Origin of the sequence: Paraburkholderia solisilvae, from assembly GCF_902859875.1 — a bacterium.
In the GTDB taxonomy this organism is placed as follows: Bacteria; Pseudomonadota; Gammaproteobacteria; order Burkholderiales; family Burkholderiaceae; genus Paraburkholderia; species Paraburkholderia solisilvae.
On record NZ_CADIKF010000012.1, the window covers coordinates 1 to 115343 of the forward strand.

Annotated in this window: 102 protein-coding genes and 2 pseudogenes (1 of these 104 running past the window's edge); 37 read left to right on the plus strand and 67 right to left on the minus strand. The window is 60.6% G+C overall.

Going from position 1 to position 115343, the window contains the following annotated elements; all coding sequences use genetic code 11:
- Positions 1-307: 307 nt before the first annotated feature.
- Together HV675_RS09645 and HV675_RS09650 are read right to left on the minus strand one after the other, a co-directional pair.
- Positions 308-913, minus strand: coding sequence for a short chain dehydrogenase (locus tag HV675_RS09645; RefSeq protein ID WP_175110670.1), 606 nt, complete (start codon positions 911-913; stop codon positions 308-310).
- A 121-nt stretch (positions 914-1034) separates the two neighbouring features.
- Positions 1035-1400 (minus strand): DUF3005 domain-containing protein, encoded by a 366-nt coding sequence (locus HV675_RS09650; RefSeq protein WP_246270170.1) that lies wholly within the window; start codon positions 1398-1400, stop codon positions 1035-1037.
- Positions 1401-1884: 484 nt separating this feature from the next.
- On the opposite strand from HV675_RS09650, the gene HV675_RS09655 reads away from it, so the two are divergent.
- Together HV675_RS09655 and epsC are read left to right on the plus strand one after the other, a co-directional pair.
- The gene (locus HV675_RS09655; protein ID WP_175110672.1) at positions 1885-2118 is read left to right on the plus strand and encodes a hypothetical protein; all 234 of its coding nucleotides are present in this window, start codon (positions 1885-1887) and stop codon (positions 2116-2118) included.
- A 190-nt stretch (positions 2119-2308) separates the two neighbouring features.
- A complete protein-coding gene (epsC, locus tag HV675_RS09660; RefSeq protein ID WP_175110673.1) occupies positions 2309-3250 on the plus strand; it encodes a serine O-acetyltransferase EpsC in 942 nt (313 codons plus the stop codon).
- A gap of 100 nt (positions 3251-3350) precedes the next feature.
- Here the strand turns inward: epsC and folE are convergent, their stop codons facing one another.
- Both folE and HV675_RS09670 read right to left on the minus strand, forming a co-directional pair.
- Positions 3351-4010: a GTP cyclohydrolase I FolE gene (folE, locus tag HV675_RS09665; protein WP_175110674.1), complete on the minus strand. Its 660-nt coding sequence runs from the start codon at positions 4008-4010 to the stop codon at positions 3351-3353.
- A 340-nt stretch (positions 4011-4350) separates the two neighbouring features.
- Positions 4351-4737: a hypothetical protein gene (locus tag HV675_RS09670; protein ID WP_175110675.1), complete on the minus strand. Its 387-nt coding sequence runs from the start codon at positions 4735-4737 to the stop codon at positions 4351-4353.
- An 841-nt stretch (positions 4738-5578) separates the two neighbouring features.
- On the opposite strand from HV675_RS09670, the gene HV675_RS09675 reads away from it, so the two are divergent.
- Entirely contained in the window at positions 5579-6283 is a 705-nt protein-coding gene (locus HV675_RS09675) for a 3-oxoacid CoA-transferase subunit A (RefSeq protein WP_175110676.1), read from the plus strand.
- Positions 6284-6299: 16 nt separating this feature from the next.
- Positions 6300-6995, plus strand: coding sequence for a 3-oxoacid CoA-transferase subunit B (locus HV675_RS09680; RefSeq protein ID WP_175110677.1), 696 nt, complete (start codon positions 6300-6302; stop codon positions 6993-6995).
- A gap of 197 nt (positions 6996-7192) precedes the next feature.
- Here the strand turns inward: HV675_RS09680 and HV675_RS09685 are convergent, their stop codons facing one another.
- Positions 7193-7444 carry a hypothetical protein gene (locus HV675_RS09685; RefSeq protein WP_175110678.1) on the minus strand — a complete coding sequence of 84 codons (252 nt, stop codon included), beginning with the start codon at positions 7442-7444 and terminating at the stop codon, positions 7193-7195.
- A gap of 281 nt (positions 7445-7725) precedes the next feature.
- Here HV675_RS09685 and HV675_RS09690 point away from each other — a divergent pair, with 281 nt between their 5' ends.
- Entirely contained in the window at positions 7726-8247 is a 522-nt protein-coding gene (locus tag HV675_RS09690) for a DUF6496 domain-containing protein (RefSeq protein ID WP_175110679.1), read from the plus strand.
- 192 nt (positions 8248-8439) lie between these two features.
- Here HV675_RS09690 and HV675_RS09695 read toward each other — a convergent pair.
- The 10 genes and pseudogenes from HV675_RS09695 to HV675_RS09740 all read right to left on the minus strand — a co-directional run.
- Positions 8440-9513, minus strand: a pseudogene (locus HV675_RS09695) (branched-chain amino acid ABC transporter substrate-binding protein); the annotation flags it as partial.
- Between the two features lie 481 nt (positions 9514-9994).
- On the minus strand, positions 9995-10435 hold the full coding sequence (locus tag HV675_RS09700; protein WP_175110681.1) for a universal stress protein: 441 nt from the start codon (positions 10433-10435) through the stop codon (positions 9995-9997).
- 193 nt (positions 10436-10628) lie between these two features.
- On the minus strand, positions 10629-11120 hold the full coding sequence (locus HV675_RS09705; RefSeq protein ID WP_175110682.1) for a hypothetical protein: 492 nt from the start codon (positions 11118-11120) through the stop codon (positions 10629-10631).
- A gap of 191 nt (positions 11121-11311) precedes the next feature.
- Positions 11312-11926, minus strand: coding sequence for a LysE family translocator (locus HV675_RS09710; protein WP_175110683.1), 615 nt, complete (start codon positions 11924-11926; stop codon positions 11312-11314).
- Positions 11927-12257: 331 nt separating this feature from the next.
- Positions 12258-13106 carry an ABC transporter permease subunit gene (locus HV675_RS09715; protein ID WP_377700708.1) on the minus strand — a complete coding sequence of 283 codons (849 nt, stop codon included), beginning with the start codon at positions 13104-13106 and terminating at the stop codon, positions 12258-12260.
- A 19-nt stretch (positions 13107-13125) separates the two neighbouring features.
- On the minus strand, positions 13126-13923 hold the full coding sequence (locus tag HV675_RS09720; protein ID WP_175110684.1) for a taurine ABC transporter ATP-binding protein: 798 nt from the start codon (positions 13921-13923) through the stop codon (positions 13126-13128).
- Positions 13924-13943: 20 nt separating this feature from the next.
- Positions 13944-14954: a taurine ABC transporter substrate-binding protein gene (tauA, locus tag HV675_RS09725; RefSeq protein WP_175110685.1), complete on the minus strand. Its 1011-nt coding sequence runs from the start codon at positions 14952-14954 to the stop codon at positions 13944-13946.
- A 149-nt stretch (positions 14955-15103) separates the two neighbouring features.
- Positions 15104-16510 (minus strand): LLM class flavin-dependent oxidoreductase, encoded by a 1407-nt coding sequence (locus HV675_RS09730; protein ID WP_175110686.1) that lies wholly within the window; start codon positions 16508-16510, stop codon positions 15104-15106.
- 399 nt (positions 16511-16909) lie between these two features.
- Complete coding sequence (locus tag HV675_RS09735) at positions 16910-17413, minus strand: hypothetical protein (protein WP_175110687.1); 504 nt, start codon at positions 17411-17413, stop codon at positions 16910-16912.
- A 432-nt stretch (positions 17414-17845) separates the two neighbouring features.
- A complete protein-coding gene (locus HV675_RS09740; RefSeq protein WP_175110688.1) occupies positions 17846-18136 on the minus strand; it encodes a hypothetical protein in 291 nt (96 codons plus the stop codon).
- Between the two features lie 453 nt (positions 18137-18589).
- On the opposite strand from HV675_RS09740, the gene HV675_RS09745 reads away from it, so the two are divergent.
- Entirely contained in the window at positions 18590-20653 is a 2064-nt protein-coding gene (locus HV675_RS09745; RefSeq protein ID WP_246270165.1) for an SdiA-regulated domain-containing protein, read from the plus strand.
- Between the two features lie 193 nt (positions 20654-20846).
- Here HV675_RS09745 and HV675_RS09750 read toward each other — a convergent pair whose 3' ends face one another.
- Positions 20847-22019 carry a porin gene (locus tag HV675_RS09750; protein WP_175110690.1) on the minus strand — a complete coding sequence of 391 codons (1173 nt, stop codon included), beginning with the start codon at positions 22017-22019 and terminating at the stop codon, positions 20847-20849.
- Positions 22020-22365: 346 nt separating this feature from the next.
- Entirely contained in the window at positions 22366-23130 is a 765-nt protein-coding gene (locus HV675_RS09755; RefSeq protein ID WP_175110691.1) for a bestrophin-like domain, read from the minus strand.
- Positions 23131-23297: 167 nt separating this feature from the next.
- Here HV675_RS09755 and HV675_RS09760 point away from each other — a divergent pair, with 167 nt between their 5' ends.
- Positions 23298-23684, plus strand: coding sequence for a hypothetical protein (locus tag HV675_RS09760; protein WP_175110692.1), 387 nt, complete (start codon positions 23298-23300; stop codon positions 23682-23684).
- Positions 23685-24092: 408 nt separating this feature from the next.
- On the opposite strand, the gene HV675_RS09765 is transcribed toward HV675_RS09760, so the two are convergent.
- A complete protein-coding gene (locus tag HV675_RS09765) occupies positions 24093-24989 on the minus strand; it encodes a LysR family transcriptional regulator (protein WP_175110693.1) in 897 nt (298 codons plus the stop codon).
- Positions 24990-25218: 229 nt separating this feature from the next.
- On the opposite strand from HV675_RS09765, the gene HV675_RS09770 reads away from it, so the two are divergent.
- Positions 25219-25938: a type 1 glutamine amidotransferase domain-containing protein gene (locus tag HV675_RS09770; protein WP_175110694.1), complete on the plus strand. Its 720-nt coding sequence runs from the start codon at positions 25219-25221 to the stop codon at positions 25936-25938.
- Between the two features lie 87 nt (positions 25939-26025).
- Here the strand turns inward: HV675_RS09770 and HV675_RS09775 are convergent, their stop codons facing one another.
- On the minus strand, positions 26026-27198 hold the full coding sequence (locus tag HV675_RS09775; RefSeq protein ID WP_175110695.1) for a TIGR03118 family protein: 1173 nt from the start codon (positions 27196-27198) through the stop codon (positions 26026-26028).
- A gap of 828 nt (positions 27199-28026) precedes the next feature.
- Here HV675_RS09775 and HV675_RS09780 point away from each other — a divergent pair.
- Positions 28027-28467, plus strand: coding sequence for a cupin domain-containing protein (locus HV675_RS09780; RefSeq protein ID WP_175110696.1), 441 nt, complete (start codon positions 28027-28029; stop codon positions 28465-28467).
- Between the two features lie 246 nt (positions 28468-28713).
- Here HV675_RS09780 and HV675_RS09785 read toward each other — a convergent pair whose 3' ends face one another.
- Together HV675_RS09785 and HV675_RS09790 are read right to left on the minus strand one after the other, a co-directional pair.
- Positions 28714-29310, minus strand: coding sequence for a TetR/AcrR family transcriptional regulator (locus tag HV675_RS09785; protein WP_175110697.1), 597 nt, complete (start codon positions 29308-29310; stop codon positions 28714-28716).
- A gap of 503 nt (positions 29311-29813) precedes the next feature.
- On the minus strand, positions 29814-30155 hold the full coding sequence (locus HV675_RS09790) for a hypothetical protein (RefSeq protein ID WP_175110698.1): 342 nt from the start codon (positions 30153-30155) through the stop codon (positions 29814-29816).
- On the opposite strand from HV675_RS09790, the gene HV675_RS09795 reads away from it, so the two are divergent.
- Positions 30148-30381 (plus strand): hypothetical protein, encoded by a 234-nt coding sequence (locus HV675_RS09795; RefSeq protein ID WP_175110699.1) that lies wholly within the window; start codon positions 30148-30150, stop codon positions 30379-30381. The genes HV675_RS09790 and HV675_RS09795 overlap by 8 nt on opposite strands.
- A 363-nt stretch (positions 30382-30744) precedes the next feature.
- Positions 30745-31716: a helix-turn-helix transcriptional regulator gene (locus HV675_RS09800; protein ID WP_175110700.1), complete on the plus strand. Its 972-nt coding sequence runs from the start codon at positions 30745-30747 to the stop codon at positions 31714-31716.
- A 278-nt stretch (positions 31717-31994) separates the two neighbouring features.
- Here the strand turns inward: HV675_RS09800 and HV675_RS09805 are convergent, their stop codons facing one another.
- From HV675_RS09805 to HV675_RS09815, 3 genes are all read right to left on the minus strand, one after another.
- Entirely contained in the window at positions 31995-32870 is an 876-nt protein-coding gene (locus HV675_RS09805) for an oxidoreductase (RefSeq protein WP_175110701.1), read from the minus strand.
- A 301-nt stretch (positions 32871-33171) separates the two neighbouring features.
- Positions 33172-33978, minus strand: a complete 807-nt coding sequence (locus tag HV675_RS09810) for an enoyl-CoA hydratase/isomerase family protein (RefSeq protein ID WP_175110702.1) — start codon at positions 33976-33978, stop codon at positions 33172-33174.
- Positions 33927-34763 (minus strand): LysE family translocator, encoded by an 837-nt coding sequence (locus HV675_RS09815; protein ID WP_246270166.1) that lies wholly within the window; start codon positions 34761-34763, stop codon positions 33927-33929. Before HV675_RS09815 ends, HV675_RS09810 begins: the two co-directional genes overlap by 52 nt.
- Positions 34764-34782: 19 nt before the next feature.
- Between HV675_RS09815 and HV675_RS09820 the strand changes: the two genes are divergently transcribed.
- Positions 34783-35235 carry an Lrp/AsnC family transcriptional regulator gene (locus HV675_RS09820; protein WP_175110703.1) on the plus strand — a complete coding sequence of 151 codons (453 nt, stop codon included), beginning with the start codon at positions 34783-34785 and terminating at the stop codon, positions 35233-35235.
- A 128-nt stretch (positions 35236-35363) separates the two neighbouring features.
- On the opposite strand, the gene HV675_RS09825 is transcribed toward HV675_RS09820, so the two are convergent.
- The 5 genes from HV675_RS09825 to HV675_RS32745 all read right to left on the minus strand — a co-directional run bounded on the left by HV675_RS09825 (position 35364) and on the right by HV675_RS32745 (position 42472).
- Positions 35364-37085: an acyl-CoA dehydrogenase family protein gene (locus HV675_RS09825; protein ID WP_175110704.1), complete on the minus strand. Its 1722-nt coding sequence runs from the start codon at positions 37083-37085 to the stop codon at positions 35364-35366.
- Between the two features lie 9 nt (positions 37086-37094).
- A complete protein-coding gene (locus HV675_RS09830) occupies positions 37095-39044 on the minus strand; it encodes an AMP-binding protein (protein ID WP_175110705.1) in 1950 nt (649 codons plus the stop codon).
- Between the two features lie 40 nt (positions 39045-39084).
- The gene (locus tag HV675_RS09835) at positions 39085-40659 is read right to left on the minus strand and encodes a 4-hydroxyphenylacetate 3-hydroxylase family protein (RefSeq protein ID WP_175110706.1); all 1575 of its coding nucleotides are present in this window, start codon (positions 40657-40659) and stop codon (positions 39085-39087) included.
- Between the two features lie 316 nt (positions 40660-40975).
- On the minus strand, positions 40976-41926 hold the full coding sequence (locus HV675_RS09840) for a helix-turn-helix domain-containing protein (RefSeq protein ID WP_175110707.1): 951 nt from the start codon (positions 41924-41926) through the stop codon (positions 40976-40978).
- A gap of 414 nt (positions 41927-42340) precedes the next feature.
- On the minus strand, positions 42341-42472 hold the full coding sequence (locus HV675_RS32745) for a hypothetical protein (protein ID WP_281364012.1): 132 nt from the start codon (positions 42470-42472) through the stop codon (positions 42341-42343).
- Positions 42473-43056: 584 nt separating this feature from the next.
- On the opposite strand from HV675_RS32745, the gene HV675_RS09845 reads away from it, so the two are divergent.
- Complete coding sequence (locus HV675_RS09845; protein ID WP_175110708.1) at positions 43057-43749, plus strand: alpha/beta hydrolase family protein; 693 nt, start codon at positions 43057-43059, stop codon at positions 43747-43749.
- Between the two features lie 479 nt (positions 43750-44228).
- Here the strand turns inward: HV675_RS09845 and HV675_RS09850 are convergent, their stop codons facing one another.
- Positions 44229-45176: an AraC family transcriptional regulator gene (locus HV675_RS09850; protein WP_246270167.1), complete on the minus strand. Its 948-nt coding sequence runs from the start codon at positions 45174-45176 to the stop codon at positions 44229-44231.
- Between the two features lie 115 nt (positions 45177-45291).
- On the opposite strand from HV675_RS09850, the gene HV675_RS09855 reads away from it, so the two are divergent.
- Entirely contained in the window at positions 45292-46131 is an 840-nt protein-coding gene (locus tag HV675_RS09855) for an SDR family oxidoreductase (RefSeq protein WP_175110709.1), read from the plus strand.
- A gap of 122 nt (positions 46132-46253) precedes the next feature.
- Here the strand turns inward: HV675_RS09855 and HV675_RS09860 are convergent, their stop codons facing one another.
- Entirely contained in the window at positions 46254-47228 is a 975-nt protein-coding gene (locus tag HV675_RS09860; RefSeq protein WP_175110710.1) for a zinc-binding dehydrogenase, read from the minus strand.
- Positions 47229-47320: 92 nt separating this feature from the next.
- On the opposite strand from HV675_RS09860, the gene HV675_RS09865 reads away from it, so the two are divergent.
- Positions 47321-48211, plus strand: coding sequence for a LysR family transcriptional regulator (locus HV675_RS09865; RefSeq protein ID WP_175110711.1), 891 nt, complete (start codon positions 47321-47323; stop codon positions 48209-48211).
- 455 nt (positions 48212-48666) lie between these two features.
- On the plus strand, positions 48667-49191 hold the full coding sequence (locus HV675_RS09870) for a VOC family protein (protein WP_175110712.1): 525 nt from the start codon (positions 48667-48669) through the stop codon (positions 49189-49191).
- 225 nt (positions 49192-49416) lie between these two features.
- On the opposite strand, the gene HV675_RS09875 is transcribed toward HV675_RS09870, so the two are convergent.
- A complete protein-coding gene (locus HV675_RS09875) occupies positions 49417-50316 on the minus strand; it encodes a 2-dehydropantoate 2-reductase (RefSeq protein WP_175110713.1) in 900 nt (299 codons plus the stop codon).
- A gap of 319 nt (positions 50317-50635) precedes the next feature.
- Between HV675_RS09875 and HV675_RS32935 the strand changes: the two are divergent.
- Positions 50636-51567, plus strand: a pseudogene (locus tag HV675_RS32935) (LysR family transcriptional regulator).
- A 108-nt stretch (positions 51568-51675) separates the two neighbouring features.
- On the opposite strand, the gene HV675_RS09890 reads toward HV675_RS32935, so the two are convergent.
- The 7 genes from HV675_RS09890 to HV675_RS09920 form a co-directional block, all read right to left on the minus strand.
- Positions 51676-52167: an NUDIX domain-containing protein gene (locus HV675_RS09890; RefSeq protein WP_175110716.1), complete on the minus strand. Its 492-nt coding sequence runs from the start codon at positions 52165-52167 to the stop codon at positions 51676-51678.
- Positions 52168-52316: 149 nt separating this feature from the next.
- Complete coding sequence (locus tag HV675_RS09895) at positions 52317-53243, minus strand: hypothetical protein (protein WP_175110717.1); 927 nt, start codon at positions 53241-53243, stop codon at positions 52317-52319.
- A 142-nt stretch (positions 53244-53385) separates the two neighbouring features.
- On the minus strand, positions 53386-54405 hold the full coding sequence (locus HV675_RS09900; protein WP_175110793.1) for a DUF2955 domain-containing protein: 1020 nt from the start codon (positions 54403-54405) through the stop codon (positions 53386-53388).
- Positions 54406-54423: 18 nt separating this feature from the next.
- The gene (locus tag HV675_RS09905) at positions 54424-55551 is read right to left on the minus strand and encodes an HlyD family secretion protein (protein WP_175110718.1); all 1128 of its coding nucleotides are present in this window, start codon (positions 55549-55551) and stop codon (positions 54424-54426) included.
- Positions 55548-57059, minus strand: a complete 1512-nt coding sequence (locus HV675_RS09910; RefSeq protein WP_281364013.1) for an efflux transporter outer membrane subunit — start codon at positions 57057-57059, stop codon at positions 55548-55550. The genes HV675_RS09905 and HV675_RS09910 overlap by 4 nt, the downstream gene beginning before the upstream one ends.
- A 78-nt stretch (positions 57060-57137) precedes the next feature.
- On the minus strand, positions 57138-58241 hold the full coding sequence (locus HV675_RS09915) for an AI-2E family transporter (protein ID WP_175110719.1): 1104 nt from the start codon (positions 58239-58241) through the stop codon (positions 57138-57140).
- A 274-nt stretch (positions 58242-58515) separates the two neighbouring features.
- On the minus strand, positions 58516-59103 hold the full coding sequence (locus HV675_RS09920; protein ID WP_175110720.1) for a BPSL1445 family SYLF domain-containing lipoprotein: 588 nt from the start codon (positions 59101-59103) through the stop codon (positions 58516-58518).
- A gap of 195 nt (positions 59104-59298) precedes the next feature.
- On the opposite strand from HV675_RS09920, the gene HV675_RS09925 reads away from it, so the two are divergent.
- Entirely contained in the window at positions 59299-59694 is a 396-nt protein-coding gene (locus HV675_RS09925; protein ID WP_175110721.1) for a hypothetical protein, read from the plus strand.
- 88 nt (positions 59695-59782) lie between these two features.
- On the opposite strand, the gene HV675_RS09930 is transcribed toward HV675_RS09925, so the two are convergent.
- Both HV675_RS09930 and HV675_RS09935 read right to left on the minus strand, forming a co-directional pair.
- Entirely contained in the window at positions 59783-60406 is a 624-nt protein-coding gene (locus HV675_RS09930) for a VIT1/CCC1 transporter family protein (RefSeq protein ID WP_246270168.1), read from the minus strand.
- A 205-nt stretch (positions 60407-60611) separates the two neighbouring features.
- The gene (locus HV675_RS09935) at positions 60612-61247 is read right to left on the minus strand and encodes a LysE family translocator (RefSeq protein ID WP_175110723.1); all 636 of its coding nucleotides are present in this window, start codon (positions 61245-61247) and stop codon (positions 60612-60614) included.
- A 109-nt stretch (positions 61248-61356) separates the two neighbouring features.
- Here HV675_RS09935 and HV675_RS09940 point away from each other — a divergent pair, with 109 nt between their 5' ends.
- Positions 61357-61809: an Lrp/AsnC family transcriptional regulator gene (locus HV675_RS09940; protein WP_175110724.1), complete on the plus strand. Its 453-nt coding sequence runs from the start codon at positions 61357-61359 to the stop codon at positions 61807-61809.
- A gap of 141 nt (positions 61810-61950) precedes the next feature.
- Here HV675_RS09940 and HV675_RS09945 read toward each other — a convergent pair whose 3' ends face one another.
- Positions 61951-62784, minus strand: coding sequence for an oxidoreductase (locus tag HV675_RS09945; protein ID WP_175110725.1), 834 nt, complete (start codon positions 62782-62784; stop codon positions 61951-61953).
- Positions 62785-62946: 162 nt separating this feature from the next.
- Here HV675_RS09945 and HV675_RS09950 point away from each other — a divergent pair, with 162 nt between their 5' ends.
- Positions 62947-63858: an AraC family transcriptional regulator gene (locus tag HV675_RS09950; RefSeq protein ID WP_175110795.1), complete on the plus strand. Its 912-nt coding sequence runs from the start codon at positions 62947-62949 to the stop codon at positions 63856-63858.
- Between the two features lie 51 nt (positions 63859-63909).
- On the opposite strand, the gene HV675_RS09955 is transcribed toward HV675_RS09950, so the two are convergent.
- From HV675_RS09955 to HV675_RS09965, 3 genes are all read right to left on the minus strand, one after another.
- Positions 63910-64173 (minus strand): DUF1488 family protein, encoded by a 264-nt coding sequence (locus HV675_RS09955; protein WP_175110726.1) that lies wholly within the window; start codon positions 64171-64173, stop codon positions 63910-63912.
- A complete protein-coding gene (locus tag HV675_RS09960; RefSeq protein WP_175110727.1) occupies positions 64174-64359 on the minus strand; it encodes a hypothetical protein in 186 nt (61 codons plus the stop codon).
- Between the two features lie 141 nt (positions 64360-64500).
- Positions 64501-64818: a hypothetical protein gene (locus tag HV675_RS09965; protein WP_175110728.1), complete on the minus strand. Its 318-nt coding sequence runs from the start codon at positions 64816-64818 to the stop codon at positions 64501-64503.
- An 851-nt stretch (positions 64819-65669) separates the two neighbouring features.
- On the opposite strand from HV675_RS09965, the gene HV675_RS09970 reads away from it, so the two are divergent.
- From HV675_RS09970 to HV675_RS09990, 5 genes are all read left to right on the plus strand, one after another.
- Positions 65670-74273, plus strand: a complete 8604-nt coding sequence (locus tag HV675_RS09970; protein ID WP_175110729.1) for a glycoside hydrolase family 94 protein — start codon at positions 65670-65672, stop codon at positions 74271-74273.
- Between the two features lie 346 nt (positions 74274-74619).
- Positions 74620-75747 (plus strand): sugar ABC transporter substrate-binding protein, encoded by a 1128-nt coding sequence (locus HV675_RS09975; protein WP_175110730.1) that lies wholly within the window; start codon positions 74620-74622, stop codon positions 75745-75747.
- A 34-nt stretch (positions 75748-75781) separates the two neighbouring features.
- Complete coding sequence (locus HV675_RS09980; protein ID WP_175110731.1) at positions 75782-77359, plus strand: sugar ABC transporter ATP-binding protein; 1578 nt, start codon at positions 75782-75784, stop codon at positions 77357-77359.
- Positions 77356-78336 carry an ABC transporter permease gene (locus tag HV675_RS09985; protein WP_175110732.1) on the plus strand — a complete coding sequence of 327 codons (981 nt, stop codon included), beginning with the start codon at positions 77356-77358 and terminating at the stop codon, positions 78334-78336. Before HV675_RS09980 ends, HV675_RS09985 begins: the two co-directional genes overlap by 4 nt.
- Positions 78333-79319, plus strand: a complete 987-nt coding sequence (locus tag HV675_RS09990) for an ABC transporter permease (protein WP_175110733.1) — start codon at positions 78333-78335, stop codon at positions 79317-79319. Before HV675_RS09985 ends, HV675_RS09990 begins: the two co-directional genes overlap by 4 nt.
- Before the next feature lie 95 nt (positions 79320-79414).
- Here HV675_RS09990 and HV675_RS09995 read toward each other — a convergent pair whose 3' ends face one another.
- Positions 79415-80305 (minus strand): helix-turn-helix domain-containing protein, encoded by an 891-nt coding sequence (locus HV675_RS09995; protein WP_175110734.1) that lies wholly within the window; start codon positions 80303-80305, stop codon positions 79415-79417.
- A gap of 511 nt (positions 80306-80816) precedes the next feature.
- Between HV675_RS09995 and HV675_RS10000 the strand changes: the two genes are divergently transcribed.
- Positions 80817-81026, plus strand: a complete 210-nt coding sequence (locus HV675_RS10000; RefSeq protein WP_175110735.1) for a ribosome modulation factor — start codon at positions 80817-80819, stop codon at positions 81024-81026.
- Positions 81027-81137: 111 nt separating this feature from the next.
- On the opposite strand, the gene HV675_RS10005 is transcribed toward HV675_RS10000, so the two are convergent.
- Positions 81138-82043: an alpha/beta fold hydrolase gene (locus HV675_RS10005; protein WP_175110736.1), complete on the minus strand. Its 906-nt coding sequence runs from the start codon at positions 82041-82043 to the stop codon at positions 81138-81140.
- Between the two features lie 221 nt (positions 82044-82264).
- On the opposite strand from HV675_RS10005, the gene HV675_RS10010 reads away from it, so the two are divergent.
- Both HV675_RS10010 and HV675_RS10015 read left to right on the plus strand, forming a co-directional pair.
- Positions 82265-83206 carry a helix-turn-helix domain-containing protein gene (locus tag HV675_RS10010; protein WP_175110737.1) on the plus strand — a complete coding sequence of 314 codons (942 nt, stop codon included), beginning with the start codon at positions 82265-82267 and terminating at the stop codon, positions 83204-83206.
- A gap of 208 nt (positions 83207-83414) precedes the next feature.
- Complete coding sequence (locus HV675_RS10015) at positions 83415-85007, plus strand: class I adenylate-forming enzyme family protein (RefSeq protein WP_175110738.1); 1593 nt, start codon at positions 83415-83417, stop codon at positions 85005-85007.
- A 48-nt stretch (positions 85008-85055) separates the two neighbouring features.
- On the opposite strand, the gene HV675_RS10020 is transcribed toward HV675_RS10015, so the two are convergent.
- From HV675_RS10020 to HV675_RS10060, 9 genes are all read right to left on the minus strand, one after another.
- Complete coding sequence (locus HV675_RS10020) at positions 85056-86138, minus strand: GlxA family transcriptional regulator (protein WP_175110739.1); 1083 nt, start codon at positions 86136-86138, stop codon at positions 85056-85058.
- A gap of 98 nt (positions 86139-86236) precedes the next feature.
- Positions 86237-87286, minus strand: coding sequence for a HoxN/HupN/NixA family nickel/cobalt transporter (locus HV675_RS10025; protein WP_175110740.1), 1050 nt, complete (start codon positions 87284-87286; stop codon positions 86237-86239).
- Positions 87287-87327: 41 nt separating this feature from the next.
- A complete protein-coding gene (locus HV675_RS10030) occupies positions 87328-87678 on the minus strand; it encodes a nitrile hydratase accessory protein (protein ID WP_175110741.1) in 351 nt (116 codons plus the stop codon).
- 13 nt (positions 87679-87691) lie between these two features.
- Positions 87692-88315 carry a nitrile hydratase subunit alpha gene (nthA, locus tag HV675_RS10035; RefSeq protein WP_175110742.1) on the minus strand — a complete coding sequence of 208 codons (624 nt, stop codon included), beginning with the start codon at positions 88313-88315 and terminating at the stop codon, positions 87692-87694.
- 13 nt (positions 88316-88328) lie between these two features.
- Positions 88329-89072: a nitrile hydratase subunit beta gene (nthB, locus tag HV675_RS10040; protein ID WP_175110743.1), complete on the minus strand. Its 744-nt coding sequence runs from the start codon at positions 89070-89072 to the stop codon at positions 88329-88331.
- Between the two features lie 97 nt (positions 89073-89169).
- Positions 89170-90240, minus strand: coding sequence for a CobW family GTP-binding protein (locus tag HV675_RS10045; protein ID WP_175110744.1), 1071 nt, complete (start codon positions 90238-90240; stop codon positions 89170-89172).
- A gap of 203 nt (positions 90241-90443) precedes the next feature.
- Positions 90444-90947, minus strand: a complete 504-nt coding sequence (locus HV675_RS10050) for a DUF1097 domain-containing protein (protein ID WP_175110745.1) — start codon at positions 90945-90947, stop codon at positions 90444-90446.
- 417 nt (positions 90948-91364) lie between these two features.
- Entirely contained in the window at positions 91365-91994 is a 630-nt protein-coding gene (locus tag HV675_RS10055; RefSeq protein ID WP_175110746.1) for a cysteine hydrolase family protein, read from the minus strand.
- A 93-nt stretch (positions 91995-92087) separates the two neighbouring features.
- Entirely contained in the window at positions 92088-93500 is a 1413-nt protein-coding gene (locus HV675_RS10060) for an amidase (RefSeq protein WP_175110747.1), read from the minus strand.
- A 126-nt stretch (positions 93501-93626) separates the two neighbouring features.
- On the opposite strand from HV675_RS10060, the gene HV675_RS10065 reads away from it, so the two are divergent.
- Entirely contained in the window at positions 93627-94037 is a 411-nt protein-coding gene (locus HV675_RS10065) for a hypothetical protein (protein WP_175110748.1), read from the plus strand.
- Between the two features lie 382 nt (positions 94038-94419).
- On the opposite strand, the gene HV675_RS10070 is transcribed toward HV675_RS10065, so the two are convergent.
- A complete protein-coding gene (locus tag HV675_RS10070) occupies positions 94420-95352 on the minus strand; it encodes an MBL fold metallo-hydrolase (RefSeq protein WP_175110749.1) in 933 nt (310 codons plus the stop codon).
- Between the two features lie 462 nt (positions 95353-95814).
- On the opposite strand from HV675_RS10070, the gene HV675_RS10075 reads away from it, so the two are divergent.
- The 6 genes from HV675_RS10075 to HV675_RS10100 all read left to right on the plus strand — a co-directional run bounded on the left by HV675_RS10075 (position 95815) and on the right by HV675_RS10100 (position 105620).
- Complete coding sequence (locus HV675_RS10075) at positions 95815-96699, plus strand: aldo/keto reductase (RefSeq protein WP_175110750.1); 885 nt, start codon at positions 95815-95817, stop codon at positions 96697-96699.
- An 879-nt stretch (positions 96700-97578) separates the two neighbouring features.
- On the plus strand, positions 97579-97878 hold the full coding sequence (locus HV675_RS10080; RefSeq protein WP_175110751.1) for a hypothetical protein: 300 nt from the start codon (positions 97579-97581) through the stop codon (positions 97876-97878).
- 512 nt (positions 97879-98390) lie between these two features.
- Positions 98391-101552: an efflux RND transporter permease subunit gene (locus HV675_RS10085; RefSeq protein WP_175110752.1), complete on the plus strand. Its 3162-nt coding sequence runs from the start codon at positions 98391-98393 to the stop codon at positions 101550-101552.
- A gap of 74 nt (positions 101553-101626) precedes the next feature.
- Positions 101627-102829: an efflux RND transporter periplasmic adaptor subunit gene (locus HV675_RS10090; RefSeq protein ID WP_217478089.1), complete on the plus strand. Its 1203-nt coding sequence runs from the start codon at positions 101627-101629 to the stop codon at positions 102827-102829.
- Entirely contained in the window at positions 102826-104343 is a 1518-nt protein-coding gene (locus HV675_RS10095) for an efflux transporter outer membrane subunit (RefSeq protein ID WP_175110754.1), read from the plus strand. Before HV675_RS10090 ends, HV675_RS10095 begins: the two co-directional genes overlap by 4 nt.
- A 254-nt stretch (positions 104344-104597) precedes the next feature.
- Positions 104598-105620, plus strand: coding sequence for a YncE family protein (locus tag HV675_RS10100; protein ID WP_175110755.1), 1023 nt, complete (start codon positions 104598-104600; stop codon positions 105618-105620).
- 57 nt (positions 105621-105677) lie between these two features.
- Here HV675_RS10100 and HV675_RS10105 read toward each other — a convergent pair whose 3' ends face one another.
- Together HV675_RS10105 and HV675_RS10110 are read right to left on the minus strand one after the other, a co-directional pair.
- A complete protein-coding gene (locus tag HV675_RS10105; protein WP_175110756.1) occupies positions 105678-106202 on the minus strand; it encodes a DUF2726 domain-containing protein in 525 nt (174 codons plus the stop codon).
- A 32-nt stretch (positions 106203-106234) separates the two neighbouring features.
- Positions 106235-106879: a hypothetical protein gene (locus HV675_RS10110; RefSeq protein WP_175110757.1), complete on the minus strand. Its 645-nt coding sequence runs from the start codon at positions 106877-106879 to the stop codon at positions 106235-106237.
- Positions 106880-107165: 286 nt separating this feature from the next.
- Between HV675_RS10110 and HV675_RS10115 the strand changes: the two genes are divergently transcribed.
- Positions 107166-108458 (plus strand): glycosyltransferase, encoded by a 1293-nt coding sequence (locus tag HV675_RS10115; protein ID WP_175110758.1) that lies wholly within the window; start codon positions 107166-107168, stop codon positions 108456-108458.
- 50 nt (positions 108459-108508) lie between these two features.
- Here HV675_RS10115 and HV675_RS10120 read toward each other — a convergent pair whose 3' ends face one another.
- Positions 108509-108910 (minus strand): hypothetical protein, encoded by a 402-nt coding sequence (locus HV675_RS10120; protein ID WP_175110759.1) that lies wholly within the window; start codon positions 108908-108910, stop codon positions 108509-108511.
- A gap of 496 nt (positions 108911-109406) precedes the next feature.
- On the opposite strand from HV675_RS10120, the gene HV675_RS10125 reads away from it, so the two are divergent.
- Complete coding sequence (locus HV675_RS10125; RefSeq protein ID WP_175110760.1) at positions 109407-110027, plus strand: hypothetical protein; 621 nt, start codon at positions 109407-109409, stop codon at positions 110025-110027.
- A gap of 10 nt (positions 110028-110037) precedes the next feature.
- Here HV675_RS10125 and dhaK read toward each other — a convergent pair whose 3' ends face one another.
- The 7 genes in view from dhaK to HV675_RS10160 are tightly spaced (at most 13 nt apart) and all read right to left on the minus strand, a layout consistent with a single transcriptional unit that may run on beyond the window.
- Entirely contained in the window at positions 110038-111027 is a 990-nt protein-coding gene (gene dhaK / locus HV675_RS10130) for a dihydroxyacetone kinase subunit DhaK (protein WP_175110761.1), read from the minus strand.
- Positions 111028-111040: 13 nt separating this feature from the next.
- A complete protein-coding gene (dhaL, locus tag HV675_RS10135) occupies positions 111041-111679 on the minus strand; it encodes a dihydroxyacetone kinase subunit DhaL (protein WP_175110762.1) in 639 nt (212 codons plus the stop codon).
- Entirely contained in the window at positions 111676-112695 is a 1020-nt protein-coding gene (locus HV675_RS10140; protein WP_175110763.1) for an ABC transporter ATP-binding protein, read from the minus strand. The genes dhaL and HV675_RS10140 overlap by 4 nt, the downstream gene beginning before the upstream one ends.
- Entirely contained in the window at positions 112688-113815 is a 1128-nt protein-coding gene (locus HV675_RS10145; protein ID WP_175110764.1) for an ABC transporter ATP-binding protein, read from the minus strand. Before HV675_RS10145 ends, HV675_RS10140 begins: the two co-directional genes overlap by 8 nt.
- A gap of 3 nt (positions 113816-113818) precedes the next feature.
- Positions 113819-114013: a hypothetical protein gene (locus HV675_RS10150; protein WP_175110765.1), complete on the minus strand. Its 195-nt coding sequence runs from the start codon at positions 114011-114013 to the stop codon at positions 113819-113821.
- Positions 114010-114963 carry a carbohydrate ABC transporter permease gene (locus tag HV675_RS10155; RefSeq protein WP_175110766.1) on the minus strand — a complete coding sequence of 318 codons (954 nt, stop codon included), beginning with the start codon at positions 114961-114963 and terminating at the stop codon, positions 114010-114012. The genes HV675_RS10150 and HV675_RS10155 overlap by 4 nt, the downstream gene beginning before the upstream one ends.
- Positions 114960-115343 carry the end of a carbohydrate ABC transporter permease gene (locus HV675_RS10160; protein ID WP_175110767.1) on the minus strand. It continues 573 nt past the right edge of the window, so only the last 384 of its 957 coding nucleotides appear in the window; the start codon falls outside the window, past its right edge; the stop codon is at positions 114960-114962. Before HV675_RS10160 ends, HV675_RS10155 begins: the two co-directional genes overlap by 4 nt.

The following is a 115343-nucleotide window of genomic DNA, read 5'->3' on the forward strand; positions in this document are numbered from 1 at the left end:
CAAGGCGCAATGGGTCGCACCGGCGCCGCGCTTCACGCGCGGCTACGGCGCGATGCACCAGATTCACGTGATGCAGGCCGACAAGGGCTGCGATTTCGATTTCCTGCAACGCGATGGCGCGGGCGACGCGACGACGAACGGCGAGCCTGAGATTCACTAACCGCGAACTACACGGTCCGCTACATCGCCGCGCGCATGACACCGCGAACGCCATGATCCGTTATGCCGCTGCGCGCGTGATGGCCAATTCACGCGCGCAGCATTTTTTGCTGCTTCGTTCAGACCGTGTTGGCGCCTCACGTATCGATCAGAAGCCAACGCGATAAACACGCCCCGTTTGCGCACCTTCCACACTGCGTAGATACGCGAGCGCGGCACGTTGCGCGCTGACCGGTTCGAAGCCGCGGAAGTACGGCGCGTAATGCTCCATGGCTTCGCTCAGCACCGTCGGACTCACGATATTGATGCGGATGCCGCGCGGCAGCTCGATCGCCGCGCTACGCACGAAACCCTCCAGCGCAAGATTGACGGTCGTTGCGCTGACGCCTTCGCGTATCGGTTCGTCGGCAAGAATGCCGCTTGTGAGCGTAAAAGAGCCACCGTCGTTCACATGGCGCAGCGCGGTGAATACCACGTTGACCTGGCCCATCAACTTGTCGTCGAGACCCTTGCGAAACTGGTCGATCGTCATTTCCGGCAGCGGGCCGAAGTAGACTTTGCCGGTCGTCGTCACGACGCCGTCGATGGGGCCGAGCTGGCCGAAGAGTTGTTCGAGACTGGCAGGATCGTTGCTGTCGACGCGATGTGCGCCGCGCGTCGCACCGACTTCGATCACCTGATGGCGCGCCATCAGTTCATGTACGACGGCCCGGCCCAGCGTACCGGTCGCGCCGATCACGACGATTTTCTTCATACCCGGCTCCTCCACGAATAATGGTGGTGGAGCCGATTGTCACCGGCCTGGTGCGCGCAGACAAGCACGTCGCGCACATCCGCCTGGCGCACGATACGCGATGCGGCGCGAACCCTGCTCGTTATTTGTTTCGCTGCAACTCGAAGATGCGCGCCGGCCGCCGATGATTGAGCGCAAAGTGCACGCGCCCGCGTAACTGCGGGTCGGCGCGCGACGTTTGCATCGGATGTTCGCGTTCGTCTGGCGCCATCATGCCCTTCTCCACGACCGTGCAGCCGGGCTCCAACGCGAGCAGCAGATGGTTGCCGCCGAGCCGGCTGTCGAAGCCTGCAAGACCGTCCTCGGCTTCGGGCAGACTGTTGTCGAGCGTCGCATTGCTGGTCGTCACCTCGTCCGGCCCGATTGCGCCGTGACCGGCGAGGCGCGCGGCCTCGCGATTCTTGCCGTCGGTGTCGACCGTGCTGTCGTGCGAGCGATCGTTGTGCATCTCCGTGCTCAATATCGAGCCGTCGGGCGTCTGCGCGGATTGATCGGTTGCTGCGCGCTTGTCGGTTTGAGCGACGTTCATCGGCGTTCCTCCTTACGAATGGGCTGCATGACGGGACTGCATGAGCGGCCCCGCGAGCGGTGTCGATGCGCAATGTCGATGCATGCGTCCAGTCGCATGCATGCACCAACGTCGCGTTCATCACGGCCTCGTCAGCAGTTCAGCAAGACGCGTTCCGGCGAGAGGAACCGAACCGGCGGACGCGATTGACGAGCATGGCCTAAAGCATCGTCTAAACGCGACCGGCATTTTTCTGTGTTTTTTAATTGGACGCGAATTTTCTACAGAGTATGATCGACATTCGACCAGGCGTTGGCGGTTAGTAATAATCCTAACCGTTGTTGCGCCACCGGAATGGCCGATGTGGTAGTACGGCAATGCACTTTCGCCAACCATCAATGAGGCAGTCAGGAGCTGATGACTCATGCATGTCGATGCTGCATTCACTCATCGTGGCTATCTGTTGAACTGCTCGCCGGCACGCGCGGGCGACGGAACGTGGCAGGCGTATGTCGTCGTATCGCGATCGAGCGACGGCGAGCTGGTCGCTAACCGATTCTTCCCTACCGATCTCCGCTTTACCGACGAAGCCGCCGCGATCGCGCATGCGCGCGATTGGGCCGTACGCTGGATCGACGCGAGCAGCATGACGATCTGACCGCTGCGACGCGCGCTGGCCTACGCAATTGCCGCTGCACGTAGTCATGCCTCGCGCAACGGCCGCTTGTGCGCCGACGAGCGCGAGTCCGCGCCACGCGAGCCCGCACCACGCGGGTCGAAGCAAAACGCGGTAATCTCTGGGGACAATTCACTCTTGTCCTGCCTGCCGCACGGCGGCTGTCCTCGCCATGTCAAACGTTTCGTCGAATCAGTGGGGTCTCGAACAGATCGTCGCCGATCTGCGCGCCTCACGCGAACAGCTGCACCGCACACGCCATCCGCGCGGCATTCGCGAATTGCCGTCGCGCGAAGCGGTGATCAATATCGTCGCGGGTCTGCGTGCCGCGCTCTTTCCAACCCACTGGGGCGCGCCCGATCTGACCGACGAAACCGTCGACTACTACGTCGGACACACGCTCGAAAGCACATTGCGGCTGCTTGCCGAACAGATTCGCCGCGCGCTGCGCTTTTTGCCCGAGTACGCGGAAACGCCGGATGCGGATCTCAGCGCACGCGCGTTCGAAGTCGCACGTGAGTTCGGCACGCAATTGCCCGCGATTCGCGCGTTGCTCGTCAGCGATATCCAGGCGGCTTACACCGGCGATCCGGCGGCACAGCACATCACCGAGATCCTGTTGTGCTATCCGGGCGTGTGGGCGATGACGCATCACCGTCTAGGGCATGCGCTGCATCGCCTCGGCGTGCCGCTGCTCGCACGCTTCATCAATGAGATCGCGCACTCGGCCACGGGTATCGATATTCACCCGGGCGCGCAGATCGATTCGAGCTTCTTCATCGACCACGGCACGGGCGTCGTGATCGGCGAGACCGCGGTCATCGGCAAGCATGTGCGCGTGTATCAGGCGGTGACGCTCGGTGCGAAGAGCTTCGCGGCGGACATCGACGGTGCGTTGATCAAGGGCAATGCGCGCCACCCGATCGTGGAAGACGACGTCGTGATCTATGCGGGCGCGACGATACTCGGACGCGTGACGATCGGGCGGGGCTCGGTGATCGGCGGCAACGTATGGCTGACACATAGTGTGCCGCCGGGCAGCAGTGTGTCGCAGGGCAAGGTGCGCGAAGGCGAACGCAGCCGCGAACGAAGCGGCGATGACGGCGCGCGCTAGTGCCCGCTGTCGCGCTGTCTATGGCCGGATGCGTTGCTGCGGGTGTGCTACCCGCACCAGATGATCTTGACGCGCGGGGCTCGATCGGCCCCGCGCACGCTCAGGTATTCTTGACGATCACCGACGATGAACCGCCGACGATCGACAGAAATTCGCGGCGTGTCGAAGGGTCGGTACGGAACGTGCCGAGCATTCGCGACGTGACCATCGCGGCGCCGGCCTTATGCACGCCGCGCGTCGACATGCACTGGTGCGCCGCTTCGAGAATCACGCCGACGCCTTTCGGCTGCAACACTTCGTTCAGCGTGTCAGCGATCTGCACGGTCATCTTCTCCTGAATCTGCAGGCGTTTCGCGAATGCATCGACGAGCCGCGCGAGCTTCGAGATGCCGACCACACGATGCTCCGGCAAATACGCAACGTGCGCGCGGCCGATGATCGGCACCATATGGTGTTCGCAATAGCTCTCGAAGCGAATGTCCTTCAGCACGATCATTTCATCGTATCCGTCCACTTCGGAAAACGTGCGCGCGAGAATGTCGCGCGGATCGACCTCATAGCCGGCGAAGAACTCTTCGTACGCGCGCACGACGCGGGCCGGCGTATCGATCAGGCCTTCGCGCCGTGGATCGTCGCCGGCCCAGCGCAACAGCACACGTACGGCGTCTTCGGCTTCTTCGCGCGTCGGGCGGGAAGGGGTGGCCAAGCGTTGCTTCTGCTTTTGTGCGTCCGGCCTGGTTTTTTTCCTGCTCGTGGTCATGCTTTCTCCGGTCCCGTGCAAGTCAGTTGCGTTATCGGTTATCGCGCAGGGCGACAATGCGTGCGCTTCGTTTCGTCATCTGATGATTGTGCCGTGGGTTTTGCCGACGGGTCCTTCGCGTCGTCGCAGGTTGTGTGCCGAATTCGACACGCCGAGTGTATTGCGATTGTAACGAACGCGGCAGACCGGCGATGCATGCGGCATCGACTGCCCTTCGACGGTGCCCGGTCGAGTCCGGATGAGCGTGATGCGCAGGCGCCGGGTAAGGAGAGATGGACGTGCCGCGCCTGAGTACCGCGCGGCCCTGTGCAGGGGATCGGTTGCGAACGACGGGCGGCGTCTATGCGTGAGCCGGGTCCATCCGAATGTGCTTCAGCCATTCTTCGGCGGACGGCAGGTGTGACACCAGCGCCACGGCTCGCGCGTCGCTCGCGTCCTGCACCGCGATGCGGCTCTCATTGAGAATGGCCGACTGCAGAAAAAAAAGAAATGCGAGTGCGCCGCTGCCGTACTGGCGCTCGACTGTGTCGAGCGAGTCCACTTCGTCAAGCAACTCACGGACAAAGCGCGACGACAGGCTCGCGCGATGCATCGAGACAATGGCTTCGACCGCCATATCGGCCGACCGGGCGGGATCGTCGTCGGGAATGTCGGTCGCGCGGATTGCCTGCGAATGAACGAGACACTGCATGACATCGGCAGTAAAGTCGGCACACGAGTACGTCATAATCTATTCCGGATAAATCAGCCCCAAACGGACAGCGTTCTTACGTTTTTTTGCCGGATAGTAAGCAATCCGATATGTGAACGGCCAACGAGCTAAGTGAAATACGGCTGGGCACTAGTTATATCAAAAAGACGGCGGTTTAGCAGCGAAGTTGTCGGAACGGTCGAGGGTCAATGCGAAGTTGCCAGCAAACATCCTCGCAGATAGTGGAAATCGGTTGTCATATTTATGCCGGATGGCTGATATTCCGATGTTTCTGTGTCGATGAATAACAATACATTCTTCGGCTAGATGTCTTTAAAGAAATTAAGCAGGTCGGCGCCTTGGCGTATTAGCACGGCAGTCACAATCCTTTATCGTCCGTTGCCCGACCAACTTGAATTTTTTCGGATCACTATCTTATTGGCGGCGATGCATGCTGCTGCGCGGGCCTCGTTCTCTCTCTCCTTGTTTCGCGAACCGTGACGTGGTGCCCGAACGGACGGCGCCTGCGCGACACGATGAAATCGCGGTGCAGCCGAAGCCTGTATGTCGGCAAACTGCCTGTGATGCCGGCACATGACTGGCGTTGTGGCCGTCTTGCCGGGAAAGTGTGCACTGGGTGCCGCCGGCTTCAGCCTTGACAAGCCGTCCCGGCGGCTCACATAATCGCCGGGAGTTCGCTAAACGAATCGATGTTCGTATAGCGAACATCTGCCAACGACTCGAGCGGGGGCAGGCGGTGAACTTAAGCTTGAACACCATCGGCCGGCACACTGGACGTCAAGATCGTCCCACCCGCAACTGCTACGACACTTTGTCGCACGGCGGCGCGGCGCAAGCGTCGCAATGGGAACCTGTCATGATCAACAAGATTTTCGATTCACTGCAGTCGGCCGTCGCCGATGTGCACGATGGCGCGACCGTCATGATCGGTGGCTTCGGTACAGCCGGCATGCCGTCCGAGCTGATTGACGCGCTGATCGACCAGGGCGCGCGCAACCTGACCATTGTCAGCAACAACGCGGGCAATGGTGAGATCGGCCTCGCCGCACTGCTGAAGGCGCGGCGCGTGCGGAAGATCATCTGCTCGTTTCCGCGTCAGACCGATTCGTATGTGTTCGATGCGTTGTACCGGGCCGGCGACATCGAACTGGAACTCGTGCCGCAAGGCAATCTCGCGGAACGCATCCGCGCGGCGGGTGCGGGCATCGGCGGCTTCTTCACGCCGACCGGCTACGGCACTGAGCTCGCCAAAGGCAAGGAAACGCGCGTGATCGACGGCAAGGGCTATGTGCTCGAAGCGCCGCTTGCGGCCGATGTCGCGCTGATCAAAGCGTACAAGGGCGACCGCTGGGGCAATCTGATTTATCGAAAGACCGCGCGCAACTTCGGTCCGATCATGGCGAGCGCCGCGCAGACGGCGATCGTGCAGGTGTCGGAGGTTGTGCCGCTCGGTGCGCTCGATCCTGAAGAAATCGTGACGCCCGGCATTTTCGTGCAACGCGTGATCGCTGTGCCGCAAGCGGCCCGGCGCGCATCGAATTCCGCCGCGGCGGCTGCCTGACGAGGAGACCACCGTCATGAAACGACTCACTCGCGATGAAATGGCGCAACGCGTCGCGCGGGACATCCCCGAAGGCGCGTACGTGAATCTCGGCATCGGCGTGCCGACGCTGGTCGCGAACCACCTCGCGGCGGACAAGGAAATCTTCCTGCACAGCGAAAACGGTCTGCTCGGCATGGGGCCGGCGCCCGCGCCCGGCGAAGAAGACGACGAGCTGATCAACGCCGGCAAACAGCATGTGACGCTGCTGACCGGCGGTGCATTCTTCCACCACGCCGATTCGTTTGCGATGATGCGCGGCGGTCATCTCGACTATTGCGTGCTGGGTGCGTTCCAGGTGTCCGCGCGCGGGGATCTCGCGAACTGGCATACCGGGGCGCCCGACGCGATCCCGGCGGTTGGCGGCGCGATGGATCTGGCGATCGGCGCGAATCAGGTGTTCGTGATGATGGAGCACCTGACCAAGCAGGGCGAGAGCAAGATCGTCGAACGATGCGCGTATCCGGTGACGGGTGTCGGGTGTGTCGACCGGATCTATACGGATCTGGCGGTGATCGATGTAACGCCTGATGGGCTCGTCGTGCGCGAGATTTTCTCCGATATCGATTTCCCGACGCTGCAGAAGCTGACCGGCGTACCGCTGAAAGACGCGACGGGCGCCGGTGTTCGGGCGGATACACAGGCTGGCAACGCATCGACACGCGCTGCGTAAAAGGGATGTGCAAAGCGGGGACGTAAAAAGGCTGACGTACAAAGGCCAGACGTATAAGAGGGGACGTATAACGCATGGCGCGGCGCGCCGTGGCGCGACGCACGCATGCATCGAAAGCGCGATCGCACGCATCCGCTTCGCGCCCCTTCGGACGCCACCACGCGGCGACACAGATCAAGCCGCCGCGCCTGCGGCCATCATTCCTCGGCGTCGTGTTCGGCGACAAAGCGGCGCAAATAGGCGAGCACAGCCGCTTCCGCCGCGCGATGATCGGCGCAGCTCTTCGATCCGGCGTTTTCCTCGTCGCCGAACAACGTCGCCGGCGCGTCGTGAATATCCACTTCCTGACCTTCGCGCAGAATCCGGATCTCGTGCACATCTCCCGCGTATTCCGCGATCCAGTGGATTCCTTCGATATGGGCGCCTGCCCTGACTGGCGATATCTTCATCACGCATCTCCCGGTGCGCCGCGGGTAAAGTGGGCAGCGCGTCGTATAACCATACGCCGTCGCAGCGCGTCACGCATCCGCGTTCGTGCTCACTTGCTCCCGCTCAACGTGCAAGGCGATTTGCGTTACTCCCGCTTTCGCCGTGCTCGCGCGGCATCGCATCGCATGCAAGCCTTGCGGGGACGGTCGGTTTGCGCGCGCCATCGTCATCAGAACACCGCGGTGGCGAGGCATGCAGGTTGCTCGAAGATTCAGGCCAACAGCCACTTTGGAGGACTGTCATGCCTGAAAAGAAAACACTCAGCCGCGCTCAAGCCGACAAACGCGCGGGCAAGGCGCCGAGCACGCAGGCCGGCGAGTTTGTGAAGGAAGAGATCGAGCATGTGCGCGAAGGCAAGCACGGCGTGCGTTCGGCAAAACAGGCGGTGGCGATCGGCCTGTCGAAGGCGCGGCGCGCGGGCGTTGCACTGAAGCCGCCGGCAGCCGGCAAGACGAGCGCGGCGACGCGCAAGAAAGCGCAGCAGGATACGGCGGCGGGCAAAAAATCCACTGCGAAGCGCAGTGCGAGCACGGAATCGAAGTCGAAGCGCTCGCGCGTGACGACGTCGGTGCTCAAGCGCGAGAGCAGCCGCGGCGCATCGAGCGCCGCATTGTCGAAACAGACGAAAACCGCAGCCGGCCAACGCACTGCGGCGAGCCGTTCCGCCGCTGCGAAGAAGGCGTCAGCGACGAAGGGTGCGGCCGCCCGCTCGGCTGCGGCGAAGAAGGCCGCTCACACGCGCGCGGCGCATGCGCACCACTGAGCGAAGCGGCGCAAGCTTGTGACGGCCGGGCCGCCGCTTGGCGCATACATACGGCACGGCTTCGTCGCGGCGCGCGAAATGAAAGTGCCGCCGGGCAGCACACCGTTTGCAGCGTGCCGCCCGGATGATCATCGTGGATATCGCGCCCGGCAAATCACCGGGCGCGACCCGCGACGCAGCATGCCGTCGCGCTTACATCTGCATCACGTCGATCAGCGTCCGCTTGCCGGCCTTGTAGTCGTACAGCGAGATCACGCCGTGCTTGAGGTCGCCCTTCGAGTCGAACGTGGTTTCACCGATCACGCCTTTGTAGTCGGTGCCCGGCATTGCGGCGAGAATCTTCGCCGGATCGGTCGAGTTCGCACGCTTCATCGCGTCGATGGCGATAAACACCGCGTCATATGCGAACGGCGCGTAGATCTGGACCGGCTCGCCGAAGCGCTTCTCGTACTTCGCCTGGAACGCCTTGCCGCCCGGCATCTTCTGGAGCGCCATGCCGATATCCGAGCACACGATGTTGTCGGTCGCGTCGCCGGCCAGATCCGCCAGCTTTTCGCTGCATGCACCGTCGCCGCCGAGCACTTTCGCGCGCAGGCCGAGCTGCTTCGCCTGCTTCGCGAATGGCCCCATCGTCGCGTCCATGCCGCCGTACATGATCGCGTCCGGGTTTTCACCCTTGATCTTCGTCAGGATCGCGCGGAAGTCGACCGCCTTGTCGTTGGTCGCATCGTGCGACATCACGTTCATCCCGACCGATTTCGCGGTCTTTTCGAATTCGTTCGCGAGACCCTGGCCGTAAGCGGTCGAATCGTCGACGATCGCGACGCGTTTCATTTTCAGGCTTTTCGCCGCGTAGGTCGCGAGCGCTGGACCTTGCTGCGCGTCGGTCGCAACGACGCGGTACGTCGTCTTGAAGCCCTGCTGCGTGTAGGCCGGATTCGACGAGGCCGGCGAGATCTGCACGATGCCCGCATCGCTATAGATCTTCGAAGCCGGAATCGACGTACCGGAGTTCAGGTGGCCCACCACCGCGACGACCTTGTCGTCGACGAGCTTCTGCGCAACCTGCGTGGCGGTACGCGGGTCGGCCGCGTCGTCCTGCGCGTCGAGCACCAGCGTGACCTTCTGGCCATTGATCGTGAGCCCCTTCGCGTTAATTTCCTCCACCGCGAGGCGTGCGCCGTTTTCGATGTCCTTGCCCAGGTGCGCGATCTGGCCCGTCGTCGGCGCGACCTCGCCGATCTTGACCGTCTCGTCCGCATGAGCGACACCGCTCATCGCGAACGCAATCACAATGGCCGTGGAAACCTTGGAATAATTTGAGTTCATTTGTCTTTTTCCGGCTAATGAGGTGAATAAAGACTGCCTGTGAAACCGCTGCCGTCTGTACAGCGGCAGCGGCGCGGACATGTCGCGACGTGCATCGCACGATCGGTTGACGTCTGCCCTACTCAGGACGCTTGATCGGCACGCTTATTCCGCAAGCCTATCTTTTTAATGTGCGCACGCGTGTTGTTGTAGCGATACGAAGCAATGCAGACAGTCAGAGGGGCGTGGTACAGGCAACCGGAGTGAATGGCCGTTCGACGTGGGAAAGAGCAATTGCGCCGGATGCACCGTTTAGGAGCACGCTGCGCAGCCCATCGCATCCGGTTGCATTACATCGTGGATGCGCCCGTTGGATTGAAATTCAATAGGGATGCAAACTATTGCGGGAGCGCCGTCATGCGGATAGAAACCGGCTCGCCTACGACACGAGCGCGAGACGGCCGCGCGGCGCGACCTCTTCCTTGACGACAGTGATCGTGCAGGGAGCAAGGCGGATCAGGCGACGCAGCATCAGTCGCGTTGTCCAGCGATCGAACCACGATTTGAACGTGAGGCCGATCACGATCTGCCCGACGTTGAATTCGGTTGCGTATCGAACGATCTCGTCAACCGGGTTGCCGATCTTCAACGCCATCTGTGCGTACTGGCCGCGCGAAGCGAGATCGGCTTGCAATGCCTCGAGCAGATGCCCGCGCGAATCCACGTTGGCGGCGATCGCCAGGTCGGTCGCGATGTCGAGTCCGACTATCGGAAGCGGCACGACGGACAGCACATGAAGCCTCACGCCGTTTCGCAACGCGAGTTGCGCGGCCAGTACAACGCCGCTGTACGAATGCTCGGAACCATCATAGACAGCCATCACATATCTCATCGCGACTCTCAATCGGGGATCGACACTCTCTGAGACGTCCGGTGACACGACTTTATTCCGTCGTAATCATATTTCTGGAGGGGACGAGTAAGAAACGATCGGCGAGACGGCGAATTGAAACGCAAACAGAGACGGCGCCGTAGCGGGCGCGGTGCGCTAACAATGCGGATGCATCGTGCGGTCAGTGCTGGACGCGAGCGACCAGCCTTTCACTTAGCTGAACGACTTCGAACAGCGTGCCGGACGTGTCGCGCGTGGCGATCAGACCGGCGCGCTGCAGATTGCTGTTTTCGGAATAGGCGAGTTCCACCAGATAGTTCGGCAGCAGTAGCGCGGCCGCGGTGATCCGGGTGGCCGCATCGCGGCCGACTACACCGAACGCGTGCATCGTTTCGCGAAGCTCGAGCGCCGTGTGCGCGAGCAGCCAGAACTTCAGGATTTCCTTATCGGACTCGGTGAGCTGCGGTTGCTCGTCGAGACGGTCGACCAGTTCGACGGTTGCCCGTGCGGCGCGCACGCGATCGGACGGCGCCGACGCGGCGGGAAGTTCATGATTCGCGATGCGTGCGAGGAAGAGTCCCTGATTTTCCGCAAGATGATGCTGGCGGCTCAGGCGCCGTAGCAACACCGTGACGGTGTCGTGCGGCGAAGGATGATGTCGTAGACCTAGCATGGCTTGCCAAACACGGAATGCGATACAGGGGAGCGTAACGCGCCGTTGCGACGCGGCACAGAAGCTACACTAGCACGGCTGAATCGCGTGCGCATCCATTCGTGAGGGCAGATGAGCGCGAACGAACGATGGTTCGCCGCGCAGCGGTGTGTTTGCGTACGTTATCGGTTATCGCGCCGGATCGACTGCTGTTACGCGAGCAGATGCAGAGCGACCGGATACAGCGACAGGACGAGCAGCAATGCCATTGTGATGTTGAACGCGCGCAGCCAGCCCGGCCTGGTCAGCCAGCGCCGGACCGCGGTGCCGAATGCAGCCCATAAGCAGATGCACGGCAAGCCGATCACATAGAACACCGCCGCCATAATCGAAGCGTTGATATTGAAGTCGGCGCTCAGATGAATTGTGGTTGCCGCGGTCAGCACCATCATCCATGCCTTCGGGTTGATCCATTGAAATATCAGCGCTTCATGAAAGCGCATCGGGCGGCGCTCGCCGTCGCGCACGCGCACTTCTGCCGAGGTGCCGATTTTCCACGCGAGATACAGTAGATAGAGCACGCTCGCCGTCTCGAGCACGGTGTAAAGCAGCGGCACCCGTTGAAAGATTGCGCCCAGCCCGAACCCGACCGACAGCATCAGCAGAACGACGCCTGCGCTGATGCCGAAAATATGCGGCACGGTGCGTTTGAAGCCGAAGTTCACGCCGGATGCGAGCAGCATCGTGTTATTGGGGCCGGGCGTGATGCTGGTGACGAGCGCGAACAGGATGCCGGCGGGCAGCGCGCCCAGAGGCTCGATGGACATGAGCGTCTCCGATAGTGACTGACGGAATTGAAAGAATCGATCTCAGTTTATCGGGGTCGGCCAGTACAGTACCTATACAGATGATGAGATGAAATCCGGTACAGGAGTCGTGCAAACGGCGTGGGTCTGCTGGCTATGCGACAAGCCGCGGCTGCCGAGAGAACGTCGCTGATGCGATGTGGGCGGAACTGCCGGCTGGACGTGGTGCTTCTTAAGCATGGAGCGAAGGCAACCGGCAGCACGCTCGCCAGTTGCGCGAGCGGCATCATCGCGAGCGCGAGATAGCCGTCCGCAGTGGGACACAAGCTAGTGGCGCGGAGCGCGGCGCGGCTCAGTGCTGTGCATGCCACGGCGTCAGCTTGCGCTGCAGCCACCGCAACCCAAGCTCGAGTATCAGCGCAATGGCCCCGATCACGAGAATGCCGGCAATCACGACATCAGTGACAAGAAAGCGCGATGCCGAATACACCATAAACCCGAGGCCACGCGTTGCGGCGATCAGTTCGGCCGCGACGAGCGTCGACCAGCCGACGCCGAGCGCGATACGCAGACCGGTCAGAATGTCGGGCAACGCACTCGGCAGCACGACATATCGCAGCAACTTGTAGCGCGTCGCACCGAGCGACGCGGCTGCGAGCAGACGGCTCCTTGCGACGCGGCGCGCGCCGGCCGCCGTTGCGATGGTGAGCGGCGCGAAGATCGTCAGATAGATCAGCAACACTTTCGACGATTCGCCGATGCCGAACCAGATCACCATCAGCGGCAGATAAGCGAGCGGCGGAATAGGGCGATAGAACTCGATGATGGGATCGAGCACACCGTGCGCAATGCGGTTCGTCGCGATGATCAGGCCCGCTGGAATCGCCGTGACCAGTGCGAGCGCGAAGGCGAGCGCAATGCGCGACAGGCTTGCGAACAGATGCTGGCCGAGCGTCGCATCATCGAAGCCTTCGGTGGCGAGTTGCCCAAGTTTGCTGATGACCGTTTCGGGCGGTGGCAGCAATACGGGCGGCACCCATTGCAGGTGGCTGGCGAGCCACCATCCGGCGAAAAGTGCGAAGACGGTGATGAGCGTCGCGGCATGTGCGGTGTCGATGCGCGGCAGGCGTTGATGGCGGCTTCCTTTAGCAGGCGCGGCAACTGCCGTCGCCACGTCACCGTCGGTTTGAACCGCCATCAGTGCGCGGCTGTGCGGCCGGTTAGCGGTTGACATCGCCGGCCTCCTCGGTTTCGCGGACGAGCTGGTCGAGCAACTCCATATGCATCGATGTGAATGCGGGATCGGAGCGAATCGAACGTAGTGCTTCGCCGGCCGCATAGCGCTGCGCGAAATTGAGCCGATGACGCGCGACGACGCGGCCTGGCCGCGGCGACAGGATAAGCAATTCGGTTGCGAGCAGCACGGCCTCTTCGATGCTATGCGTGATCAGGAAGACGCCTTTGCCTGTTGCGCGCCAGACGTCGAGCAGCAGCGTCTGCATATGCTCGCGCGTCAGCGCATCGAGCGCGCCGAGCGGCTCGTCCATCAGCAGGAATGCGGGGTCGGCGGCGAGAGCGCGCGCAAGGCCGACGCGTTGACGCATGCCGCCTGAAATTTCGCCGATCGCGTGGTGCTCGAAGTCGGCGAGCTTGACGAGGCGCAGCACCTCGGCGGCGCGCGCATGGCGTTCCGTACGCGCAACGCCGCGCATACGGAGCCCGAAGCTGACGTTGTCGATCACGTTGAGCCACGGCATCAACGCGTCGTCCTGAAACACGACACCGCGATTCGCATCGGGACCATCGACAGGCGCGCCGTCGATCGTTACGCGACCTGACGTCGGTGTCTGGAAACCGGCGAGCAGCGCAAGCAGCGTGCTTTTGCCGCAACCGGACGCCCCGAGCGCGACGACAATCTCGCCGCTTTTCACCGACATCGACACATCGTGCAGCGCGGTCAGCGGACCGCGCGCCGTTGGGTAGACGACCGATACATGCTGTGCGCTGAGTTCAGCCATGTCGCCAGGTTCTCACTTTTTCACTTCGATGCAGCTGCCGCGACGAATTGCGGCGTCACCGACGCGCTATAGTCAGGCAGCACATGATCGATCTTCTTTTGCTCCTGCAGGAAATTTGCTGTTGCGGCGACGGCTTTCGCTGTGCCGCCGCCGAGCAGAGCGGGGGCGGCTTGTTCGCTGGCATTCGGGTATACATTGCCCGCGAGCAGTTCCGGCACATCGGACGCATTCGCACCGCTTAGTTTGGAAATTGCTGCGACCTGGCTCGAACCGTCATGCCACGACTTGCCGTTTTGCCGATAGTCGGAAATTGCGTTCAGTGTGACCGATACGAACTTGCCGACGAACTCCGGATGCGCCTGTGCAAAGTCCTTGCGCACGGCCCACAGGTCGAATGTAGGCGAGCCCCATTTGCCGACCTGCGTCGAATCGACTAGCACGTGGCCGCTTTCTTTCGCTTTGCCGAGCGCCGGGTCCCACGTATAGGCGGCGTCGATATCGCCGCGCGCCCACGCGGCGACGATCTCGGTCGGGCCGAGATTGACGATCTTCACCTGGCCCGGTTTGATGCCCCAGTGCTTGAGCGCGGCTAGCAGGCTGTAGTGGGCCGTCGAAACATACGGTGTCGCGATTGTTTTGCCGATCAGATCCTGCGGTTTGTCGATGTGCGCGCCGTTGCGCACGACGAGTGCTTCAGAGCCGCCCGTCAGCGCATTGAGCACGACGGCCTCGATCGGCACGCCGCGGCTCACCGCAGCCGCGAACGGACTCGAGCCGACGTCGCCGATCTGGATATCGCCTGACGCGAGCGCCGCGACGATATCGGCGCCGGTATCGAAGCGCCGCCAGTTGATGGTCCAGCCTGTCGCCTTTTCGTAGGCCGCGCTTGCTTGCGCAAGCTTTGCCGGATCGGCGCCGTACTGGTAGGCGATGTTGACGGTTTCTGCTTGTGCTGAAGACTGAACGGAGGCCAGCACTGATGCGAGTGCGGCGCCGGCGACTAACCCGTTGATGACGCGTTTGATGTTCATTGGATGTGTCCGCGTGGATGGAATATGCCAAGGGTAGCGCCGGGGGCGTGCAGTGCTAACCAATCAAATCTCAGTTGCATATGCGTGTGGATCGTATTGGATGGCAATGGGAAACGATATACGCGGTGGCTTGGACGTATCGCGATTCCTCAGCTGTGCGCGTTGACGACCGGCTCGGAGGTCGGTTTCTCGTGCTTCCGGTAACGCGAGCCGGGGTGACTCGCGGGTAGCCGTGCGCCGCGTGCGAAGAGCTTTTGACGATATGTGCCGGGTTCGTATTCGTCGCGATAGCGGCCGCGCCGCTGCAACTCGGGAATCAGTAGCTCGACGATGTCTTCGAATGTTTGATGTGCTGATACGTAGGCGAGGTTGAAGCCGTCGAGGCCGGTTTCGTCAATCCATTCTTCAAGCTCGTCTGCGACTTCTGTTGATGTGCCGGCGATTACCGGGCCGCGTCCACCGATCGATACGAAGTCGATTGCTTCGTCGACGGTCCATGTGCGTGTCGGATCCGCGCTTGAAAATGACGCGAGTGCTGAGCGGCCTGCGTCGGTGTCGACGTATGTGAGCGTATCGTCGGGCTGGTATGTGGCGAGGTCGATGCCGGTCCAGCCCGATAGCAGTGTTGCTGCGCCTTCGTGGCTCGCACGGGCGCGATATTGTTCAAGCTTGTCGTGTGCTTCTTGTGTGGTGCGGCCGACAATTACCGTGAACATCGCGAAGATCAGCACATCGGTTTCGCCGTTGCGTCCGAGTGCCGCCGCTTGTGCACGAATGTCGGCCACATTGCGTTTGACGATATCGCGTGTCGGTGCGGCGACGAATACACATTCCGCGTGGTTTCCGGCGAAGTGCTTGCCGCGGCCTGAACTGCCGGCCTGGAAAAGCACAGGAGTGCGTTGCGACGATGGCTCGCATAGGTGAATGCCTGGAACCTTGTAATAGCGGCCTGCGTGCGCGATGGCGTGGATTTTCGACGGATCCGCGTAGACGCCGCGCACGCGGTCTTTCACGACGGCGCCGTCTTCCCAACTGCCTTCCCATAGCTTGTAGCAGACCTCCATGTATTCGTCGGCGACGTCGTAGCGTTCGTCGTGAGAGAGCTGGCGGTCGAGACCGATGTTGCGCGCGGCGCTGTCCAGGTAAGACGTTACGATGTTCCAGGCGATGCGTCCGCTGGTTAGATGGTCTAGCGTCGATATGCGGCGGGCGAATGTGTAGGGGTGTTCGTATGACAGTGAGCAGGTGACGCCGAAGCATAGATGCTGTGTGACCTGCGACATCAGCGGGATTAGCGCGAGTGGGTCGTTCATTGGCACTTGGGCTGCGGTGCGTAGTGCGGAGTCGGGGCTCGCGCCGTAGACGTCGTAGATGCCGAGTACGTCGGCGAGGAATACCGCATCGAAGCGTCCGCGTTCGAGCAGGCGCGCGAGGTCGGTCCAGTAGTCGGGTTTCAGATAGTCGGTTGCGCGGTCGTGTTCGGCCGTCCATTGGCCAGGGGCGAGGTGCGCCACGCAGTTCATCAGGAAAGCGTTGAAGTGAATTTGCTTTTTCACGGCGGCGGGGCTCATGGCTTTTTTGGAGGGGAATTTTGTGCGCGATGCGGCGGGCAAACGCCGAGTGTAGGACTCGGGGTGGGAATCACAAATGCGAATGATGGGTTAGCTTATGACGGGGGATGTGGGTGATTGGGTATGTGGATGGCATCGCCTGGTGGTTCCCGAGGGTGCCCTTTCGGCTGGTTTCGCGTGTTCTGTTAGATGTCGCGATTTGCGCCACTGCTGTTATGCAGAACGGTGTCGTTTTGCTGCTTCTGCACGTTATGCGTATCCTGGACGTCGGGATCTTTAGCGGTCGGCAGCGCGCCGCCCACAAGGAACAGGGGTACTTCTCTAAGGCGGGCATTCGCAGCGGGGGGTGACGTCCCCTATTCGGCCAGCCCATTCGGTACTGGACTATTGCACTTTCTTATCTTCGCGTTTCGCGTCCGCCATGGCCTCGGGCTCTAACTCTTCCGCAGACCGATTCAGGTGGACGAACAGCCCCCAGGAGGCAAGAAGCAAGGCCGTAGAAGCAATTAGCCAAGCCGCATACCGGAGCTGCGATGGATCCTGGTGGAGCGCTTTGAACGTTGCCACAAGCCCTTCGATGGCAAGCGCGACGACGACAACCACTAAGAATCGCGACATGAAACGCCGTACCCGCGTCGGCGCGCTCACGTCAGCCTCCCGTATGACCTCTTCCTCTACGATGGTCTCAGCGATCTGCAAGGCGACAACGGCCCCAGCCAGCAGCCCCAAAGCTTCAATGATGGATAGCGCGCTCGACGAGTCCCATTGACTCGCAGCTGCAATTGCTCCGATGCGGGCAGCAATGGCAATCAACATCAGGGCCGCGCAGGTGAAGAGAACAGCCATCAGCCCATGGACGATCGTAAAGAAGCGCACAAGGAACTTCATTTTGGGGCTCCCTGAATTGCAAGTAGGTGATCCATGCCGTGTTCCATTAATTCGTGAAAAACGCGGCGGCGATGAGGGCCGATTTTAGAGGTGGACCGGATGGGCCTAGCAATGGGGCCAAACCCGCTCCTGGCAAATTATCGTTCCGCAGTGCCCCGACACGGGTCTCGGGCCGTTTCTCCGCGCGCATTCTGTGAAAACAACAAATGACGGTATTGTTCGCGGACATGGACGCGGCAACCGAAATCCAAGAGAACGAATGTGCTCCGAAGAATCCGTACAGTTGCACACCCATGCGGCAGTGCATACCGTGTGCACCTAATGGAAACATGAAATGCTTGCCCAACTGTAACTGCATTCCCGGCAGATAATATTCGGCTACACGTTGCCGGAATCTCCACAGTAACGCACAACCAAAGCTGGCAAACGCGCCTAAAAGTCCCCACCATTCGCCGCAAGACCTCGACGCAGCAACTCCTCCAGCAATCCCGTCATCCCCTCCGGATGAGCAGCCGCACGTTCCTTCAGTATGCTCACCAATTCACCGTTGAGCTTGCACGCAAACGGTACGAGTCCTTTCGCCTGATCCAGCTTGCGCTGCTCGCGCCGGTCCGGCGGTGCTTCAGCCGCGCCTTTGCCGAAGCGCTCGGAGCGCGTCTGGTTCAATGAGTTGGAGAGTTTGAGCGCCTTGTTCTTTTCAAGGTCGGTTTTTTTCATCGCCATGTAATAGTGTTCCGCAGTTGGAATAGGTGGCACGTATTGTACGCAAGTGCGTCATGCAATCTGGTCGTACTCGTTGCGCCCGCAATCAGACGGCAGCACAGCCCAAAAATCAGCCGCAAAAACATACCTCAGGGTTGGCCAGCGTCTACCACCGTACCAGGATACCGGCTACCTGGCCGAGCACATTCTCATTCAACTTCGCCAGTCACGAACCTGCAACACAGGTCCGATAAGGTCGCGAATTCTTACAACCTTTCAATTTCTTATCGTACTGTGAAAAAAAGGCTCTTAATTTCTGCGGTTCTCGCAGCCGGTCTCAGTGCATGTGGCGGCAGTGGTGCGGTGGGTGACAGTGGCAGTGACGCTGCGCCCGTAGTAGACAGCAAGATTCCTGCGCTCGCATTTAACGATCCGCAAAGCACGTACGATTTGAATAGCTACACGCAGACTGCAATGTTCCCTCTGCAGTTCAATACGACCGGCGCCAATCTGTTGAACGCAGAGGCGTCCGGCGTGACCTACAACAAGGATACGGATTCACTGTTTGTCGTTGGCGACGGTGCGACCGCAGTCGTGCAGGTGGCAAAGAGCGATGGTCACGTTATCGATTCCATGACGCTCAATGCCGGTGACTTCCAGGACACTGAAGGCATCACCTATGCTGGTGGCGGCAAGTTCGTATTGGTGGAAGAGCGGCTGCGTCAAGTCGATCTGTTCACTTATATTCCAAACGGAACACTGCACAGAGCAGACGTACAGTCCGTCAAATTGGGTACGACGGTTGCCAACGTCGGTATCGAAGGTGTGACTTTCGATACTAAAACCGGTGGCTACATCGCCGTGCGTCAGTCGCAGCCCACCAGCATCTTCCAGGCGGCAATCAATTTCGCAAGCGGGTCGGCGACCGCGTCGGACGGTACGCCCATCTTGCCGTCAACGGACAATCCGCCGGCGCTGTTCGATGCGGCCACGACGGGCCTTTCCGCGTTCAATGACGTTTTCTCGTTGTCGAATATCGCACCGAGCAGCGCTGCGGATTACGACAACGTCATCATCATCGGTGCGCCGGATGGCAAGATCGTCAAGATGGATCGTACCGGCAACCTGCTGAGCAGCCTGTATATGAGTGCCACTGCCCAGAATGAAGGTGTGACGATGGGCTCGGACGGCACCATTTATGTGGTCGGTGAACAGGCCACGGGGCCGAGTCTGCCGGGCCTGACCATCTTCAAGCCAACCACCGGCACAAACAATGTCGGCATCGGCAGCAACCTCTACTTGACGTTCGATCAATCGGTGCAGGCGGGTGCAGGTAACATCGTTCTCAGTAACGGCGCCGACGATACGCGTTCGATTCCTGTGAGCGACACTTCGCAGGTGACGTTCAATGGCAGCGTGATGAAGATTCATCCGAAGTTTTATATGGTTGGCGGCACCACCTACCACATCACATATCCAACGGGAGCGATCAAGACGACAGCGGGGAGCGCTAATATCCCTGCCGTGTCCGACTCATCGACAATCTCGTTCACAGCGGTCGGTCCCGTTGACCACACAGCGCCGACATTGACCAGCACTGCGCCGGTCGATGGTGCGACAGGCATCATCGGCAACCACATCACACTGTCGTTCAGCGAAGTCGTGCAGGCGGGCACGGGTAACATTGTTATCAGCGACGGCTCGGATACGCGTAACGTGTCCGTGAACGACACGACCCAGATCAAATTCAACGGCGGTCGGGTGAGCATCACCTTGTCTACGCCATTGCAAGATAGTGCTCGCTACACCGTTCAATTGGCCGGTGGCGTTATCACTGACCTGTATGGCAATGCCTATGCGGGTGCGACGCAGAGCTTCACGACTGCAGCAGCAGGTGCGCCAGCGCCAACCGTGCTGATCTCGGAGGTGAACTCGAACGCAGACGGCGGCCAGGATTTCTTTGAAATCTATAACTATGGCAGCACAGCAATTGATCTGACCGGCTGGAAGTGGGGCGACAATCACGCTGACGTCAACGATGCCAACAATAGCGCGGCATTTGTGGCCGGTACGATACTCGCACCGGGCGAACATCTGGTCGTTGTCCCGGGTGTGCCTGGAACGGCCGACAATACGTTCCGCCAAACGTGGGACCTCTCTAGCGCGGTTCCGGTCGTTGTGATGTTGAACGTCAATAACGATGCAGCGAATCCGATCGGTTTAGGCAAGGGCGATGCGGTCATTGTCTATGATGCGAACGGCAATGTTGCGGCTGCAATGAACTATGGCACACCGCTCGCTGCAGCGCAGGGAGACGGCACGACCATATCGATTCCAACGGCATCGGGCGCAAATGCGAGCCTCGTTGCCGCCGGAAATCACGCGGGTGCCGTCTTTGTCGGTGGCAATGCAAAAGCTTCCGCAGTGTGGGATACCGTTTCGACAACGACGCCAAACTATGTTGAGGCAGTGGTCAACGTACTCGGCGGTAAATCGGAACCGTCTAGCACAGCGTCGGTTGGTTCGCCTGGACAGTAGTTTCCCGCTGTTTTGCAGCATGGGTATGGCGAAAAGCCGTCCGACTATGTCGGGCGGCTTTTTAATGCCTTAAAGCGTTAGTTCGTGACGCGACTCTGCGGCGCGCTATCAGTCCGTTATCCTATGCAAAGTGTCTTCCCCACGCTGCATGCCGCGTCAAGCTAAAGCGGCGACATGCTTTTGCGTGGATCGGTCAGAACCTGTGACGGATGCCGACCATCGCCATCGCCTGTTTGTCGGTGCTCGCATCGTTGCCAAAGTCGCCCATCGACGCGACCGCCATGACGGTTTCGCCCGTCGACGCGCTGATTGTCTCGCCGGACGCTTTCTGATAGCCGGCAAGCGCATAGAGATCGGTGCGCTTCGAAAGGGAGTAGTTCGCGCCGACGCTGATCTGGTTGTAACTTGCCGTCACATCGTTGCCGCTGCCCTTCGTATAGTTGTAGCCTGCGCCAAGCACAACCGCCGGCGTGACCTGATAGTTCAGGAAGATCTGGCCGGTGTTGAACCTCGTGGTGTTGTCCCTGCCCTCGGCGGTGGCGTAGTCGTTGTACGCCACGTTGCTATAGGCGAGACCCGCGGTGAGCGGACCGAACGCGTAGTCGCCGACCGCACGGATGATCTGCGTCGAGTTGGCCGATACGAAGCCACCGTTGATTGCCGGCGAATCGATTGCAAAACTGTCCGCGTTCGGATTGAGACCGTCGAACGTCGCGGCACTGCCGTTGTTGCTGTTGGCGTGGAAATAGCCGACGCCGAAGCCGAACGGGCCGTGATTGTAGACCGCTGCGACCGCATAGGTCTGGCCCGCGCCCGGACTGCCTGGCACGCCGCCAAACGCATACATCGACGACCACTGGAAGCCCGCGTAGTCGGGACTCGCATACTTGACCGAGTTGCTCGTGCGGTAACTGTCGTCGTAGTTATCGATGTCACCCGGCGTCGCAAATGCGGATCCGAATGTATCGTCGTCCGTCAGCGGCTGGAGCAGATCCACCAACGGGTCATACTGGCGTCCGAGCGTCACCGAACCATAGGTCGTGCTGCTCAAGCCCACCATCGCGGTACGCCCGAAGATCCGCTGGCCCTGGCCAAGTGCGCCACTGTTGATGTTAAAACCGCTTTCGAGTTTGAACACCGCCGATAGTCCGGCGCCGAGATCTTCACTGCCCCGTAGACCCCATCGATTCCCCGACTCGTTACCTGAAGTGAGCTGGAACGTGTTGCCCGAGCCTTGTGCGCCATGCTCGTTGCTGAAGAATGCGACGCCAGTGTCGAGCGTGCCGAACAGCGTGATGCTGCTCTGCGCATGGGCGACCGAGGTCATTGCGGCAAGCGACGCGGCGGTCAGAATCATCTTTTTCATGGAAACAGTCCAGAAGAGAAGGGTGGTTTGGTTGTGCCGGGTAGCTGGAAGACTCTGGATTCCATACGGTTTTTCAGAACGTCACCCGTACCGTGAGCGCCGTCTTCATCCAGCACGCGTATTGTCCCTGCGCCGCGCGGCCGCCAATATTCGTTCCGGAAATTCACTCTTCCGCTATTCGAAATTTATCCAGATTTTCTGAAATAAAATGATATGTCATGCTAACTAGACGTTAGCTAAGGAAGGGCGCGCGCGAGCGACAAAAGACAGGGAGATTCTCTGAGCGAACGGCCGCCTTCAGCGGCAAAGGCGACATCGAAGGTCTCTTGGCGCTTTTACCAATGCGTCATTGTGTCAGCGACTGAAGCAGCCTCGCCAGATCCAGAGGCTGGACACGGATAATCCCGTGCCGTGGACTATCGATATCCGCGATGAGAGCCAGCGACAGCGCAACCGTCACGGGCAAGATCGTGATGAGCAGGCCTCTGCGCAGTTTCCCTTTCGTGCCGTAGCCCTGCACGACACAAGCGAGGAGCGCAATGAGGATCATGAGAAACCAGGCGCCGAGCGGAATGTGGTTGATCCGTGCGGCCTCGGAATAGTCCTGCGAGTTCAGCACATCATTCATCCCTGCAACGACAAGCGCGCCGATGGGCGTGGGCTTGTCCTGCGCCACCTGCGTCGCGAGCCGCCACAACTCCGATTGAAGAACGGCCGTGTCACGGCGGATGCGTTCGAGTTCCTGCCGGTCCTGCGTACGGAAATCAGCCAGTCTTAGCTGCGTGTAGCGCACCAATCCGGCCTTTATTTTTGAGCCGACTGCCGCCTCAGCCAGATCGGCTCGCGCGTATTCCGTTCCTATTGCGTTGGCTTCGCTTTCCTCCAGGTTCTTGCGCTGGTCATAGCGGCCGACCGCCATCGAAACGCTGAAGCCAACGAGCAGCGCCAGTAGCGTCAGCGTGGCCGTCTGGATAATGTTGAAATCTTCGCGGGCCTCTTCCGGGAGTACGGCAACGCGCCGTAGCACATATGCGCCGAACGCCACTGCTCCGATGAAAAGCACGAGAAGTACTACAAACAGGATAGCCGGGTGAGCGACGAACGCTGCCATGCCATGTCTCCACTACAGCGGTTGTCGTTTCGATCACGCCGGAAGCGGACCGAAGAACATGAAGGGCAGCATATCCGCGATCAGGACAGCCTTGCCGGCACGAGCATGCAATCAGCACGGATGCCGAGGCCGGTAGTGGAAAACAGCGTCCTGGGGAGGGCCAATGTATGAGGGATATGGCTACTTGTTTTCTTGAAGCAAATTCACCTGCTTGTCAGATTATCGAGCGTATGTTTGAAATGGTATTGGCCTTTGGTCCAATATCGCCAGACGAAGGTCCGGCCTGTCTGGCCGGCGCGGGTTACCTGCTGCTGGCGGGCGCATTTCGCGTGCTGACTGGCGAGACGCCATACTGCGGGCTTGAGGCCGATTCTTCCGTCGTCTGCGACCCTGAGCAAACGGCTCGATTCGCGGTGGGGGCGGTACGATGCGTCGCTGACACACAATGCCGTGCGCTTGCGAGCATCGCGCCGCCCGCCGCCGGACTGAACGCGGCCAGTGCCGCCGTTAACGCCGCGACCGTCGCTTGGCCTCCAAAGCTGGGAAGCGGCTGACCACTCGCGCCACTGTCGACGAAGACACAACCCGGCCGCTTCGACTCAGCGTTTGCATGGTCTCGGAAACTACCATGCCGTCCGAATAGTTAAACGTATTGACTCGCGTTCTGCGAGGATGAAATGCTGTCCGTCTTTATCGAGTGAGAGCGCTGGAAGGGGCGTCTTCGCGAGCCGGTCCGCGGACACGTGGACCTTGCGTGTCTTCAGTCCAGGCGAACGGTCCTTATTTCTTGCCCTTAACGCGTCATTGAATTTTCGTGTTCTCTCGAATGAGATACGTTGGATGGCTAACTAACACGAAGATTGACATGGAGTCGATATTTTTCGCGCGCGACGCCGATCGAAAATTCGCAAATGGCCTCGTCGGATCGCGTCGTCGAGACCTCCAGTTGCCAGCCGGTCAGGCTATTCTTCACAATGCGCAAGGATTCGGCAAAGCGCGTCAAAGATGAGGCGCACGCGCGTCGGCACCGCACTTCCGTGAGGTCGGTATACGTATAGCGTAGAAGGTGGCGGACGCAAGTCATCCAGCACTGAAACCAGATAACCGCTGCGCAGTAGTGGCAACGCGAGATGTCCCGCCAATTGCCCGACACCCGCGCCCGCGAGGACCGCCTCACACTCGGTCTCCGGATCGTCAGTGACGAACACCGGACCGGCCGGCACGACCTCTTCGCCGTCTTTGAACATCCATGGCCATGGCCGGCCCGTATTGCGGTCGATCAAACTCGTCAGCGGCAACTTGAGCAGCGCGTTTTTGCTCGCAGGGCGTTCCACTCGTTCAAACAAAGCAGGCGCCCCGACGAAATACAGCGAAGCCGCCGAAACGGCCCGTGCGACAAACCGGCTGTCGCGCATCACGCCGATTCGAACGCCGACATCGATCTGCGCGTCGACGACGTCGGTCAGCACGTCGGAGAGCCGCAGGTCAACGACAAGGCCAGGATGCGCCGCAAGAACCGGGGCCAACCCGCGTGCGATGAATCGGCGGCCGAGTGCGCTCGGCGCGGCGACCCGGACAAGACCTGAAGGCTCATCGCGTTGGCCGGCTGTGTCGACTGCAAAGATGTTGTCGATGCCGGCGATGGCTTCAGCACTTCTGTGCGCAAGTTGCTCGCCAAAGTGACTCAGGCGCACGCCGCGCGTACTGCGATGAAACAACGGTTCGCCGATCTCTTCTTCCAGTTTCCTGATGACGCGGGTTATCACCTGCGGCGAGACGCCGAGCCGTACCGCGGCATCGCGGAAGTTGGAACTTTCCGCCGCCACACAGAAGACACGTAGTGCTTCCAATCGGTTCATGCATTTCCCCGTAGACAGGCTTCCTGATGCAGGAATTGTGAAATCGCTTCTTGTCCATTTACATGGATGGATTCGGCGAACAGACTGAACACGTCGATTCGACAATCCGCTCGCGAGTCCCGCTTCGAACGCCGCAGAGTATCGCAGATGACTGCTCGTTACGCATGCGCTGCCGAAGCGAGCCCGCGTGCATCCATCCAATAGCTGGCTTTACCTTAAAGAAACTGGCATGTATTCCGTTCTGATGATTCTGACCGGCGCCACATCGTGGACGCAGAAGGATGGCATTCAACGCCCGACCGGATTTTGGGCCGAAGAGTTCGCTGTTCCGCACGAAACCCTGTCATCGGCGGGCGTTGCGATTACGCTTGCTACGCCCGGCGGCAAGCCTGCTCCGGTTGACGCGTTGAGCCTTACGCCGGAAGCAAACCACGGCGACGTCGCAAAGGCGAAGGCACTATCTGCTTATGTCGAGAGGCACGCCGAAGCATTGCGCTTGCCGCGCCGCATCGAAGATATGAGTCTTACCGGCTTCGATGCTGTATTTGTGCCTGGCGGACACGGTCCGATGCAGGATCTTGCCGTCGATGCCAACGTCGGGAAATTACTGAGTGATGCGCTTGCTGATCCAAAAAAGGTTGTTTGTGCGTTGTGCCACGGGCAAGCGAGTTTCCTTGCGGCTGGCGATGCCTCCAGCTGGGCGTTCAAGGGTCGCCGCCTCACCGCCTTTACGAACGCCGAGGAAACGCAGGCGGGCCTTGCGGCGAACGCGCCGTGGCTGTTGGAGGATCGGCTGCGCGCGGCGGGTGCATCATTCGACTCCGGTGCGCCGTGGAGCTCGCATGTGGTGGTGGACGGCAATCTTGTGACCGGGCAAAACCCCGCATCCGCAGAGGCGGCTGCGAAAGCCGTGCTGGACTTGCTCGCTGAGCGCGTCGAGCGTGTCTAACGGAGATGAACGACGATGGCGCGTGCACGACGCACGCGCTGGCGTTTGCCGGTTTGCCCGGGGCCGTTTTCTACTGCACAGTCGGCGCTACATGCCGATGCTCGTCCCTCCGCTTGTGCCCGTACTCGAACCCGAACCTGTGCTCGTACCCGAGTTCGACGTCGTATTCAGATCGATTCTTCCGTAGAGGCCGTTGGCTTCGTCATTCGGCCCGGCCGCGAAAAACAGCGTCGTGGAAGGCTGGTTGCTGAGGTCGTTGCCGAACGCGATGCCCCACAGGCCGCTTTCGACGATCGGACTGCCGTTCGGTCCATTGAGCGGCCCCATCGACTGGCCGCTCGATGCATTAAACGCGTTGATCGTGCCGTCGCCGAAATTGCCGATTAGTATCGCGCCGCTCATCGCGCCGAAGTTGCCGGGTGCCTGCGCAATGCCCCAGGGCGCGTTTAGCGGACCGCCGGTTGCGAAGTGCTGCTGAAGGTTGCCCGCGGTGTCGTACACGTCGACGATGCCACGTCCCGCGCCCGCGACATCGTCGTGCCTCGCCGCGTCCTGCATCGCGTAAGTGACGAAGAGCTTCGAGCCGATCGCCTGAATGCCGAACGGCGCGAAGCCGGCAGGGATCGCCGGGTCCATAAAGCCGCCAGGCATCGCGATTTTGGTGAAGGTGGTATCGAAGACGTCGATTTTGTTATTGTGAAAATCGGTCGCGTAAAGGAAATTGTTGCCATTGTTTGCGGCAAGGGCAAGGCCCTTGTACACGGCGCCGCCTGTGCCGTCGTCGTACATGACGAATGCATTGGTTGGCCCGACGGTGGGCGCCCACGCGGTGATAGTGCCGCCTTCGCCGGTGAAGATGAATGCAGCGACGCCGGACTTGCCGTTTTCCGTGACAGTAAAGCTTTGCGTACCGTTGAAGACGATGCCTGTCGGCGATGCCGAACCGTTCTTGCCGTCCGGTATCTTGACGATTAGCGATTGCGGTACGCCGTTGCCGTCATAGAGCGTTGCGACATTGGCGCCGTTATCCGCGACCCAGACGAATCCTTTTGGATTGAAGGCGACGCCCCACGGGTTCTTCAGGTTCGCGTCGGTATGCGCTGCGGACACTGCACCATCGGACACCAGCGGCGTCACCGTAAACGACGACTGGAGAGGCGGGTTTGAATTGTTCGAACTGGAACCACCGCCGCATGACACGAGTATCGCGATAGCCACGCCGCATACTGCGACGCTGGCCGTATTAAGTAGAGACCTCATGACCGTGCTCCCTGGTTTTGTCCAAAGGACATAACGGTCACTGAACGAGGACGGCGCGCGGTTTATTCCTGCGGGGAACGGTTTATTTCGCGCGTGGTTTGGCGTGCTTGCAGTAGCTATACTAACTAGATAATGATCATAGTGTGCAACGAATAACGCGTCTGAATATTCCATCCGTCCAGTCGAAAAGTTTTGGGCGCACGTGAGTTTGCTGCACGCCAATGGCATCACGGGACTTTTCGGTGCGATGAATCCATTCTCCACAGGAATAGCCGCGAGGATCTTATGTGGCATACCTCATGAATCATGCGGAACGTTCGCCATGAAGTACGGCGTCGCGATTTTGAAGGGCTTGCCCACAGAGCGCTTTCGGCGTCGTCATATCGTCATCTTACGCTGCGGTCTGGCTCACCTGACAAAGCACCAGGTGTGCCTGTCAAACGTTGGAATCTGCTGACGAACTCGAAGGGGTTTGCACCGCTCGTCGCAAACTTGTCCTCTCGTCTCACTACCGCCAGGTGGACAGCGCTTCTGACGAAAACGGTGGAATAGAACGGGTAGCTCGCTTGTTTAAGCGATGTCGAAGCAATACAGCGTGCCGCGCGACCGGTAACCGCTGCCGGAAAGCGGTGACTGTGATGTATGGATTATGTATTCTTCGTCGAAGTTATTCGACTGCATCAGTAACGTGATACGGCCGCTTTGCAGGTCTTTGGTGTGTATCTGCAGCGGTTCCGCATTCCGGCACGTTTCGTTGCCTACGTGCTTCCAATGGCTCCAGACAAGCCCGGTGTCCAGCAACACGCAGTTTTTGGAGATTGATAGATCATGGGTATTCCTTATTTTATCGTGAAACCCGACGAGCGCGAGCGTGCGCTCAACGTGGTCGGCACGAAGGTAACTGTTCTGGCGTCGAACGCCGCAACGCAAAGTCTTGGAATCACTTTGCAAGAGGGTGACGAAGGAACGGGACCGCCGCCCCATCGTCATGATTGGGACGAATGCTTCTATGTTTTGAAGGGGGAGATGGAGTTCTTCTGCGACGGCAGCATCCACAAGTGCGGGCCTGGGACACTTGTGTACCTGCCGCGCGGGACGCTGCACGGGTTTCGTTACGGTGTTGACGGGCAGGTTCTCGAAATCACCGGAAACGGCGCCATGGCCGCCCAGATGTTCACCGACATTGATGGTGAGATTCCCGATGGCCCGCCAGACATCCCGAAGCTGTTGGACGTGTTTAAACGATATCGCGTAACCGTCGGAGACTAGTCAAGCGGTGGCCCCGTTCGTGCGGATCGTTTTGTCGATTTTCAAGTTGGGTGCCGGGAGGTGGGGCATGCTGCCGTTTTAACGGCGGGGCAGCATCGCGACTTAAGCTCCGTTCGGGGTGTTGTCCGACAGGCTTGAATGAGGCCTTCGCTGCTTGTCCCACGCGAGGTAATGGCCGATCGATTTCCTTGCGTGGTGTTTGTATCCATCAATCGTAGATAGCACGGCCCCGAGCGCGCGCGGCTTTCAAGGCGCAAAGGACCTGAACACGTGAGCGACCAGGCTGCGTACAGAATCCTTCGTAAGCGGCGTAAATGAGACAACGAGGCGGTAGTAGACGCCACCATAAAGCAGATCCAGCATCAGATCGAGGTCGGCGTCGGCACAGAGTTCGCCGCGCATGACTCCACGCTCCAGGACTTCTCTGCCGATGCGTCGCCGGGGTTCTATCCATCGTTTCAGGAAGGCTTCTCTGAGCACCGGATCGTGCTGAGCCGAGCCAAGCAGGTCACGCAGAATGTCGCCACGCTTGCCCGACAGAGCGGCCACGAGTTGCATGATGGTCGCTTCCACCGTTTGAATTACCGTTGATTTTTCCTCATAGCCGATCAGCGGCAAAATTTCCGACAGAAAGCCGTCCATCACCACGGCCGGCCCATTTGGCCATCGTCGATAAATGGTTGACTTCGCGACGCCTGATCGCTGAGCGATTCGATCGACTGTCGCGTTTGCTATGCCCCCTTCGTTGGCAAGTTCGACGGCGCACCTTTGGACGATGCGCGTCGCCTCGTCATTCCGTGGTCTGCCTTTAGAGGCGGCCGTTGCAATGTTTGGCTCGACCATATGAGGTTCGCTCCTGTTTCCAGGTGCGATGCTTGCCGTATTGCTCATAACCAGCCTTATATGCGTTCTATTTATGCAACGATTCGAATGGTATTCACAAGCCCGAAATGCTTGACCCGTTTTGCCATCGTAGATACGATACGAATCGTAGCATAATGTTAGTTCAGCGCTTGCCGATGTTAGGGAGCAAGCCTCTTGATGAACTTTCGTAAGGAACGTCATCTTCGATCGAAGGCGGTATGATATCCACCGTCGAAGCTAGCCCCTTCCATGTGAATCTGCCAGTAGGGGACGCGCTACCCTCCACGAGTAAAAGTAAGAAGGTGTTTGCGTTCGGCGTTCCCGCGACTCCGGCATCTACACCGCGCACTCAGGCGAGCGTTCAATAATCTTGCAGTTGCGGGATGAAATTCGACCCTTATGCTGCTTGTCGGCGGTACGGCGAGCGCAGAATGGAAGACATCTAATTTCCTGTCTGGGCGCTTGTCGCACGTGTGTCTTCGTCAGGGATCAGGATATAAAGAATGATTAAGGAGATGTGACATCCATGCTAACGAGAGGTGACAGATGATGACAATAAATGCTGACGTAACCGCGAGCGGATTCATTCCCAGAACTACGTCGAACGCCCCTTCCTCGAACGACGCCACGTCAAAGCCGACACAGGGCGCATCCACGACGACGGATGCGAGCAGTGGCACATCGGGCGCGACATCGAGCCCGCAGACGGCCGGTACCCATGCTACGTCGGCAGCGTCGGGCGGCGCTGGTGGCGCGGGCGGCGCAGGTGGAGCCTCCAGCGATAGCAGCTCCGGCTCGGCGCTTGCCGAGGCCCAGTTGCTCAAGCAACTGATCGCTCATCTGCAGCAAATGTTGGTGAAGATCGAGGCTCAAATCTCGGTGGCGGCCGCTCACCGCGGACCCGGGGGCTCGCCGAATCCCGCACTCGGTGGCTTGCAAGGCGAGGCGTCAACGATCCAAGGCGAGATTTCCTCGGCCACCGAGAAGATGGCGGAACTGCTTAAGTCTCAAGGACAAAGCGCCGGGGCGCTTGTCAACGACCAGGCGTAAGCGTGCTTTGCATTAACCGATGACGGAAATACTCGCGCGACAGCCTTCGTCGGTCCAGACAACTGCACGCCGGCATCAGGGTTCGCTTGCCGCCGGTATTGTGCTATGCGAATGAATTCGTCACTTGCGAAACCGGCGATAAAGACAAAAAGCAGCGTTGAGACTGTCGCGTCCAGGAATATCCCTTTGGACGTAATAAAAATGACGCCCGTTGAAAGGCCCGCGGCAAGCGGTAAATGCCTCGCCCTCAGGGCTTACCTTGCTCCACCTGAAACAACTTGCACCACCCTCTGGGTCGAGCCTGCTCAAGTGCTCACGCCCTGGTCAATCCGATAGCTGAACTTCGAGTCTCATCATTGCATTATGCAAACCGACCGCTTTCAAATGGCGTTGACATATTCTCCGGACAGCAAGGAAGCTTGGCGCTCCCAAGGCACCAGCGTTCTTAAATGTCATTTGAATTTTGGACATGGCGATCCGACAGGTTCAGTGCTGCGGTCGTGGCGACTCGGAGATGCGGATCTTATTGACGCGCGGTTCGCGCATATGTCGGTTTCCCGCATGCGCGAAGGAGAAGACGATTCGTTGTGTTTAAAGCTCGTGAGACGCGGGGTTCTGGCCGTTGAACATGGCGGCCAGGTACGGCGGTTCAAGCAGGGTGACCTCATACTGGTTCGCGGCACATCGTCAGTCAGACAAAATTTTATCGAGCCGGCCGAGGTCGTTTCCGTCTTGTTTTCGCCGGAGAGCCTGAAGGAACGAGGGCTGCGTTTCGACGCACACGGTTACACCGTGCCAGACCATGAGAGTGCAGACGTCCAGGCGATTGCCGGGATGATAGCGCTGGTAGCAGATCAGAACGGCGACACGAGCGAAAAGATGCGGCGCCGGCAAGGCGGCCAGTTGCTGGAGCTTCTTGACCTGTTGATCGAAAGTCCTCTAGCGCTAAGTCGCAGACGCAGCGGTGAAGCGACTCTCTTTCGAGCCAAACGCTTTATCGCGCAAAATCTCCGCAACCCGGAACTTGACGTGCCCTTGATTGCTGCAGCGGTACATGCGTCCAGTTCACAGCTCACGCGACTTTTTAGAGCGGAAGGCCAGACATTAATGCGCTATCTCTTGGACTGCAGACTAACGCTCGCGGCCGAACTGCTCCAACAAATCGGCGTGACACGATTGCAAGTGGGAGAGATCGCTTACCGATGCGGATTTTCGTCGCCTACGCATTTCAGCCGTGTGTTCAAGGAGCGATACGGTGTGTCGCCCAAAGAGGCCGCATGCGCAAGTCTGATGACATCAACGGACCGCCGTCTCGTTGCCAACCAGAGCGTTTGATCCTTCAAGCATTCGGCAAGCGGCTGGCGTGCGCAATTCAATTTCGAATGTCTCGAGTCTCGCCGGGTCAGGCGATTTCCTCGTAACAGGCGACTACCCATCGGTGGCCGACTTCTGCCCGATGTCGCCGACTCAAGTCGACCCTTTGCTGCCATTGCGGGAACAATGATCGAACGTCCGCTTTCGACTACTCACGCGTCGTCCGATCACGGCTTCCCAATTGACCCGACGTAAATAGGACCCGTTGGATTGCGCCTGCCTTCACCGCGCGCAGGAAATTACGTCAAGCGCTCGTCTTCAGCATCCTCGAAGTCAACTGCGAGGCCAACAGCCTCCCACGCCTTCGCATCGTCGCAAAGTTCGCGGCTTCGCTGCCGTGCGTAATTTATTGCAGCTTTGCCCAAAAACAACCTGAAAGGACTTCCCGCGTCCTCGACTGCCTGCACGATGGCGCGTGCGGCCTGTTCCGGGTCACCGGGCTGGTTGCCAAAGCTTTCCAGCAAGCTGCGTCGCATTGCTCCGACGGTCTCCGCATAATCGTCGTTCTGGATCGGAGCGAGAGCAAAATGCTCAGCATCGCTTGTGCTTCTCACTCGCAGGCCACTTGGCGCGACCACTGTGACCCGGATACCAAGCGGGGCGACCTCCTTCTGCAATGCTTCGGTCAACCCGAACACTGCCCATTTCGTCGCGTTGTAATAACCTACGCCAGGGAAGGCCACTATTCCGCCAGCCGAAGCGACATTAACGATATGCCCGCTTCGTCGCTTGCGCATACCGGGCAGGACGGCCTTAACGACGGAACAAAGTCCAAATACGTTAACGTCAAACATGTGCCTTACTGCAGCGTCATTCGATTCTTCCATCGCCGAAAAGTATCCTATGCCGGCGTTGTTCACCAGCACATCGACTTGACCGAAGTGGGACGTGACTTCCCGGACAGCCGTATCGACACTCATCGCGTCGGTTATATCCAGTGCGTAGGCAGCAACGCGCTCACGTCCCCCGACGAGATTTTCGACGCTGCGGATATTGCGGGCCGTCACCGCGACTCTGTAACCGGCATCGATAGTTTGTGTGGCCAGAGCTCTTCCCAGGCCCGTGGAGCACCCGGTAATCAACCACACCTTTTCACGCGTTGTCGCGTTCGACATCGTTCGTTTCTCCTCTTGGGTAGTTACGGACGCCGCAGTATACGAATACTCGTCGTTCGGGACTGATACGATCGCTTCCGGCGACCTGGCGGCCGTTCCCTACCGACCGGCGTTGACCGAACCTGAACGGACGGCCATCCCTCCCATGAGGATCGTCATGCCAATGGTCACCCTTCGCCCACTCCCTCGGCGAGCAGGGCGCCGGCAGCGGCGCGCCGTACTTTTTCAGTGCCGATCGAAGCAGTAGTGGAACCGCCGCCGCGCCTTCGACCAGCACGGGTGGCGATTTGTATCGATCTTGTTAAAGGTCGGTCTTGTTGGCGCCGTGGCGGCCTTTGTCAGTCTTTTCATAGAACTTCTGAAGCAAACCGGGAACGGTCGGGTTGTTGGCCATCAGGGTGTAGGCTGCGATAGCTTCCTTGTACAACTGATCATCAAGATTGCGGCCTATGAGGTCGAGGATCACCTGTTTAGCGCTGCGAACTGCGGCCTGATCGTTGCGTAAGATGGTGCGAGCGGTTTGCTTCGCCGCCTCCATCAGTTGATCGTGAGGCACCACCTTTGAGACCAAGTTAATCTGAAGAGCCCTTTGCGCATCGATGGGTTCTGCGGTGAGGGCCATTTCCATGGCCACGCTCACGCCGCAGTGGTTTACCAGGCGGACAAGGCCCCCGTCGCCATGGTGGAAACCGCGGCGGGCTTCGAACGAGCCGAACTTTGCCTGGTCAGAGGCGATCCGGATGTCAGCCGACATTGCCAGCTCGAAGCCACCGGCCAACGCCCAACCGTTCACGGCCGCAATAACGGGCTTCTTGAACCGGTGCTTGCCACGGGTGAGACCGCCTAGTCCAAGCGCGACCCAGTCCGCGATCATCTGTGGCGTGGCACCGACATACTGGGTAACGTGGGTTTTGAGGTCCATGCCCCCACAAAAGGAATCACCGGTTCCGGTCAGGATGACGACATCGACGCTGTCGTCGACTGCAATACGATCCCAAGCTGCGTTAAGTTCATCATGGACTTCCTTGCTGATGGCGTTCTTGGCCTCAGGCCGGTTCAAACGAACGTATGCGATGCGCTCTTCGGAATGGTATTCGACAACTGACATAATAGGCCTCCAAAGCCTCTGCTTAGATTGAACGACGTGACGGACTTAGCCTTTCCTCCTATCGTTTGAATGCCAAAAACTGCTCGCTCAATAAGACTAAGGCAACGACAATCATGGCCGCCCCAGAAAAATTGGCTGACCATGTGAGCGACCTTTGGGCGGGTGCGCAAGACGATCCTGGCACCAACGCCGACAAGCGAATAGACGACGGCACAGTTGAGAATCTGCACGAGGCCCATTGCGCCGATTTGCGCAGAGATCGACCATGCACCGTCGCGGCAGGTGAATTGCGGCAACATTGCTAGAAACAGCAGAAGCGCCTTTGGGTTCGCACCACTAATAGCGAACCCTCGGATGGCCCACCCCAATGTGGTGCTTGAGGCGTGCCCATCGGCGACGGTTGGAACCGAGGGGCGCGCAACGATGTTGCCGCCAAGCCATAGCAGATATCCCGCACCAACGAAGGTCAGCACGGTGAGGAGTGCTGGGACACTCGCAACGAGAGCGCCGATCCCCACCGCGACCGCCAGCGTGATCGTCAGATAACCGGACAGCATGCCCGCGACCGCAGGCGCAATCGCCCTGTCGTGCATCCCGGCCGAGATCGCATAGGCCCAATCCGGACCCGGGACTATCACCAACGAAAGCGAGACGGCCCAAAAAACCATCAATACACTGAACGCCACAGCGGCCCTTCCCGATGAATGAGCCTGATTGCCCCACGAGAGAATAATACGGCGTTGCTCAGGCAAGGTGCTCGCTATTCCTTGCACGAAAGTGATCATCTGAGCTAGCATCTTCCACATGGATGAAACTGACCTAAAAATTCTTGCCGAACTGCAGCGTGATGGACGACTAACCGTCACGGAATTGGGTGATCGCATAGGGTTGAGCCTTTCCCCCTGTCATCGGCGCGTTCGGGCATTGGAGCAAGCAGGCGTAATCAGCGGTTATCGCGCCGACATCGACCCTGCGACCGTCGGCTTGAACTTTTCGGCGATTGTGTTTGTGACGCTGCGTGAAGGTAACAGCAAAAGTGTGAAGTCCTTTGAGTCCGCCCTGCCGGACATCCCGGAGATCATTCGGGCGGAGCGCCTTTTCGGCGACCCTGATTACATGCTGCACGTTGTTACTCATGATCTGCGTTCGTTCCAAATGCTTTACGACCGGAGCCTGTCGGCTTTGCCTGGCGTACTGAGGTTGACCTCCACTCTCGTGATGAAAAGCATTCTCCAGAACCGGCCACTCCCGCTATGAATGCCTACAGCAAGCTCGCTTCGCTCTGACACCGCATCCCTCTTTGTCGCCGCAGCATCTTTCAAGCCTTTGCCAAACGCTCCGATTGGGACATGATTTCATCTGTCGCACGAGGCAGCACGCCAAGGCTAGCTACTGAACCGGGCACGTTGCACGATGGCGGCAGCCTGAGACTTCCTGACAGCCGCTCCCATCGACCCGAACATCACTCCCCGATTTCCCGGCGGGCAGCTCAGGCGCGTCGCCATGAATACATCGACTACCTCGCTGGCCGAGTGGCGCAGCAGTTCCGCGCCCTGCACCGCACGTGCGATAGCTTCGGTAGCCGCGCGCGCAAGAAATTCGTCCTCCAGCATGCGATCCAGCAGAGGCCACATCGAGTCGACGAAGCTGTCGAAACCGGCGTGCTGACCGCGAACATCCTGAAGTTCGGCAATGAGTGCCTCCCGGCAGCCTGAGTTTTTCAGCATCGTTCGGCGCACGTCCATGCACATCATGTTGGCCGTGCCCTCCCAGACGCTGTTCAAGGGCGCTTCACGATAGAGTCGCGCCATCGGGTTTTCTTCGATGAAGCCGTTGCCCCCGTGGCATTGAAGCGCCTCGTACGCGACTGCTGGTGCCCGCGAACAATTGAAGAACTTCGCCATCGGCGTCGCGACGCGAGCGAACGACTTCTGCTGTTCGTCTGTAGCGATATGATCGGTAGCCCTGGCAACGCGAAGGGCGAGGTGGGTTGCGGCTTCGACTTCGACTGCCATGTCGGCAAGAACGTTGATCATCATCGGGCGGTCGGCGAGTCGCGAGCCGAAGCCGTCGCGCGTGCCGGCATGATTGAGCGCCAACCCGAGTGCTTGCCGCATGAGACCGGCCGAACCTACCGCAAAGTCCAATCGGGTCAGGTGTGCATGGGAAAGGACTTCACGTATGCCACCGCCCTCGGCGCCCACGCGGATCGCCAATGTGCCGCTGAATTCGACTTCGCTCGACGCGTTCGACCTGTTACCGCACTTGTCCTTCAGCCGCTGCAGGAAGAACCGGTTATAGGTGCCGTCAGGCAACGTCCGTGGCAGAAAGAAACAGGTCACTTCGTTCGCGACTTTTGCCAGTGTGAAGAATCCGTCGGATTGAGGCACCGAGCAAAACCACTTGTGACCCGTGAGTTCGTACCAGTGCGCGATCTCGCCGTGGTAGCCCGCGCAATGCGAGTACACGGCAGACGTCTGCGTTTCTCGCAGGTCGGATCCCCCCTGCTTCTCGGTCATTGCGTAGCCGACGACGACTGAAGATTTGCGCGCCACTTCGCGCCGGCTGAATTCGTAGACCGTTCCGCAGGCCTTTTCCGCCCAGATTTTCAACGCAGGCTCCGCCATGAAGCCTGCGTACGACGCGTAGGCCATGCCGGTCGGACAGGCCGTACCCTGCTCAACCTGATTCCACAGATATGAGAGTACCGCGCGAGCGAAATGAGGCTGCTGTTCCTTTGTAGTCCAGGCGAGAGACGGAACTTCGTGACGCCACGCAAGTGACATCAGTTCATGCCAGGCGGGATGAAACTCGACCCAGTCAATTCGATTGCCGTATCGGTCGTGCGTCCTGAGTTCCGGCACGTGACGGTTGGCAAGCCGCGCTATCTCCTGAACAGCCTCATCGCCCGCAAGCTTGCCAAGCGCCGCGCATCGTGCAGCCGCCCAGGGCGCTTCGCGTGCGACGGCCGTCCTCAGAACCACGTCGCCGTCGAACGCGTTAAAGCAGGTGGCCGGCGCTGCCTGGTTCGTCACAACGTGGGTGGAATAGCGTCCGACTGCGCCGCAAACAGCCCCGAGCGGTCGATCGGTGCGAGGTGCGTTCATACGTGCCTCCTAGTCAGGGTAATGCGTCTCGTCGAACAACGATTCCCCCTTGATCCACCTCTGCTGCATCAGGCGTTCGATCTCGGAGATGACCGCCGGATCTTCGATGGTTGCCGGTATTGGAGCGGGCTTGCCATCGACTATATAAAGCAATGACCGTCTGAGAATTTTTCCTGAGCGGGTTTTGGGCAAACGTCCTACGACGAAGGCAAGTCGCAACGCAATGACTGCACCGAGCTGCTCGCGCACAGTCTGCACGACCTGCGTTTCGACTTCCAGAGGAGCGACATCGCTGCGGTCCTTCAGTACCACAAAGACCACGGGGACCTGGCCTTTGAGTGGGTCCGACATGCCGACAACTGCACACTCGGCTACCGGTGCAAGCCGCGCGACGATTTCTTCGATGGCGCCAGTCGAGAAGCGGTGCCCGGCTACGTTGATGACATCGTCCGTGCGTCCCATCACGTGGAGAAAACCGTTGACGTCGATATATCCGGCGTCTCCGGTGTCATACCAGCCCGGAAAGCGCTGGAAATATGAACTCTCGTAGCGCGCGTGTGCATTCCAGATGGTAGTCATGGCGCCCGGTGGCAACGGTAGGGCGCATACGATATTGCCGGTGATTCCGTTTTGAACTTCGTTACCCTGATCGTCGACACAACGCACGTCCCATCCAGGCATTGCGCGACCCGCCGATCCCCGACATCTCTCGCTTACCGCTCGGTCCTCCGCCGTCGATGCGGCGATAGGCCACCCCGCTTCGGTCTGCCACCAGTTATCCAGCACCGGCACGCCAAGCAGATTCTCTGCCCAATTCATCGTCGAGGTATCGCAGCGCTCGCCCGCAACAAAGACCGTTCGCAAACTCTTTATGTCGTGATGCCAGATCCGGCTTCCGAGGATGGGCTCATAGAGGAGCAAGCCTGCCGGATCCTCCTTCCTGATTGCGCGTAACGCGGTTGGTGCCGCGAACAGGACGTTCACCCGGTGTTGCTCAATGACGCGCCAGAAGGAAGCAGAATCGGGTGTGCCGACTGGCTTGCCCTCGTACAACACCGTAGTACATCCGTTGAGCAGCGGTCCATATGCGATGAAAGAATGGCCGAGGACCCACCCAATGTCCGCAGCTGCCCAGAACACGTCCCCGGGCGGGCAGCGATAGATGTTGTTCATCGACCATAGAAGCGCCGTCATATACCCACCCGTATCCCGCACGATGCCTTTTGGCTCACCAGTTGTACCCGATGTGTGAAGGATATAGAGCGGGTGGGACGAAGGAACCGGGACAGGGCTGACGGGATGCGACTCGCGCATCGCACGGTCCCATTCAACGTCCCCAGGTACCAGCGTTATAGATGCGCCTTCGCGCCGATAAACAATGGCTGGTCCGGTCCACATCGAGAGCTGGATCGCCTCGTCTACCGTCTCCTTGTAGTCAATGCGCCGGCTGCCTTCGAACCCGTTCGACGCCGTTACGATTGCCTTGGGTAAGGTATCCATAATGCGGGTTGCAAGCTCTTTCGCGGCAAATCCGCCGAAGACCACGCAATGCGTTGCGCCAATCCGTGCGCAAGCCAGCATCGCAATGATCGCTTGCGGAATGACGGGCATATAGATAACGACAACATCACCGAATCCCACTCCGTTCCTTTGCAGTACGCCTGCGAATCTGGCAACCTGGTCGGTAAGGATAGCGAAGGTCATAGTCTGTGCGACGGCCCCCGTTACCGGACTCTCAAAGGCGATGGCAACCTGCTCGCCGCGACCACTCTCAACATGCCGGTCGAGGCAGTTATAGCTCGCGTTGGTGATAGCGCCATCGAACCAGGCGAAGCGTCGACCCGGGCGCTCTGCGAGCACGTTGTCCCATTTCTCCATCCAGTTCACATGCCGCGCCGCAATCGCCCAAAAGACTGCAGGGCTGGACTTCCACTCGTCACGTACTTCGGTGTAGTTCATGGCGTTTCCTCAACAGTTGACTCGTTCTAACGAGCACGCTTTAAAACGTTCCAGCTCTTTTTGACGGCAATTCGGGGAGGTTGACTATGGCAGCTGCACCAGGCATCGTGCATCCCTGAGAGCAGCATTTGCCGGGCAAGGTATTTCGTGTGATTGCGCGATCTGGATCATCGGTCAGCCCGCGGTTCAGGAGGCGTTCCACAAGCTGCACTTTCGAGCCGACAGGGTAGTTGCGGTAGATCTCACGCTTCATCGCTTCAGGCGAGCCGCCCCCATGGAGGCTGATTACCGAATACCAGCCGCCCTGATAGGAGGCCGTCAGATCCTCGATGAATCGTGCCGTCTCGATCCTCTTGTCATATGGGATGTTGGCGTTCGCGCGCAGGACATCCTGCAACGTCGCCTGCGTTTGCGGGTTGTGGTCTTCGTCGGGGCCGGGTAACGCAACGATGAGACCACCCGAGACGTAGTGCGCGATCCTGTGCATGTCGTAAATCTGTGTCGCAAGCAAAAGCTTGCCGATGTTGGCGAATACAGGGTCGGGGACAAAGCTGTTCGCAGCCTTGTCCAGCGTTGCATAAACGGACGCCGCCACACCGCACGCGTAAAAACCTTCCGTAATCTTGATCAGTTCAACCATCTGATCGCGCAGGTGGTGTTCTTCCGCAGGGTCGAAACCGTTCGCTTCGCACATTAGGGCCCCGGCTCCGATCAGCAGGTCACCGAAGCCGGCCCGGGCACCAATACAACTATGCCGGTGATGCGTCGCGTAGTTGTAGGTCATGTGGCCGCTGTGCTCCCAATCGCCAGCGTAGAACACGCGGTCCCACGGAACGAATACGTCCTGGAACACAACCACACCCGTTGATTGGCCATATTTGTTTGAGAACAGCGCTGCTTTCTCCCCAGGCCTGCCGGCAGGGCGAGCGATGATCGTGACACCGTCAGCATCGACTGGAACTGCGCAGCAGATGGCAAAATCGGCTTCTTCCCGGCTCATGTTGCGACATGGCATGACCAGGAACTCATGCATGTACGGCGCACCGGTGACAATGGCTTTCGTACCCGAGATACTAATGCCCTTGCTGTCGCGATGTGTGATGTGAACATAGGCGTCGGGGTTACGCTGCTGATGCGGCCTCTTGCTTCGATCGCCCTTCGCGTCCGTCATCGCGACACCTAGCGTGAGATCGCGGTCCTGCACGTCGTGCAGATACGCGGTAAAACGATCGAGATGCTCCGTTTTACCCTTTGCGTCGTCGAGCCGGGCCGATACCTGATGAATCGCGTTGAGCGCATCGTGCGTCAGATAGCGTTGTGCGCACCCGGTTTCCTGACAGACAAGACGCACGGCTTTGAGCTTGTTGAGGAGGTCGCCGCTGCTGGTGTTGATGTGCAGAAAGCGGTTGACGACCCTGCCGCTGCTGCCTTGCGTGGCGGTCATGATCGGCGCGTACTCCGCACGCAGCGCGTAGTCATACGTCAAGCCAACAGCATTGACGCCCGGCCGGAATGCAGGCTCATCGGCAACCGATATGACGCGTTGGCCGTCGACGAATATCTTCGGACGGTACTGCCGAAGCGACTCCTTGTAGTCGCCTGAGGACATCAGCATGTGTGGTCTCCCGGAAGTGGGATGAACGGGGAGCGTCGGCATTCGCCAGAAGCCGGCACTAACGAAAATGACGCGCAAGCGCAGAGCCGGTCCCGGTCACAGTGGGTGCCGGGTGAGCGAATCACCTGGGTGCTCTGCGAGACACTCGTCTCATCTAGAAAACACCCCCATTTGAGGCCTATTCCGGCACGGCGGACCTTAATTGCTTGCAGAAAACGATCACGAAAACTTTGACGAGAGTGATGTCTGATCGGTATGAATCGACCGCGCGGGACGGGAGGAGAAAATCTGTTTGGAAGACGCGTGGCGAAGTCACTCAGATTGCTGGATCATCGTCGCTTTTTCGTTCAACCTTCAGCCCCGAGGCGCCCGCGCATTTCGGCGAGATGCCGAAGCGCTGCCTGAATACGCGACTGAAATGTGCATGACTTGAGAAGCCACATCGATAGGCGACTTCCTTGATGTGCATCCGCCGTTCGGGGCGCTTTGTCAAAAGCTCCACGGCCAGGTCCAGACGCTGACACAAAACATAGTGCATGAGCGAATGACCATCGGCGCGAAATAGCCGGTGAAGATGTGCCCCCGAGGTGCCAACGGCAGATGCGACGAGGCTAACGCTCAGTTCGGCGTTGCCGATGTTCTGAGATATAAACCGTTTCGCGTCAATCAGCGTCGCACGGCTGCTGCGCCGGGCGAAATGTGCGGGTGGTTCGTCGATGAGCATGCTTAAGATATCCAGTAGATGTTCACCCTGTCGCCGCCGCAACTCGTGACTGGTAGAACCTCTCTGCTGAGCTAGCAAGACGATGGTTGCGCTAATTGCGCGTACGTCAGGCGCCGTTATGTCCGGGCTGACCAGTCCAAGCCGTCGTTTGTGAAAACCGCGGTTCGCCAGAAGCTTGCGCGGAGCTCTAAGCAAAACTGCCTGCGAGCGCCGATTGAAATGCTGACTGTGCGGTGTGTCCAGATCGATCAACAGCATCTTTCCCGCGTCGACGTGATGGACCCCGCCATTCGCTTTCACGGTCATGTCGCCTGATGCGATGACGGAAAGATATAGATATCGCTCGGTGCAATCCGAGTCCGGCTTCACCGACAGGTTGGCGACTTCGAGCAGCACCATATCGATCGACCCGAGGTTGTATCTCTCGACGATCTCGCCTGCGAAGGATTCATCGGATTCGAACTCGACGAGCACCCAGTCGACCCGCAATGAGCCTTGACGGCGATGACCGCTGGAGCCTGCATCCGCACGAGTATTGCTCACTTTAGACGACTCAGTTTCCGCGTGCTTCCGGAGAACAGGGAAAAGTCGTTCCATCGACAGGCAACACTAAGTGCTAGCGCCACGTATCGGCAATGAAAACGAGACGACCCCAAAGCCATCAACCCATCGATGGCACAGCTGCAAATCCCGATCGAAATGAGCATCGATGCTCAGGGAAATAATAAGATGTTACTCACGCAAGGTGTTGCCTATTTCTTGCCCATAAACGATTCTGCGAGCTGATATCTTGCTTATGGATGGGTGGCTAATCATAAAATCTTGCCAACCAACTGAAATAGCGACGATTACTCGTCACATAGCGTTGGCGCACGAATCTTCGCCGAAGTCCTCATAACAATCGCTTGATGGTCTGAGGGCAACAACAGTGTGACCGATTCCGTTGACGCATCGTCGCTAAACATCCAATCCCGGATGATCAGGGAACTCGATGATGGGTTCCATCCGCTCGAGCGTGATGTGCTCGAATGCCGAGATCGCGTCCCCGGACCCGATCCGGCTGCCCAGCAAATGATCCACCAGTTCCATTGCATCGTCGGCTTCTCCCTGGTCCGAATCGCTCTGGCGTCCACCGACAATTGCCCTCTCAAGCAGCGGCCACTCAAAGAACTATTGACGGGCATATTGGCTTCGCTGCGTTGGCAATAACGCTGAAAACTTCCAGGGGTGAATCAGGTACCCCGATGAGCTTCCAGATGTCTCCGAAAGCTCAAGAATCGGACACTCAACATGCCTGTTCGAATGTCTCAAACTGGCCGAATCCAGAACTTTCTGTAGCCGGACATACTCCTCCAGAGAGCCAGATGCATGAACTGCCCTTCGAGAAGTTCCTTTGACGCTGATTGCAGTGTCGTAACAGCTCGCTGACAATGATGCAGGCATGCTATACGCAGATGTCTCAAAGCGCGGATCACACTGCGGCCCACAGGTTGGGCCTGCGGTCGTCAACCGACACATCGCGACTGCGGCGCCGTTCACGATGGCGCCCGCTCCATGGATCGGCCGGCAAACTCCACCTGCGCAATGCGTTGCCGGAGGCCGCCACAAACGCTCCCCGATGCCTCATTGATGCAGAATCGGCGCTAAGGCCACAACGACACGACCTGAATACGATGGACGATCCAGAATCGCTTTCCATGGCACTGCCCGACGGCACTAAGGTCTCTGCGCTCCTCCGGGTGCCGGAGGGCGCGCGAGCCCTGTATGTCTTCGCGCACGGTGCCGGGGCGGGCATGCAGCACGCCGGCATGTCGTCATTGGCCGACGCGCTTGCGGCGGTCAATGTCGCCACATTGCGCTACCAGTTTCCGTACATGGAGCGGGGCTCCAGGCGGGTGGACTCGCCGGCCGTGGCACATGCTGCCGTGCAGGCAGCCGTCGCAGAGGCCCGCCGGCGGCTGCCAGCCCTGCCGCTCTTCGCCGGCGGCAGGTCGTACGGCGGCCGCATGACGTCCCAGGCCCAAGCCATCTCCCCACTCGACGGCGTGCGTGGCCTCGCTTTCGTCGCGTTCCCGTTGCACCCGGCGGGCGCGCCCGGCGTGGAGCGGGCACGGCACCTGGCGGACGTCACGGTGCCGATTCTCTTCCTGCAGGGCACGCGCGACAAGCTGGCGGAGTTTCACCTGCTGAGGTCGGTCGTCGAGACGCTGGGGCCACGCGCCACGCTGCATGTGGTGGACGACGCAGATCATTCGTTACACGTGCGCGCGTCCTCCGGCCGGACCGACGCGGAGGTCGTGCTCGAACTGGCTCGGACGATGGCGGCGTGGTTCTTCGCCGAAGGAGAGTTCGTGCCCGTGACCTGAGCAAGCGCAGGAATGCAGGAGTGCTTGTAGCAGAGTCGGGACGGCGAGCCGGCGAATTCGCCGTGCTGCACTCGCGCGCTCAATCCCTTCGCTATCCGCAGACGGTCTGTCGCATAGCCACGATAAGCGACGCCTGTCGCGTCAGCGACGTTTTCCCAGTACGGAGTGAGTGAATTTGTCAGATCCGCTTGCGGTGATTCGCCTCCGGAAATCGCGGAGGGCATGCTTTGATTTGGCCGGCATCGATCCGTGAGTGACCGCTTAGGGATGCGGGCGGAACCAGACTGGCGGCGCGTCCAACGACGCGCATTGCCCGGTCACTCCCGACGCGGTCGCCCGAAACCGACCCACAGCTGACTCTTGGTGTGCACCATTGAGTGTCCACTGTGGGTACCTGAACAGACCAATACAAACTAGCGCCGAACACAGGCGCACACCGCGACAAGCTCACTTGCACGTCACCGGATTTCGCCTTCGCGCTACGTTGCAACTTCCGTGACCGCTTGCGCCCGGAAGTGCTTTGGCGAACGGCCGACGACGCGCCTGAAGGCGTTGCTGAACGCACTCTCGGACGCGTAGCCAAGTGAGCGCGCAAGCACGTTGACGTGCGTTCGGCTCTCCAGAAGAGCGCGCTGCGCAAGGTGCATTCGCCATTTCGTCAGATATGAAAGAGGCGACATTCCGGCAACGGTCTTGAAGTAAGCGGCAAACGTCGCGCGAGACATCGCCGCGGCCTGCGCGAGTTCTCCAAGTTGCCAGGCGCGGCCGGGATCATCGTGCATGAGTTGGAGTGCCGGCGCGAGACGCCTGTCGCTCAAGGCGCGGAGCCATCCAGCCGGCGGCAATCCGGTCGCCTCGAAGTGTGCCCGCAGTATCTGGATGAACATCAGATGCGCGAGTTGGTTGGATGCGACATGCGCTCCTGGAAAGGCACCTTGCCGTTCCCGAACGAGCTGATCGAGCAGCCATCGCAGCGCTTGCGCCTGGCTCGATGTCCCGCGCACGTGAATGAGAGGCGGTAGCGCGTCCAGCAAAAGCTGGCTGGACGCGATGCTCAACTCGACCTTGCCGCCAATCATGAAAAACTCATCGCCATCGCCGTGATGGACCATATTGCCGACACGCCCTTCGAGGACATCGGCGAGGTCGACGCGCTCCGCGTTCAGGTCGGTGCCGAGGACATGGGAGCGCGGTTCGCAGAGCAGAAACACGTCCCCGCTTTCGATGCGAACAGGATTCTGGTCGCCTTCAAACAGGATCCAGCAGTTTCCCCGCGCGACGCCCCAAAACTTGACGGTATTCGCACGCGGGAAATTGATTGCCCATGCGCCGCCGGCAACCAGCCCACCCGAAATGACGGACCGTGCACCCAGGAGGCTCAGAAAATCGGAGAATGGATCGATCATGATGGTCAGATTCTCGCGCATGAAACGGCGACTTTCAAGTATTCAAAATCTGACCCCCCGGTTTTAAGCTGCGTCGACTGCCTGGAGTTGCCAGGTAGAACGCGTAGCCGAACAGATCGGAGAGGATGCCAATATCATGAAGCAAACCTGGTTTATCACTGGCGTGAACAGTGGCTTCGGCCGTCACATGACCGAGCAGCTCCTTGCCAGAGGGGATCGCGTCGCCGGTACCGTGCGAGATCTAAATTCGATGACCGATCTCAAAGCGCGCCACGGTGCTGCCCTTTGGCTCGCAAAGCTTGATCTGTCAGACACTCCGGCTATCCGCCGCGTCGTCGACCGCGCATTCGGTGAACTAGGCCGCATCGATGTGGTCGTGAGCAACGCGGGTTACGGGCTATTCGGCGCGGCTGAAGAAATGACTGACGAACAGATCGCGCATCAGATCGACACGAACCTGATCGGCTCCATTCAAACCGTGCGCGCGGCGCTTTCGCATCTGCGGACTCGGGGCAGCGGGCGCATCATCCAGTTATCCTCGATGGGCGGGCAAGCGACATTACCTGGCGGCTCGCTATACCACGCAGGCAAATGGGGCGTTGAAGGGTTCATTGATGCTGTCGCGCAGGAGGTGGCCGGGTTCGGCATCGGTTGCACGTTGGTCGAGCCGGGCGCGGCGCGAACGAATTTTCGCTATCAAAACGCTCAACTGTCGCCAAAACTCGGCGCGTACGATGCATCGCCGGCGCGTATGGCGCATCGGATAATCGAGGAAGGAACCAGCATACCGATTGGCGATGCCGCGAAGATGGCCGAAATCATCATTGCCAGTGCCGACCAGCATCCGGCGCCCAAACGCATAGCGCTAGGAAGTGACGCCTACAACATCATGCACAAGCAATTGAGCGACCGTCTCGCTGCTCTGGAGGCACAGAAAGAACTCGCGTTCTCCACTGACTACGGACCGGGCATGTAGGCCCGGCAGCAACGCAGCTAGAGGACTGTCGCTCGCGTCTGCGAAGCAGTTCGCGCCGGTACACCGAGCGGAGGCGTCGCGAGCGGATAGGTCACAAGGTTCCTGATGACCTGCGGCGTGTCCTAGACAAGCACGACACACTTTCCTCCAGCTTCGTTGTGTTCCATAAGTTCGTGAGCGGTCGCAATTTCAGAAAAGTCGAATACGTGCGCTGGCCGTCCTCGAAACACACCGCGAGCTTCGAAATCCACGATTTGCTGCATCGGCACCTTCGATAGGGGAAAATCGGAGGTTCCGAAGCTGAAGCTTCCGAAAAAGCTCAATTGAACTCCGCTCGGCATCTGGCTAAGCGGATTGAAATCGCCGACTGGCGCGAGGCCGCCCAGAAATCCGGCCATGCATACGCGGCCACCGGGACGCGTGGCGCACATCGAGTTCAGGATCGTGCTGTTGCCGATGAGATCTAGCACCGCGTCCGCCTTTCCGCCCGGCCAGTCCGGCGATCCAGGCAAGTCACCTTCCGTCGTCACGGCGTGTGCCACCTCTCGCGAGCGCAGCAACGCTACGCCTTCTGGCCGCCGGGTGGTTGCGATCACCTGCGCACCGAGTTGGCGGCCGATGTCGATCGCTGCCAGACCAAGGCTTGAAGTACCGCCGCGCACGACGAGCCGCTGCCCAGCCTTAACCCCCAGATTGTCGTGGAGACATGTCCACGCGACCGCATATGTCTCTGGCAGCGCTGCAAGGCGCTGCCAGTCGAGGGTAGTCTCAACGGCCACGACATTCTTGGCCGGCACGACAACATATTCCGCGTAGCTGCCGTCGACGGTTCGCCCCATGCCGCCCATCAGGGCGGCTACCGTCTGTCCCTCGCGAAGGAACCCCGTAGCATCGCACACCACGGACCCGACGCATTCTATCCCGCTGATCTCGGCCACGTCGCCCCAAAGTCCTCGCCGCATATAGAGTTCAGCCCGGTTCAGGCCGAATGCGCGGACGCGAATCAGCACACAGTCCGGCTTGATGGCCGGCATGGGTCTCTCGACGATGCGGAGTACTTCTGGACCACCGAACCCGCTCCTGACGATTGCCTTCATGTCGATCTCCTCAATTTGATATCGCATGGTACGAGCCTCGATCATCGAAACAAATTACTATGTTTCGACAAAGACTGAAGAGGCATACGACAATGAATGAGCCGACGCTATTGCAATTGCAGTGTTTTGAAGCGCTGGTTGCCGAAGGCAGTTTTGCAGCAGCTGCGGCGCGTTTGAACCGCACGCATCCAACCGTCCACGCGGCCGTGGCGGCACTTGAATCTCAAGTAGGAATGGTCCTGCTTGACCGGGCGGGATACCGGGTCTCACTTACCGCTGAAGGTGCGGCATATCACTCACACGTGGTGCAGTTTCTCCGTCACTATAAAAATCTCCAGCTGGGAGCGGCCCAGCTCGCCGCCGGGCAGGAGGCGGAGTTACACGTGGTCGTGGGCGATCTGTGCCCATTGCCGGCAACGCTCGGCACGCTTAAGCGGTTCTTTGACGAGAGTAGCGGCACGCGCCTTGTACTTCATTTCGAGGCCATTAGCGGTCCATGGGAACGGCTGAAAAACGGCGAGTGCGATTTGATCTTTCATCACCTCGACAAACCATCGCCCGCGATTGAGTCTATCGAGCTCTTTGAGGTCAAGGTCGTACCGGTCGCCGCACCCGGATTTCTTAACCGTCCGGCGGACGCCGTGCTCACGCCGGACGACTTCGTGTCCCACGTTCAATGCATCATTCGTGATACGGCCAGACAGCCTTCTGAAGCCAACTACTATGTGATCGACGGTGCGCCAACCTGTACCGTACCTGACCAGTTGATGAAGCGCGAGCTGATTGTCCAAGGGCTGGCGTGGGGCCACATGCCTTACCATCTTGTCGAAGGCGACCTTCGCGAGCAACGGCTTCTGTCGATGGAGGGGCCGCATATGCGCGGCGCTACGCTCAAGCACTACGCGGCGAGACTCCGAAGTGCGGCGCACGGCCCTGTCGCGCAGCGTCTTTGGAGTCAGTTGCTGGAGCGTGGTACAGGTTGAGCAATGTTCTCTTATCCCGCTCTGGAAGGCCAATAGCCTTGAAGACTGGCCGACCGGATGGGTAGTTTGAGACGCACTGCCGAAGCCACATACGTCGTCACCCCGTTGATTGATGACACGCTGCCATTGGTCAGCGTATAAGGCGTGCCGTCGACGCTTGAGAAAATGCCTCCTGCAGCCATCAACGCTGCGATCGTCGTACCGCCGGCGACCGGATTTTTGCCCGCGCCGCCCCAAAAGACCGGTAACGGCACGAATCGTTAGCTTTGTCGCCAGGCTTGCCTGCCCACTATTGGCATCCCGCTAGTTTCGTCCTTCGCGCACCGCATTCGCGAATCTGCGCAGATGCCTCTGCTGACGCCCGATACTAACGCCTTCACGTGCCACCGACGGACTGCGCGTCGTGAAACGAGCGCGGCGCAGCCGGCGCCTGCGCAACATGAGGAGTCGCACACATGGCTGGCTATTCGAACGCTATCAAGGGTCTGCATCACAATGCATATCGATGCAGGGATTCGGAGGAAACGCGGTGGTTTTATGAAGATCTGCTCGGTTTGAGACTGGCGGCCGCGATGGAACTCTCAGTCACGAAGACCGGCAGGCAGATCAAAGCACTGCATACCTTCTTCGAAATGGGCGACCATTCCTTTCTGGCGTTTTTCGAACTCGTGGGGGAGGACCGCGAAGGCATGTTCGATCCGAAGTCGGATTTCGATCTGCATATCGCGCTAACCATCCCTGACGTGAAGACCCAGTTGGAGTTCAAGGACAAGGCACTCGCGGCGGGCGTCGAAGTACGCGGCCCGTCGGAGCATACGGTTGCCCAGTCGATCTATCTGCGCGATCCCAACGGCTACGTGATCGAGTTGACGGTGAATGGAGAGCGCTATACCGAACTGATGGCGGAACACCTGCATGGCGCGCGCGGTAATCTCGACCGGTGGCAACGGACCAAACATGAAGCACCGGTGCAAGCCTGATGGCAGCTTAAGCGGGGCGAACGGCGATTACTTTACGGCTAAACGGGCCCGAACTGACCTTTCGCTTTCGCCAAACGGACTCTGAATCGTGGGGCCTGTCGGCCAATTTGTCTGGCCGGCAAGCGCCGGGATCCGAGCGTCGAAACCGAGTCAACGCATCGGGACCGGGCGGCTTGCGTAGGCTTTTTTGGATGTGTCAGCGTCATGAGCCTTGACGCTGATACCTTACTTTGCTGCATCGCTTATCGCTTGTAGCAGGACTAACAGTATTCGGTTCATGGGCGTCGGTACACCCAGCGATTCGCCCATTCGGACAATCGCGCCCGTTAGGGCATCCACTTCCAGTACACGTCCATTGACGTTGTCAAAATACATGGACGTCGCTTCATCCGGGTGATAAGACAGGAGTCGCGCCAGCACCTGCGATTGCGTCTTCTCGTTAAGGTCGACCCCGCCAGCGAGCGCGACGGCTAACCCTTCCCGAATGATGTCCGAGGCGATGCTACGAACATCGTCTCGCTGAAAAACTGCGAGGCGTTGTCTCGTAAGGGCCGTAATCGGATTCGCGACCGCATTTAACAACAATTTCGCCCACAGGCGCTGCTGAAAATCCTGCCGGGGTGCTACCTTGAGCAAAGCTCCTTCGAACAGGGCTGCGAAAGCTTGACCGGTAGCAGTGTCGGGAATCGAGATGTCGTCTTCGCTGGCGCGGCGAAAACTGAAATTGCTCGCCGAGCGCCGCTCACCGTTGAAATATACGACTGCCGGGACAACGGCACGATTTCCCACATAAGGAGCGACGCGCTGTTCGTGTTCTATGCCGTTCTGCAGCACCGCGACGCAAGTGTCAGGGCCGCACAGGCGCTCGAACCAGGCAGAAGCCGACGCGGTGTCCTGTGTCTTCGTACACACGATGATCCAGTCGACATGGTCGGCTTGCAGCGGGTTGGTCACAACATCGAGTGTCAACCGATGCATATCCTGGGGCTGTTCCAGCGTCACCGCCTCGGCGTGGCGGCGTGCGCATACAACAATCCGATGACGTCCAGACAGTTGAAGGCAGCTTGCCACTACACCGCCAATACCGCCCATTCCGACTACTGCAATCGATGTGCGCTGAGTCACCTGAAACTCCTGTCCGGCAGCAACCGTATTCCTGCCATGCGTGGCGATGCGATTTGGGTCGGGAAAGTGTGGTCGGCCGCGACACAAAAGTGAAGTGACTTATAGTGATCGTCGCCATAAGCTTTGGTTATAGGACGCGGTCGGGTGGACAGTCCTGCCGCTCGGTGCCCGACAACCGGCCATGCTCATGCCGACGCGCAGTTTGTGCCCTCTGGCGCACATCCATCGCGGCACAAACCGATCAGCGCAGATTAATATTTCACCATACATGAACGCCTTATAATCGCCTGCGCATAGCGGACAGTTATAGGGACGGCTCTTGGACATTCGTGCGCTGCGCTATTTCGCAGAGGTAGTCAATTGCGGAGGCTTTAGTCGGGCTTCTGAAATCCTGCACGTCACTCAACCTGCAATCAGCCGCGCGGTGCGCCTGCTAGAGGAGGAGTGTGGGGTTCGATTGCTGACCCGTGAACCGAAGGCGGTGAAACTCACCCGCGAAGGCGAGGTAGTCTATCGGCACGCTACCCAGATGCTGCGTCAGGCTCGCCAACTCACGGCAGAATTGACTGACATGAAGTCGGAGCTGAAAGGTGTGTTCCGCGTCGGGTTGCCCCCTCTAGTCGGATCGACATTTTTTTCCGACGTGATAGCGCAGTTCCGGAGAAAATATCCCGGCATTGAACTTCAAATTGCCGAGTTTTTTTCAAGCCGCCTTGAACAGGCACTCGACGACGGAGAGATGACATCGCCGCGGCGATGCTGCCAGTCGACACGGAGCGCTTCGTCACACAGCAGTTTGCGGCGGATCGATTGATGTTCGTCGTCAATCCAGGGCACGAAATAAGCGCTCATTCAGCGACGAGAATTCTTGCGCTGAAGAACCAGCCGTTAGTGACCTTCACCAAAGACTTCAAACTGTGCCGATTGATCGAAGACGCGTGCCGCGCGCAAGGATTCGTCCCGTCGATCGTTGGCCGCAGCAGTCACCTTGACCTCGTACTTGCGATGGTGGCATCTGGAATGGGCATAACGGTTTTGCCCAGGTCGGTCATCGAAAGGACCAATGTGAGGCACTTTGTCTCGGTGCCCATTGTGAAACCTGCAATACACTTCGAGCTCGCACTTGTGCGGCCGCGGGAGAGCTATGTCAGCCATGGATGCAGGGCCTGGCTAGAGCTCGCGGCAGGTGCCCTCGGATTTCAGATTTCTGACTCGTTCGTTTCGTGGACGGGCGTCGAGCCACGGCTTTAATGTGTACGTGCACTGCTCACCACGGACCGCATCCGGCGGATTCAATCCGCCGGACAGGCCATGTGGTGAAGGCTCCTTGCATGCATGACGTGAGATGCAATGTGCCAACTAACCGCGGACATCTCCGCGCAGATATGCAGCGACTGCCTCTGTCAGCGCGATGCCTTGCAATTCCTCAGGCGATGCCAGCCGCGCCGCGACAATCTCCCGATTATCAAGCCGCAGCTCCGGCATGCAATCAAGGTGCAGTTCAAAGAAATGCACGCGGTCTTTCCGCCCGTCCCAGATGCCGCAGGCACTGCCGGCGGGGACGAGTAATGTGTCCGACGACAGACCGATCTCCTCCTCCATTTCGCGGCGCGCCGCTGCGGCAGGCGCCTCACCGGGCTGGAGGCTCCCTCCGGGAAAGTTCCACTCGGTCCGGTACGATGACTTCAAAAGCAGCAGTGCCTGCCCGACGTAAATCGCCACCAGCGCGCCCTCATGGTTAGGGCGTCGAAGGCGCCACCAGGCGCGAGCGAGCCGGAAGCCGAGCCAAAGCGCCATGCGCCACACAGTGTCGATAAGCATGGCTGGCCGCATCCGCTTGGGGCTCGACATCAAGTTTCTCTCCTTTCTTTTCATGGGCAGGGGATTTTTCGGGTCGCCAAGCTGGTGCGGTTTCGATCATTCAGCGCCTGTTACCCGATCTCCGCGCATAGCCAGCAGGGAGCAGGTGGCCGAAAATTCAATAGCGGCGACTCGACGCGCTAGAAGCTCATTGCGAATCCGAATGACACGCCGTGCACATTGTGCCCGAACACATAGCGCACCATCGCGCGTGTGCGCGTGATGATGACCGGATATTGGCTGCTATCGAGTTCGAGGCCCACTCCCAACGACGTGAGATCGTTGAAACCCAGCACGCCGGCGCTGTCGCCGAAGTAGTGAGAGTAAGCGGCTTCGAGCACGTAGCGGATCGGCCGGTCCAGTGCGTGCCAGCCGGTAGGCGCACGCCAACGGGTCCAGAGGCTCACTTGCTGCGCCGTCGCCGAGCCCTGTGCGGCCTCGGACGTGCTGCCGAAGCTGCGCAGGTAAATATCCGTCGCACGCAACTCGGCATCGATTTCGTAATTTTCGCGGTAGTGCTCGTAGTCGAGCATCAACGAGCCGCCGTAGCCGTAGGCGTTCAGCGAACCATTCTCGAGAAACTCGAGGTTGCTGTCGGTCACGTGATTGAAGATCGATTGGCCCACCTTCAGGTCGCTTGATACACGCCCGATCGTACCGTTCAGAATCGGACGGAACACCAGTTCATTAGTAATCCGGAAGTCCCAGCCGATACCTGCGGTGCCGCTGAAGGTGTTCCATTTCGTCGGTACCGTACGCTGCTCGGTGCCGTCCGATGCGATAAAAATCGGATCGTAACGGCTGTAGGCGAGTGTACCCTCCAGATACAACGGAAATGACTTGCTGAGCGTAAAACCCCCGCCAAACTGGGTCTGGCCGAAACCGGGATTACCGGTAGTGCCGTTATTCACGGACAGGTTGCTGGTGGTCACATCGGGGACCGTGGTGTAGGTCATGATCGCAAGCACGGCGTCGGCGTGCTGTTTCACATTGCCGCCAATGACTGTATTGTTCGACAACTGGCCCGGAGCGCTCTGTGCATCGGATGTGCACGGCAGCAGGGCCAAAGCCAGCGCGACGCACGCTACTGAGCCGCGATATGACCCACCTGGCCGGATCAAAGGCGTCGTCGAATGACCCTGCCATCTGCCGGTGTGATTGCAGGCGGACACACGGAATATCGAATGCACGCGCATGACAAGGTACCTTTCAGATGTCTCGAGCTGTGCGACGCCGGTCGAAAAGTATCAACGTGAAGCACGCGTAGAGCGTCACAGCCAGAAACAGCCCCATGCGCACCGCGAATGCACTGTAGACGTCCTTTCCCGCCACGCTGTCTTGCACCGACTGGCCGAGCAGAATGATCATCGTGACGAGGCTGTTCAGCCAGAAGCCAGGCGGGTACCGTGTCGGGCTGATCCCGTACAGCTTGCGTCCCACGAGCAGACCGAACAACAGCATCCACAGAAAGAACATCCCCAGGTGCACAAAAAGCCTGAGCGCAAACCAGAACGCAATGGCGAGCACGCCGCCGAGCAGCGTGGAGCCGATGAGTTCGCGTGCCGCGCCGCGGGCCGTGGTGGTGCAGCTTTGCCTGCCGAGGCTCACGGACTTCATGATGATCGGCATATAGGTCGCCGGATCGGTCATGGCGAGCAGATAGGCCGGCATGACCACGAGTGCGGCGCGAAGCGCGATGTACGTGGCTTCTTTGTCCGGCATGATTCGCGCGGCAGGCTGCGGTCGTGCGCTTGCGGGTTCAGGAAACATCTGGTGAGTCAGCACGATGATCAGTATGGCTAGCAGAAGTCCCTTCACCAGCGCGCCGACCACCGTCACGCCAAACTGGAAGTCCGCCGTTCCGGCTGCGGAGATCATCGTCAGTCCAGCCACCAGGAAGGTCGCCACGAGATTGTTCCCGCCGCGCAGGCCGTAGCGAAAAGCGAGGAAGAGCAGGAGACCGACGATCATCACGCCCGCGAATGCGTAATGGCGAAGTAGCGGAACGAGCAGCAGGCCGCTGCCGGTGGTCAACGCGACGACTAGCGCGAAAGCTGCACCAGCCTTGAACGATAGTGGCCGATTCTGCGTCGCGAGAAGAAAGACGGCAAACACCGGCGCGATGACGGGAATCGACAGGTCGAGTGCAAAACTGATCGCGAGGCAAAGCGCCGTCCCTACGGCAACGCGCAGCGTTCGTCGACCGGGAAGCGCGAGCCTGCTTTCCATCGTTGACATAGGTGTCGTTCAGTAAAGGTAGGAAACCCAACTCATCACGTGTAAAAACACGCGACCGGGCAGATTCAGCGGGTTGCCCGGACTCGGAAACGCCATCACCTCAGCCTGCCCGCCCGCACGAAGGTTGTGCAAACGCGCGTGCTCGTCCTTGCCGAACTCGACGATCACAGGAAAGCGTTGAGCGGGACGCAACCAGTCGCGGCTGTTCTGCACAGTCGGAAGACCGCCTGGCGGCGCGCTCTGCCCCACGCTCACGCCATAGCCGATGCTGCGAATCCGCCCCTCGAAGACTTCGCCAGGCAGCGCGTCCAGCGCAATGGCCACGGGCGTTCCCGGCTGGAGGTGCCCGAGATTGTTCTCAGTCATGTCGGCGCTGACCCACACGTCACGGATGGCGATCAGCGTCATCACCGGACTGCCGATGGCCGCGAACTGGCCGACTTCGGTCCGCAGATCGGTGACGACACCGCCTGTGCGAGCCTTTATCCGCGTGTTGGCCAGGTCGAGTTCGGCTTTCGCCACGGCCGCGGCCGCGCTGCGCAACTGCGCGTTCTCCTGCTCGTTGCCGCCCTGCTGCTCGCGGGCGCGCTCCACTTCCGCACGTGCTGCGGCAACCTGGCTTTGGGCCTGTTCATGCGTCGCGCGCGCCACCTCGAGGCGTCGCAGCGAGACCGTGCCCTCGTCTTCGCGGTATAGCCGTTCGAGGCGCTCGCTGTCCTGCCGCGCCTTGGTCTCGTTTGCGATCGCGGCCCGCAGCGATGCGAGCGCCGAATCGATACCGGCGGTGCTGGCGCCGACCTGACGGCGCGTCGATTCGAGGTCGGCCCGCGCGCGCTCGGCCGCGAGGCGGTATTGCTCGTTATCGATTTCGAACAGCACCTCGCCTGCGTCGACTTCCTGGTTGTTGTGCACGAAAACGCGCGTCACCCGGCCCGACACTTCCGCCGCGACGGGGACGACGTAGGCCTGCACGCGCGCCTGTTGGGTGTAGGGCGTAAAGCGGTCGGCAAGCAGATACCAGATCAGGCTAACGACGATCAGTACGACGATCCACTTCACCGCTTTGCCCGACGGATCCGCCGCAAGCGCTGGCGCCTGCGCCGGTGCGGACGCGGAGGGGTCGGGCTTGCCGCTCATTGGGACCGCCCTTCGGCGCCGGCTGCGGCGGGCGGCGCGCTCGCCTCGTCAAGCAGATCGCCCCAGTTCGTGCGTTGCTGCATCTGCTGGCGCGTCGCCGGATCGATAAGCGGTTGCTCCGAATACCACCCGCCACCGAGGGCCTTGTAAAGCGCGACGAGGCTGCCTGCCGCATTGCCGCGATTGACGATGTAGGCGTCCTGTTGCGCGAATAGCGCGCGCTGCGCATCGAGCACGCGCTGAAAATCTGAATATCCTTCCCGGTAGATCGTACTGGCGAGTGTGAGAGAGCGCCGCGCGGCTCCCTGCGCATCATTCAGGATGATGTCGCGCTGCAATGCGGCGATCAGTGCCGTCGCGGCATCATCGGCCTCGCGCGCCGCTTCGCGCACGGTGTTCTGGTAGGCGACGGTCAACTGTTGCAAGCGGGCGTCCTGCACGCGCACGTTGTTGGTGATCCTGCCGTGATCGAACACGTTCCACGTGACGCTCGGTCCGGCTGCCATCGCCAGCGTGTTCGGCGATCCGGTGAGGGAACTCGCCGTCCACACAAGCGAGCCCAGCAGCGATACGGACGGATAGAGGTCGGCTTTCGCCACGCCGATCTGTGCTGACTGTGCGGCCATCTGATACTCGGCAGCCCGAACGTCGGGGCGACGCAAAAGCAGATCGGCGGGCACGTCCTGCAGCACCGCGCGATCCACGAGCGGGACCACGCCTTCCTTGCCGGACTGAACCTCGAGTTCCGGCAGCGGACCCGGTGGCCGGCCCATCAGTACGGATAGCGCGTGATGCGCGAGCACGATCTGGCTGTCGAGATCGGGAATGCTGCTGAGCGTGCCCAGATACTGCGTTTTGGCCTGCTGGAGGTCCAGCTCGTCGGTCTCGCCGCTCTTGAAGAGCTTTTGCGCAATGTCATAGCTGCGCTTCTGCAGCCGCGCGTTCTCGTGCGCAATGCGCAGCCGCGCCTCGGCCGTGCGCAACGTGAAATACGTATCCGCCACCTGTGCGTGCAACAGGACCAGCGCGGCATCGCGGTTGGCTTGCGCGGCGAAGAACGCGGCGTCGGCCGATTCGATTGCGCGGCTGAAGCGCCCCCAGAAATCGAGCTCCCATCCGAGGCTGAAACCTGCACCGTATTGCCAGTAAGCACCCGAGCGCGAATTGAATCCATCGGAGCGCTTGCGCGCCGAATAAAGCGCGTCGGCGTTGACCTGTTGAAACTGGGGGTAGCGTCCCGCAAGCGCGATGCCGAGTTGCGCGCGCGCCTCGAGAACGCGCAGGCCTGCGATCTTCAGGTCGCCGTTACCGGCATCGGCTTGCGCGATCAGATGCTCGAGGTTCTGGTCGCCGAATATTTGCCACCACTGCCGCACATCGGGCTGCGCGGCTTGCTGCGTGACCTGCCCGATCGATGCGCTGCTCCAGTGCTCGCTCCAGGCTTCATGCTGCGGATGAAAATCCGGTCCCACTCGCATGCAGCCGCTCAGAGACGTCAGCAGACCCATGACGAGGGACGCTGCCCCAAGCGGCACTCCCATCCCATATGAGCGCATTGAAGGCGACACGACGCCGTCCCCGCGGTCTCAAGGCTGGTTCTGTTTCAGGTACTGCTCGGGTTGCGGCTGGTCGTTCACCCAGCGCCAGAACAACTTGTAACCTACCGCGAGCATCACAGGACCGATGAACAGGCCAATGACGCCGCCCGTCACCATGCCGCCGAGCGCACCAATCAGCACCACGGGCATCGGTACGGCGACGCCACGCCCCAGTAGCAGCGGCTTGAGCACATTGTCGGCCAGACCCGCGACGAAAACATAGATCGAGAAGATGATGGTCGCCATGTTGGCGCCCTCCGTCACTATCACGAAGATGATCACGGGGACTGTGATCAACGTCGCGGGTAACTGCATGATGCCGATCAGCAGTACGGCGAGTGCGAGCAGGCCGGCGCCGGGAATACCCATGACGATAAACGCGATGCCGATCAGCAACATCTGGATGAACGCGATCCCGACTACACCCTGCGCGACCGCGCGAATGGTGGACGTGCACAGGTCGGCGATCTGCGGGCCATTCTCGGGTCCGGAGATGCGCGAAGCGATCTGTATCGCACTGTGATAGCCCTTCTCGCCGTAGGCCATGAGAATGCCCGCGACGACGAGAGCCAGGAAGAATACGAGCAGGCCGGCGCCCAGGCCGGTGACCGTACCGAGCAGCACGAGACCCGCTTCCTTCAACTGAGGCGCGAACTTCTGCGCAAGACCGGTGAGGTCGGTCGAGGCCTGAGTCCAGAAGTCGAACAGCCGCTGGCCGATTATTGGCCAGGTGGCGACGGATTCGGCTGGCGGGGGAATCTGGAAGCTCCCGCTCCTGAAAACGGCCATCGCGCGCTCGATCGAATTTCCCACCGCGACGCCCAGCAGATAGGTCGGCACGAGAATGACGGCAAACGCGACGAGGATGATCAGCGTGGCGATCAGGCCGTCTTTTCCGGCAAGCGGGCGCCGCAATCTGACCTGAAGCGGATAGAGCGTGATCGCGAGGATCAGCGCCCAGACCATCAGATTGAGAAAGGGGACGAAGACTCGAAAACAGAAGACGGCCAGAACGGCGACGAGCCCGGCACGGATCAGTACATCGAGCAACTCTCTGGACAACGCCCTTCGGGTAGTCGGCGTGGGCAGCATCGATTGTCTCCTCGCAGGTCGCCGCAAGGACATTCCGACGGCTGACCACGTCTGCCGACGCGCCCGCTCAGAGGCAGGCCGCGCCGTGACTTATCCAGCTCGATTCCGGCAAGAACTGGCGCCGCTACTAGACATGGTAGGGGGCTTCGTCAGGCACACGCAATTGGACCAAGGTCCTATGCCGCCCCGGCGGGCCGACAGGAGTCGGCGTCGCGACAAGATTCATGTCGCATGTTGGCGCGGCCTGACCACACCCGCGAGAGCGTCGCGGTGCTCAGATTTTCAGCCGCGAAACTTTGGTTCCTGACAGCGAGACGTCTCCCATCAGGCCGGCATTGGTCAGCACAATCGCATTGACCGGCGCGGTTGCGGTCGACGTGTCGAGTACGCCGTTGGCGCCGACCTTCAATAGCGCGACCGACCCTTCTCCACCGGCCGACCAGCCCTTGGAATGGCGAAAGCTGTCGAGCGCGTCTTCGGTCATGAACAGGAAGATGATCGCTTTTGATTGAGCACCTGCCTGCAAGCCGAATGATCCCGATACCGTGCTGTAATAGCCTACAGACTTCCCGCCGACATGCAATGCGCCTTCGCCATACTCGCCACCGGCGATGAAGCCGACTTTGATCACCGATGGGAAAACGAGCACACCGTTCGCCTTGGCGACCAGTTCCCTGGAACCCTTGACGCTTGCATAGAGCTTCGACAAGGTTCCTTGCACCTTGGCATCGATCTCCCTGCGCTTTGATGAGTTGGACTCGTTGGCGGCGGCATCGCTTATCACGCCCGGCGAAACGATGAGCATAAAGCCGGCGACAGCGAACCCCGCGATGCCCGTCTGCAGAAAATCTCTCCTTTCCATGATGACTCTCCTCGTCGTTGAACGGCTTCGTGTACGAACTTGATTCAACGTTGCTTCGACATGTTAGTCCTGAGGCCTTCGCGAGAGCATAGATAAATTTGTGCCGCCACCCGCGGCGTCTGTTCGCCAGCGCACGGAACGAGGCGCAAGACAGGCGAATAGTGGCAGTCCCACCAGGCTCAACAGAGAATCCTGATGCGCGCCTACCTCTGTGTTCTCCTGTTCGTCGCGTCGTTTCTGATTGCCGGTTGCAACACGCCGCCGATTCCGCCGGGTAAGCCGGTCGATATTCCCACGGCGCTGAAGCAGGTGATGGACGGCTTGTGCGATGCAAAGAAGGATCTGGTGGCGCGGCAACAGGACGCCGGTGTCGCGCTTGATTCGATTACCGTGGAGCTTGATCTGACCGTGGATGGAACAAAGAATCCTCCCGTGGCTGTTGCTCCGGATATCCAGTTCATCCCGACAGTCAGCTACGGACAGATCATCACGGCGACCAAGGGAAGCAGACTGACGCTTTCGTTCAGGAATACGGGCACCCATGGCGCATCCGGTGGTGTCGAGTGCCATGGCTCGAGGCCAGCGAATTGAATGGCCAAAGCGATTCACGTCAATGGTTCGCATACCTCACGTGATATGCCGTCGACATCGCGTGACTCGCCGGCTTCGCCCAACTGTATCAGCCGCCTAGCGCGATGATGATCGCAAGCAGCGCAACCCCAATTCCAGACAGTGCGAGACCGGTCAGCCATGGCCTTCCACCGGCATAACGACCGAGCGCATAGCCGCCGATGAACAGCGTGACGATGGCCAGCATGTTCGAGACGCGCAGCGCCAGTACGATCTGCGAAATGAAGATGAACGGAACCACGATCGGAAAAGTCGCCAGCACGACGAGGGCGAATATGCCGAATGCGGCGGCATAGTCTCTCCCGACAAGCCGGATCGTCGGCGCGTGCACACTGAGCAACCCCTGATGCAGTGCGTCAAGCGCGGCCGGTTGGGCGACGGCTGCGAAAAGTTGCGGGAGCGCATTTGAAATCAGGCGGTGCGTCTCAGGCTTATCGTGTGCTGTCCGAAGCTGTGCGAGCAATGTGTGCTTTCTGCGTCGCTCGGTTGCTATGCGTATGAGGTACATAACGGCATCCACGAGTCCCCAGGCGAGGTTGCAGCCGAGCGCGGTGAACATCATCGTGCGGACTTCCTGACGGCCGGCGGTTGCAACGCTAAGGGCGCCCGTGAATGAGAGTGCCATCAGCACACCAAAGACGATCTCGCAGACTCGGTCGATCGGGTCAAGCAAGGGCTCGCGTTCGTTTGACACAATAGGCGCTCCGTGTGGTCCTGCCTGATTACGTCAAGCCGTCGGCTTGCAGATTCGTCACAATCGGATAAACCCCTGAATATGCCACTCAAGCTGAGTATATACATCACGTAGACCAACACTGGCTGGTGTCCGATCTTTGGACCCTTGCCGCGTGAGTGCGGCTTCGATCATTCAGCACCGGTCACCGGATGAATGCCACAAGCTGCTCGGCCAATAGCAGCAAGGCGATCACGATCATGGCCGCGCCGGAAAACTGGCTTACCTTATAAGCGACCGTCGGGCGGGCGCGCAAGATGGCTTTCGAACTCACGCTGACAAGCGAATAGATCACGGCACAGTTGAGAATCTGCACGAGGCCCATTGCGCCGATTTGCGCAGAGACCGGCCATGCGCCGTCGCGGCTGGTGAACTGCGGCAGCAGCGCCAAAAACAGCAGCAGCGCCTTTGGGTTTGCGCCGCTAATGGCAAACCCCCGGATGGCCCACCCCAATGAGGTGCTCGACGCGCGACCCTCTCTGACAGTCGGAAGCGAAGGACGTGCAACGATAGTGCCGCCAAGCCATAGCAGGTATCCCGCACCAACGAAGGTCAAGATGGTGAGGAATGCTGGAAGACGTGAGACGAGCGTGCCGATGCCCACGGCGACTGCCAGCGTTATTGTCAGGTAACCGGACAGCATCCCCGCTATCGCGGGCGCGATGGCCCGGCCGTGCATCCCGGCCGAGATGGCATAGGCCCAGTCCGGACCCGGAATGATCACCAACGACAGCGAAACGACCCAGAAAGTCAGCAATACATTGAACGCCACAGCGGTCATTCCCCATGAGTGAGCATGTTGACTCGATGAGGGAATAATAGGGCGTCGCTCGCGCAAGGTGCTCGCTATTTCTTGCTGCCAGGTAAGCATATAAGCTAGTATCTTCCATATGGACCAAACCGACAGAAAGATTCTTGCTGAGTTGCAGCAGGACGGACGATTATCCGTCACGGAACTGGGGGAGCGCATCGGGCTCAGCCTTTCTCCGTGCCATCGGCGCGTCCGGGCATTGGAGCAGGCGGGCGTGATCAGCGGCTACCGCGCCGACATCGACCCGGTAACGGTCGGCCTGAACTTTTCAGCCATTGTTTTTGTGACGCTGCGCGAAGGTAGCAGCAAGAGCGTGCAGGCCTTCGAGTCCGACTTGCTGGACATCCCGGAGATCATTAGCGCCGAGCGCCTGTTTGGCGATCCGGACTACATGCTGCACGTTGTTACGCATGATCTGCGGGCGTTCCAGACACTTTATGACCGCAGCCTGTCGGCTTTGCCTGGCGTACTCAGGTTGACTTCAACGCTCGTGATGAAAAGCATCTTTCAGAATCGGCCACTCCCGCTGTGAATGGTTATGCCACGCTCAATGGCATTGTCATGTTGCTGGAAGCGACCGGCGCGGCGTTGAACCTGCGGATCGGTTGACACATTGAACGGATTCCGCAAAACCACATTCCTGCGAACCTGATGTCACGCGAAAGCCGCGTCTTCAACCATCCGTCGAAACCGTAACGTCCTCCCACGCACCGATTTCATCTTTCAAGGCCGACAATTTGTCTCGCACGAGCCCGAGTGCGTCGCTGCCGAGCAGGAGATGTGTTGGCGGCCAATCCGCGGCAATAGCGGCGAGCATCGCGCGTGCCGCTTTCCTGGGGTCTCCCAATTGCCTACCGCTTTTTTCCTCGCGGGCTTTGCGGATCGGATTGAAGATAACGTCATAGTCTGGAATAGAGCGGGGCGTGCGCGTCATCGAGCGGCCTGCCCAATCGGTGCGGAACGAACCGGGCGCCACCGCCGTCACTGCAATACCGAAGGGCTTGACCTCCTGGCCCAGTGCTTCTGAAATGCCCTCCAGCGCGAATTTGCTTCCGCAGTAATACGCGATTCCCGGCATCGTGATGTAGCCGCCCATCGACGTGATATTCAGAATGTGACCGCGGCGCCGCTCACGCATGTAGGGCAGAACGGCCTTCATCATGGCCACCGCGCCCACGACATTCACATCGAACTGCTGGCGCATTTCCGACAGCGGCGATTCTTCCACGATGCCTTCGTGACCGTAGCCGGCATTGTTGACGAGGACATCGACGGGTCCCACGTTCGCTTCGATTTCCGCCACGACGCCGTCGATGGCGTCGAAGTCGGTCACGTCAAGCACGCGTCCAAAAGCAGCCGTCGCTGACAACGCGTCGAAATCATGCTTTGCCTGGGCACTTCGCACCGTCCCTACGACGGTGTGCCCCGCGGCTAGTGCTTCTTGTGCGAGCGCGCGGCCAAAGCCGCTGCTGACGCCCGTAATGAGCAGAATTTTGCTGGATGCCACTGCAGTTCTCCCGGATGTTGATTGGAGAGTGCATACTAGTCTGGCGGGTTTGATCGAATAAGCCACATTTCGCTGATTTTCTTGCATAAAACTATGAGCACGAAGCGTCTCGCCAAGCAGCAGCTTGAGGATCCATCCGCACCCTCGCGCAACCAGAAGCGTATGGTCACGCTGCTGCGCGCGTTGGCGCCTGAGGAGGGCTACAACCTGACGGCGCTGCCGGGTGTGCGCATCCTGCGTTCGAACCGCGTGCTGTCGCGCACGCCGGTGCTATACGATCCCGGCATCGTGATTGTTTGCCAGGGCCGCAAGCGAGGTTATTTTGGCGGCCAGCTCTATCTGTACGACGAGCGTCACTACCTGGCCGTATCTGTGCCCGTACCGTTCAGCATGGAAACCGATGCGACACCGGAGCGCCCGTTGCTCGCGCTGTATCTGCACCTCGATTTCACAATGGCCGCCGAACTGGCGGCGCAAATCGACCGTGAAGGCGCAACCGAGCGTGTGCAGGCGCCTCAGAGCATGATGTCGACGCCGATGGATGACGCGATGCAAGCGTCCGTGTTGCGCTTCCTCGAGGCGATGCATCAGCCGCTCGAAGCCGCGGTTTTGGGCGCCGGCCTGCTGCGTGAACTGTATTTTCGTGTGCTCACCGGAGCGCAGGGGAGCTCGATGCGCGAAGCGTTGGCCATGCGAGGACAGTTCGGCCGGATAGGCAGATCACTGCGCCTGATCCATGCCGGCTACGCAAAGCCTCTCGACGTCACGCAACTGGCCGAACAGGCGGGGATGAGCATTCCGAGTTTCCACAGCCACTTCAAGGCCATCACGCAGGTGTCGCCAATGCAGTATGTGAAGTCAACGCGTCTGCATCAGGCGCGGCTGTTGATGGTGCGCGAGAACCTCACCGCGGAGGCCGCGGCGCACGCTGTGGGGTACACGAGCCCGTCGCAGTTCAGCAGGGAATTCAAGCGTCTGTTTGGCTTGACGCCGGCCGCGGAGACGAAGCGCATGCGCGCGAGTTTCGCCATTCCGGCAGCATTCGCTGACGCAGCGTATGTCTCGTCACACTGAGCCGGGTGCGTTCCATTTCGACCGTAGCATGGCCGGGGCGGCGTCGCACACTCAAGAGATGGTGTACCTGTTCTGCGGACCGCCGTTATAAAGCGTTCGGGCCAGTCCCAGAATCCGGTCGCGGTTGCGGTCGAAGGTTGCAAGCAACGAGGACTCGCCGGAATCCGCGCCTGGGTTGAGCTTCGTCAGCATCGAGTCGTCAACCAGAAAGGCTATCTCGCGCGCGTTGTCGTAGCCCCAAAAACACACGCAGTGCCTGGACGCGTCGTACATGCGACTGGGATTAGGAAAGTGAAGCGTCGCTGCGTTTTTCATCTATTCACCAAGAGAAATATATCGCCACTTGCTCGCATTGACGTCGATGCGGGCGTCCATCTCACGCCGCTTCTGGGCACGCTCGTTTTCCGCCTGCTCCCGTGCAGAGACGCGTGCCTTCTGCTCGTTGACGTAGGCGTTTTGTCCGTCAAGCGAAGTTGAATACGTTTTGATCTTCGTCGGCATGCTGGCTCCGTTAACGCATTGTGAATACCAGGGTCGCGCCGCTCACGCAGATCACGGAATATCGCCTGGTTGATGAGAAGTGCTATTAAAGTACCGGCTGTGATGCGATGAACCTACATGCGCCCGCGCGCCACTCAAGACCTAGTGTCCTGGCGCCTTCATTCCTTCGGCTTCCATAGAAGCATGACGCTCCTCGCTGGCTTCAATGGGGTCCATTGCCTCGTCGACCGTGGCTGTCGCTCGTTCCGTTGCCGATCTGGCCGCGTCGACAATTGCACCGCATTCTCCGTCTTCCTCGTGCGGAGGACGCAGCATATCGTCTAGCATGGCCTCCAGCTCCGGCGTGTCCCACGGTGCGCCGAGCTGCTTTCTTCGCTTGATGTAGTGCCTCACTTCCGCATCATGCTCCTGAGTCAGCGGAAGGCCGCGAAAAGTGCTTTGAGGGGTGGCTTCGACCATGATGCTGCTCCTGCAGGTGCGATGCTCCCAGTGTAGTCTCATTGTGCTGAAAAGCGCGACTATCGGTCAGTGCGTTGACCAATCCAGTCGATTCCCACCGACTATCCGGCGAGTGGGCGTGTCCATTTAGCCACCCATAACTAAATCCACATGCCATTTCACATCGCCGGTTAATGCCTGCTTTGGCCCGGCCCGCAACGGTCTGCCTGCTTCGGTATAGCCCCATTGAAAATAGATCGCGACGGAACGGGCAAATGCGCCCAGAATGGAGACGAGTCGTCCGCTTTCGCGGTCGAAGTAATGGGAGAAACACCATGGCAAAGGGTCAGCTACGCGGTAATCGCGAGGCAAAAAAGCCTAAACAGCCGAAAAAAGTACCGTCTCCTGCAGCAGATCTATCCTGGGCAACAGCCCCGAAGACGTCCGCCGCCAATTCACCAGCGAAAAAGAAGTAACCAGCACCTGAAGACGCAGAGCGAGGTCTGCGTCTTCTGATCTCCCACTTCCACGCGCACCGCCTGTCCGGTGCTAAACGGGTTGAGCAGCGGGGTTGACCGGCACGGTCTACCAGCGGCCCGCCCATTTTCTCTTTGCTAGTGCATGTGTTGCGCAAGCACGCGCGACGTACCGCACGCGAAAAGCAATGGCCGGGCATGCGCCGTCTCTTCGCCAGTGGCGAGGCTGCTCGCGTGCCGTCACGCGCGCGATTCTCCCGGCGTTCGTCATGCTGGCAATCCGTGCTCACGACCACGGAACATCGTAGCGATGATGTCCGGCACGCCTTTCAACAGCGTCGTGCGCGGGCGTTTTGCCTCGTCCGCTGAAGTCACCTAACCGCAGGAAGGGCGTCTGTGAATACATTGCTTCAAATTGCCGCGCGATTCCGCCCGCGCTCGCCGCCGTGGACCGACACTGCGCCGGTGCGCGACGAACTATTCGGTGTCGAACGGCTCGAGCAGCACGCGCAGAGCCTCGCTGCCGCGCAGCCGGTTACGCAGAACCCGCCCATCGTGCTGGCGCTGCACACGCGCCTCAACGACAACGCTGCCGTGCTGCTGGCCGCTTACCGCGCGAGTGCCGCGGAACTGGAGAGCGGCCGGGGCGTCGAGCCCGCAGCTGAATGGCTGCTCGACAACTATCACCTCGTCGAAGAACAGATCCGCGAGATTCGCGACGACCTTCCGCCAGGCTACTACCGTCAGTTGCCAAAGCTCGCGGCGGGTCCATTCGCCGGCTATCCGCGCGTATTCGGCCTCGCGTGGGCGTTCGTCGCCCATACCGACAGTCACTTCGACCCACAGGTGCTGCGCCGTTTCATCGACGCCTATCAACGGATTCAGCCGCTGACGATCGGCGAATTGTGGGCAGTGGCAATCACACTGCGCATCGTGCTGATCGAAAACCTGCGACGTCTCGCCGACCAGATGACCGCAGGCCGCATCGCGCACGCGGACGCCGACGCGCTCACCGAGCGTCTGCTCGAATCGGGCAGCGCGCGTTCCGCGCTGGAAGCGGATATCGCTACACGTTCATCGGGTGCGTTGTCGGAGCCGTTTGCCGCACAACTCGCCAAACGGCTGCGTGATCAGGATCCGCGTACCACGCCGGCGCTCGGCTGGCTGGAAGAGCGGCTGAAATGCCAGGGCCTTTCCGTCGATGAAGTCGTGCAGCATGCACAGCAACACCAGGGCGCGTCGAACGTCACGGTGCGCAATGTCATAACCAGCATTCGCCTGATTTCCGACATCGACTGGACGGAACTGTTCGAGAGCATGAGCCTTGTCGATGCGCGGCTGCGCGCGGGCAGCGCGTTCGGCACGATGGATTTTCCGACGCGCAATCTGTACCGCAGCGCGATCGAGCAACTGGCGCGCGGTTCGTCCGCGAATGAACTCGAGGTGGCCGATCTCGCGCTGCAGTCGGCGCAAGCGGCCATTGCAGCGGCGGGCGATACGGCGCATGCGGGTCGTGCTGGGGAGCCCGGTTATCACCTGATCGCCGAAGGCCGGCGCGCGCTCGAGCAGGCATTGGCATTTCGGCCGCCGCCGCGTCTGCGGATCGCGCGATTCAGTGTCCGTCTCGGCATCGGCGGCTACGTCGGCACGATCCTGACGCTCGCCGCGATACTGGTGGCGCTGACTTTGTGGGCGGTGTGGGCGCTGTGGACCGCGCCGCCGCGAGAGGCCGATGCGTGGTTACTCGCGTTGTTTGCCCTATGCGGGTTCCTGCCTGCCACGGAGGTCGCGACCGCGCTCGTCAATCGCGCGGTGACGCGGGGTTTCGGCGCAGTCATGTTACCCGGGCTCGAACTGACGGCGGGCGTGCCGTCGTCGCTGCGCACGCTGGTCGCCGTGCCGACGCTTCTGACCAGCGAGGCCGAGTTGCGCGAGCAGATCGAACGTCTCGAGGTGCATCATCTGGCGGGCGCGGGCGGCGACCTGTCGTTCGCGTTGCTGGCCGACGGGCTCGATGCCGATCAGGAAGTGCTGCCCGGCGACGCGCCGCTGCTCGCCGTCGCCGCCGAAGCGATCGACGCACTGAACCGCCGACACGAGCAAGGGCCGGGCGGCAGCCGTTTCCTGTTGCTGCACCGCCGCCGCGTGTTCAACGCGAGCGAGAACAAATGGATGGGCTGGGAACGCAAACGCGGCAAGCTGCACGAACTCAACCGGCTGCTGCGTGGCGCGACCGATACGAACTTTGTGCCGATCGCCGGACGCGCACCGCAGGTGCCGTCAGGTGTGCGCTACGTCATCACACTCGATGCCGATACGCGTCTGCCGCGCGACGCCGCGCTGCGCCTGATCGGCAAGATGGCGCATCCGTTGAACCGGCCGCAATTCAGCGACATCGAGCAGCGCGTGGTGAACGGCTACGCGATCCTGCAGCCGCGTGTGACGCCGTCGCTGCCCGTTGGCCAGGAAGGCTCGCTTTATCAGCGTGTGTTCTCCGGTCCGGGCGGAATGGACCCGTATGCGGCGGCCGTATCCGACGTCTATCAGGACCTCTTCGGCGAGGGCTCGTTTACCGGTAAAGGCATCTACGACGTCGATGCATTCGAAGCGGCATTGCAGGGCCGCGTGCCGGAAAACGCGCTGCTCAGCCACGATCTGTTCGAGGGCATTTTTGCGCGCGCGGGCCTCGCATCCGATGTCGAGGTAGTCGAGGAAGTGCCGTCGCGTTACGACGTCACCGCCAAGCGCCAGCATCGCTGGACGCGCGGCGACTGGCAGTTGCTGCCGTGGATCGTCGGGCGTCGAGGCCGTGCGCGGCCGGCGATGCCGTCCATCGGCCGCTTCAAGATGCTCGACAATCTGCGCCGCTCGCTGCTCGCCCCCACAATGGTCGCCGCATTCGCGCTGTGCTGGTTGATGCCGGTACGCGCCGGTCTCGCGGGCATCCTGGCGCTGTTGGGCGTGCTCGCCGTTCCCGCGTTTCTGCCGACGCTATTCGCAATCCTGCCGCGGCGTGCCGGGATTCGGCTGCGCAATCACTTTCGCGTCCTCGCTGCCGACGTGCGGCTTGCGGCATTGCAAGTCGTTCTATCGGCCGCGTTCGTCGCGGATCACGCCTGGCGCATGGGCGATGCGATCGTGCGGACGCTGGTGCGCCTCGTCATCACGCGTCGTCGCCTGCTCGAATGGACGACGGCAGCTCAATCGAAGGCCAGCCCGCGCCTCGATTGGCTCGGCTTTTATCGACAGATGACCGGCGGCATCGTGCTCGCACTCGCGTTGTGCGCCGGCGCGCTCGCCATTGAGCCGGCGCATTGGCCGCTCGTGCTGCTGTTTGCGTTGCTGTGGCTGGCCGCACCGGCGCTTGCGTTGTGGTCGAGCCGATCGCCGGCGGTTGCAGGGCGATTTGCAATATCCAGCGGTGATGCCCGGGAACTGCGCCTGATCGCGCGGCGCACATGGCGTTTCTTCGAGACCTTCGTTACGCCGCTAGAAAACATGCTGCCGCCCGACAATTTCCAGGAGGACCCGAAGCCGGTCATCGCGCAGCGCACCTCGCCGACCAACCTCGGGTTGTATCTGCTGTCGGCCGTCGTCGCGCGCGATTTCGGCTGGGCCGGGACGGCGGAAACCGTCGACCGCATCGAAGCCGCCTTTGCCTCGATGCAGAAACTTCCGCGTTTCAAGGGCCATTTCTATAACTGGTACGACACGCGAGACCTGCGGGCATTGGCGCCCGCGTATGTTTCGTCGGTCGACAGCGGCAATCTTGCCGGCCATCTGATCGCGCTCGCCAACGCGTGCGAAGAATGGCTGCAAGCGACGCTTGCGCCGGCTGCGAGGTCCGGAATACGCGATAACCTGCAACTCGCGCGCGAGGCGGTCGACGCGCTGCCGGCGGCAAACGCGGAGCATGGCAAACAGCTCGTCGAGATCTTCGAAGAAATCGATGCGCACCTGCGCGGCCCGCAGATGCTCGACGCGTTGTCGCCGTTGCTGATCCGGCTCACGAAGAAAGCCGCGCAGACGACGCGCGCGATCATGCCGGCCGGCGGCGATGGCAGTTATGCCGACCTGATGTTCTGGATCGAAGCCTTGCATCGCAGCGTGAGCGAGCACAGTCGCGACCGGCAGCAACTAGGCGCCGTGCCGCAACTTTTGCAAACACGTCTGCGTTCGCTTGCCGACACGTCGCGCGAGATGGCGCTCGGTATGGACTTCGCGTTTCTGCTCGATGCGGACCGCAAACTGCTGTCGATCGGCTACTCGCAGGCGGATAACAGCCTCGACGCGAACTGCTACGACCTGCTTGCGTCCGAAGCGCGGCTGGCGAGCCTGTTCGCGATCGCCAAGGCAGACGTGACGACGCGTCACTGGTTTCGCCTCGGCCGCGCCGCGACGCCGGTCGGCAAGGGTTCCGCACTGATTTCGTGGTCCGGGTCGATGTTCGAGTATCTGATGCCGTCGCTGGTGATGCGCGCGCCGGTCGGCAGTCTGCTCGAACAGACCAGCCGGCTGGTCGTGGAACGGCAGATGTCCTACGCACGGTCGCTCGGTATGCCATGGGGCATTTCGGAATCCGCGTATCAGGCTCGCGATATCGAGTTCAACTATCAGTATTCGAATTTCGGCGTACCTGGCCTCGGCCTGAAACGCGGGCTCTCCGAAAACCGGGTCATCGCACCTTATGCGACGGGCCTGGCGACCATGGTCGCCCCGCAGGCCGCGCTCGAGAACTACGCGCAACTCGCGAGACTGGGCGCATTGGGCCGCTACGGCTTTTACGAAGCGCTCGATTTCACTCGCGCCCGCCTGCCCGATGCAGAGCGCTTTGCGATCGTCCGCAGTTTTATGGCGCACCATCAGGGCATGACGATCGTTGCGATTGCAAACACCTTGCTCGATGCGGTGATGCGAGCGCGCTTTCACCGCGAGCCGATGATCCAGGCCAGCGAACTGCTGCTGCAGGAACGCATGCCGCGCGACGTCGCCGTGGCGCATCCGCGTGCCGAGGAAGTGAACACGTCCGCAGCGGACGCCTGCACGATGCCGCCGACCATACGCCGCGTCGTCGAAACGACGGCGGCTAATGGTCCGCCGATTACCCATCTGCTGTCTAACGGACGGTATGTGGTGATGCTCACCGCAACCGGCGCCGGTTACAGCCGCTGGCGTGAGCTGGCTATCACGCGCTGGCGCGAGGACGCGACCCGCGACCACTGGGGCTCGTTTATCTTCCTGCGCGATACGCTGGGCAGCCAGGTATGGTCCGCAAGCGCGCAACCGGTCGTTTCCGAACCCGAATACGGCGACGTCGTATTCGGCGAAGATCATGCGGAATTTACGCGTCGCGACGGATCGCTCACCACGACCATGGACGTGCTGGTTTCCGGCGAAGCGGACGGCGAAGTGCGTCGTGTCTCGCTGGCCAATAGCGGGCGCAGCGCGCGCGAAATCGAATTGACCTCATACGCGGAACTCGCGCTGGCCACGCCGGCTGCCGACAACGCGCATCCCGCTTTTTCGCGGATGTTCGTGCAGACCGAGCAACTCGCCGAATTCGAAGCGCTGGTGGCGACGCGGCGTCCGCGCTCGCACGACGAGGTCCAGGTCTGGGCTGCGCATTTCGCGGTGGTCGAGGGCGAGATCGTCGCCGAGCCGCAGTACGAGACGGATCGGCTGCGCTTTCTGGGCCGCGGCGGAAATGCGCGCACGGCGGCGTCGATCGTCGATGGCCACCCGCTCTCCAATACCACGGGTACGGTGCTCGACCCGGTCTTCTCGCTGCGCTACCGCGTGCGAGTCCCGCCGGGCAAGGTTGTGCGCGTCACATTCTGGACGGTGGTGGCCGAATCGCGCGCGCAGTTGCTCGATCTCATCGACCAGCATCACGACCGCAACGCATTCGATCGCGCCAAAACACTCGCGTGGACGCAAGCGCAGGTGCAATTGCGTTACCTCGACGTCGAGGCCGAAGAGGCGGCGGACTTTCAGCGGCTCGCGGCGCCGATCCTGTATGCCGACTCGCGCTTCAGGGCGACGCCCGACGCCATGGTGCGCGGCGCGGGTGCGCAGTCGGGCTTGTGGCCGCATGCAATCTCGGGCGATCTGCCGATCGTGCTGCTGCGCATCGGCGATGTCGAAGATATCGCGCAGGTGCGGCAGCTACTGAAGGCGCACGAATACTGGCGCATGAAGCGGCTGGCGGTCGATCTGGTGATCATCAATGAACGCGCTTCGTCGTATATCCAGGAGTTGCAGGGGGCGATCGAAACGGCGGTGCGCAGCAGCCAGTCGCGGCCGCGCGTCGACGGCGAACTCGCGCAGGGCGCGACCTACGTGCTGCGTGCCGACCTGATGAGCGTCGAGACACGGGCGCTGCTGTTATCGTCGGCGCGCATCGCGCTGATCGCGCGCCGCGGCTCCATCGCTACCCAGCTTGGTTACCTGTCGCACATGCCGGTATCGGCATCCGCGCCTCGCCGGCAAAAAACGCCGTGGTTATCGTCGTGGCCGGCGCTTCCTGATACGTCCGCGCTGCCGACGCTGACTGCAGGTCTCGAATTTTTCAACGGCCTCGGCGGCTTTGACAGCAACGGCAGCGAATATGTGACCGTGCTCACCGAGGGCGCCAGCACACCTGCGCCCTGGATCAATGTGATTGCCAACCCCGGGTTCGGCTTCCAGGTCGCAGCGGAAGGCAGTGGTTATACGTGGGCCGGAAGCAGCCGGGAAAATCAGCTCACGCCATGGTCGAACGATCCCGTTGAAGACCCCGCAGGCGAAGCCATTTACGTGCGCGATGAAACGACCGGCGACGTGTGGACGCCTACTGCGCAGCCGATCCGCGACGGCGGCGTATACGTTGCGCGTCACGGGTACGGCTACAGCCGCTTCGAACACGAAGCGAACGGCATCGCACTCGGCTTGCTGCAATACGTGCCGCTGGCCGATCCGTTAAAGATTACCCGGCTGACATTGCGCAATCTGTCCGGCCGCAGACGGCGGCTATCCGTCACCGCGTGGCTCGAATGGGTGCTCGGTACGTCGCGAGGCGCATCGGGACCGTTCATCGTGACGGAAATCGACGCGCTCACAGGGGCGATGCTGGCGCGCAACCCGTGGAATACCGCCTTCGGTTCGCGCGTCGCATTCGCTGACCTGCGCGGCCAGCAAACGGCGTGGACGGCCGATCGCACCGAGTTCCTCGGCCGCCACGGCGACGCAGCCGCGCCCGCGGCATTGACCGGCAACGCGCCGCTGTCCGGCGCGACCGGCGCGGGACTCGATCCATGCGCGGCGCTGCAGACATTCGTCGAGCTGGGCGCGCACGAGACGGTCGAAGTGGTCGCATTCGTGGGTCAATGCGCATCCGTCGACGACGCACGCGCACTGATCGAACGCTATCGTGCAGCGGACCTCGACGTTGTGCTTGCCGACGTGACACGGCATTGGCAGAACGTGCTGGGCGCCGTCCAGGTGAAGACGCCGGATCGGGCGATGGATCTGATGCTCAACGGCTGGCTGCTGTATCAAACGCTCGCGTGCCGGGTCGAAGCGCGCTCGGCGTTCTATCAGGCAAGCGGCGCGTACGGGTTCCGCGACCAGTTGCAGGACATGATGGCGCTGACACATGTGCGGCCCGACGAAACGCGACGGCATCTGCTGCGTGCCGCATCGCGGCAATTCGTCGAAGGCGACTTTCAGCATTGGTGGCTGCCGCATTCGGGACAAGGCGTGCGCACGCGGATCTCCGACGACCGCGTGTGGCTCGCCTTCGCGGCGGCGACGTACATCGGTTGCACGGGCGATCGCGCGGTGCTGGACGAGGTCGTGCCTTTCCTCGACGGTCCGCTGCTGCAACCCGATGAGCACGACACGTTCTTCCAGCCGATGCTCTCGGAGGACGCCGCTTCGCTGTTCGAACATTGCGCGCGGGGTCTCGATCAATGTATCGAATTGACCGGCGCGCACGGTTTGCCGCTGATGGGCACGGGTGACTGGAATGACGGGATGAACCGCGTCGGCGCAAACGGCAAGGGGGAAAGTGTGTGGCTCGGCTGGCTGCTGTTGCGGACCATCGACCTGTTCGCGCCGCTCGCCCAATCGCACGATCCGGCGCGGTGCGCGCGCTGGCGCGCGCATGCGGTGTCGGTGCGCGAGGCGCTGGAGCGTCACGCATGGGATGGCGAATGGTATCGCCGCGCAACTTTCGACGACGGCAGTTGGCTCGGTTCGAACAGCAACGACGAATGCCGGATCGATTCGATTGCCCAGTCATGGGCGGTCCTGTCGGGCGCGGCCGATCCGCAGCGCGCGCAGCGCGCGATGGCTGCGCTGGACCAACACCTGATCCGTCAGGATGACGGTATGGCGCTGCTGTTTACGCCGCCATTCGATCGGTCGTCGCACGACCCGGGCTATATCAAGGGATACCCGCCGGGGCTGCGCGAGAACGGCGGCCAGTATAGCCATGCGGCGATGTGGGCGATCTTCGCGTTCGCGAAACTTCGCGACGGCAACCGGGCTGCCGGTCTGTTTTCGCTGATCAACCCGGTCAATCACGCACGTACGCCGACGGAAATCGATCGCTACAAGGTCGAGCCCTACGTGGTCGCGGCGGATGTCTATTCGGTCGCGCCGCATGTCGGGCGCGGCGGCTGGACGTGGTACACGGGGTCGGCGGGATGGATGTACCGGGCGGGGGTCGAGGGCATTCTGGGGATTCGCCGGGAAGGCGATTTTCTGCTGGTGAATCCCTGTATTCCAGACTTGTGGCCGGGCTTCGAAGCGACGGTCTACGTGCAGTCGACGCGCTACGAAATCCGTGTGGAATCGACCCCGGACGCTCGCGCGATGCGTATTGTGCTCGACAGCAAAGCTGTCGATTGCGGCGGCGAGGGCGCGCGCGTACCACTCGATGCCGGCTCGCATACGCTGTCGATTTCGATGTGCTCGGGTGTCGCTGAGGAAATCGACTCGCGCGAGTCGGCCGTGTAACGCCGTCCTCCGCCGCAGGTCCGGTTTCCTCGATCAAGGTACAGAAACGGCGCGGCTTTCAGCCCGATCGAACCGGGTGCCGCGCGCACTGGTAAACCACTATCGCGCGCCGATTGGTCTGCCAGTAACAATCCATTCTGTCAGACGGGAAGGTATTCGCGCATGCCTTTCGTTTCGCTTCGAGGGGCGTCTTTGAAGCGGCCATTCCGCTGATTCGGCGAGTCCGATCCAGTTCCGCTGCAGCCTATCCGCAAGATTCCCTGCGTCACGCACACCGTTTCGGCGATTCACGACGAGCGGTGTGCGCCGGCAATCAGTAAGTTAAATCCAACAAAACGGAGGCAACATGCTTTCAGGAATCCAGGTGCTTCGAGCGGCGGCGACCGCGGCATTGGCGCTGTGCGCAAGCACGGCTTTCGCACAGGCATCGATCGTTCCCGGCCCGGCCAGCGATCCCACTTGCATGGTTCCGTGGAAGAGCGACACGAAGTTCGTCAAGTATCCGAAGAAGAACGGGCCCTACCGGGTCGCGCTCGTGAACGGCTATATCGCGAACACCTGGCGCATCCAGATGATCAAGACGGCAAAGGCCTATACGGCGCAACCGGCTGTCGCCGCCAAGCTGAAGGAATTCAAGGTCGTCTCGACCGGCGAGGACGTGCCGGCGCAGATCTCGGCGGTCAACAATTTTATCGATGCCGGCTATGACGCGATCGTCGTCGACGCGCAGAACCCGGCTTCGTTCGGACCGGCGATTCGCCGCGCAAAGAAAGCCGGTGTCGTGCTGGTTGCGTTCGACAATACGCTCGACAGCGAAGACGCGATCAACGTCGACGTCGACCAGTACGGGCTTGGCGTGCTGTGGGCCAATTGGCTCGCGACCCATGTGCCGAACGGCGGCAAGGTGCTCGAGGTCCGCGGGGTGGCGGGCACGTCGGTCGACACCGACCGGCACGATGGCTTCCACAAGACGTTGAACGGGACCGGCAAGAAGTGGAACGTCGTCGAGGTCTATGGCAAGTGGGACGACGGGGTCGCGCAGAAGGCGGCCGCCGACGCGATTGCCGTGCAGGGTCATTTCGACGGCATTTCGGCGCAGGGCGGCGACACCGGTGTCGTGCGCGCGATGCTCGATGCCAAACATCCGTTCGTGCCGTTCGGCGGCGAAACGGAGAACGGCTTTCGCAAGTTCTGCGCGCAGTATGGAAGCCAGGGCCTGAAGTGCACGTCAGCGGGCAGCGGTCCCGCGCAGGTGGCCGTGGCGATCAAGACGGCGCTCGCCGCGCTGGACGGCCAGACGATTCCTGTCGCGATCAAGCTGCCGCTCGACGTCACCGACGATTCGAAGCTGAAGGCGGGCGTCAACTATTTTCCGGGCGAGTCCGACAACTTCTTCGTCGGCAATTCGTTTCCGACTTGCGGCATCAATTTCTCCGCGCAGGAAATCATGAAGCAGAGCCAGGGCAACCAGTGATCGGGTTGGCGTGTGACGTGACGGGAGACGAAGCATGCGGCAGGACGCGGAGCAGCCGTTCTTTCAGATGTCCGGCGTGTCGAAAAGCTACGGCGGCGCCGTTGCGCTGGATCACGCGGAGCTCGTGGTGCGCAGCCGATGCATCCATGCGATTCTCGGCGAGAACGGCGCGGGCAAGTCCACGCTGCTGAAAGTGATGTCCGGCGTCGTGCAGCCGGACGAGGGGAACATGCACCTCGACGGTCGCGAAGTCTCGTTCGCGTCGCCCGCCGACGCGAACGCGGCCGGCATTGTCTGCGTGTATCAGGAGCTGTCGCTCATCCCCGATTTGAGCGTGGCGGACAACATCTTCGCTTCGAACCCGCCGCGACGCTTCGGCATGATCGACCGCCGGGCCCAGCGTCGCCAGGCCGAGGCCGCGCTCGCCCGCGCGGGCGCGGCCGATATCAATCCGCTCTCGAAAGTGCGGGACCTGCCGCTGTCGCGCCAGCAGATGGTCGAACTCGCAAAGGGACTGGCGCGCGAGCCGCGCATTCTGATTCTCGACGAGGCCACGTCGGCGCTGACCGCGGCCGACGTGGCGCGCGTCATCGAGGTGCTCAAGCGCCTGCGCGACGAGGGACTCGCGCTGCTCTTCATCTCGCACCGGATGCATGAGGTGAAGGCGCTTGCGGACGAATGCACGGTCTATCGGAACGGTCGTCATGTGATGAGCTTCGAGGCGGGCACGCGCTCCGACAATGAGGTTGTCGAAATGATGATCGGCCGGAAGTACGCGCATGTGTTTCCAAACAAACCCGCGGATCAACCCGCGGACGACCAGGCCGGGCATCGTGTCCGCGTCGAACCGGTGCTCGCCTGTCGTGATCTCGCGTGGAGCGACACGCTGCAAGGCATCAGCTTTTCGTTGAAGCGCGGTGAAATTCTCGGGCTGGGCGGTCTCGACGGGCAAGGGCAGCGCGAACTGCTGCTCGCGTTGTTCGGCGTGTTGCGTGGTTGCACGGGCAAGATCGAGATCGACGGCAAGGCCGTGTCGATCACGAGCCCTGTGGTCGCGCGCGCGAAGCAAATCGGCATGGCGTTGATTCCGGAAGACCGCAAGACCGAAGGGTTGATGCTGCCGATGTCGGTGCGCGAGAATCTGTCATTTGCCGCGCTCGATCGCATGTCCAGCGCAGGCGTGATCGATCGCAACCGACAGCAGTCGGCCGTCGACCGCATGATGGAGCTGCTCGCGATCAAGTCGTTCAGCGTCGACGCGGCCGTGGGCTCGCTGTCGGGCGGCAACCAGCAGAAGGTGGTGATCGCGAAGTGGTTGATCCGGCAGCCGAGAATCCTGCTGCTCAGCGACCCGACGCGCGGCATCGACGTCGGCACCAAGCAGGAGATCTATCAGTTGCTCAGGCGCCTCGCCGACGAAGGCGCCGCGATCGTTTTCTATTCGACCGACTATGACGAGCTGATTGGCTGCTGCGACCGCGTGCTCGTGCTGTACGAAGGCAGGATCAAGCAGGAACTGGTCGGGCCGGCGATTACCGAGCAGAACCTGATTGCCAGTGCACTGGACCTGCCCGTCGGACAGATTTCGCCTTCGACGGGAGTGGCGCTATGAGCGGGCTGCGTTACTGGTATGTGGAAAATCGCGGGTCGGCGTTCGCGTTCTGCCTGTTCGTGCTGATGTTCGCAATTTACCTCTTCAACTATCCGTCGGCGTTGTCGGCGAACGTGTTTCAGACGGCCGCGAACAAGGCGGTGCTGCTCGCGCTGGTGTCGATGGGCCAGGCGCTCGTGGTGCTGACGGCCGGCATCGACCTGTCGATCGGCATGATGCTGGTGCTGACGAATTGCGTTGGATCGTGGATCGTCACGGGCGATGCGCTGCACAGCGCGCTTGGCATCGCCGGCGTGCTCGCGGTGGGTGCGCTGTGCGGCGCGCTCAACGGCGTCATCATCATTTACGGCCGCCTGCAGCCGATCGTGACGACGATTGCGACGGGCGCCGTCTACTATGGACTGGCGCTGTTGCTGCGTCCGGTTCCCGGCGGATCGATCAACGAGGACCTTGCCGATGCACTGACCGGCAAGGTCGCCGCGGTTGTGCCGGCCAGCTTGCTGATTCTGATCGCGGCGGTGGTGATCATCTGGATTCCTTTCAAACGTTCGGTGATCGGGCGCGCAGCGTACGCGACGGGCTCGTCCGAATCCGCGGCCTTTCTGTCCGGCATGCCGATCCGGCGCGCGAAGTTTGCGAGCTATACGCTGGCGGGCCTGCTTGCCGCGCTTGGCGGCCTCTTTCTGACGTTCTTCACGGACACGGGAGAAGCGAGTCTCGGCAGCGCCAACTCGTACACGCTGTTTTCGATCGCCGCCGTGGTGATCGGCGGCGTGTCGCTGCTTGGCGGCAAGGGCAGCGCGATCGGCGCGATCTTCGGCGCATTCGCGTTTCGCTCGATCGGCGACCTGCTGTTCGTGTTCAACGTCGATGCGCTGTGGCAGCCGCTGTTCCAGGGCGTGATTCTGCTGCTTGCTGTCGCGATTGGCGCATGCGGGCTGTTCAGGGTGCGCAACCGGCTGGAGTGGTTCCAATGAGCGACGTGTCCGCAACCGGCTGGGCGACGTTCGTGTCGAAGCTCACACGCAAAATCGACCGGCCAATTGTTATCGCGTTCGCGTGCATCGTCGCGCTGCTGCTTGTCGGCGGGATGTTTTCGCGCAGCTTCACGTCGCCGGAGTACATCCTGCTGCAGCTGAAGGTCGGCGCGTTCCTTGGCATTATCGCGACCGGCCTGATGATGGTGATACTGCTCGGCCATATCGACCTGTCGCTGCCGTGGACCATCACGGTCGGCGCGATGATGGCGTGCGCCGTCGCGGGGCACGGCGAACTCGGGCACATTCTCGCGATTCCGGTCGGCATTGGTTGCGGCGTGCTGATCGGCATCGTCAACGGCATTCTTGTCGCGCTGCTGCGTATTCCGTCGATGATCGCGACGCTCGCGACCAATGCGGTCGCGCAGGGCATCATGATCGTCTACACGGGGGGATCGTCGCCGCAGGATTCCGCGCCGCACGTGATGCGATGGCTCGCGGCGGGCTGGCTTTTTCCGGGCGTACCGAATGCCGTCGCGCTGTGGGTGCTGATCGGCGGCGCCACGATATTCCTGCTGTCGCGCACGACCTTCGGCCGCACGTTGTACGCGATCGGCAACACCGAGCGCGCGGCGTATCTTTCCGGCATCGATACGCGGCTCGTCACCGTGGCCGCGTTCGCCGTGTGCAGTGCGTTCGCGGCATTTGGCGGCGTGCTGCTCGCGGGCTATGCGTCGAAGGCGGCGCAGTCGATGGGGGATGCTTATCTGCTGCCCGCGATTGCGGCGGTGGTGCTCGGCGGCACTTCGATTCTCGGTGGGCGGGGTTCGTACCTCGGTACTGTGGCCGGTGCGATTCTTATCACGCTGCTGCAATCGATTCTCTCGGTCGCACAGATGCCGGAGGCGGGGCGGCAGATTATCTACGGCGTGGTGATTGCGGCGATGCTGTTGTTGTATGGGCGTAGTAAGCGGGAGGTTTAGGGTTGGGGGGCTGCTGGTTGCCGGTGATTGGGTGGTGGCGTTGAATGACCGAATAACACACCAAATACCAACATGAGCTAGCGGGCACCGCGGTGTCACTCGCTCACGCGGGCAGCAGAGGTTCGGATCTGCGCGGGGGTGACCCCGAGTCGTCGAGTGAAGATGCTCGTCATATGGGCCTGGCTCGAAAATCCGACAGCATACGCAACGTCTGCAATACTGCTCGACCCATGTGCCAACATCTCACGAGCGCGGCGAACGCGCTGTTCAAGGACGTATTGGTGCGGCGACTGCCCCAGTGTGGACTCGAACGCGTACGCAAAATGACTCGCACTGATGTTGCCCACAGCGTACGCAATGTCCTCAACCGTAATCTTGCTGGAGTGGTGCTCATCAATAAAAGAGAGCGCTCGACGGATGCGGGTCGCATTGAGCCAACAGTCTGGCTGCGTCAACGCATTTCGATAGGCTCCTGTCCGGTACGCTTGCGATAGAGCCGCTAATGATACACGCGCCAATTCGGCAGCCAGTTGTAAAACGCTACCACCGATGAGAAATTGTCGGCGAAGAGCAAGTGCGGTAGCAGTGAAGGCACTATCCGCCACGTTGTCGAGCACATGGTCAGGAAGAGGAGGTAAGAAGTTGGCGAAACGTGGGTCGAACGTCAAGAGGATGTATTCGATCGGTGTTTCCTTTCGTACCTCGATAGATGAACCCGCAGGTACAAAATAGAAACCTCTCGATTTCTGAATGGTGGATACCTCTGGTCTGCCGTCTATCCGAAGTGAAACGATACCCGGGTCCAACTCGATCCCGATCAAATGATGGTTCATTCGGACATGCGCATGCCGGAACTTTGCCGGACAATAGAGAACGACGCCGTATTCATGTGCCACGCTCCACGGGACCCCGGTTAGCCGGCTATCTGCGCTGCCGCCATCCAACGGTAGGTCGATGAATGGTGGGGTGTCGAAATTCACAAGCACGTCGCTTCTCCTTCGTTCGCGACCAACTGCATTGAACTGCTCCACGATCGAAGCGACGCATGTCCAATACGAGACTCTCAGACGACATCCAACGCAGGTTACATAACAGACTGTGCAAAGCCGATATTCCATTTGAGATCAAAAAACGTAGTCCGGCCAGATTGCCTCCATGGCCCGCCCTCTGCAGGCAACCCCGAGAAAGGCCCTTACGTTTCCGCGCTCCCCCTTACGAGCCTCGGGGCGGATCGCCGCGACCGCTTTTTCTGGTGGATAGTCCACCGAATCGTAGGTTTGTGAAAGACCGACGCCGGGATACGAACCGATACTTTTCCTGAGCAGACATGCGTTTGCTTCGGCCCGGTCCGTTGATCGCGACCTTGGCCATCCATTGGAAGGTTTAAGCGATATCGCGTAACGTCGCAGACTAGAGAATGAAATGGACTTCCCCTCCTAAGGCTACGGCGGAAGTCCCTTTCATTCTCTAGCTATTTTGATTTGCAGGATATTACCTATGTGGAAAAAACTTGCGCATCTGTTCTTGAAATGGATGTTTGGCAAGGATGTCGCTGATCCGGAAATCGATGTGGTGGCGCTGATGGATAAAGGACGGGCCGCTTACGACACAAAGGCCGAATGTCCGTACGCGAGAGGCACGCGTCAACGTAAGGCATGGATGCGGGGCTGGACGGAAGCGGACCACGAAAATCTGATGCTTTGGTAGTGGTGATGTCGCCGCGGAACTGACACCGGCGGAATTGAATGCGAAAGCGGCTCGTCGAGAGCCAAGGTTCAGTGCAGTTCCGGGACGACAGGTCAGCCTCGTTGACGACTTTCAGCGGGCAGCGATGCTGGCCAGTATGTCGGCCAGCGTTTCCGGTTGCGACAGCAACGGCGCGTGGCCTGTGTTGATCTGGTGCACGACGGTCGGTCTCTCAGGCACGAACGCGTCGGCTAAGTCGATAAAGCGTTGCTGTAGCGCGAGCCGGATCGAACGGTCTTGCAGTGACATGATGTAGTGGCGACGAAGGCTGCCCCAGCGTTCGCGAGTGGTCATGACAGGCGTCACGCTCGGTGCTGCGGGCTGGTCGCACGTTGTCAGATTCACTACGGCGCGATAGTCGTCCTCGCTCAGGTCATGGCACAACGCGCTCCAGCCATTCGACCAGTAATCCGGGTCTTGCGAACGCGCGTCTACGCGCAGCACGCCAGTTGTCTTGGGATCGGCCATCACTTGCTTCGCAAGCAGTGAGCCTTCGTTTTCCGGGGCGATGCGGTATTCGCTCATCGGTACACCCGATGCAGGCATGAATGCGCAAAGATACACGAGATGCTCGATGTACTCCGGCACGCGCTCCGCGACCGCTGTTATCGCGATTCCGCCCATACTGTGACCGACCAGCACGACCTTGCCGTCGCCAAGCGAACGCGCGTCTTCAATCGTCTGTATGACAGAGTCGGCATAGTCGTCGAGCGTGATGTGTGCGGACGGCGACGGTTCGGTGCCGAATGCTGCTTTATCAAGCGGACGCTGCGCATATGCCCGAGGAAACCGTGCGTTGAGACCGTGTCCCGGCAAGTCACGTGCGATGGCGGCGTGACCATGGCGAGCCAGCAGCGGGATGAGGCGCTCGAAAGACCAGGCTCCCCACCATCCCCCGTGAACTAACACAAATGGGACACGCGGTTTGGCTGGCGAACCTTGCGCGCGCGATTCAGCTTCAGTTTTGCTTTCGTTCATGCCATAGCCTCTACCTCAAGCCGTCATACCGTTTAGCGACCGATCGCTACAGACATGAGAAATGTAGCGTGACGGACGGCGTTTCGAATTGAACGAAAGCGCCACAGTTCTTGTGTAAATCCCGCAGCTGCGGCCACGCTGGATATCGGTGCCGCGACGCCGGCACGAATATCGGATGTCGGCTTAGAATGCGGCACGTTAAGCACGAGGGCGGAAAAGGAATGGAAGAGACCCATAGCAGCGTGATTGCACAGGCGTCCTTTTCCGGCGAGGAGGAATTTCGTCAGGCGATATGCTCGGATGTCGTCAGCGTGGATCCCCGCCCATATGCGAATGCCCCCTTTTCTCTGGCGGTGACACAACGATCGGCCGGAGGAGTGAGGGCGCTGTCGGTGCGTGGCGAGGCGCTCGTTGGAGTCAGGGACCGCCAGCGATTGGCGAGCGACGCGAATGAATTCGTCGGTGTGATCTTTCAGCGCGAGGGACGGACGGTGTACGAACGTGAAGGAAAACTCACCGTCGTATGTGCCGGAGACATTGCGTTGTGGCACAGCCAGCGCGAGGCAAAGTTCACCATGCCTGAACCTTACAGAAAACTCTGCATGGTGGTGCCAGCCGAAAAATTTCAAGATTTTTTACCGAACACGGCCGCATACGACGGCTTGCGCATCGCGGCGAATTCAGTCACAGGTGCGATGCTCGGGGGCTGGCTCTCGGCCTTCGCCGATCGGGTCATCGAAGATGGAAGCGAAACACTTGGGAGCAGCATCGATTCAACGTTGGCGGTCCTGGCGGCAACGATCACAGCGCATGCACGGGAACTTGATATTTCGGTTAAAGACAGGCAGTTGCTCGCCATCATGCGATACATGGAAAGCCGGCTTGCCGATTCCAGCCTGACCGCAGCTACCGTTGCGCAGCATTTTGGAATCTCGGTGCGTCATCTGGAGCGGATTTTCGCAGGACAGCGAACCACTGTTGCCGGATGGCGTAGACTGCGCCGCCTGGAACGTTGCCGGGCAGAACTTTCACATCCTTTGAATCGCAAAACCATAACCACCATCGCAATCGATTGGGGGTTCAGCGACGCGGCTCACTTTAGCCGTTTGTTCAAGGCGACGTACGGTATGTCACCTCGCGATTTTTGTCGATCCACTCGCTAGCGACGCGAATATGCGCTGAGTCGTGACGCTCAGCGCAATTGCTGACCCTCGATAAGCGTCGCCCTCGCGCGACGGCTAGCACGCAATCAGTTGAAATTCTCTGTCGGCCACTTTTGTCTGTTCACAACGAATAGACCTGTGCCGCCGGGTGTTTATACGGAAACCCCTCTTGTCCAACCCCAGGCTGCATCGACACAAAGTGACCCGTATGAACATCCCTGCCGCGTCCGCCACACCGACCGTCAATCCCTCTGTACCGAGCCTTCCCGCATTGCTGTTGCAACACGCGGCCGATCGTCCGGATGCGCCCGCCATTGTCCAGGGCAACCGAACGATGAGCTACGCGGCACTCGCGGACCTCGCGCAAAAGCTTGCCACCCGCTTGTCCAACCTCGGCGTCGAAACCGGCGACCGGATCGTGTTGCACCTGGGCAATAGCGAAGCAGCGGTGATAGGAGCCTATGCGTCAATGATGCTCGGCGCGATAGCCGTGCCGCTGAACATCCATTTAAAGGCGAACGAGCTCGGCCGGCTGTTGCGCAGGCTGGCACCCGCCGTGTATGTCGGCCACGACGCGCAGCGCAAGCTGATGGACGACATGGCCGCTGGATGGATACCGCTCGACCGCCGCTTCTACGTCGACGACACGCCGCACACACCGCGTCATGCCGGACGCGTTAGCGATGCCGCCGATACATGGCAAGCACTCATCGCATCGGCGCGCGAACTTCGTTCCTTTCCGCCCGCTGACCCCGATGCACCGACGGCACTGGTCTGCACGTCGGGCACCATGGGCGACCCCAAGCTGGTCGTGCATACGCAGCGCACCTTTACGCACATGGTCGAGGCTGCGCAGGCTGGCGGCTTTAGCCGCGAATCGAGGCCGCTAGCGCCGACGCCGCTGTTTCATATGCCCGGCTTCCATAACCTGTGTAACGCGATTTCATCGGGCGCCTGCATCGCGCTGCCGACCTGCCTCGATTTCGACGGCGCCGCCTTTCTGGATGCAATCGAGCAGCACCGCTGCACGAGCGTCACGGTCACGCCCTATGGCGCCACGGAAATGATCCGCGCACAAGTGCTTCGCCGCCGCACGATCGATTCGGTGCGCAGCTGTGTGGTGGCAGGCGACGCAAGCTCGGTCGAGCTGCGGCAACGCTTCGAGCAAACCTTCGGCATCCCACTGATAGCACGGCTCGGCATGACGGAGGCGCCGTTTTGCGTCGCCCAGGGAAGTTCTCCGCACGCGATGTGCGCGCGGCCGGGTACGGCACGGATCATCGACAGTCACGACAACGATGTGCCCGCAGGCGTGCCCGGCGAGTTGTGCCTGAAACTCAATACGCTATTTGCCGGTTACTGGATTTCACCGGACGTCATCGATCCCGCGCGCGACGCCGACGGCTGGTATCGCACCGGCGACTTCGTACGCGAAGACGAACAAGGCGACCTCATCTACATTGCGCGGATCAAGGACATTATCGTGCGTGACGGCGAGAACATCTCGCCGGCCGAAATCGGGCAGACGCTGCTGATGCATCCGGCCGTTACCGACGCCGCGGTGGTCGGCATACCGGATGAAGTGCTCGGTGAACGCATCGTCGGCGTCGTCAGATTGGCTGAACAGGCGCGCGATACGCGGCCTGACGAGATGATCGCGTGGTTAGCCACCCAGCTCGCCGATCACAAGCTGCCTGAGGCGGTGCTGTTCGTCGAGCAGATTCCGCGCACGGTGTTCGGCAAACCCGATCGCCGCGCGCTGCGCGAGCTGGCGAGCGCTAAGCTTGCGCCGCCGCGCTGACGTGGCTGATTTCGCCCGCATCTGCGGGACATGCCGCGTTAAAGCCCGTCAACGCAAATCCTGCGCAGCCGATGCGTTGTTCGATGGCCTTCGTGCGGCGGACCGCTTCGGCGCCTTCTGCACCGCAGACTTTGCCTTGCGCGGCGTACGCTCTGTATGCGCGGTCGTTTTGGTGCGAAAACGGTCGCGATATTCGGTGGGATTGATCTGCAGCCGGCGTGCGAATACGCGGCGCAGTGCATCGGTGCCGTCGAATCCGCAGCGCTTTGCGATCTCGCGCAGCGACAGATCGGTGGCTTCCAGATAACGCCGCGCGGCGTCGATGCGTGCGTTGCTCAGAAATGTGATCGGCGTCACACCGCATTCCTTGATGAACGTCCGCGCGAGATTGCGCGAGCTCATATGGATGCGTTCGGCCAGCGACGCCACTGAATGATCCACTTGCAGATTGTCGAGAATGTACTGCTGCAACGCGCCCGTCTGCGATCCCGTCGCCGCCTGCGACTCGAGCAGCGGGCTGAACTGCGACTGGCCGCCCGCGCGGCGCAGATACACGATCAGGTATTTCGCGACGTCGAGCGCCATCGTCTTGCCGAAATCTTCTTCGATCAGCGCCAGCGACAGGTCGATGCCGGCCGTCACGCCGGCTGTCGTGTAGATGCTGCCGTCGTTGACGTAGATGTGATCGGGCTCGATACGCGCCTTCGGGAAGGTTGCCGAAAGCCTCGGCACGTCCATCCAGTGAGTCGTCACGACACGGTTATCCAGAAGCCCGGCCGGCCCAAGCGCGAACAGGCCGTTGCATATCGCGCAAACCCGCCTCGAGCGCCGGTGTTGCTGGCGCAGCCATTCGTGCAGTGCCGGGTCGTCGAATACATCGAAGATGCCGATACCGCCGGGCACGATGATCGTGTCGAACTCGGGGCATACGTCAAAGATCGTGCGATCCGGCGTCACGGTCAGACCGCTCGACGATTGCACTGCGCCACGCGTCGTGCCGACCGTAAGCATTTCGTATTCGAATTCGCCCCGACTGAGGACCTTGACCTCGCCAAACGCGTCGCGCGGGCCGGCGATATCGAGAAGCTGGAAGCCAGGAAACACCACCATGCCGATCTTGATGCGCTTCATCGAGGTCACTCGCAGAGACGTGAAACAGTTTGAACACCCACGCGCGGCGTCGCGCTGCGGACCGCGACCGCAGTATGCCGTGCTGCGCGACATGCCGGTCAGGCAGCGGCGACGTCCCGATCGTATCGTTTAATTTTATAGAGCAACGCGGAGACGATCCAACCGACAATAAAGATTCCGACAATCGCATAGCCGAGCGTGCCGAAGTTGTCGTTGAGCGTATCGACGAAATGCCAGAACGGCCCCGACAGACCAAGCGTCTGTCTCGCGATGCCAAGCGCTTCGATCCCGCCGATCAGCAGTGCAACGACCGTCGAGATCAGCGTGATCGTCACGTTGTAGTACAGCTTGCGCAGCGGCTTTACGAACGCCCAGCCATAGGCGCCAAGCATCAGAATCCCGTCAGTGGTGTCGACGGTCAGCATGCCCGCGGCGAACAGGCAGGGAAACACGAGGATCGTCCCCATCGAAAAGCCTGCCGATGCCTGCGATGCCGAGGTGCCGAGTAGGGCGACTTCGGTCGCGGTCTCGAAGCCCAGGCCGAACAATATGCCGAGCGGGAACATCAGCCAGCTCGATCGTATGAAACGGAATAGCGGCTTGCATACGCGGGCGAGCAGATTGCCGTCGAATTGCAGCAGCCGCGCGTCGCCGGTTTGCTGCGTCTGGCCGCTCCTCGCGCGACGGAAGGCTCGCACCAGGTCGATCAGCAACACGACATTGACCGCACCGATCGCGAGCAGGAATGTCGCGGACACCACGGTGCCGATCGTCGCTCCCGTTTCCCTGAACGTATCGAAATGATGGACCAGTGCCTTGGTTGCCAACGCAACGACGATAGCGCCGACGACCACCGTCAGCGAATGTCCGAGCGCGAAGAAAAAACCGACTGTGACGGGGCGCTTGCCGTCGTTCATCAGCTTGCGCGTGACATTGTCGATGGCGGCGATATGGTCCGCATCCATCGCATGACGCAGGCCGAAGCTGTATGCGAGAAATGCGGTGCCAACCAGTGCCGGCGATACGCGCAGGACCGCGTACGCCCATCCCCATGCGAACAGGTTGATCAGCCCGAGCGCCACATACATCGCGACAATGCTGCCTCGCGTCGAAGCGGCGGGGCGCGCGGTTCCGGTTAGGGTAGTCATCACAGGTTTCCTATGCAGTATGTGCGGTTTGGCGTCGTCGATCAGCAGGCGGCGGGCGCCGTTTTGCGGGCGGCCAGCACCCGTTCCAGGTCGGCTGCGCCGAGCGTGTCGCTGGACGCGATCACGCTCAGCAATGCTTCGAGAAAGCGCTCGTAATAGTCCCAGCGCGGCTGGTTCGCGCAATCCATTGCTTCCCAGCGGGCGATTGAAGCGATCAGGCACTGCCTGAACGCTTCCCACTCGAAACAGCCGGCTTTCGCGAGCGACAGTGCAAGCCCGAATACGTCACGTTCCCACCGGTTGGTGAAAAGCAGCTTTCCGTCGACGCGTGGCGGCGAGTCCGGCTCGCCGAGCATCGATGCCGTTGCGTACTCCTCGAATCGCATGAACATCGCGCGCCCCTATCTATTGCCGCGGCGCCGCGACGAGCGCGACGCCCATCATCGATTCCGGCGTGACCAGTCCGGCGAGCGCTTCCTCGCTCATGCCTTCGGTGTTCGCCGGGCGTTCGGGAATCACGAACCAGCGGATCTGCGCACTGCTGTCCCACACCTTCACTTCCTTCGTAGCCGGCACGGTGACCCCGAACTCGCGCAGCACCGCGCGCGGTTCGCGCACGCCGCGCGCACGGAACACCGGGTCCTTGTACCAGTAAGGCGGCAGCCCCAGCACCGGCCACGGATAGCACGAGCACAGCGTGCAGATGATCAGGTTGTGCACCTGCTCGTCGTTGGCGACGGCGGCCATGTGCTCGCCTTCGGCGCCCGCCATGCCGACCGGCAGATCCAGTTCGGCGATCGCGCCCGGCGTGTTTGCGACGAGCCGTTTCTTGTACTCCGCGTCGACCCACGCTCGGGCCACGATCTTCGCGCCGTTGAACGGACCGGCGACGGTTTCGAAATGACGCAGCACGGTGTCGACCGAATCGCTGCCGATCACGCCTTTCTCGATCAGCAGCGCCTCGAGCGCACGCACTTTTGCTGCACTGGTTGCTTCACGGTCGTCTGGAAAGCCAAAGATTTCGCTCATGTCGTTCGCCTTTTTAATTGGCGGCCCGCACATAGGCTTCGTACAGGTCCGCGTAGATGGTCGTGCTGGATTCGCTCTTGCCCGGGCCCCAGATGTCGGCGGCCTCGAATGCGATCCGGTAGACGGGCATCGGCTTGCCGATACCGTCGACGCCCGTCGATACGAAATACGAAAAGCGGCCCGGATAAACGATGTCGATGGTGCCGGCCTTGTTGCGCAAATAGCCGGGAAGGCGCGTATGGTCGACCGCCTCGGGATCGGCAATGCGAACTGTGTCACCGGCGGCAAAGCGCGGCGCGCGATCGGCTTCGTGATAACCGGAATCGCCTTGCTGCAGATACGCGTTGATCTGCGATGCAAGCGGCGCGCTCGGCCGGTCCGGCAATGCGGCGTCAGGATGCGCACGATAGAACGCCGTTTTCTCCGCGAGCTCCTCGGTGCTGATATAGCCCGCGTCGACGAAAAACTGCGCGATGCCGCCGAGCCACTTTTCGTAGTAGCGGTACTTGAAATATTCAAAGGGCTGCATGTCTTCCGCACCGGTGCGCAGTGATGCCCATGTCCAGTCGCTTTTGAAGCGGGTAGGCAGGTCCCTGACCGGATAGGCGGGCAGCGCGTCGGCAAGATGCGCGCTCTCAGCCATCATCGTGGTGTGAATACCGAAGATGCGCTGCTCCCATGGCTCGACGAAGACTCGCGTCTCGGGATTGATCGGCCCGAGGTTCTCGATGCCTCCAAGATGGTGCTGTAGTTTCACGGTGTGCTCCGAACGGGGGGCGATAAAGCGCATGGATCGCGAGACGCTGGATGGGTGGCGACGGTGCGCGCGCGGTGCTGCAGTCAGGGTGCAGCGGTCAGGATGCAGCGGTCAGCCGGACAGGTCTGCGATAGCCGGTCGCGCAGCGGGCTTCGCGCTGTCGGCTGTCGGCTGTCGACTGTCGCGTGGTCGCGACGGCGTGGGCGACACAATCGAGCAGGCCTGCGCGGAGCGCGTCCGCGTCGAGTGCACGACCGATCACGACGAAGCGACTCTCGCGCGTCTCGCCGCTCGCCCAGACCTTGCCGAAAGCGGTGTCCATCAGCATGTGCACGCTATGAAAATGCAGACGCCGCGCTTCGCCGCTGACGTTCAACACGCCTTTCATCCGCAGCAGCGATGCGCCATGCGACTGTACGAGCTGGTTAGCCCAACGGTTGAAGCGAACGCCATCGAGTTCGCCTGGGATATGGAACGCAAACGATGCGATGCTCGTATCGTGCTCGTGGTCGTGTTCGCCTTCGGTGAGCAGGCCTGGCTCGACGGCGAGCAGGTTATCGATCGAGAAACTGCGCTGACCAAGCAGCGTGTCGATCTCGACGGCGCTGCGCGTCGTGAAGTCGAGTGCCGCAGTCGGATTCAGTGCGCGAATGCTCGACTCGAGCACGGCGAGATCGGCCGGTGCGACGAGATCGGTCTTGTTGATCACGATGCGGTCGGCGAACACGATCTGCTCGCGCGCGATATCGTCGCTCAACTGGCCGTGCGCATGCCGTGCGTCGACGATCGCGATGACCGATTCCAGTTCGACGCGCTCGCGCACGTTCGGATCGGCGAGGAATGTCTGCAGGACAGGCGCGGGATCGGCGAGACCGGAGGTTTCCACTATCAATCGTTCGAGCCTGTCGCCGTAACGCGTCAGCAGTTGCAGCACGCTCTCGACAAGGTCGCTGCGGACCGTGCAGCACACACAGCCGTTGTTGATTTCGATCACGGCTTGCTCGTCAGCGACGATCAGTTGGCCGTCGATGCCGACCTCTCCGAATTCATTGACGACGACGCCAATCGGCATGGGCCGCGTGCGGTCGAGAATGTGATTGACGAGGGTTGTTTTGCCGGCCCCAAGAAAGCCTGTAATGACGGTGGTGGGGATTTTCCTGATTCGCATCTCGTGACTCCGTTTTCACCGGACAGCGCTGATATATCAACAAGATAAAGGCTTTTGTTCGACAAAACCGTTGCTGTCCCGACGTGTCACGACATTGTCGGAAACCACCCGCATGGATGGCGGTAAATGTCTGAACCGACCGTTGCGGACAGATTGGCGCTCTGCCACACATGTATGCCGTGCGGTAACGGCTCGCCGCGAAGCTAGTTGAGGCGCACGTCTCGCCTGAACATCAGCGCGTTGCCGAGCCATTCCGATACGAAGCCGAATACTGCGCCGATCACGAGCGCAGCCGCGGCGACAAGAGCGGGATTGGATGGGGCCAATGTGGTGATTGCCTTGCCTGTGGCCACGGTTGTGCCGACGGTCGAAGCGAAACCCCAGACGATCGCGGGCAGGACGTCGAGCAGCTTGATCTTCGATGCCTGCACCATCGCCGCGCTGCCGATGCCGACGCATAGCGCGATGGCCATCGCGGTGTTGCTCGTCGTCGCGATAGCGAGCAGTGTCAACGAACTGATCACGAGGCCGGTGAGATTGGACGCGACGCTCTTCAGAAATCCTGCCGTCCCTCCGCCGAGCACGAAAAACGATGCCCAGGCGATGAATGTGACCCACACCGGTATGGGCAAGACCGTACTGGTTAGCCACGTATCGACGACGGCCAGCATACCGATGCTGAGCGTGTATGCGTCGGACTGTTTCATGACACTCTCCTGTTGACGATCGAATTGAACGAAATGCGGGCATGCGGTTGAACGGCTCACTCCTAGCGAGTTCCAGGCCGGACCTGAGATGCTGTCCGTGTCGTTCAAACGATTGGCAGGAAACGATCGGGTCGATGTCCGGAATGGAACGAACCGTGTGTGACGGACAGAAGCGGCTTCGCGCGAATGGAGGCGTGGCCACGCCGCGAGATCATGGAGAGGATATCGAACGATTCAATGTGGTGCGTGCGTCACCGAAACCGTGCGTCGCAGCGGCGCATGCACGATGCCTTGGTGCGGTCTGCAGCGGGAGCCTCTCTAAGAGGCATTGTTCACTGAAACGTGATGCCGGCGCGCGACGGTGCCCGCCGGACATCAGGCTTTTTACGCTTCAATTCCCGCACGCAAAACTCTGCTTCACATCTTTCCGTGCGCACGAAGATTGGAGTAGTAGATGTTGTCGGACGCAACGTGAACTGGATCGCTCAGATTTTCCACCCACTCGTCGGTCGACATCGTTGCCGCATAGGCGGACTCCATAATGACGGTAACGATGCGATGCATCTCCTCCGCAGTCGCGCGGCCGGCCTTGTTCTGATACGACAGCGAACCGGCGGCATCCGGCAAGAACTCGACGCTATAGCCCTTGTGCATGGCTTCGCGCATCGTGGAGTCGTTGCAGTTCTGCGTCATGTAGCCGATGACGGTCAACGTATCGATCTTGCGCTCCTTCAGCCAGTCCTCGAAACCGGCACCGGAAAAGACGCTTGGCAAAACTTTGGTAATGACACGGTCGTGAGGGCGGTCCGCAACGTCAGGATGCAATTCCGCGCCAACACTACCCTCTGCGAATATCGGTGCATCGGCGGGCAAGACGTGCTTCACAAGCACGACCGGAACGCCATTTGCGTTGGCGGCGTCGATCGCCTTGGCGATATTCGGCAGCGACGACGCGACAGGCGGGTATTCGATACGGAAGTTGCCGGTAATGTATTCATTCTGCACGTCGATGACAATCAACGCGCGGCGTGGTGTCTGCTTTGACATGGCACGACCTCGAGAAAAGAGGCCGTCGGCAAGCGACGGCCAATGATTGACGATAGTTAATTGCCCGGAAGCGATGGAAGACCGCAGCCCGACTCAGATGTTCGACAGATCGGGATGAAGACCACGCACCGGACTCACCGCCTCCAGCAGCGAGGCGAGGTGCAGGAGCGTCGACTCCGCGAGCCACGGTGCGACGAGTTGCACGCCGACCGGCAGCCCTTCGCGGCTCGTACCGAAGCGCAGCGACAGGCCCGGCAGTCCGGTCACGTTGAGCGGCGCCGTTGCAGTCATCACGTGCAGCGAAGACACCGTCTGGCCGTTGATGTTGAATTCCGCGGCGTCGTGCGCGTGTGCCGGCACCGGCGTGACCGGGCAGAGCAATGCGTCGTAGCGCTGGAAGTATTCGGCGAAGCCGTCGCGCAGTTGTTCCGCCTGCTGCTCGGCGTCGACGAAGTCGGCGATCGAAGTGTCCGGCGTGTCAAAGACCCCCTGGACATGCTTGAAGATCTTGTCTTCGTGCCCGGCTGTCACCTTCCTGAAGGCCGGCTTGGTTTCCATGACCTGAAGTTTCCAGAGCAACTCGAGCGCATTGATCTTCTCGAGCGCGGGAATACGCACCGGCTCCACGGTCACGCCCAACCCTCGCAGCGCGTCGGCCGAGGCTTGTACGGTGGCCGCGACGTCGGCGTCCACGGGCGCGAAAGCATCGATGAGCATGCCAACCCGAAGCGGCCGGCCCGGCGTGGACCCTACGCCGGCATCGAGCTTGAGCGGGGCCGTCGAGAAACCGTCCGCACCGTCAGGTCCGGCCAGCAGCGAATAGGCGAGCGCGATGTCGCGCACGCTACGTGCAATCGGGCCGATGTGCCAGAAGCGACGCGGCACGCGCGGCCAGATACCCGTCATCGGAATCCGCCCGTGCGTGGCTTTGAGACCGATGACGCCAGTCAGGGCTGCCGGGCCGCGCACGGAGATAGCGACATCGGTGGCGATACTGAGCGGCGACATCAGTGCCGCGATGGCCGCGGAATCGCCACCGCTCGATCCGCCGGGCGTGCGGTCCAGGTTCCACGGGTTTCTCGTGCGGCCCGAAATTAGGTTATCGGTTTCGATCCAGAACGAAAACTCGGGGTGGTTGGTTTTAGCCAGCAGAATGGCGCCCGCCTTCTTCATGCGAACCACGCTGGTTGCATCGGTGTCGGGCACACGGCCCTTGAAGATGGGCGAGGCTCGTTGGGTCAGCACGCCGGCGGTGTCGATCGAGTCTTTCGCCGTAAAGGGAACGCCATGCAGCGGCCCAAGCTCTTCACCCGCCATAACCGCGGCTTCTGCGACTCTCGCGGCTTCGAGCGCGCCGTCGGCGACCGTGACGATCGCATTGATTTTGGAATCGACCGCATCGATGCGGTCGAGATGCGCTCGCATGACCTCCACCGGCGAAACTTCCTTGTTGCGAATCAGTTCAGCCAGCCGGGTTGCGTCTTGGGAGATGAGTTCGATGCTCATGAGGAGCCCCTTAAAGTGTCGAAAAAAAGTAGCTTACAAAAGTCAGGCATCGAAACTACCTAACGTTTGTTAGGGCGAAGATTAGGCGGTGTACTTCGTCTTGTCAACATCTTTTGATCTGCCCGGATGGACGATTTCGAGGCGGCTGATCTTCATCGAGGGAAATCCGGGGAGAACGAGGCCGGTATCCGTTCCAGTGACGTTGTCCTGGCAGCCAGGGAGTGCGATTGCGCAGGGCAACACGGCCGCGGCGGATTGAATCTTCGTACTCCGGTGCAAGAGATGGATCAAGGCTGCGAGCCTCTACCGCCATTGCCCGAGCAAGGCAGACTCGCCGCCGCGGTTGAAGAGCGTTACTGGGAGGATGCGGCTGCGGCGCTGAAAGTGCTGTCGAAAATGCCCGATGCCGCAGTCTCAGGCGCGCGACTGATGGCGCAAGGCCGCTCCGATACGAACTCTTCGATGCCTTGTCGAGCGCTATCGGGTGGCTGGACTCTTGCCGGCGTAGAAATGAAAAAGACTGTTGTCCTACGGTAACCGAACGCAGTTCATGGCCATACGACGAGGAAACAGGCGGTACGCATTTTTGAGGTCCTCTGCCGCCCGATGGTGTGCTGACCGCGTGACGATGAACCCAGGTAGAACGATGCAGTTCTACTTGCCTTCTCTTGTCGTGTCGCGTCGACCGTGAAGCTACAGTAGCGCCGGCAAGTGTGGCGCTTGCACATTGGAGTCGGCCGATCAGGCACGGCCGGAATCTCGCGCTGGCAGTGTGATCGATGCCACAGTGCGGGCAAGTGATTATTTCCAAAAAGAACGCCGCGAGACTTGTGGATTCGTGGCGTTCTTTTTTGACAATGTTCTCTTATGGTAATCGTCAGTGCAATCCGCGCGACGATCGTTGATCGTCGATCATCAATCAGTAGTCCCACGGCACCGGCACGAAACGGAAGCCCGTACCGTTCTTTGCGATGTGACCGATCGACGGGAACGCGATATGCGCCGCGGCCAGCAGAGCGCCGGTATCGGCGGCTTCGTTGAGCAGCGCGATTCGCACGTCCACAGCCACTTCAGGTTCGTGCTCGAAGCCGTTTTGCCATTCCGGGTTGTCGAAGCCGACTTCGAAAATCGCGTCGCCGACGAACGTCAGCTTCTCACCGTTTGATGCGATGTCCACAACGCTATGGCCCGGCGTGTGCCCGCCCGTCACGCGCGCCGACACGCCCGTTGCGACTTGCACGGTCTGATGGAACGGCACGATGTTTTCGCCGTAGAGTTGCACGAACTTTGCCGCCGCCTTGCGGAGCGCGGGGGGAACCGTTTCCGGCATCACCGTCTTGCTGAAGTCCGGAGCTTTCCAGAACTCCACTTCCGCGGCCGACACGTGAATGCGTACATCTGGGCGCAACCTGGCCTTGACGCCATCAACGTTCAGTCCGCCGACATGATCCATGTGCATATGCGTAATCACGATATCGGTGATCGCAGCCAGGTCGATGCCTGCCGATTCCAGGCGCATCACCGACCGACCGGCGCGCGTGAAGTATTCGAAACCGTCGCCCACGCCCGAGTCGATCAGGATCAGGCGGTCGCCGCTGCGTACAAGCGCGATATTCAGCGCCCAGTCGAACATGTCACGTTGCAGGAAACGACTATCGAACCAGTCGTTGCGGTCGGCTTCGTTCACGTTAGTGGACATGGTGGAGGTCGGTAGCGGCAGCATGCCGTCGCTGATCAGCACGACGTCGACGTCACCCACGCGCACGGCGTAGCGGGACGGCACGAGTTCGCCTGCACTTTCTTTGCCAAGGTTGGCGATAACCGGCTGCACGTTGCGGGTCGTTTCGCTCATCTTCAATAGTCCTGTTAATTGAATGGGGTGGGCCGAACCGGACGGCGCGGGTCACCAGCACGACCACGCATTTCGCGCGCTTCGTTTTTGCTCGCGTCCCGACCAACCGTGTGGCTGATTGTAGTCAGGGGCGCGCATGCCAGTAGCATCGAAAATGCCTCAGCATGTTGTCCGAACGGCAACAATCGACGCCGCACGGACAGTGAGAGGCAACGCGTGTGACAGGCTCTGTTGATCAGCATTTGCTGGGCAAGACCAAAGCGCTTGTACTAGACTTTTTTCTGCATGGCCGATCGGAGATTTCCGCCGATGACGCTTTGCTGCAGTCCGAAATTCAAAATCTCTTTGCTGACCTGTCGACAAGCGAAACGCTTGTCCGATCTCGCCATAGCCTGTCGAATTCGTGATGAATAGAATTTTCGCGATGCACAACCGCGGATCAACTTCCCAAAAGGAATATCCATGTCACAGACTGTCGAAGTTACTGCATCTGCCTCAGGCACCTTCGCCATTGGTGGCGACCTGACCGTCAACCGTCTTGGTTTCGGCGCAATGCGAATTACCGGACCGGGCATCTGGGGTCCGCCCGCCAGCCGCGATGCGGCGCTCGAGACGCTTAAGCACCTGCCCCAACTGGAAGTCAATCTCATCGATACGGCCGACAGTTACGGACCCGACATCAGCGAAGAGCTCATCAAGGAGGCTCTGCATCCGTATAAAGGTCTGCTGATTGCCACCAAGGGAGGATTTACGCGACACGGCCCCGATCTCTGGGCGCCGCTCGGCCGGCCCGAATATCTGCGACAGTGCGTGCTGATGAGTCTCAGGCGCCTTGGCATCGAACGGATCGATCTTTGGCAACTGCATCGCGTCGATCCGAAAGTGCCGCGCGACGAGCAGTTCGATGCCGTGGCGGCCATGCAGCGCGAAGGCCTGATCCGGCATGTCGGTCTTAGCGAAGTTCCGGTGGATGATATCGAAGCTGCGCAAAAGCACTTCAAGGTCGTGACCGTGCAAAACCAGTACAACCTCGTCGATCGCAAAAGCGAGGACGTACTCGACTACTGCGAGGAGCACAACATCGGCTTTATTCCGTGGAATCCGCTTGCGGCGGGCGAACTCGCCAAACCGGGTTCCGTCGTGAGCAATATGGCCAACGCGCATGGCGTGACGACCGGTGCGATTGCGGTCGCATGGCTGCTCAAGCGCTCCAGGGTCATCCTTCCGATCCCGGGTACGAGCCGCGTCGATCACCTGCTCGATAACGTGGCCGGCGCCAGCGTGAAACTGACCGATGAACAGTTCAAGGAGCTCGATCGCCAGGGGCGTAACGCGACCGCACGCTGAGAGCGGAGAGCGCCATGCTGCAACGACGTCCTGGCTGCGAGTGCCGCGATGGGGATCTACCGCCTGATTCGACCGGCGCAAGCACAAACTGACACCAGCGGAGGCGGCCTGGACGTTTAATGAGTTTGGCGCTCAGTTCGCAGCCGATGCGCTCGCGCATCCAAAAAGCGACTCGGCTGCCGCAGCGATATGCGCCGAGGTGAGGGCTATGCCGATGGGACCGCGGGTGAACGTGATTGTCCGACCTCGAGCGGCATATTCGCCCAGAGGCGAGCATGTTCGTTCACATTGCCTGCGCCGGCATACGACGCAATCGCGGCATTGTGGTCCCATCGCCGCGCGCAGACTGAATCGCTCACTTTTCTTCAAGACGAAACCAGCGGGTGCGCTGGCGCCGAACGAGTATTGACGGTCTTGGAAGCGTCGCATGAAGACGTTTCGGAGACAGCTTTAAGATGACCACTTCCGGCAGAGAAGGCGACGCTGGAAACTGGGCTTTAATAATCAGCTATACAAATTAATTTTAGAGCTCCAGTAGCGCGCCTTTCATCTCTTTTTAAAGAAGCCTTACGCATGCGTCGACGGGATTCGTTCAATCTGCGCGACACCTGTCAACGGCCTGTCGAGGTTGAACTCAAGGGCATCGCTACGGTCTGTGCAGATTGCATGTGCGGTTTGCAACCCGGGCGCTGCTGGGCTTGCCAAAAGGCGCACGCTAAGGGGCACTCGCCAGAAAGCGGGTGCGTCAGGCGCCAGTCAGATTCACGAAAGTGTATGGGTTGATCTCCGCCGTCAAATTTGTTGCTGGCTTTGTAACGCAAGCGGCGACGAAAACGGCTAGATTTTGAATCACCCATTTGTCGAATGACGGAGGTTCGAATGAAAGTGAAAGTATTTGCTGCCCTCGGCGCAAGTGCGCTCATGCTTATCTGTTCGCGCGTTGCTATGGCGGGCGTGTCGGTCGGTTTCAACGTTGGCGTGCCGGCGCCCGTGTACGTTGCACCCGCCCCGGTCGTTGTGGCGCCTGCGCCCGTCTACGCGGCGCCGCCTCCAACCATCGCGTATCAACCGGTGCCCGTCGTCGCCCCCGCGATTTTTATCGGCTGGCACGGTGACCGCTATTGGGATGGCCGCCGTTGGTGGGGGCGTCGTGAATGGTACGGCCACCGCCATTGGTAAAACCGTTTCGATCGTTTACAGCGCACACCGGCCGGCTGGTCGCTTCGTCGACATACATGAGGAGTGTGCATCGCAACGTCACGGCCATCAAACCACGCGTGCTCGCTGTCCTCGCTTTGAACCAGCACGCCTCGGCATATATGCCGGCCTCGCCGCCGGCATACGTAAGGTGGCTGTTGGCGCCGCAGAACCCACCGATCCACATCGATCATCAGCCGCCTGACGTTTTCCTTCGCTGGCAGCGAACGGTGTCTTCAGGCAGTTTCTTGCGCGCGAGCGTCGGACCACAATCGGCATCGCGCTCGCGAATGAGCGCGATGATCCAACCGGTCGCCACGCGGAGGTATCTCGTGCCCGCGTAATCAGCATCGCCGACGGAAAGCGTTGGTCAATCTTCAGCGACGTTCGGTTACCCGCGCCACCGGTCACAAGGCCATCTCGACACGCCCTCGTCAGTCTCGACCGGGCAAGGGGCTGCGACACAGTGCCTCATCTGACTCAAACACCCTTACATGAACGCCATTGTCCTGATCGCCCTGCGCCGCCCGCTTACCTTTGTGGTGATGAGTATCCTCATCATCCTGTTTGGCGCGATGGCCGTCCTGAAGACGCCAACGGACATCTTTCCAGCGATCCGCGTCCCGGTGATTGCGGTCGTGTGGACTTACACCGGGCTGTCGCCGCAGGATATGTCCGGCCGCGTGGTCTATTACTACGAGCGTGCGCTGACGGCGACGGTGGCCAACATCGAGCACATCGAGAGCCAATCCCTGTACGGCGCCGGCGTCGTGAAAATCTACTTTCAGCCGGGAACCGACATCGCGGCCGCTCAGGCCCAGGTCACGTCGATCTCGCAGACCGTGCTGAAGCAAATGCCTGCGGGCATTACACCGCCTCAGGTACTGGTGTACAACGCGTCATCCGTCCCGGTGCTCAACCTTCAGGTCTCCGCACCAAACATGACCTCGGCACAGGTTTTCGACATGGCGTCCAACCTGATCCGCCCGCAACTGGTGTCCACTCCGGGTGTCTCGATTCCGAGTCCGTACGGTGGCGCATCCCTGAATGTCGAAATCGATCTGGACCAGTCGAAATTGCTGGCGCACGGCCTGTCAGCCGCAGACGTCGCTGCTGCGCTAGGTTCGCAGAACGTCGTGCTTCCCGCCGGCGACCAGAAGATCGGCGGCCTCGACTTCATGGTCGAAACGAACTCGACACCGCTCAAGGTGCCGACGTTCAACAACCTGCCGATCAAGACGGTGAACGGCGCGACCGTCTATTTGCGCGACGTCGCCTACGTGCATCGCGGCGCGCCGCCGCAGACGAACGCGGTGCTGGTGAAAGGCAAGCAGTCGGTGATGATCCAGATTTTCAAGAGCGGCGACGCGTCCACGCTTGCCGTGGTGGCGGGCATCAAGCGCGCGTTGCCGGGCATTATCCGGACGCTTCCGCCGGGCGTGACGATCACGCCGCTCAACGACGCCTCGGGGTTCGTGCGCGATTCGGTGGAAGACGTGGTGCAGGAGATGATCACCGCCGCGTTTCTGACAGGGATGACGGTGCTGCTCTTTCTCGGCAGCTGGCGTTCAACCTTGATCGTGGCGACATCGATACCGCTTGCGATCCTGTCGTCGATCCTGGCGCTGCATTACACCGGGCAAACGATCAATGTCATGACGCTTGGCGGACTGGCGCTCGCGGTCGGTATTCTGGTTGACGACGCAACCGTCATGATCGAGAACATCGATGCTCATCTCGAGACGGGCGCCGAACTCGAGCATGGCATTATCACCGCGGCAAACCAGATCGTCGTGCCGACGTTCGTGGCGACGCTGTGCATCTGTATTGTCTGGCTGCCGTTGTTCCAGCTGGATGGCATCTCGGGCTATCTGTTCCAGCCGCTCGCCGAAGCCATCATCTACGCGATGATCGCGTCGTTCATCCTCTCGCGCACGCTGGTGCCGACGATGGCCGCATGGCTGCTGCGCGGGCAGGTGAAAGCGCACGGCCATCAACACGAAGCGAACCCCGGGTTCTTTACGCGGTTCCAGCGACGCTTCGAGCATGGCTTTTCGCAGTTTCGCGACCGGTACCGCGCCGTGCTGACGCTCGCCGTGCTTCACCGCAAAGGCTTCGTCGTGAGCTTCATGGCTTGCGCGATTGCGTCGATGGGTCTGCTCGCCTTTCTCGGCCGTGACTTTTTCCCGAGCCTGAAGTCGAACGAAATCGATATGCACATGCGCGCGCCAATCGGCACGCGGCTCGAAGATGCGTCCAAGATTGCGGACCTTGTCAACGACCAGATCCGCAAGATTTTGCCCGGTCAGGTTACCAATCTGCTCGATAACTGCGGGCTGCCCACGACCAGTATCAACCTGGCCTATACCTCGGACGGCACGATCGGCCCGCAGGATTGCGACATTACGATCAGCCTGAAGAATGAACAGTCACCTGTGGACGACTACCGGTCCACGCTGCGCCGAGAGCTGCCGAAGCGCTTTCCCGGCACGGTGTTTACGTTCCTGCCCGGCGATATCACAGCAAAGATCCTGAACTTCGGCCTGCCGGCGCCGATCGACGTGCAGATCTCGGGCCGCGGACAGGAGGCCAGCATGGCATACGCGCAGATGCTCGCCGCACGCATCCGCAAGCTTCCCGGCTCCGCCGACGTCAACATTCAGCAGGCGTTCAATGAACCGACACTCAGGGTTGCCGCAGACCGTTCGCTGGCGTCCGGCATGAGCCTGACCGAAGCGAACATCGCGGATAACGCGCTGGCGACGCTGTCCGGCAGCGGACAGACGGCGCCGACCTACTGGCTTGATACCGCGAGCGGCGTCTCGCATCTCGTCAATCTGCAGACGCCGCAAGACCAGCTCACGTCGATGAACGATCTCGAGACGATCCCGATCGATCGAGGCAACGGTGATCCGGGCGGCCAGCAGTCGCAGTTGCTTGGGGCGCTCGGCACCGTCACGCAAACGGCCATGCCGTTATTGGTCTCTCATTACGGCATCCTGCCCGCGGTCGATATCTACGTCAGCAACCAGGGGCGCGATCTTGGCGCGGTCTACGATCAGATCGAACAGGTCGTGAAAGAGATGCATGCGCAACTGCCGAAAGGCGCGACCGTGCACTTGCGCGGTCAGGCCACGACGATGAGCAGCGCATATATGCAACTGCTGGGAGGACTCGCGCTGTCGGTGCTGCTGGTCTATCTCGTGATCGTCGTCAATTTTCAGTCCTGGCTCGATCCGTTCATCATCATCACGGCGTTGCCGGGCGCGCTCGCCGGAATTGTCTGGAGCCTCTTCCTCACCCATACGGACGGTTCGGTGCCCGCGCTCACGGGTGCAATCATGTGCATGGGCACGGCGACGGCCAACTCGATCCTCGTCGTGTCATTCGCGCGCGAGCGCCTTGCGGAACACGGCGACGCGATCGCCGCAGCGATCGAAGCCGGATACGCGCGCATTCGCCCGGTTCTGATGACCGCGCTCGCGATGATTATCGGCATGCTGCCGATGTCCATGAGCAATACGCAAAACGCGCCGCTTGGACGGGCGGTCATCGGCGGACTTCTCGTTGCGACAGTCGCCACGCTGCTCTTCGTTCCCTGTGTGTTCGCGATGATGCACCTCAACGACAAAAAAGCCGCGGAGTTTCAGCCATGAATGTAAATAGCGAAGTTGCGGCCGTGCGTCGGATTCGACCACGTTGGTTGGCGGCGATCGCGGTCATTGTCCTTGTGTGTCTCGTTGTCTACGGCATCGTCGAGCGCCGGCACAACATCGCGAATCTTGCGGCGCTTGCCGACGAAGAATCGGTACCGCAGGTGCAGGTCATGTCGGCTGCGTCAGGGCCTGCTACGCAAACCGTCTCACTGCCCGGCGACGTCAAGGCCTGGTACACCGCCCCGATCTATGCGCAGGTCTCCGGCTACGTGCACAAATGGTTCGTGGATTACGGCGCGTCTGTCAGAAGCGGTACGTTACTCGCGACGATTGACGCGCCTACCGTCGACGAGCAGTACCAGACGGCGCTTGCGAGTCTCGACGTAGCGAAGACCAACAGCACGCTTGCCAATGTGACGGCGCAGCGTTGGAATGCGCTTGCGGGTACGGAAGCCGTGGCTCAGGAAGAGGTGGACGTGAAAGCCGCGGATGCCGCGGCGAAGCGGGCACAGGTCACAGCAGCCGAGCATGATGTCGCACGCTTGCGTGCGCTCGAAGGGTTCAAGAATATTGTGGCTCCGTTCGACGGTGTCGTTATTTCGCGCGACACCGACGTGGGCAACTACGTGAACGCCGCTGGCGGCGACGTCAGTTCCCGGGGGACGGCGGACGAATTGTTCGCGGTAGCGGATATCCACGAGATGCGGCTTTTCGTTTCCGTGCCTCAGGACTATGCGGACATGCTGAAGCCGGGGCTCGATGCGACGTTCACCATGTCGCAGTATCCAGGCCGCCATTTCAAGGCGACGCTGCTGACCACCGCGAACGCGTTCAACCCGCAGACGCGAACCGTCATCACGGAACTGGTTGCTCAAAACCCGGACCATCTGATCTGGCCGGGTACCTATGCGACCGTCCAGTTTGTCATTCCGACGAACCGGAGCGTGCTCGTCGTGCCCGAACAGGCGCTGCTGTTCCGCGATCAGGGTATGCAGCTGGCGCTCGTCGATTCAAACAACCGCGTGCATCTGCAAAACGTCCAGCTCGGGCGCAATCTCGGCCAGAATGTTCAGGTGCTCTCGGGCCTGAGGCCCACCGACCGCTTCATGATCAATCCTTCCGCAGGCACGCTCGAAGGCGAGCAAGTGCAAATCGTAAGCGGCGTACCGGGAAGCACGCCGGACACTTCGGGCCGCACTTCGGCGCCTGCCAAGGCCGCACATGCGGATGAGGGCACGCAAACCAAGGTCGCTGCTGTCATGAGCAATCCGAAATGATGGGCGTCGTAAAACCCGCTTGCCGCCTCACGGCCGCCACGCTGCTTACCTTGTGCGGGGCGCTTGCCGGATGCAACGTTGCGCCACCCTATGCGGCGCCGAAAATGGCGCTGCCCGCCAGTTACAAAGGAACGGGGCCCTTCGCGCCCGCGCATCCGGAAGACCAGCTGCTGCAGGACGACTGGTGGAGAATGTTCGGCGATGAAGAGCTCGATCGCCTCGAAGCGAGCTTGAACAGAGCGAACCCCGATCTGCAAGCGGCGCGGGAAACGTACATTCAGGCGCGCGATATGGTGGGCGAGGCCCGCTCGCAGCTCTATCCGCAGCTGAGCGCCCAGGCGTCCGGTTCGCAGAACCGCCAATCGCTGCACCGTCTGTTCCGCGCCAGCAGCACCGGACCGAGCGAGGAAGCATCGCTCGACTACGGGGCGGCGCTATCGTGGGAGCCCGATTTGTGGGGCGAAATCCGGAACCGGACGAACTTTGCGAAGGCCAACGCCCAGGCCACCGCGGCGATGGTGGCATCGGCTCGCCTGAGCCTTGAAGTTGAACTCGCCAACGACTACATGGCGTTGCGCGGGCTCGACGCCGAGCACGCCATTTACACGAAAACGCTCAGCTACTACGGTGAAGCGCTGAAGATCACGAAGCTGCGCTTTTCCGGGAAGATAGCGGCGGGCCTTGACGTCGAGCGGGCTGAAAACCAGTTTGCGTCAGCGCAGGCGGCCGATACGGATGTCGAGACGCAGCGCGCCGTGCTCGAACACGCTATCGCCGTGCTCGCCGGCGAAAGTCCGTCGACGTTCAACCTGCCCCCCGAAGGACTGGCACACCTGGCGATTCCGGTGATTCCAACGGGTGTGCCGTCCGCACTGCTGCAACGGCGCCCGGATATTGCACAGTCTGAGCGGCAAATGGCGGCGGAAAACGCAGCGATCGGCGTGGCGCGCGCGGCTTTCTATCCGAACATTCAGTTGAGCGCCAATGCGGGCTTCGAAGACGACGCCTTTGGCGGGCTCGCTTCGCTGCCGAACAGCCTGTGGTCCGTCGGCGCATCGGCCATGCTGCCGTTGTTCGAGGGTGGACTGCGCAGAGCAGAGGAACAGCAAAGCCGGTCCGCATTCGCGCAGGCCGCAGATAACTACCGCTTGACTGTGCTCCAGGCGTTTCGCGAGGTGGAAGACCAGCTTGTGCTGACCGGCAAGCTTGCGTCGGAGTACAGGCAGCAGCAGGATGCGCTCACGGCCGCGCTCAAGGTGCAAGACCTGTCGCTGCGCCTTTACACCGATGGTCTCGACAACTACCTCAATGTGACAGTCGCGCAGATGGCCGCGCTGACGGCGGACCTCGCGACCACCCAGGTGCAGAGCCGCCGGCTTCAGGCAGTGGTCGGGCTGATAGGTGCGGTGGGCGGCGGCTGGAGCACAGCGGATCTGCCGACTCCGGAACAGACGATACCGTTCGATCCGCTTGCGCTTCACAACGAGCCGGGTGATGTTCGCAAGCCGGATTGATGGGCGTGATGTGCAGGCGTTGGCCTGATGTTCGAATTGAACACGCGGCGTACGCATGCTGAGCCTGAATATCGCGGCAGAGTTGATAAGTGAGGCACACGGTTGTGCTGGACGATCGGCGACGAGCAACGCATGACCTGCTGCGGCCGCCCCGGATAGATTTGTAAACATTGCGACGCCGCCCGATAACCTGCGCGGCGCAAAATCCGGTTTTCTCCCACAACGCCGCTGGTCGCACAGGTAATCAAAACGTTATGAAAGTACTCCCGACTCTCTTCCGTCTGTTTTCGGCTTGCGTGACCATTTTTCCATTGATGGCGACGGCGAGCCCGGCGCCGTTGACCTGGTTGACAACGATACCGCTACCGGCTGTCACGGGCGGCGACTTCGATCATTTCGCTGTGGATTTGCCCCATCACCGGTTGTACGTTTCGGCAGAGAAGTATGGGTCGATCGAGGTGTTCGGCCTGCCAGACGGCGAGCATCTGTCAAGCGAAAGAGACGTGGCGAAATCGCCGCACAAAATCCTCCTGACGGACAACGGCAAAACCATGTTCATCGCAGATGCTGGCGATGCAAATGTCAAGATCGTCGATACATCGAGCTTCCAGGTGGAGAAGACGATTCCCGTTGAACCTCAACCCGACACCGGGGTTGCCGACAGGAAGAACGGAATATTTTATGTAGGCAATGGAGGCGTAAAGTCCCATCAGGACAACGCCTATATCACTCTGCTCTCGCTTTCGGATGGCGCGGTTCTCGGACAAGTCCACGTGCCCGGCGCCCAGTTGAAAGGGATGGTGATTGATCACGCCTCGGGCCGCCTCTTTGTCAATCTTCGAGACAAAAACCAGGTCGGCGTGATCGATCTCAAAGCACGCAAGTTAGCAGGCATCTGGACCGTTCCCGGCCCGAGCCGTAACTCGGCGATCGCATTCGACAGCGTGCATAAGCGCCTGTTCATTGGTTCAAGGGCGCCGGGCAAGCTTTATGTGCTGGACTCCGATACCGGATCTGTTGTCCAGTCGCTTGATATCGTCGACGTATCAGACGACATGCATTTCGACGCAAATCATCATCGGCTCTATATCACCGGGGCAGGCGGATTGGACGTCGTGCAGCAAACGGACCCCGACCATTATCGGATCGAACAGCACATCGATACTTTGGGTGGCAAGACTTCTGTTTACATCCCTTCGCTGCACCGGCTTTATGTCGTGCATACGAAGGGGCCGCAAGCCGCCGAAGCTGGTCTGCAGGTTTTTCGCGTCAATTGACCGGCGCGGTTCGTGTTGAATGTGCCGACCTGCGGGAAAAGCTTGCGTGAAAGCGCATTACGACGGCTCTCGCCGCAGAGGCTCGCCGGCCGTCGGCGCCGGCAGCAACACGGCCTGCCGGATCTGTTCACGGTTCGGCCGTCGTGACGATTGAAACCGGACTGTACGGATGCCAGCCGATGCGACGAAGCCGTCGCGCTGCAGGTCTTTTACACGGCTATGTGAACGGTCATCGAGCTCGACGATCGCCACGAGCTGAAATTCACGCGTGAAGACGCCATAGTCAATGCGCTTCTGGGCGATGCGCAGAAAGTCGGCATAGCCCGCGTTGCCCTTTGCTAGCGGATCGAGCACTGCGCTCATCGCGACCTGCGGAAAAATGTAATGCTCAGGCAACGCGTCGCGCAGGCGCCCGAAAAACTCGATCTCATTGGGCGTCATCAACGCGCGTGACGTGAAGGATGGCGGGCGTCCCTGTCTGTTCAGCGCGCGAGCGCTGTCGCTTATGCGCCGCAGAACATTAACCACGACAAAGAACAGGACTACCAAGGCCGCAATCCATACGAACATGGGGATTTTCATGGCGACGCGATAACAGTGCCCTAAAAAGCAGCTCACTTCCGGATATTTTCCTCGCAATCTTCCCAGTAGCGAAGCGGGTCGCGATGTTGTGGATAGTGCAAGTTGAGCCATGCCGACAGCCTGCTCCAATCCGGATGGTTGGTGCCGGTTTGGGCAGACCAGATCGACGACCGTTCAAGAATGTGACCGTTCGCGCGATCACGGACAAGCAGGCTGCCCAGTCCGCTGGAACTGTTCGCCTGTGACTCGACCAGATATCGCGGCAGAATCCTGAGCTCCGCGTCCTCGGCCCACCCGTATACGGCGCGGACAACGCCGGCGGGATCCCGCAACTCGATCGGTCCGCTTTCGGGGCGAACGGCTTTCCATCCCTCGGGAAACTCGGTGACGACTTCGCGTTTTTCTTCCCTCATCCACTTCACGCGCCACGCCCTCTCGATCGACTCGCGCATGCGAGCGGCTGACTCATAGCCAGCCGGTAGCTCCATCGCCATCGGAAGAGAGATGAGGTTGTCTTTCCAGAGCCTGGTTTCATCGTCGGCGCGCTTGACCACGTCAAGCGCCCCAGTTCCGAATGGGTTCTCGGGCCGGCTCGATACTCTTACGTTCCCACCAGGCAGTCCTTCGAAAAGGCGCTCAGCATCATGGCGGGTAAGTTTTGTCTTTCCTTTCTTCATTGAATTCTCCGTAGCAAAGTTGTCACGTAACGCCTACGCCATAACGATCGGAATCGGGGCGCCACTTTCTCTCGCGCGCTTGAACTTATACGGTCACGATCGGTAGTATTTCCTTGTCTCAAAGCAGCCGTATAAACGACCTATGTTCGGTGCGTGACCAGGAATAGGATCAACGCCACGGACGTGTGTCACGGGCGCGATGCCTTTGCCAGATTGTCCGGCCAGGTTTGTTTCAGCGATCGCCGCGGGCAATCGCCGGTCGCTGAAAACAGAACTCAAGGATCGCATGAAAATTCTCATCGCTTCGACGCCCGCATCGGGCCTTTTCAACCCGCTGCTTGCCATCGGGCGCATCTTGATCGCCGCAGGTCATGAAGTCACCGCGTTGACGGGTAGTGCATTCCGGCAGCGCGTCGAAGGTATTGGTGCAAAATTCCATCCGCTGCCTGCGCAGGTCGATTTTGACCCGGGAAACATCCACGCGGTGGCTCCTGAGCTGAAAAACACACGCCCAGGGCCGGAATGGCTGCGTATTTCTTTAGAGCGCGTGTTTGTCGATAGTATCCGCGGTCAGCACGAGGGAACAGGCGAGGTTCTAAGAGACCTCCTCGCGGACGTTATCGTGGTGGACGATATGTTTTTCGGCGTGCTGCCGATGCTCCTCGGGCCGAGTTCAGAACGGCCTCCCGTTATTGTTTGCGGGACGTCGGTGCTGCACTGGCGCCGTGAAGATGGGGCGCCGGTTTTTTCCGGCCTTCCGCCTGCAACCACCAAGGCCCAGTTCGACGAATACGCGACCATCGCGCGGGACTATGACCGCATTGTCAATCAGCCGCTGGCTCTCCGGTTGAATCAGGTGCTCGCCGGCTTAGGCCTCGGACCTGTGCACACGCCTCTATTGGAGTGCGTGGTGGAGCTTGCGGACGTCGATATGCAGCTTTCTGTTCCAGGTTTCGAGTTTCCGCGCGCGATGCCGGCTACGGTGAACTTCGTCGGCGCGCTGCCCATCATCCCGAATCAAGCTCCGCGTCCATCCTGGGCCCATGAATTGGACGGCTCGCGCAAGGTCGTTCTGGTGACACAGGGCACCGTCGCGAATCACGATTTTAGTCTATTGGTCGCGCCAACGCTGGCGGCACTCGCCAACGAACGCGATGTGCTCGTGGTAGTCACAGCAGGCGGCCGGCCAACTGACGCGATACCCGGCCCAATTCCCGGCAATGCGCGCCTCGCGAGTTATTTGCCGTTCGAATGGATCCTGCCGAAGACCGATGTGTTTGTTACCAACGGCGGATATGGCAGCGTCAACCAGGCGATGAGCTTCAGCGTTCCTCTCGTCACCGCGGGCCTGACTGAAGACAAAGCCGCCGTGAATGCGCGCGTGGCCTGGTCTGGTGTCGGGATCGACCTTGCGACAAACCAGCCGTCGCCGGAGTCGCTGCGCGACGCAATCCGGACCGTGCTCGACAACTCTGAATACCGTGCGCGCGCGTCGCTCATGGCTGAGGAGTTCGCCCGGATCGATACACGATCTGAAATCGTCCGGATCGTCGCGGCTGCGGCGTCCCGTCGACGCTGATTGCGAGTACGCCCCGGTCGCAGGGCCGTCGCCTTTGATGGCGATTCGAATTATCCGAAAACCCGGGCCCAGGCCGCCCGAATGCGCCGCGCGCGGTCTTCAAAGAGATACGACGCGGCCAGCGCCAATAGACCCGAAACGACACCCGTCGTGACATGTTCGAGAACGGGAATGCGGTAATGGCTCGTATGCGCGTAAGCGTCGCCTAATGCTGTCAGGCAGCCGACGATCAGCGCGTTTCCGTATCGGTTCGCGTAGAGTTTCGCCGCCGGCGTGAAGGTCAGGAGTATCGCCAGGATTCCGGTGAGCAGCCCTGTCCGCAGTGCGATCGTCCAGTGTGCAAGGCTCAGGACGTTACTCCAGCTCCCCGGCATGCACGTCATGCACGCACTGGTGGGCTGCCAGAAGCGCTGGACAAACAGCCTGACCCGGCGTTTCCATTCGCTTGACATGATGTGTTCCTTTACGCTGCGTAACGTATCCACGGTGCAATACTACTCCGCCATCGCAGCTTGGCCGGTTCGACCGGAGCTGGAATTCGGCCAGTTACCAGGGCACGGTCTGTCGCTGCAAGCCACTCAAAGATGACACCCGGACTCGTGGGTTTGCTCGCCGTTCCCAGCAGACCTGGCGTGTTCAATACCGCGAGTGTCACGTTGCCGGAACGCAATAAACCATTAATCGTGGCTTCTCCCGCAGGCACTCCCTGACACCGAACTGTTGCGATGTGCCGGTATGATCCCGCGCATCGCAATGCTTCCCCGCTGTCATGCCCGTCAATTTTCCGGCCGATAGGCGCAACTGGCTGCTGGCGCGAATTCGCGCGCGGCGCGCCTGCGCCGGCCATCCGCGCGCAACCACAGGCGCAAAACATGACGCCGCAACTGGCCGACGCACTCGTTGCGTGCCGCCGTTGCGCGCACAACCAGATGGAGGCGCAAGCTGAATATGACGAAGCCGAAAGGATTGACGGCGCTTTGGCTGCCCGTGTTTTTATTTGCCGGATGCAGTGCACACAACGACGATGTGCCGAATCGCGAAAACTTCACGGCCGCACTATCGAGGTTTCTCGATGCGCACGGCGATATGTGCATCGGCAAAGTGAAGTGGCCGATCGATATCTCGAAGGACGAGGCGAACGAGCGCACCGCGAATTCGCTGCAATTGCCCGTGCTGGAGAAAATCGGCCTCGTGCACAAGCAGCAGATCTCCGATTCGACGACGCGCTACACGCTTTCCGACGAAGGCAACAAGTACTACCTGCACAAGGCGCTGCCGAGCATGGCGGCGAACGGCGCCATTACGATGCACGACGGCGACCTGTGCTACGGCAAGCTGCGTGTCGACAAGGTGATCGGGTGGGAGCTGCCGCGTACGGTCGACGGAGTCGAGCGTACGGTGATCACTTACACGTACGCGATCGATGCGGCGCCCTGGACGAAAGACGCGGACGTGCAACGCGTGTTTCCGGTCGTTGCGATGGTCGTGCGCAACGGCGGCACGCTGCAGTTGAAGCAGCTCGTCGTGCTGACGAAGGGCGGCTGGGAAGGAGAGATCGGCTTTAGCTGACGAGGCGCGCCTACACACCCCACCGCAGCGACGGCGTATGCACGGGGCTATCCCAATGCTGTGTCATTTCGTCGTCCAGCACACACAGCGTAATCGACGCACCGGCCATTTCCAGCGAGGTCGTCAGCGACCCGACCTGCACGCGAGCGATTTTCAGATCCCGTTGTTGCAGCCATAAGCGGGTCGAATTGAATAGCAAATAGAGTTCGCCGAGCGGTGTGCCCCCAAGGCCATTGATCAACACCAGCAATTCCGAGCCGGCCTTCGGCTTCAGATCGGCGACGATCCCGGTAAGCAGCTCTCCCGCTATCTCATCTGCCGCGGCAAAGCGGGCGCGCCGCCGCCCCGGTTCGCCATGAATGCCGACGCCGACTTCGATTTCATCGTCGCCGATCTTGAACGTCGGGGTGCCCGCCGCGGGCACCGTGCAACTTGAAAACGCGACGCCCATGGTTGCCGTGCGATTGTTGATCCGGTCGCCGAAAGCCTTGCACTGTTCGAGGCTGGCTCCGGCTTCGGCGAGGCTCCCAACCAGTTTCTCCACGATCACGGCGCCCGCCACGCCACGCCGTCCCGTTGTGTAACTGGAGTTTTCGACGGCAACGTCGTCGTTGATCAGCACCATGGCATTCGGCAGATCCGACATCTCGGACGCCATTTCGAAGTTCATCAGATCGCCTGAATAGTTCTTCACGATAAAGAGCGTACCCGCGCCAGTATCGACGGCCTTTGCTGCTGCCATCATCTGATCGGGCGTCGGCGAGGTGAAAACCTGGCCCGGGCAGGCGGCATCGAGCATTCCGTAGCCGACGAAGCCGCTGTGCAGCGGCTCGTGTCCCGACCCGCCGCCCGAGACCAGCGCGACTTTGCCCGGCTTCAGTGTCTTGCGCCGCACAAATACCTGCTCCTGATCGAGCACGACAAGATCACTGTGCGCCGCGGCGAACCCGGCGAGGCTCTCGGCCAGGAAGTCGTCGACCTGATTGATGAATTTCTTCATGGCTACGCTCCTTTCAGTCTCTGTCTTGCGCAAGCCGCGCGCATATCGCGCCGATCATCAACTGGCTCGAGCGTGCACCCGGATCGATGTGACCGCGCGAGCGCTCGCCGAGAAAAGACGCGCGTCCCTTGGTGGCGAGCATATCGCGGGTGGCGAGCATGCTCGCTTCAGCGACTTGCGGTAATGCATCGAGCACGGCTTCCGGCGACGCGTTGTTGTCAGCCAGTTCCGCAAAGCGCGATGCGACGGGAATCAGCACGTCCATCATCGTCTTGCTGCCGATGCCCGCCTTGCCGCGCTGCGCGACGGCGTCGACGCCCGCCGCGAAGACTCGTGCGGCGTCAACCAGGCTCGGGGCGTCCACGCTGTCGGCCGACGCTTTCGCCATCCCATGCAAGAGCGAATAGAGCAGCGGCCCCGACGAACCGCCCACTGTCGATAGCAGTTTGGACGCGGCAAGATCTAACGCAGGGGCAAACGCCGCGGCCTCGATTTCGGCACGCATCGCAAGCAGTGCGTCGACGCCGCGTAGCAGGTTGAAGATATGGTCGCCGTCGCCAATCTGTTGATCGAGCACCGTGATTTCGTCGGTGTGTTCCTTCAACGTGGCATGCGCAGCCTCGATGCATGTCATGACCGTTTTGCCGTTCATGCCGGAATCCTCCTGCCGTCGGAGCGGAAATAGAGAAGGCTGCGCGGCGGCAGCGATGCGCCGACCGTTTGCCCAGGCGCGAAATTCCGCTCGGTCATCGTGGTCGCGACGATCGCGGTGCCCTCGCGATCCAGAATCAACAGATGCCGAAGCGGCGAATATTCGAGCACGCGCAGGTTGAGCCCATCGTGCGCATCCGGGGCATGCAGAACAATGTCTTCCGGACGGATCGCGACCGTCGACGTGCCCTCCGGCAAAGCAGTGGAATCGAACAGCGCAGCCGGCAGCAGATTGATCGGCGGTGAGCCAAGGCGCTGCGCCGCGCTGAGGGAAGCCGGATTGCCATACACTTCGCGCGGCGTGCCCATCTGCACAATGCGGCCATGTTCGAGTATGCCGATGCGATCGGCAAGTGTCGTCGCTTCGACCTGGTCGTGCGTGACATAAATGATCGTCGCGCCGATCGTGCGATGCAGCCGCTTCAGTTCGATCCGCAGTTCCTCGCGCAGCTTCGCGTCGAGCGATGACAACGGCTCGTCCATCAGAAAGACTTTGGGCTGGCGCACGAGCGCGCGCCCGATTGCGACCCGCTGCATTTCGCCGCCTGACAGATGCGTCGCCATGTTGCCGAGCTTGGATTCCATATGCAGCATCTGGGCCACTTCCTGCACGCGCGCGCTCACTTGCGCTTCGCTCAGGCGCCGCCGCGGCGAACGCAATGGAAAGGCGAGATTGCCAAATACGGTCAGATGCGGATACAGCGAGTATTGCTGGAAGATAAACGCGACGTCGCGATCGGCGGGGTGAGTATGCGTTGCCGCTTCGCCATCGATAAAGATCTCTCCTTCGTCGGGCCGTTCGAGTCCCGCAATCAGCCGCAGTGTCGTCGTCTTGCCGGCGCCGCTCGGCCCGAGCAGCACGACGAACTCGCCTTCCTTCACATCGATCGACACCTTATCCACCGCGACGATATCGCCAAAGCGTTTCGTCACGTGTTGCAAGCGGATCTCAGACATAAGCGCCCCCTTTGCCGTTGCCATCGCCGTTGCCATTGACGACCATCTGGCGCGCCGAGCCCGGTAGCAACTTGCCGCTGGCCGCGTCGTACAGCAACGTGTGTTCCTTGCGAAAGGACAACCCGACCGGCGACCCGGCCGCTCGCCCGTCGTCTTTGCCAACCCGCACGCGCACAATGCCAAGCGACGTATCGACCACAAGGACCTGATGCGAGCCGAGATATTCGTCGGCGATCACGCGACCGCGCAAAGGACCGTGCTCGTCGAGCCGGATATGCTCGGGCCGGATGCCCAATAGCGCTTTCGCGGCGGACGCCTCGCTGCGCGGCACGGGCACCGGCGCGCCGCCTAACGTCACCTGCTCGGCGCCGGCTTCGACGCCTGTATCGACGGGCAGAAAGTTCATCGGCGGACTGCCGATGAAATTGCCGACGAAAACGGTGGCGGGAAAATGATAGATCTCGTGCGGGGACGCGGACTGCAGCACTTCGCCCTGGTTCATCACCACCACGTCGTCGGCCATCGCCATCGCTTCGCTTTGATCGTGCGTCACGTAGACGGTGGTTGCGTTGAGTGCGTTGTGCAGCTTGCGGAGTTCAAGGCACATCAGTTCGCGGAAATCGGCATCGAGCGTACCGAGTGGCTCGTCCATCAGAAACGCCTTCGGATGCCGCACGATCGCGCGTCCCAACGCAACACGTTGACGGTCGCCGCCGGAAAGTCCACCCGTTTTGCGGTCGAGCATCGATTCGATGCGCAGCATACGGGCGGCGGATTCGACGCGTGCGGCGATCTCACGCCGCGAAATGCCCTCGTTTTTCAGCGGAAATGCAATGTTGTTCCGCACGCTCATATGCGGATAGAGCGCAAACATCTGGAACACGAACGCGATGTCACGCTGACGCGCGCGCAGTGCTGTGACGTCTTCGCCGTCGATATGAATGTGCCCCGACGTCGGCAGTTCGAGCCCCGCGATCATGCGCAACGTGGTGGTCTTGCCGCAGCCGGAAGGTCCGAGCAACACGACGAAGCGGCCGGTGCTCACCGTCAGGTTCGTATTGCGCACGGCCGTAAAATCGCCGAAGCGCTTGTGGAGATTCGAAAGAACGATGGTCGACATGGCTCAGTCCGGGAAGTGACTTGTCACGACGAAAGCCAGCGCGCCCGCCAGAATGACGGGAAACGACCACGTGTAGAGATCGACGGTGAACGGTTGCACAAGCATCGCGATGCCGACGCCGATCAGCACCGTCGACGCGCCTTCGCAGTTGTGCCGGCCAAACGGACGCCGACGCGGCAGGGTGGGATGCACTTTCATTTGCGCACCGCTCCGAAGGTGATGCCGCGCAACAGGTGCTTGCGCAGCACGACGGTGAAGAAGAGGATGGGCAGCACGAACAAGGTCGTCGCGGCCGCGACGGCCGGCCAGTCCTGACCACCCTCGCCGATAATGAACGGAATGAACGGCGGCATGGTTTGTGCGTCGCCGCTTGTCAGCAGCAACGCAAACGCGTACTCGTTCCACGCGAAGATCAGACAGAAAATGGCGGTGGCGGCAATGCCAGTGATCGCTTGCGGCAGCACTACCTTGATAAACGCTTGCAAGCGCGTATAGCCATCGACGAGCGCGGCTTCTTCGTATTCGCGCGGAATTTCGTCGATAAAGCCCTTGAGCAGCCACACGGCGAGCGAAACGTTGACAGCCGTGTACAGCACGATCATGCCGAGGTAGCTGTCCGCCAGACCGAGCGCGCGGTACATCAGATAGATTGGAATCGCGACAGCGATGGGCGGCATCATCCGCGTCGACAGAATGAAGAACAGCAGATCGTCGGCCATCGGCACCTTGAAGCGCGAAAATGCATACGCCGCCAGCGTGCCGAGAAATACGGCGAGAAACGTCGAGCCGAAGCCGATGACGAGCGAATTGATAAAACGCGGCACAACCTTCGACGGACCGGCGATCACCATATTGCGCTTGCGTACATCGCGGTCATACCAGGTCTGCGCGGGCGGCAGGCTCGCGATAAACTCCGGCGTCTGCCGCGAACGGATGGTGAACAGATTCACGTAGCCTTCCATCGACGGCTGGAACATCACGACGGGCGGGTACGCAATCGCGTCCTCCTGCGTCTTGAAGCTCGTCAGGATGATCCATACAATCGGCAATGCCGCAAACAGCGCATACGCGATCACCACGACCGCGGCGAAAGTCTTGCCGCGCGGTGAAGCGGCCACGACGGATTGTTGAAGGGCAAGGTCTGTCATCGCTGTTTCACCTTGTTGAGTGCCTTCACGTAGATATTCGCGGCGCCGAACACGACGACAAACAGAATGATGGCCAGCGCGGACGAGTAACCGGTTTGCCACTTTTCGAACGCGGCGCGTTTGAGCGTGATCGACACGGTTTCCGTCACGGAACCTGGACCGCCCGAGGTCAGCAGATTCACCATGTCGAACATCTTGAAGTTCTCGATGCCGCGAAACAGGATGGCGAGCATCAGGAACGGCAGCGTCATCGGCAACGTAATCGACCGGAACTGACGCCACGGCGAAGCGCGATCCACTTCGGCCGCTTCGTAGATGTAGTCGGGAATCGAGCGCAGACCGGCAAGGCAGATCAGCATCACGTAGGGCGTCCACATCCA

Excerpts from the sequence above, each read along its gene's own strand:
- HV675_RS09780 (WP_175110696.1), top strand. The coding sequence starts at position 28,027 with ATGGGTATTCCTTATTTTATCGTGAAACCCGACGAGCGCGAGCGTGCG.
- HV675_RS09915 (WP_175110719.1), bottom strand. The coding sequence starts at position 58,241 with ATGCTGCCCACGCCGACTACCCGAAGGGCGTTGTCCAGAGAGTTGCTC.
- HV675_RS10085 (WP_175110752.1), top strand. The coding sequence starts at position 98,391 with ATGAACGCCATTGTCCTGATCGCCCTGCGCCGCCCGCTTACCTTTGTG.
- HV675_RS10025 (WP_175110740.1), bottom strand. The coding sequence starts at position 87,286 with ATGACTACCCTAACCGGAACCGCGCGCCCCGCCGCTTCGACGCGAGGC.
- HV675_RS09760 (WP_175110692.1), top strand. The coding sequence starts at position 23,298 with ATGAGGGATATGGCTACTTGTTTTCTTGAAGCAAATTCACCTGCTTGT.
- HV675_RS10115 (WP_175110758.1), top strand. The coding sequence starts at position 107,166 with ATGAAAATTCTCATCGCTTCGACGCCCGCATCGGGCCTTTTCAACCCG.
- HV675_RS09855 (WP_175110709.1), top strand. The coding sequence starts at position 45,292 with ATGAAGCAAACCTGGTTTATCACTGGCGTGAACAGTGGCTTCGGCCGT.
- HV675_RS10080 (WP_175110751.1), top strand. The coding sequence starts at position 97,579 with ATGAAAGTGAAAGTATTTGCTGCCCTCGGCGCAAGTGCGCTCATGCTT.
- HV675_RS09815 (WP_246270166.1), bottom strand. The coding sequence starts at position 34,763 with ATGATCACTTTCGTGCAAGGAATAGCGAGCACCTTGCCTGAGCAACGC.
- HV675_RS09655 (WP_175110672.1), top strand. The coding sequence starts at position 1,885 with ATGCATGTCGATGCTGCATTCACTCATCGTGGCTATCTGTTGAACTGC.
- HV675_RS10140 (WP_175110763.1), bottom strand. The coding sequence starts at position 112,695 with ATGTCTGAGATCCGCTTGCAACACGTGACGAAACGCTTTGGCGATATC.
- HV675_RS10105 (WP_175110756.1), bottom strand. The coding sequence starts at position 106,202 with ATGAAAATCCCCATGTTCGTATGGATTGCGGCCTTGGTAGTCCTGTTC.
- HV675_RS09960 (WP_175110727.1), bottom strand. The coding sequence starts at position 64,359 with ATGCCGACGAAGATCAAAACGTATTCAACTTCGCTTGACGGACAAAAC.
- HV675_RS09990 (WP_175110733.1), top strand. The coding sequence starts at position 78,333 with ATGAGCGACGTGTCCGCAACCGGCTGGGCGACGTTCGTGTCGAAGCTC.
- HV675_RS09750 (WP_175110690.1), bottom strand. The coding sequence starts at position 22,019 with ATGAAAAAGATGATTCTGACCGCCGCGTCGCTTGCCGCAATGACCTCG.
- HV675_RS09645 (WP_175110670.1), bottom strand. The coding sequence starts at position 913 with ATGAAGAAAATCGTCGTGATCGGCGCGACCGGTACGCTGGGCCGGGCC.
- HV675_RS09975 (WP_175110730.1), top strand. The coding sequence starts at position 74,620 with ATGCTTTCAGGAATCCAGGTGCTTCGAGCGGCGGCGACCGCGGCATTG.
- HV675_RS09745 (WP_246270165.1), top strand. The coding sequence starts at position 18,590 with ATGTTCCCTCTGCAGTTCAATACGACCGGCGCCAATCTGTTGAACGCA.
- HV675_RS09710 (WP_175110683.1), bottom strand. The coding sequence starts at position 11,926 with ATGTCCATCGAGCCTCTGGGCGCGCTGCCCGCCGGCATCCTGTTCGCG.
- HV675_RS09860 (WP_175110710.1), bottom strand. The coding sequence starts at position 47,228 with ATGAAGGCAATCGTCAGGAGCGGGTTCGGTGGTCCAGAAGTACTCCGC.
- HV675_RS09910 (WP_281364013.1), bottom strand. The coding sequence starts at position 57,059 with ATGGGTCTGCTGACGTCTCTGAGCGGCTGCATGCGAGTGGGACCGGAT.
- HV675_RS10095 (WP_175110754.1), top strand. The coding sequence starts at position 102,826 with ATGATGGGCGTCGTAAAACCCGCTTGCCGCCTCACGGCCGCCACGCTG.
- HV675_RS09850 (WP_246270167.1), bottom strand. The coding sequence starts at position 45,176 with ATGCGCGAGAATCTGACCATCATGATCGATCCATTCTCCGATTTTCTG.
- HV675_RS09905 (WP_175110718.1), bottom strand. The coding sequence starts at position 55,551 with ATGAGCGGCAAGCCCGACCCCTCCGCGTCCGCACCGGCGCAGGCGCCA.
- HV675_RS10000 (WP_175110735.1), top strand. The coding sequence starts at position 80,817 with ATGTGGAAAAAACTTGCGCATCTGTTCTTGAAATGGATGTTTGGCAAG.
- HV675_RS09740 (WP_175110688.1), bottom strand. The coding sequence starts at position 18,136 with ATGGCGATGAAAAAAACCGACCTTGAAAAGAACAAGGCGCTCAAACTC.
- HV675_RS09870 (WP_175110712.1), top strand. The coding sequence starts at position 48,667 with ATGGCTGGCTATTCGAACGCTATCAAGGGTCTGCATCACAATGCATAT.
- HV675_RS09770 (WP_175110694.1), top strand. The coding sequence starts at position 25,219 with ATGTATTCCGTTCTGATGATTCTGACCGGCGCCACATCGTGGACGCAG.
- HV675_RS09785 (WP_175110697.1), bottom strand. The coding sequence starts at position 29,310 with ATGGTCGAGCCAAACATTGCAACGGCCGCCTCTAAAGGCAGACCACGG.
- HV675_RS09890 (WP_175110716.1), bottom strand. The coding sequence starts at position 52,167 with ATGTCGAGCCCCAAGCGGATGCGGCCAGCCATGCTTATCGACACTGTG.
- HV675_RS09775 (WP_175110695.1), bottom strand. The coding sequence starts at position 27,198 with ATGAGGTCTCTACTTAATACGGCCAGCGTCGCAGTATGCGGCGTGGCT.
- HV675_RS09705 (WP_175110682.1), bottom strand. The coding sequence starts at position 11,120 with ATGCTAGGTCTACGACATCATCCTTCGCCGCACGACACCGTCACGGTG.
- HV675_RS10150 (WP_175110765.1), bottom strand. The coding sequence starts at position 114,013 with ATGAAAGTGCATCCCACCCTGCCGCGTCGGCGTCCGTTTGGCCGGCAC.
- HV675_RS10055 (WP_175110746.1), bottom strand. The coding sequence starts at position 91,994 with ATGTCAAAGCAGACACCACGCCGCGCGTTGATTGTCATCGACGTGCAG.
- tauA (WP_175110685.1), bottom strand. The coding sequence starts at position 14,954 with ATGAACATCAAACGCGTCATCAACGGGTTAGTCGCCGGCGCCGCACTC.
- HV675_RS09845 (WP_175110708.1), top strand. The coding sequence starts at position 43,057 with ATGGACGATCCAGAATCGCTTTCCATGGCACTGCCCGACGGCACTAAG.
- HV675_RS10100 (WP_175110755.1), top strand. The coding sequence starts at position 104,598 with ATGAAAGTACTCCCGACTCTCTTCCGTCTGTTTTCGGCTTGCGTGACC.
- HV675_RS09800 (WP_175110700.1), top strand. The coding sequence starts at position 30,745 with ATGCAAACCGACCGCTTTCAAATGGCGTTGACATATTCTCCGGACAGC.
- nthA (WP_175110742.1), bottom strand. The coding sequence starts at position 88,315 with ATGAGCGAAATCTTTGGCTTTCCAGACGACCGTGAAGCAACCAGTGCA.
- HV675_RS09940 (WP_175110724.1), top strand. The coding sequence starts at position 61,357 with ATGGACCAAACCGACAGAAAGATTCTTGCTGAGTTGCAGCAGGACGGA.
- HV675_RS09965 (WP_175110728.1), bottom strand. The coding sequence starts at position 64,818 with ATGGTCGAAGCCACCCCTCAAAGCACTTTTCGCGGCCTTCCGCTGACT.
- HV675_RS10110 (WP_175110757.1), bottom strand. The coding sequence starts at position 106,879 with ATGAAGAAAGGAAAGACAAAACTTACCCGCCATGATGCTGAGCGCCTT.
- HV675_RS09950 (WP_175110795.1), top strand. The coding sequence starts at position 62,947 with ATGGTCACGCTGCTGCGCGCGTTGGCGCCTGAGGAGGGCTACAACCTG.
- HV675_RS10070 (WP_175110749.1), bottom strand. The coding sequence starts at position 95,352 with ATGAGCGAAACGACCCGCAACGTGCAGCCGGTTATCGCCAACCTTGGC.
- HV675_RS10155 (WP_175110766.1), bottom strand. The coding sequence starts at position 114,963 with ATGACAGACCTTGCCCTTCAACAATCCGTCGTGGCCGCTTCACCGCGC.
- HV675_RS09650 (WP_246270170.1), bottom strand. The coding sequence starts at position 1,400 with ATGCACAACGATCGCTCGCACGACAGCACGGTCGACACCGACGGCAAG.
- HV675_RS09735 (WP_175110687.1), bottom strand. The coding sequence starts at position 17,413 with ATGAAGTTCCTTGTGCGCTTCTTTACGATCGTCCATGGGCTGATGGCT.
- HV675_RS10050 (WP_175110745.1), bottom strand. The coding sequence starts at position 90,947 with ATGAAACAGTCCGACGCATACACGCTCAGCATCGGTATGCTGGCCGTC.
- HV675_RS09685 (WP_175110678.1), bottom strand. The coding sequence starts at position 7,444 with ATGAAGATATCGCCAGTCAGGGCAGGCGCCCATATCGAAGGAATCCAC.
- HV675_RS09755 (WP_175110691.1), bottom strand. The coding sequence starts at position 23,130 with ATGGCAGCGTTCGTCGCTCACCCGGCTATCCTGTTTGTAGTACTTCTC.
- HV675_RS32745 (WP_281364012.1), bottom strand. The coding sequence starts at position 42,472 with ATGGAACTGGTGGATCATTTGCTGGGCAGCCGGATCGGGTCCGGGGAC.
- HV675_RS09935 (WP_175110723.1), bottom strand. The coding sequence starts at position 61,247 with ATGACCGCTGTGGCGTTCAATGTATTGCTGACTTTCTGGGTCGTTTCG.
- HV675_RS09985 (WP_175110732.1), top strand. The coding sequence starts at position 77,356 with ATGAGCGGGCTGCGTTACTGGTATGTGGAAAATCGCGGGTCGGCGTTC.
- HV675_RS10060 (WP_175110747.1), bottom strand. The coding sequence starts at position 93,500 with ATGAGCATCGAACTCATCTCCCAAGACGCAACCCGGCTGGCTGAACTG.
- HV675_RS09830 (WP_175110705.1), bottom strand. The coding sequence starts at position 39,044 with ATGAACTACACCGAAGTACGTGACGAGTGGAAGTCCAGCCCTGCAGTC.
- HV675_RS09810 (WP_175110702.1), bottom strand. The coding sequence starts at position 33,978 with ATGTCAGTTGTCGAATACCATTCCGAAGAGCGCATCGCATACGTTCGT.
- HV675_RS09900 (WP_175110793.1), bottom strand. The coding sequence starts at position 54,405 with ATGGAAAGCAGGCTCGCGCTTCCCGGTCGACGAACGCTGCGCGTTGCC.
- HV675_RS10120 (WP_175110759.1), bottom strand. The coding sequence starts at position 108,910 with ATGTCAAGCGAATGGAAACGCCGGGTCAGGCTGTTTGTCCAGCGCTTC.
- HV675_RS10075 (WP_175110750.1), top strand. The coding sequence starts at position 95,815 with ATGTCACAGACTGTCGAAGTTACTGCATCTGCCTCAGGCACCTTCGCC.
- HV675_RS10005 (WP_175110736.1), bottom strand. The coding sequence starts at position 82,043 with ATGAACGAAAGCAAAACTGAAGCTGAATCGCGCGCGCAAGGTTCGCCA.
- HV675_RS09825 (WP_175110704.1), bottom strand. The coding sequence starts at position 37,085 with ATGAACGCACCTCGCACCGATCGACCGCTCGGGGCTGTTTGCGGCGCA.
- HV675_RS09920 (WP_175110720.1), bottom strand. The coding sequence starts at position 59,103 with ATGGAAAGGAGAGATTTTCTGCAGACGGGCATCGCGGGGTTCGCTGTC.
- HV675_RS09925 (WP_175110721.1), top strand. The coding sequence starts at position 59,299 with ATGCGCGCCTACCTCTGTGTTCTCCTGTTCGTCGCGTCGTTTCTGATT.
- HV675_RS09805 (WP_175110701.1), bottom strand. The coding sequence starts at position 32,870 with ATGTCGAACGCGACAACGCGTGAAAAGGTGTGGTTGATTACCGGGTGC.
- HV675_RS09865 (WP_175110711.1), top strand. The coding sequence starts at position 47,321 with ATGAATGAGCCGACGCTATTGCAATTGCAGTGTTTTGAAGCGCTGGTT.
- dhaK (WP_175110761.1), bottom strand. The coding sequence starts at position 111,027 with ATGAAGAAATTCATCAATCAGGTCGACGACTTCCTGGCCGAGAGCCTC.
- HV675_RS09670 (WP_175110675.1), bottom strand. The coding sequence starts at position 4,737 with ATGACGTACTCGTGTGCCGACTTTACTGCCGATGTCATGCAGTGTCTC.
- HV675_RS09720 (WP_175110684.1), bottom strand. The coding sequence starts at position 13,923 with ATGGCTGAACTCAGCGCACAGCATGTATCGGTCGTCTACCCAACGGCG.
- HV675_RS09980 (WP_175110731.1), top strand. The coding sequence starts at position 75,782 with ATGCGGCAGGACGCGGAGCAGCCGTTCTTTCAGATGTCCGGCGTGTCG.
- HV675_RS09820 (WP_175110703.1), top strand. The coding sequence starts at position 34,783 with ATGGATGAAACTGACCTAAAAATTCTTGCCGAACTGCAGCGTGATGGA.
- HV675_RS09955 (WP_175110726.1), bottom strand. The coding sequence starts at position 64,173 with ATGAAAAACGCAGCGACGCTTCACTTTCCTAATCCCAGTCGCATGTAC.
- epsC (WP_175110673.1), top strand. The coding sequence starts at position 2,309 with ATGTCAAACGTTTCGTCGAATCAGTGGGGTCTCGAACAGATCGTCGCC.
- HV675_RS10015 (WP_175110738.1), top strand. The coding sequence starts at position 83,415 with ATGAACATCCCTGCCGCGTCCGCCACACCGACCGTCAATCCCTCTGTA.
- folE (WP_175110674.1), bottom strand. The coding sequence starts at position 4,010 with ATGACCACGAGCAGGAAAAAAACCAGGCCGGACGCACAAAAGCAGAAG.
- HV675_RS10010 (WP_175110737.1), top strand. The coding sequence starts at position 82,265 with ATGGAAGAGACCCATAGCAGCGTGATTGCACAGGCGTCCTTTTCCGGC.
- HV675_RS09690 (WP_175110679.1), top strand. The coding sequence starts at position 7,726 with ATGCCTGAAAAGAAAACACTCAGCCGCGCTCAAGCCGACAAACGCGCG.
- HV675_RS10065 (WP_175110748.1), top strand. The coding sequence starts at position 93,627 with ATGGACGATTTCGAGGCGGCTGATCTTCATCGAGGGAAATCCGGGGAG.
- HV675_RS10020 (WP_175110739.1), bottom strand. The coding sequence starts at position 86,138 with ATGAAGCGCATCAAGATCGGCATGGTGGTGTTTCCTGGCTTCCAGCTT.
- HV675_RS10145 (WP_175110764.1), bottom strand. The coding sequence starts at position 113,815 with ATGTCGACCATCGTTCTTTCGAATCTCCACAAGCGCTTCGGCGATTTT.
- HV675_RS10030 (WP_175110741.1), bottom strand. The coding sequence starts at position 87,678 with ATGTTCATGCGATTCGAGGAGTACGCAACGGCATCGATGCTCGGCGAG.
- HV675_RS09835 (WP_175110706.1), bottom strand. The coding sequence starts at position 40,659 with ATGCTGATGTCCTCAGGCGACTACAAGGAGTCGCTTCGGCAGTACCGT.
- HV675_RS10045 (WP_175110744.1), bottom strand. The coding sequence starts at position 90,240 with ATGCGAATCAGGAAAATCCCCACCACCGTCATTACAGGCTTTCTTGGG.
- HV675_RS09675 (WP_175110676.1), top strand. The coding sequence starts at position 5,579 with ATGATCAACAAGATTTTCGATTCACTGCAGTCGGCCGTCGCCGATGTG.
- HV675_RS09765 (WP_175110693.1), bottom strand. The coding sequence starts at position 24,989 with ATGAACCGATTGGAAGCACTACGTGTCTTCTGTGTGGCGGCGGAAAGT.
- HV675_RS10125 (WP_175110760.1), top strand. The coding sequence starts at position 109,407 with ATGACGAAGCCGAAAGGATTGACGGCGCTTTGGCTGCCCGTGTTTTTA.
- HV675_RS09680 (WP_175110677.1), top strand. The coding sequence starts at position 6,300 with ATGAAACGACTCACTCGCGATGAAATGGCGCAACGCGTCGCGCGGGAC.
- HV675_RS09700 (WP_175110681.1), bottom strand. The coding sequence starts at position 10,435 with ATGGCTGTCTATGATGGTTCCGAGCATTCGTACAGCGGCGTTGTACTG.
- dhaL (WP_175110762.1), bottom strand. The coding sequence starts at position 111,679 with ATGAACGGCAAAACGGTCATGACATGCATCGAGGCTGCGCATGCCACG.